This is a genomic window from Serratia sp. EWG9 (assembly GCF_019913725.1).
Lineage (GTDB): Bacteria > Pseudomonadota > Gammaproteobacteria > Enterobacterales > Enterobacteriaceae > Serratia > Serratia ureilytica.
On the sequence record NZ_JADNRO010000008.1, the window covers coordinates 56,476 to 171,337 of the forward strand.

Below are 114,862 nucleotides of genomic sequence, written 5' to 3' on the forward strand. Positions count from 1 at the left end.
TCGGCGGCCTGCGACTGTTGGGCGGCCTGAAACTGCCCGCCAGGGCCTTCAACGGCCGCAAAAAGCTGGCGGTGGTCGGCCTGACGCTGGGCTTCCTCACCTGGCAGGTCGGTTTCATGTCGATAGGCGGCGAGTGGTTCGGCATGTGGATGTCGAAGCAGTGGAACGGCGTTCCCGATGCCTTTCGTTTCTTCATCACCATCATTTTGGTGCTGATTTATCTGGTGCAGCGCGACGGGGAGTTGGACGAGTAACGAAGATGGCCGCAGGCAGGGCGCCTGCGGCCGACGGATTATTTCTCTTCGGCCAGCGAGTAGGGCAACGGTTTGATCGCCAACTGGCTGGCAGCATCGTCGCGCACCCGCAGCTTGCTGTCGGCGTCCAAATCGTTGTTCATCACCACCTGCACCCACAGCGTGCCGTCGGCCAATTGGCTCGACGCCAGTACGGTGCCGGTGCGGCGCCAGTTTTCACCCAGCTGCAGCTCCAGATCTTCCGCCGCCTGCGGGGCGCGAGCGGCTTTACCTTCCAGCCAGTAGAGCGCGCGTTTGTTGGCGCCGCGGAATTTGGCGCGCGCCACCATCTCCTGGCCGGTATAGCAGCCTTTGCTGAAGCTGATGCCTTCCAGCGCCTGCAGGTTGGTGGCCTGCGGGATCAGCTGCGCGCTGTTGGCGGCGTCGATAACCGGATAACCGGCTTCGATTTCCAGCGCCAGCCACTGGCTGCTGTCATTCAGTTCCGCCTGATCATGCAGTTTGCCGATCAGCTGTTCGGCTACGGCGGGGCGGGTCACCAGCAGAAAACGTTCCGCCGGTGCAGCGAAGTGCAGCAGCGTGGTTTCGCCTTCCTGCATCACCGGGTGCTCGGCGCTCGGCAGCGTGGCGAACAGGCCCGCCAGCGCGGCGCGCGCCTGGAAACCGGCGACGCCCAGCAATACCGCGTCATTATCGGCGGCGATGGTGACTTTGGAGAACACCGCGTATTTTTTGATTTCTGCCAGTTGGCTGTCCAGCACGCTGCGGCGCTCCAGATAGGCGAAGCCTTCGCCACGGTGGAACAGACGCAGGTTGCTCCACATTTTGCCCTTGGCGTCGCAGTGGGCGCACAGCACGTGTTGATCGGCCGCCAGCGCGTCGATGTCCGCCGTCACCTGGCCCTGGAGATATTTCACCGCGTCCGGCCCGTTCAGCGTCACCAGCGCCCAATCTTCCAGCGAGATCAGCGTCAGGGGCAGATGGGTGGAAGCGGAGGGCTGACGGGGTGGGAATGGAATGTTATGCGCCATAGTAAGTTCCTGCTCAACGTTTAGCTTACCTGAAGGGTATTGAACCCATGGTAAAAGAGGCGGCGGGCTTTGCAAACTGTTATTCGCGCCGCGGCGCCGGGGGGCGCTTTTTTTGGCATTTTGCGCTTTATTGCGTTTTCCGCCACAAAGCGCCTTCCCGGCGTGTATGTCAAATTGTTACTCTATAGGCTTGCGGCCAGGGCACCCTTGCAGACAGATCCCCGGTTGATGGAATTATATTGCGACGGCGTTGCCATACAGTGTGTCATTTGAACCCTGCGCTGGCGCTGCCGCGCTGAAAAGAGGTGAGTCATAACAACATGGATATTAACAACAAAGCACGTATTCACTGGGCTTGCCGTCGTGGCATGCGCGAGCTGGACATCTCCATCATGCCGTTCTTCGAATACGAATACGACAGCCTGAATGATGCGGACAAGGCGCTGTTCATCCGTCTGCTCGAGTGCGACGATCCCGATTTGTTCAACTGGCTGATGAATCATGGCGCGCCGCAGGACAGCGAGCTGCAAAGAATGGTGACCCTGATCCAAACGCGAAATAAAGATCGTGGCCCAGTGGCGATGTGATATCCGCATTTCCTGGCGCACCCAGCTGTTCTCTCTGTTGACCCACGGCGTCCTGATCCTGCTGATACTGATTTCGCCCTGGCCGGAAGGCTTTGGTCCGCTCTGGCTGGTGTTGCTGACGCTGGTGGTGTTTCAGTGCATTCGCAGCCAGAAGCGCATCGCTGCGGTGCAGGGTGAACTGCGGCTGCTGGCGGACAGGCGTTTCAGTTGGCACGGCCGAGAATGGCGGCTGGCGAAAAAGCCTTGGATGCCGGGCTACGGCCTGCTGCTGACGTTACAGCCTATGGAGGGCAAAAAGCGCCGTCGGCTGTGGCTGGCTTCCGACTGCATGAGCAAAGAGGAGTGGCGCCACCTGCGGCAGCTGTTGCTGTATCCGCCGGCGGGTGACGGCGAACAAGACTGATAGGGGGCGCCGGCGCGAATCATGTCGCCGGCGCTCGGCGTTTGGGGAAGATCGCCCGATAGCGGCTACAGCAGCGGCTCCATCTCCAACAGGATCTGTTCGCACCATTGCTGCAGGCGCTCTTCGCTCAGATCGTATTGGTTGACCTCATCGAGCGCCAGGCCGACGAAGTGTTTGCCGTCGGCGCTCAGCGGTTTGGGGCTGGTGAACTCGAAGCCCTCCGTTGGCCAGAAGCCGATGAACTGCACGCCCAGCGGCGCGATGTGATCGTGCAGCATACCCAGCGCGTCGAGGAACCACTCGCCGTAACCGAGCTGATCGCCCATGCCGTACATGGCGACGATCTTGCCTTTCAGATCCAGCGCCGGCAGCTGCGGCCAGATCGCTTCCCAGTCTTCCTGCAGTTCGCCGAAATCCCAGGTCGGGATGCCGAGGATGAGAATGGAATAGTCCTCCATCAGCTTGGGCGAGACATCTTTCAGGTTGTGCAGGTCGACCAGGTCTTCACCCAGAATCTCACGGATTTTTTCTGCCGCCATCTCGGTGTAGCAGGTGCTGGAGCCGTAAAACAGACCAATCTTCATGTGTAAACCGTTACGTTGCTGTTTAGAGAATTGCAGCGAGTATACCTGATTTGCCTCGGCTTAAGGCATAATGGCGCGGGTGGAAATGCAACGAAGAGAGGACCGCGTGCAACAGCAAGACAATGCGCTGATTGAACAATTCCTGGATGCGCTGTGGCTTGAGCGCAATCTGGCGGAAAATACGCTGGCCTCCTACCGGCTGGATTTGCAGGCCCTGGGCGCCTGGCTTGGCCAGCAAAACACCGACTTGCTGCAGGCGCAGGCCTTGGATCTGCAGGCGTTTCTCGCCGAGCGGGTGGACGGCGGCTACAAGGCCACCAGCTCCGCGCGCTTGCTGAGCGCCATGCGTCGCCTGTTTCAGTATCTGTACCGCGAAAAGCTGCGCGCCGACGATCCCACCGCACAGCTGGCTTCCCCGAAGTTGCCGCAGCGTTTGCCGAAGGATCTGAGCGAGGCGCAGGTCGATGCGTTGCTGCAGGCGCCCTGCGTCGATCAGCCGCTGGAGCTGCGCGACAAGGCGATGCTCGAGGTGTTGTACGCGACCGGGCTGCGGGTCTCTGAGCTGGTGGGGTTGAACATCAGCGACGTCAGCCTGCGTCAGGGCGTGGTGCGGGTGATCGGCAAGGGCAACAAGGAGCGGCTGGTGCCGCTGGGCGAAGAAGCGGTCTACTGGATCGAAAATTATCTGGAGCACGGTCGCCCGTGGCTGGTCAACGGCCAGACGCTGGATGTGCTGTTCCCCAGCAACCGGTGTCAGCAAATGACCCGACAGACGTTCTGGCATCGCATCAAACACTATGCCATCCTTGCGGGCATCGACAGCGAGCGTCTGTCGCCGCACGTGTTGCGGCACGCGTTCGCCACCCATTTGCTGAACCATGGGGCCGATCTCCGTGTCGTACAGATGTTGTTAGGCCACAGCGATCTCTCGACCACGCAAATTTATACTCATGTAGCGACCGAACGACTGAAACAGCTACATCAACAGCATCACCCGCGCGCCTGAGCGGCGGGTTCGAAAGGATTGGAACAATGAAAAAAGGTTTAATGCTGCTCTCTCTGCTGGTGGCTTCGGTGGCCGGCGCCGCCCATGCCGATGACGCGGCGATCAAAAAAGCGCTCGCCAGCCTGGGCATTCAGCAGGCGGACGTGCAGCCTTCGCCGGTCAACGGCCTGAAAACCGTGCTGACCGACAGCGGCGTGCTGTACGCCTCCGAAGACGGCAAGCACATCCTGCAGGGCCCGCTGTTCGACGTCAGCGGCAAAGAGCCGGTCAACGTGACCAACCAACTGCTGAGCACCAAGATGGAAGCGCTGAAAGATCAGATGATCGTTTACAAAGCGCCGAAAGAGAAACACGTGATCACCGTGTTCACCGATATCACCTGCGGTTACTGTCACAAACTGCATCAGCAGATGAAAGAGTACAACGATCTGGGCATTACCGTGCGTTACCTGGCGTTCCCGCGCCAGGGGCTGGCTTCCCAGGCTGAAAAAGACATGCAGTCGATCTGGTGCACCGCCGACAAGGCCAAGGCGTTCGACGCCGCCATGAAGGGCGACGCCGTTTCTCCGGCGACCTGCAAAACCGACATCAGCAAGCATTACGAGCTGGGCGTGCAGTTCGGCATTCAGGGCACGCCGGCCATCATCCTGGAAAACGGCATGATGATCCCGGGCTATCAGGGGCCGAAAGAGATGGCCGCCATGCTGGACGCGCATCAGGCCGCCACCAAAGCCGGTGGTTAATCGCCGGTGAGTATCAAAACGCAACTACGCCGCCGCCCGGCGGCGGACGACACGCATCTGCCCGCCAGTTTGCCGCCGCTTCTGCGCCGGCTTTACGCCCTGCGCGGCGTGCAGGCTGAGCAAGAGCTGGAGCGCGGCGTTAAGGGCATGCTGCCCTGGCAACAGCTGGACGGCATCGACGACGCCGTCAGCCTGTTGCAGCAAGCGCTGGCCGACGGTCGCCGCATCATGGTGGTGGGCGATTTCGACGCCGATGGCGCCACCAGCACCGCGCTGACGGTGCTGGCGCTGCGCAGCATGGGCGGCGCAGCCGTCGATTATCTGGTGCCTAACCGTTTCGAAGACGGTTACGGCCTGAGCCCCGAAGTGGTGGAGCAGGCGGCGGCGCGCGGCGCAGAACTCATTGTTACCGTCGATAACGGCATCTCCTCCCACGCCGGCGTCGACGTGGCGCACGCCAAAGGCATGCAGGTGCTGGTGACCGATCACCACCTGCCGGGCGAGACCCTGCCGGCGGCTGAAGCGATCGTTAACCCCAACCTGCGCGGCTGCGCCTTCCCGTCCAAATCGCTGGCGGGGGTAGGCGTGGCGTTCTACCTGATGCTGGCGCTGCGCGCCCGGCTGCGGGACAGCGGCTGGTTCGAGCAGCGCGCGCTGGCGATGCCCAATCTGGCGGAACTGCTGGATCTGGTGGCGCTCGGCACCGTGGCCGATGTGGTGCCGCTGGACGCCAACAACCGCATTCTGGTGTATCAGGGGTTAAATCGCATCCGCGCCGGCAAATGCCGACCGGGCATCCGCGCGCTGCTTGAGGTGGCCAACCGCGACGCCCGCCAACTGGCGGCCAACGATCTCGGTTTCGCCCTCGGCCCGCGGCTCAACGCCGCCGGCAGGCTGGACGACATGTCGATCGGTGTGGCGCTACTGTTGAGCGACGACATCGCGCAGGCGCGCATGCTGGCCAACGATCTCGATGCGCTGAACCAGACGCGACGCGAGATAGAGCAGGGCATGCAGATGGAAGCCCTGCAGCTGTGCGATCAGCTGGAGCGCACCAGCACCGAGCTGCCTTACGGGCTGGCGATGTATCATCCGGAATGGCATCAGGGCGTGGTGGGCATCCTCGCTTCGCGCATCAAAGAGCGTTTCCACCGTCCGGTGATCGCTTTCGCGCCGGCGGGCGACGGCATCCTGAAAGGCTCCGGCCGTTCGGTGCCCGGCTTGCACATGCGCGACGCGCTGGAGCGGCTGGATATGCTGAACCCCGGGCTGATGATGAAGTTCGGCGGCCACGCGATGGCGGCCGGGCTGTCGCTGGAAGAGGCTAAATTCGACGAGTTCCGCCAGCGTTTCGGCGAGCTGGTGGGCGAATGGCTCGATCCGGCGATGTTGGAAGGGGTGATCTGGTCCGATGGCGAACTGGCGATGCAGGAGCTGTCGTTGACGACGGCGGAGCTGCTGCGCGAGGGCGGCCCGTGGGGCCAGGCGTTCCCGGAACCGACCTTCGACGGCAAGTTCCGCATCCTGCAGCAGCGGCTGGTGGGTGAGAAACACCTGAAGCTGATGGTGGAACCGCTTGGCGGCGGCCCGTTGCTCGACGGCATCGCGTTCAACGTGGACACCACGCTGTGGCCGGACAGCAGCGTGCGCGAAGTGGAACTGGCCTACAAACTCGATGTCAACGAGTTTCGCGGCAACCGCAACGTGCAACTGCTGATCCAGCACCTTTGGCCGCGCTGAGGCGAAATTGAACACAACTCGGGGATTGGGCTCTCCAATCCCCGGCATCCTTCCCGATCGCCACAAAAACTGACCAACTCGCTATAAACTGCCGCCCGGATCCGTTAGAATTAGCGGTTCCAATGGCATTCCGCCATCGACGACATCAACGTAAAAGAACGCAAAACCATGTTTGAAATTAACCCGGTAAAAAACCGAATTCAGGACCTGTCCGAGCGGACTGCGGTTCTTAGGGGGTATCTTTGACTATGATGCCAAGAAGGAACGCCTAGAAGAAGTCAACGCCGAGCTGGAGCAGCCGGACGTTTGGAACGAACCGGAGCGCGCACAGGCGCTCGGCAAAGAGCGCGCCGCGCTGGAAGCCATCGTTGAAACCATCGATCACCTGCAGCAGGGCAGCGAAGACGTCAGCGGTCTGCTGGAGCTGGCGGTGGAAGCCGACGATGAAGAGACCTTCAACGAAGCGGTCGCCGAACTCGATCAACTGATCGCCAAGCTCGAGCAGCTGGAATTCCGCCGCATGTTCTCTGGCGAATACGACAGCGCCGACTGCTATCTGGACATTCAGGCCGGCTCCGGCGGCACCGAAGCGCAAGACTGGGCCAGCATGCTGCTGCGCATGTACCTGCGCTGGGCCGAAGCCAAGGGCTTCAAGACCGAAGTGATCGAAGAGTCCGACGGCGACGTTGCGGGCCTGAAATCGGCCACCATCAAGATCATCGGCGACTACGCGTTCGGCTGGTTGCGCACTGAAACCGGCGTTCACCGCCTGGTGCGCAAGAGCCCGTTCGACTCCGGCGGCCGTCGCCACACCTCGTTCAGCTCGGTGTTCATCTACCCGGAAGTGGACGACGATATCGACATCGATATCAACCCGGCGGATCTGCGCATCGACGTGTACCGCGCCTCCGGTGCGGGCGGTCAGCACGTCAACAAAACCGAATCCGCCGTACGTATTACTCACCTGCCAACCAACATCGTGGTGCAGTGCCAGAACGATCGTTCTCAGCATAAGAACAAGGATCAAGCGTTTAAACAGCTGCGAGCCAAGCTGTACGAGTTTGAGATGCAAAAGAAAAATGCTGATAAACAGGCGATGGAAGACAACAAGTCCGACATCGGCTGGGGCAGCCAAATCCGTTCTTACGTGCTGGATGACTCCCGCATCAAGGATTTGCGCACCAACGTCGAAACGCGTAACACGCAGGCCGTACTGGATGGCGACCTGGATAAATTCATTGAGGCAAGTTTGAAAGCCGGGTTATGAGGAATAGAAATGTCTGAACAACAAGTACAGGGCGCCGATCAGGCGCTGGATCTCAATAACGAGCTGCAGTCCCGCCGCGAGAAACTGGCCGGCCTGCGTGAGAACGGCATTGCGTTCCCGAACGACTTCCGTCGCGACTCCACCTCCGACAAACTGCACGCCGCATACGGCGATAAAGACAACGAAGAGCTGGAAGCGCTGGGCGTAGAAGTGACCGTCGCCGGCCGCATGATGACCCGCCGCATTATGGGCAAGGCATCCTTCGTTACGCTGCAGGACGTGGGCGGCCGCATTCAGCTGTACGTCGCGCGCGACGATCTGGCTGAAGGCGTGTACAACGAACAGTTCAAGAAGTGGGACCTGGGCGATATCCTCGGCGCGCGCGGCAAGCTGTTCAAAACCAAGACCGGCGAACTGTCGATCCACTGCACCGAACTGCGTCTGCTGACCAAAGCGCTGCGTCCGCTGCCGGACAAATTCCACGGCCTGGCGGATCAGGAAACTCGTTACCGCCAGCGTTACCTGGATCTGATCGCCAACGAAGAGTCGCGCAACACCTTCAAGGTGCGTTCTCAGGTGATGTCGGCTATCCGTAACTTCATGGTGGAACGCGGCTTCATGGAAGTCGAAACCCCGATGATGCAGGTGATCCCGGGTGGCGCGTCGGCGCGTCCGTTCATCACCCACCACAATGCGCTGGATATCGACATGTACCTGCGCATCGCGCCGGAACTGTATCTGAAGCGTCTGGTGGTCGGCGGCTTTGAGCGCGTGTTCGAAATCAACCGCAACTTCCGCAACGAAGGCGTTTCTCCGCGTCACAACCCAGAGTTCACCATGATGGAACTCTACATGGCTTACGCGGATTACAAAGACCTGATCGAGCTGACCGAGACGCTGTTCCGCACCCTGACCGAGAAAGTGCTGGGCACCTCTCAGGTGCAGTACGGCGACGAAGTGTTCGACTTCGGCAAGCCGTTCGAGAAGCTGACCATGACCGAGGCGATCAAGAAATACCGTCCGGAAACCGATCTGGCTGACCTGGCCGACATGGGCAAAGCGGTGGCCATCGCGGAATCCATCGGCATCAAGGTTGAGAAGAGCTGGGGCCTGGGCCGCGTCGTGACCGAGATCTTCGAAGAAGTGGCGGAAAGCCATCTGATTCAGCCGACCTTCATCACCGAGTACCCGGCTGAAGTGTCGCCGCTGGCGCGCCGCAACGACGTGAACCCGGAAATCACCGACCGTTTCGAGTTCTTCATCGGCGGCCGTGAAATCGGCAACGGCTTCTCCGAGCTGAACGACGCCGAAGACCAGGCGCAGCGCTTTGCCGATCAGGTGAACGCCAAAGACGCCGGCGACGACGAAGCGATGTTCTACGACGAAGACTACGTCACCGCGCTGGAGCACGGCCTGCCGCCGACCGCCGGTCTGGGCATCGGCATCGACCGCATGGTGATGCTGTTCACCAACAGCCACACCATCCGCGACGTGATTCTGTTCCCGGCGATGCGCCCGCAGAAATAATCGCGTTTAGCGTGCAACAACCGGTGCGGGCAACTGCGCCGGTTTTTTTTCGTCTGCAGGACTTAACCGCTTAAAACATCGACAGTTACGCGCCATCTCCGCTTGCCCGCCGCCGATAACCGGTTATAATGCCTGTCGCACACCGATGCGGGTGTAGTTCAATGGTAGAACGGCAGCTTCCCAAGCTGCATACGAGGGTTCGATTCCCTTCACCCGCTCCAAGCCCGTTTACTCCTTCGTCTTACACGTTCACAGCACGCGTTATTTCCCGTTTCAGCCTCTGGCACTCATCTCGCCGAAGTCATTCTGACATTGCGCCTTGTCTCTCAATAAAGCAGGTCAGCGTTTGGCAAAGGCCGCCTGTATGCCGTTATTCTCCGCGTGCAGGGACCTGACATACTCGCTGGGCGACTGGCCCACCAGAGCGCGAAAATCGCGAGCGAAATGGGCCTGATCAAAATAGCCCAATTCCAGCGCCAGCCTGCTCCAATCGCGAGGCGCGTGAGCCTGCAGTTGCGCGATGGCTTCATGCAGACGATAGCGTTGGATCACCCATTTGGGGCCGACGCCTACGTATTTATGAAATAGCCTCTGTAGCGCGCGTTTGTCTATCGCCGCAGTGCCCAGCAATTGGTTTACCGACGTTATGCCAAGGTTGCCGGCGATAGCGGCCACGAGCCTGTTCGCTCGCGCGACGTTAGGATCGGGTTGGGGCCGCTGCGCCAGCAGGAAAGCCTCCGCCACGAGCGTCATCGCACTCGTCGTAGCGCACGTGGCGATACGCGTCGCCAGCGACTGGCAATCAGCGCCAAACACGGTCTGCGCAGGCATCGAGCGGTTCGCGAGCGTCGATATGGGCGCTTGCAGAAAGGGATGGAAGCCGCCCGGCTTAAACTTGATGCCGAAGGCGAAGCCTCGCCCTTCAAGGAGCCGCTCGAAGCGATCGGTGTGAACGCCGTAAACGTATGATTCATTCCGTTCGATCACCAGATGCACGTTGGGGTGGGGCAGCGTCGCTTGCCGCTGAGGCGGTAACTCCCGCAGATCCCAGCGCACGCACCAGTAGTGCTCGACCAGATCGGCCAACGCAGCTGATGGCGAGTGGCGCTCGTGTATAAACTGACTTTGCGTCGGCTGCGGATGCAGCACTCCGCGCGGTTTGGCATTCCCGGCCGTCATCTTGAGCTACCGTCATGCGGGGCGACTTGTCGCGTTTTTGCAATCATCTACCTGGTCGCTCCTGATACATTCACATATGTCTTCGCGCCGCGTTATGCGCCGCGATAGCTGCTGGAAGATAATGACGATTTTATAACTCGACAGATTGATCTGTATGGGCGCGTTTAATCTTTGCCGCGGCCATTGCCAGGAACGCAGCGCGCACCGATGCGTCTGTGTCATCAACCTTAACAAAGGGGTTTGTAAAATGCATGCGACAGGAACATTCGACGTCAAATTGACGCCGCAAACCGCAACGGCTGAAATTGAGACGGCCAAGCTCAGTCGGATGACGATTGATAAGCAATTTCATGGTGACCTGACTGCGGCCAGCCTCGGAGAAATGCTGGCTGTACGCATGGAGGCGCATGGCTCCGCCGGTTATGTGGCAATGGAGCGCGTAACGGGGACCTTGCATGGCCACAAGGGCAGCTTCGTGTTACAGCACAGCGGCACCATGAACCGTGGGGTTTCGTCGCTGCAGTTGACGGTCGTCCCCGATTCCGGGACGGGCGAGCTGACGCAATTGAGTGGAACGATGACGATCGAGATCGACCAAGGCACGCACCGCTACACGATGGATTATGTCCTTCCCTAGGGGAAGAACGAGGTGAACGGCGACCCAAACTTGTGTCAGCGCCGTGGTGAAGAAAGCAGGGCAAAAAAATGCCGCCCCTGGGGACGGCATGTCGGCATTCAGCGCACCAGATGCAAGAAATGCAGATGCTTTTCGTACTGGTCGAGAATATCGTTGATCAACTGCTCCTGATTCCAGCCCATGACATCGTAGTTCTGGCCGCCTTCTTTCAGGTAGATCTCCGCGCGATAATATTTGTGCTGCTCGGCTTGCTGTTCATCATTATCCAGCCCGGCCAGGGCGAAGGTCGGCGAGCTGTAGCCGCGCAGTCTGACTTCATAGATAAAGTTAAGCTCATCGCCTAAATCAACCTCGAAACGAATGCGATCTTCCGCGCCGGTGTTGATACTGCTGAGCGTGCCTTGCTTACTCAGCTCCTCCTGCACCAGCGTCATGGCCGACTGGATGACTTCGTCCATAAAGCGCTTAACCAGCGAGCGCTTTGGCAGATAAGCGATATTACGCAGCCTGCGCTGCCAGGGGATAGGATTGCGGGCGGCGGTAGGGGCGATGGTGGCCATATTCTGGCTGTCGCGCTTGGTCAGATCGCGACGCAGCGCCTTAAGCAAACCGTAAATGGATATCAGCAAGATGGCCGAGAAAGGCAGCGCGCTGGCGATGGTGACGGTTTGCAGCGCGCTGAGCCCCCCGGCGATCAGCAAGGCGATGGCGACGATGCCCATCAGCGACGCCCAGAAAATGCGTTGCCATACCGGCGTGTTGCTGGAGCCGCCCGAAGCCAGCGTATCCACGACCATGGCGCCGGAGTCGGCGGACGTGACAAAAAAGACGATAACCATCGCCATGGCGATAAACGAAAGCACGCTGGAGAATGGGAAATGCTCCAGGAAGTTAAACAACGCCAAGGCCACGTCTTGTTGTACCGTAGCGGCGAGATCTGTCGCGCCCTTTTCCATGATGAGGTAAATGGCGCTGTTGCCGAACACGGTCATCCACATGAGGGTGAAGCCGGCCGGGACGAACAGCACGCCCGTGACAAATTCGCGGATGGTTCGGCCGCGGGAAACCCGTGCGATGAACATCCCGACGAAAGGCGACCAGGAGAGCCACCACCCCCAGTAGAGCAGCGTCCATCCGCCTAGCCAGTTGCTGGATTTGGGTTCATAGGCATACAGGTTGAAGGTTTTGCTGACCAGCTCGGACAGATAGCCGCCGGTATTTTCCACAAAGGATTTCAACAGCAAAACGGTTGGCCCCAACAGCAAGACCAAGGCCAGGAGCAACAGCGCCAGGCTGAGGTTCAGCTCCGACAGAAAGCGTATGCCCTTCTCCAGCCCGGAAACCACGGAAATGGTGGCCAGCCCGGTAATCACCACGATTAATATCACCTGAACGGTTTCGTTGATTGGCACGCCAAACAGGTGGTTAAGCCCGGCGTTGACCTGCAATACGCCATAACCCAGCGAGGTCGCGACCCCGAATACGGTGCCGATGACGGCGAAGATATCGACGGCGTGGCCGATAGGGCCATAAATGCGATCGCCGATGATCGGATAAAGCGCGGAGCGCAGGGTCAACGGCAGGCCATGCCGATAGCTGAAGAAGGCCAGAATCAACGCCACGATGGCGTAGATCGCCCAGGCATGCAGCCCCCAGTGGAAAAAGGTCAGGCGCATGGCTTGTTTGGCCGCCTCGATGCTCTCGGGCGTGCCGACCGGCGGCGAGAGATAGTGCATAACCGGTTCTGCCACGCCGAAGAACATCAGACCAATGCCCATCCCCGCCGAAAACAGCATGGCAAACCAGGAGTGATAGCGAAAATCGGGTTGCGCATGATCGGGGCCAAGTTTGATGTCGCCGTAACGAGAAAGCCCCAGAAACGTCACGCTGAGCAATATGAGCGCCACGGCCAAAATATAAAACCAGCTGGCGTTGGTGAAGATTTGTTGCTGCAGAAGCTTGAAGTTTTTGTCAGCGACGTCGGGGAAAAAGGCGGCGAAGGCGACCAGAAGAAAAATGAGGACTGCAGAGGTGAAGAATACCGCTTTGTTGATATGGCTTTGCGGCTTATTTAAGGAGGTGTCTTTCTCACTCATAAATTGATTTATTCCATTTGTTTGATTATCGCCCTGAATGGAGGAAAGGTGGTGACTGTAATATCGTAGCAAAATAGTCGGGCTGGCGCAGGAGGCCGACGCCGCTCTATAGAGCGGAATTACCGCTGTCTCTACGCGGTAATTCCGAATAATTCACGTTGCCGTTAGTTAAATAAAAAGGCCAATAACCCCGTCACCTTATTCTTATTTTCCCATCCCTCCAATTTCATGCAGGCATTAACGTGTTCTTTTCTGCGCATTTCATTACGGTCCGAAGGAAAAACGACGCCGTGAGTATTGGGGATATCCGCGCCGTTGATATTCATGGAGGAGAATACAGGCGAGCGGGTGTCTAAAGACAGGCTCACGGGATAGCGTTGTTCGGCTTCTTGTCGGCAGCTTGCTCTGGCGGCTTCAAGGGGTGTCGGAGCCGCCGTTTGCGCTTCCCACTTTTCCGGCGTGGCGCAGGAAGACATCATCAACGCGGCGGTGATAACGGCATATTTTCTCAACGTTAAAATCCCTTTTCAAAAAAATCCCGCCTATTCTACCCAACCCCTCAAACAGGGGGAGCGTTATTCACGTTTAACGCCTCCGGCGAGACGCACGGCTATTCATGCGGTGTGGCCCGCCGGAAAACCGGGCGGGCCGTTATGGCGCATTAACCGAGGATCTCCTTGGCGAGTATTTCAAACAGCGTATCGATCTCATCAAGGGTGTTGTAGTGCATCATGCCGATGCGCAGCACGCCGCCGTCCTGCAGCCCCAGTTGCTGAATCAGGCCCAGCGCATAGAAATGTCCGCTACCGGCGCAGATGTTGTGGTGCCCCAGCCGTCGGGCGATCGCGTCGGGCGCCTGGCCGCTGAAGGTCAGGGCGAAGGTCGGCGTGCGGCGTGCGCTGTCCGCCTGCGGATTGCCGTAGAGCCGCACGCCGTCGAGTTGCTGCAGCCGTTGCAAAAAGTGGCGGCACAGCGCCTCTTCATGCCGGTGGTAGGCGGCGAAGCTCTCCTGCAAGCGCTGCCTTAACGGCGCGTCGGGCGTGCCCCACTGCGCCAAATACTCGATAGCGGCCGCGACGCCGGCCAGCGCTTCGAAGCTCTGCGTGCCGGTCTCGAAACGGCCGGGGCCGACGTCGGTGGCCGGCTCGACTTTGTACGGCCGCAGGCGCTGCAGCCACTGCGGCGCGATGTAGGCCATGCCGACGTGCGGGCCAAAGAATTTGTAGGCGGAGCACACCAGGAAGTCACATCCCAACGCCTGCACGTCGATCAGGTTATGCGGCGCGTAATGAACGGCGTCGACATACACCTGCGCGCCCACCCGATGCGCGGCTTCAACGATGGTTTTGATATCGACGATGCTGCCGGTGACGTTGGACGCGTAGCTGACCGCCACCAGACGCGTGTTGGCGTTGATGCGCGCGCACACTTTTGCCGCGTCGAGAGAACAATCGGCGCTCTCCAGCGCTATCTGATGCACCACGGCGCCTTTGTCGGCGGCGGCCTGCTGCCAGCTGGAGACGTTGGCGTAGTGATCCAGCGCGGTGACGATGACCTCATCGCCGTCCCGCCAATCGCGACTGATGATGCGGCTGAGATGAAAGGTCAGCGTGGTCATGTTCATGCCGAAGACGATGTTGTCGGGCGACGGCGCATTTAACAAGGCGCGCACCGATTCGCGCGCCTGGCTCATCACCTCGCCGGTAACCCGGCTGGAGAAATAGTGCCCGCCCAGGTTGGCGTTGTACTTCCCCAGGTAGTCGGTCATTTTTTCCAGCACGCCCCGGGAAACTTGCGCACCGCCGGGGCCGTCGAAAAAGATCGCCGGTTTGCCGTCGATCTGCCGGGACAGGGCGCTGAACTGGCGTCGGGCGAGCTCGGGGGTAAAGGTCATGCTTTCTCTCCCCGAGCGGTGAGGACGAAGAGATCCAGATAGCCTTCTTCATTCGGGCTTACGGTATTGATCGGCGTGGCGTTGTGCCACAGTTTACTGTCCGCCAACAGCACGGCTTCACCGTCGGCCAGCGCTTTTTTGAAGAAAGGATCGTGGCGGCTGTCGTCGTACAGCATGATTTCGCCGCCGACGATATTGTGGCGGTGAATGGCGATCATCGCGATATGGTCGAAACCGTCCTGGTGAATGCCTTCCGGCGCCACCAGCGTATCTTTTTGGATGGCGACCACGCGCATCTGGTGGATCTCTATTTCGGCGCCTTCCGGCAGTTCGTTATTTTCGGCAAACAGGTTGCACATCTCCGCCATGCCGGCGCTCTGCAGCACGGCGCTGTCGATAGGCTCGAAGCGGCGCACCACGTTGCCCTGGAAATGGTTGATCTGATCCGACTGCATGAAGGTACGCGGCCCCACTTCGGCGATGTTGGGGTTGAGGTATTTCACGACGGAATAACGGCGCAGGCGATATTTGCCGTCGGCATGTTGCGTGTGGGGCAAGGAAGAAAATGAGGGCATCAGCTCTTGGGTGGCTTGCGGGCTTAGTACAGTCATACTTATTACGTTTTCGTGTTTCTGTAACATAATCACCTCTAATAATAATAATTTCTGATGTTGTAGGGGGTAATTCGATTGAATTGTAGACGACTCTATAACCAACGCAATGTGGGGTTGGCGAGGTGTGATGGCGGTCGTAAAGTGGGGAGAACGCAAAAAGATAACGTGGCGAAAAGTCGGCTGGTGCGGCGGTGAAACGGTGCGGCATCTTGCCCGCACCGGCAGGTATCAAGCGATGGGCGCGCGGCCCTCGTGTTCAGAATGTCTCGAAATAAAGCTCGCGCAACAGCCAGGAGATTTCGTTATTGGTGCGGTTCAGGACGTCTATTCTGTGAACCCCTATCGCTTCTGCGCGCAGGTCGAGCAGCAGGTTGCGAATCTGCCGGAATAACGGGGTTTGCGGGTTGGGTTTGGCCAACTGCTGTCCACACAGTTTGATACCGGCGTCGCAGCCGGTGGCGATGTCCGTCAGGCAGCACGGGCAAGCGGTTTTTTGGCGTGCCATATTGCGGCATTGTTGCCCGATTACCTGGTTGAAGTGGCGTAATTGCAGGCAGACTTCCCGCGAGTTCAACGGTTTGGAATGGGTTGTCATCGGTTTCAGCTCCCTTGTCTTCGCCTATATTGGCACTTACCGATGAAGATAACCACGGACAAGCTGAGGGGGTATCGCCTTGTTTTGTTTGCAAATGGGGAGGGGATGGCGGCCCGCCGTCGGCGGGCCGTTACGATCAGGCGCGTTTAAACAGATTCGCAGCCTGGAACAGGGCAAAGGAACTGACCAGCATCTCGATGCCGACGATCGCCGTCACCAGCGTCACCGACGCCGCCGGGCCTGAGCCGATCAGCATCCAGGCGATGATCAAATCGAGCACGCCGATGACGAACTGCAGCCAGTTGCCCGGCAGGCCTCGGCGCATATAGCCTGCCGCCAGGCGCGCGATGCCGCCGAGCGCAAACAGCACGGCGAGGTAGACCGCCAGCGCCAGAATGCCCGCCAGCGGGCTGGTGATGAACACATAGCCGATAATCAGGTAGGCCACGCCCAGCAGAATGCCGCCGATCATCGGCCAGGTATTCTGCGCCCGGTTGGCTATCATGGCGATAATCAGCCCGGCGCCGCTCAACAGCAGCAGGATGCCCACTACGATGCTCAGCGCTGCGCCGGAGGCGAAAGGATTCACCAGGCACAGTATGCCGCCCGCCAGCAGCAGGAAGGCGATGATCAGCAGGGTGGTGCGTTGCTTTTTGAGCAGCTCTTCGCTCAGGAGGGGCAGATTATTGCGGTCGAGGTTCAACATGACAGTACTCCATTTCGTCGTTGGGTAATTAATCAGTCATCCTTACCTGTTTAGCATAGACCGTCTGGGGGTTTTTGACTGACCCGGCGCAAATGTTACACTGTGCGGCTGACGCGTATCAGAACCGAAAGACGATTGGGGACAGGATTTGAGCACAGGAAGCAAGCTGGCAAGGTGGCGCCGCATCGCGGTGTGTCTGACATTGGGGCTGCTGTTGGCCGGGTGTTCGGGTAAAAACACCTACAACCGCGACTACGACAAACTGCCGAAGGGCAGCTACACCGGCAAGTCCTACACCGTCAAACGGGGCGATACGCTGTACTACATCGCCTGGATCACCGACAGCGAAGTCGGCGATCTGGCCAGAATCAACAAGATACGCCCGCCCTATAATCTGGAAGTGGGGCAAAAACTGCGGCTGAGCGGCAGTGCGCCGACCAAAACCGCCGCTACGCGCCGTAAAACATCCTCGTCTTCCGCCGCGATCGCCAAGCAAACGCCGCCGCCGGGCGCCGCACGTTGCTGGCGCTGGCCGACCAGCGGCCGGATCGTGCAGGCGTACTCCAATGCCGATGGCGGCAACAAGGGCATCGACATCGCCGGTAAACGCGGCCAGCCGATCTATGCTTCCGCCAAGGGCAAAGTGGTGTACGTCGGCAACCAATTGCGCGGCTACGGCAACCTGATCATGATTAAGCACGGCGAAGACTTTATTACCGCCTATGCGCACAACGACACCACGCTGGTGCGCAATGGCCAGGATGTGAAAGCGGGGCAGAAGATCGGCACCATGGGCAGCACCGGCACCGATTCGGTGTTCCTGCATTTCCAGATCCGCTACCGCGCCACCGCGCTCGATCCGCAGCGCTATCTGCCGCCGCAGGGATCGTCGCCGTCCTGTTAACGTCAATCAGGCTCCTTGCGGGGCCGGATGTCAGCTATTTCAGCGGCAGATAAAGATCGGTCACCAGTTCATATTCCGCTACCTCGTGCACGAAGTTGTGGTAGTGGAAATAGAGCGGAAAGTCGCGCAGTTCCTCGCCGCTGGCCGGCAACCACTCGCTGTAGAGATAGCGGGCGCTTTCCGAGAGCCCATCCAGCGATCCGAGATGGCGCAGCACCGCGCAGCGTCCGGCCGGCAGCATGCTGTTCACCACGCCGAAGGCGTTGTCCTCCGGGATCGGCGCCGTGACCTCCCCGCAGAGGTAGAAGCGGAAGTCCTGCGCTTCGGTGGTGGCCGGATCGTGCGGCGCGATGCCGTACGTGCGGCTGCTTCTGACCGGCGACAGGCCGCTGGTTTTACGCCACTCGATAAAGCGCGCGGCGGTTTCATTGACCAGCGCGGACGGGCCGCGATGTTCGAGCATCGCCACCGGCGTGGCCGGGCAGTCGACAATGTCTACCTTCATGGGGTGTTTCCTTCTGTGTTTCGGTTCGGGAAAGCGCTGCTGCCAATCGATCCAGGCCGGCTGTTTGCGAAACTGGCTCGGCGTTTGGCTGAACGCCTGTTTGAAGGCGCGGCTGAAGGACTCCGGGTTTTGAAAGCCGGCGTCCAGCGCGATGTCAATCACCGGCTCCAGCGGGTTATACGCCAGGCGGTAAGAGGCGCGTTTAAGCCTCATCCACTGGATATAACGCCACACCGAGATGCCGCAATACGCGCTAAACTGGCGTTGAAAGTGAAAGCGCGAAAAATGGGCCACTTCGCTCAGCTTGTCGACGGTAAGCGCCTCGTCCAGGTGGCGGTCGATATAGTCAAAGACCTGCGCAAAGCGCTTTGCATACGTCTGGGTCATGTGATTGTCTCCTCCATGCCTGAACTTTGCCCGAGTCGCCGCCGCTTCTCCTGACGGATGATGCTGAGTTGCCATCGCAGGAAAACGGAATGGCTGCGGCGTTCGCCGCCGGCCAGACCAAACTCATAACCCCCGCGCGGCCATGCGCCGCGAGCCCGACCGAGAAGATGAATATTACATGATGGATCGTTCCCGCTTGCTGAAATTCCTGCTGCCCTATCTGTGGCCGAAAGACAACCCGCGGCTGCGGGGGTATTTGGTGGTGGCCTTCGTGTTCATGGTGGCGGCCAAGGTCAGCACCACGCTGGTGCCGCTGGCCTACAAAGCGATGGTCGATGCGCTGAGCGGCGAGACGGCGAAAATGCTGGCGGTGCCGCTGGGGCTGATCGTCGCCTACGGCGTGGCGCGGGTGGGCGGCGCGCTGTTTGAGGAACTGCGCAACGTGATGTTTATCCACGTCAGCCAGAACGCCACGCGCCTGTTGGGCGTGCGGGTGTTTCGCCAGCTGCATGCGCTGAGCCTGCGCTTTCATCTGGAGCGCCAGACCGGCGGGCTGTCGCTGTCTATCGAGCGCGGCACCCAGGCGGTGTCCACGGTGCTGTCGCGATTGTTGTTCTCCATCGTGCCGATCCTGTTCGAGCTGACGCTGGTCACGGCGATCATGTGGCATATGCTGAACGGCTGGTTCGCGTTGGCGATCCTGACCACGGTCGGCTGCTACATCCTGTTCACCGTGCTGGCGGTGAGCTGGCGCACCCGCTTTCGCCGCGAGCTCAACAAGGCCAACGCCGACGCCAACAGCAAATCCATCGACAGCCTGCTGAACTATGAGACCGTGAAGTACTTCGGCAATGAAGCGTTCGAGGCTGAGCGCTTCGATCTGTCGCGCCGGCTGTACGAATACGCCGCCATCAAGAACCAATTCAGTTTTACCGCGATCAACCTGGGGCAAACCGCCATTATCTCGATCGGGCTGATCGTCATGATGGCCATGGCGGCGCAGGGCATTACGCAGGGGACGATGACGGTCGGCGACTTCGTGCTGGTCAACGCCTACCTGCTGCAGCTGTACCAGCCGCTGAACTTCTTCGGCTTTATCTACTCGGAGGTGCGCCAGGCGCTGATCGACATGGAGAACATGTTCGATCTGCTGCAGGAAAAGCGTGAGATCGTCGATAGCCCGGATGCGCAGCCGCTGCGCCTCGACCGCGGCGAAGTGCGGTTCGACGCGGTCAGCTTCGGTTACGACACGCGCCGACCGATCCTCAAGCAGGTGAGTTTTACCATTCCGGCGGGCCACACGGTGGCGGTGGTCGGCGCCTCCGGCGCGGGCAAGTCCACGCTGTCGCGCCTGCTGTTTCGCTTTTACGACGTGCAGGGCGGCGCCATTACCCTCGACGGCCAGGACATTCGCCAACTGACCCAGGCCAGTCTGCGGCAGGCGATCGGCATCGTGCCGCAGGATACGGTGCTGTTCAACGATACGCTGCGCTACAACATCGGCTATGGCAAAACCGGCTCCAGCGATGAAGAAATCGAGCGTGCGGCGCGGCTGGCGCATATCCATGATTTTATCGTCGGTCTGCCCGACGGTTACGACACCCGGGTGGGCGAGCGCGGGCTGAAGCTGTCGGGCGGTGAAAAGCAGCGGGTGGCGATCGCGCGCACCATCCTGAAAAATCCGGCCATCCTGGTGTTCGACGAGGCGACCAGCGCGCTGGATACCCAGACCGAGCGCGAAATCCAGGGGCACCTGCGCGAGGTGAGCCGCAACCACACCACGCTGGTGATCGCCCATCGGCTCTCCACCGTGGTGGACGCCGATGAGATCATCGTGCTGGAGGCGGGGGAGATCGTCGAGCGCGGGGGGCATGAGGCGCTGTTGGCGGCGAACGGCCGCTACGCCGCCATGTGGCAAACCCAGTACAGCGAAGAGCAGGAGCCGCGCTGACGCTGCCGTTCACACCATCGATGGCGCGGCCTTGAGCCGTTGTATCACGTAGTCGCAGGCGATGCGGTAATCCTGCTGCAGATCGGTGTCATCCCCGGCTAGGCTGCCGCGCAGCCAGAGCCCATCGATCATCGCCGCCAGCCCGCGCGCCGCGTCGCGCGCCTGCTGCAGCGGCAGCTCGCGGCGGAACTGGCTGCATATATTGGAATAGAGCCGCCGATCGTTGGCGCGCTGCAGGCGGCGCAGCACCGGCTGGTGCATGCTGGCGGCCCAGAAGTCGAGCCAGGCGCGCATGGAAATGGCGTTGGTTTGACTGGGGTGGAAGTTGCCCTGAATGATGGCGCACAGCTGCGACTGGCTGTCGCTCGCCGCCTGAGCGCGGCACTCGGCCACCGCGTCGCGCAGATCGCGCAGGATCTTGCGCATGGTCGCGCTCAACAATCCCTCCTTATCGCCAAAATAGTGGCTGACGATGCCGGTCGACAGCCCGGCTTCTTTCGCCACCTGCGACAGGGTGACGCCGGCCAACCCCACCACGCTGATGGTTTCGAAGGCGGCGTTAATCAACTGCTCCTTGCGCTGCTCAGGAATGTCTCTGCGGTACATATTTTCCCCAACTGATAGGCAAATCACACTTTGAATTTGATTGATTGAACGGTCAATCAATACTCTATATGCTGCGAAAATGTCAAATAAATGACGATAAAATGTTAATCAAAAGTTGCATTTAAATCGTCTGTCTTTCGCATCATGGAAGCCTGCCAATGACAATAAAAACTCCTCCATCGCTTGACGAAGAACCTGTCAGATTGAATGTCCCGGTATTTTTCGGCTCAGCCGCGGTGATCTTGCTGCTGGGGGCGCTGATTGTGCTGTTTCCCGCCGCCAGCAAACAGTGGCTGAATGTCGCGCAAAGTTGGGTGGCCGACGTGTTCGGCTGGTATTACATGCTGTTGATGGTCGCCTGTATGGTGTTCGTGTTCTGGCTGGCGCTGTCGCGCTTTGGCCATATTCGCCTCAGCCAGGATGATGAGCCGCCGCAGTTTAGCTATCCCTCCTGGGTGGCGATGCTGTTCTCGTCGGGCATCGGCATTGCGCTGGTGTATTACGGCGCCTATGAGCCGTTGGATCACTTCCTGTCGCCACCGGAAGGCGACGGCGGCAGCGTACAGGCGGCGCGGCAGGCGATGGCGCTGACCTTTTTACACTGGGGGCTGCACGGTTGGGCGCTGTATGCGTTGATCGCCACCGCGCTCGCCTATTTCGCCTATTGTCGCGGTTTGCCGCTGGCGCTGCGTTCCGCGCTGTACCCGATCTTCGGCGAGCGCATCCACGGCGGCGTCGGCCATCTGGTGGACAGCTTCGGCATTCTGGTGACGGTTATCTCGATGGTGACCAACCTGGGGATCGGCGCGCTGTTGGTGAACTCGGGGCTGTTCTACCTGTTCGATATCCCGCAAAGCACCGGCGTGCTGCTGGCGCTGATCGTGGTTATGATGGTGGTGGCCACGCTGGCGGCGGTCACCGGCGTCGAGAAGGGCATCGCCATGCTGTCGAACATCAACGTCGGCTTCCTGTGCCTGCTGTTGCTGTTCGTGTTTCTGGCCGGCCCGACGCTGAACCTGCTCAACGGCATGTTGCAGAACATTGGGGATTATCTGACCTCGCTCGTCAGTCGCAGCTTCGATATGTATCTGTACGGCAAGGCGCGCCAGTGGCAGGGCGCCTGGACACTGTTCTATTGGGCCTGGTGGGTGGCGTGGGCGCCGTTTGTCGGGCTGTTTATCGCGCGTATTTCCAAAGGCCGTACCATCCGCGAACTGATCTTCGGCGTGTTGCTGATCCCGCTGGGGTTCACGCTGGCGTGGCTGTCGATCTTCGGCAATACCGCCATCAGTCTGGTGCTGGAGGGCGGGCAAGCGATTCTGGGGCAGGTGGCGCAAAGCGATCCGCCGATGGCGGTGTTCAAGCTGTTCGAATACCTGCCCTATACCCAGCTGACCGCCGGTTTTGTGGTGGTGATAAGCTTCGTGCTGTTCCTGACGCCGGTCGATTCCGGCACGCTGATGATAGCGAATCTGTCCTGCCAGGGCGGTTCCGCCCACGATGACGCGCCGGCCTGGCTCCGGGTGTTCTGGGCGGCGGTCACCACGCTGGTGTGCGCCGGGCTGCTGTACGCCGGCAGTTTCAGCGCGATGCAGACTGCCGTGGTGCTGTGCGGCTTGCCTTTCTCGGCGGTGATCGTGCTGTACATGCTCAGCCTGCGCAAGGATCTGCGCGGCTACGCCATGAAGCCGGCGCTCCCCTGAGGCGGCTTATTCGTCCGCGCGCGGCCGATGATGCACGTATTCGATAATCGTGCCATCCGGCAGGCGCGCATTGAAACAGGCGCCGGTGGGCACTTCCACCGGGCCAAAGAAGATATCGGCGCCGGCGGCCTGTAGCCGCTGGTGGTAGGGATAAATGTCATCGACCAGCAACGTGCCGACGGTGCTGCGAAAAGGACGCAGGTTTTCTTCCGAGCCTTCCAGGATCAGAAATGGCCCCACCGCCGCCAGCACCAGCCGATGCTCGGGGAAGTCGAAACGCATATCCGCTTCCACGCCGTGCAGCTGCTCGTAAAACGCGATGGCGCGGTCAATCTCGCCTTCGTTGACGTAGACCCGGATCAGCACGCGCGGCTCGCGCAGCGATGAAGAGTCGGCGGTTTTGCGCCAAAAGCCTGCTTCTGTCAGTTTTGCCGTCATTGCTCATTCCTCATGGTGGCTCGTTTCCTTGTCATCATGCCGCCGTTTGCCGGCAGGGATTAGACCGAGTTGTTATGAACCAGCATCGGCGGAAATAAAAAAGCCCCGGTAACGGGGCAAAGTCCAGCTCAGGTCGGAATAGCGGGCTAAAGCGGGCGTCAGGCGCGATGGAATTCCGGCAACACCCATTGGCCGATCTCCTGCATCGTCTCTTCCAGCGGCCGCTGGTTGCGGCGAAAATGCAGGCCGATGTGATTGACCCCGGCGTCACGCATGGCGCTCAGTTCCTGAATCAACCCATTGCGGCCGCTCTTGATGCCGAAGCGATGGCGCTGAATCGGCGCGTCGGCGTTATCGGTGAGGTCGAGATGAATAAAGCTGACGTAGGGCTTGTCACCGGCTACGTTGCGCCAGAGTTTGACCCGCGAAACGTGGTCCGCAGGCGTGCCGGGATACGACAGCCAGCCATCCATATTTTTCCCCACCCACTCGGGCGTTTGTTGCGCCAGCCCGGCGACCAGCAGCGGCGGCGGCGGCGTGGCCGGCAGCAGGCGCAGTCCCGGTTGCAGCGCGCTGTCGGCTTCCCCTTTGAGAATGCCGACGCTGGCGCGGAAGCTTTCACCGCGCGCGGCGTAATCGGCGCCGAACAGCGGGTACTCCACGGGGCGATCGCCGCTGGCGACGCCGAGCAACAGACGATCGCCGCTCAGCGTTTGCAGCGTGGAAGCCGCTTTGCGCACCAGCCACGGCTGCCGCAGCGGCAGCACCACGGCCGCGGTACCGAGCAGAATATTGCGCGTCAGGCTGGACAGGTAGCCGAGGTAGGTAAAGGTCTCAAACACCTGCGCGGCGTCGCCGAAGTCCGGATCGTACAGCGGCACGTCGCGAACCCAGGCGGCGCGAAAGCCGAGCTCATCGGCCAGCTTGATGCGCGCGGCGTGTTCGCTCATGTCCGGCACGCCGAACGGCCGCCCGTCCTGCTGGCGTTTCAGCTGCCCGCTGGTGGACCAATCGTTGTCCAGCGGCAACTCGATGCCGATGGAAAGCGGCTCCCGGGTTAATTTTTCGATGCTCATGTGTCACTCCGTCTCAGGCCTTGCGGCGCGGTGTCGAACGATGGCACGAAGTGTTGCACGACGCTTAATTGAGATAAACAGCCCTAATCGCAATAGATAATTGCTGTTGCGAGCATAATTGCTTTGCAGGATACGGCATATTTGTCGTGATTTACGTCACGCTCTGCGCTTTTGTTATTGTCCAGACGGGGTTATATAACCCCGCCGTTGGCCTTTCCCTCGTAAGAGTTAGTTTTTTCTGCGGCCTTAAAATAAAACGAGATGATTCAATAGATAAAAATGGCTCTGAAGCGCGAGCGGGGATCATTCAATGCCGATAAAAAATTAATAAGCCTGAAGCGTCATCGATGGGATTATTCGCAAATAACGCGCAAATAGGCTTTTTTTAATCGCAAGAAAGTACCGGACATTATTTTATATGTATCAAGAACAGAAGGATAAATAACCTGAAGGTGATAATGCGATATTGAAATAGTACCCGTTCAGAATTTCATTTGTCTCTCGAAGAGCGCCGGTTGACAGACCGCCGGCTTGCGATAATTTTATGTCATTAACATGTTAATGAGTTGTTGTCGTGACGGAGGGCCAATTTCTCTCTTGGCCGAGCGCTTAACACACTTATGCCATGGCGGGTCGCCATTCATAAGTTAACTTATGGACAAATGACGCTATGAATACATCGCCAGCGGCACGCAGAGCATTGAGTGAAGAGAACCGGTTGCTGATTATTTTGTTTTTCGTGTTCGGCTGCGTGTTCGTCGATCGTCTGACCATCTCGTTTCTGTTTCCGATGATTGCCGCCGACCTCAAGCTCAGCAACGTGCATCTCGGCACGCTGTCGGCGGTGTTGGCGCTAACCTGGGCGCTGTCCGGCGCCGGGTTGGGGGCGATAGCCGATCGCTTTAATATCCGTAAACCGATGCTGATCCTGTCCATCTTAGTGTTTTCGCTGTTCTCCGCGCTGTCGGGGCTGGTCAGCGGGTTTGCCATGTTATTGATCTTCCGGGCGCTGATGGGGATTGCTGAGGGGCCGGTATTGCCGATCGCGCAATCGTTGATGGTGGAAAGATCGCAGCCGCAGCGCCGCGGTTTCAACATGGGATTGATCCAGGGCGCGGCGCCGGGGCTGTTGGGCGGCATCATCGCGCCGCCGCTGATCATCTATCTGGCGCAGAAGTGGGGATGGAGCATGGCGTTTCACCTGACCGCCGTGCCGGGCATTATTCTGGCGTGGCTGATCTATCGCTATGTGAACGGCAAAAAGGATCCCGCTTTCAGCGCCGCGCCGGCGGCCGGTAAGCCGGCGGGCAAGGCCGCTTACGGCGAGCTGTTCAAAATCAAGAACGTGGCGCTGTGCATTCTGATCTCCTGCGTGTTCGTCACCTGGTTCATGATCATCATAACCTTCACCCCTAACTTTTTGGTGACCGACCGTGGCTTCGGTGAAGGCACGATGGGCGGCATCATGAGCGCCATCGGCGCCGCCTGGGTCTTCTGGGGCGTGGCGGTACCGGCGATCTCCGATCGCCTTGGGCGCAAACCGACGCTGATTTTCTTTTCGCTGCTGGCGGTGTGCTGCCCGCTGTTCCTGAGCTACGTCGCCAATCCGTGGCTGCTGGGCGTGCTGGTGTTCCTGTCTTATACCGGCCTTGGCTGTTTCACGCTGTTTATGGCCACCATCCCGTCGGAAACGGTGTCGCCGGCGCGCATCGCCACCGCGTTGGGGCTGGTGATGGGGATCGGCGAGGTGATTGGCGGTTGCCTGGCACCGTTTATCGCCGGGCTGATCGCCGATCGCTACGGCCTGGTCAGCGTAATGTGGCTGGCGGCCGCCGGCGCCGTGTGCGCCGGGGTACTGAGTTGTTTTCTCGATGAAACCGCCCCTGCCGTGGTGAACCGCCGAGCGGTGAAGCCGGCGGGCGTCGCCGACGTTTGAGACGAGTTTTATCCCATTCAATCAAGGAGAGCGAAGATGTCAGCAGAATCATCCGTACTGAATCAAAATGCCGAACCGGACTGGAAGAATTACGACGATTTCGCGCGCGGCATCGACACCAACCGGCTGCCGGGCTCTCAGGACTGGCGCGGCAAAACGCTGCAGATCGCCTTTGAAGACGGCGGGGACATCACGCTGCGTTTCAGCGCCGACCGGCAACGGGTGCTGTGGGCCTGGGGAGGGGAGAGCGGTGAGGACGCTTACGAAGAGGTGCAAACCTCCGCCGCGCGCTATTTCTTCAATATTCCGCTGCAGTCGCCGGGCAACGAATGCCTGACGCTGGTGCTCAACCGCGACAGCGGCCGGGCGCTGCTGGTGCGCAGCACGCTGTTGCCCGAACAAACGGTGGAAAAGGGATCCCGCCTCAAGCAAAGCTTCCACGTTGGGCTGATTGCCGGCGTCACGCCGGGCGGCATCGCGCCGCATTTGACCCGCGAGCTGATCGGTTATCGCACGCTGAACGTTTACAGCCCCAACCATTACTACGAGCACTTCTACGTCAACACCGAGCGTTACGCCTGGCAAAACCTGCGCGGCGAGCAGTTCGGGCACGGCGACATGGATTACGCCACTTACTACAAGTTTGAGGACGAGATGTTCCTGTTCACCTTCCGGGAAAAGATTATCCCGGTGTGCTCGGTGTTCTTCTTCGACTTTATCTCCGGGCGCTGCACCGGCACCTTCCTCGGGTTGGACGCCGCCGGCCGGGTTCTGGTGTCACCGGCCGGGGCCTTCATCAGCAAGATGAGCTACAACGCTTATCCGGATGGCGTGCAGCCGCTGTGAGTCAGGCGTTTCTGACCAGCGATCCGGCGTTGATCTCCGCAATGGTTTTCGCGCCGGTGAGCGTCATGGCGACGCGCATTTCCTTGTCGATCAGATCCAGCAAGTTAGCCACCCCGGCTTCGCCGGCCGCCGCCAGCGCATAGACGAAGGCGCGCCCCAGCAGCACGCTGTCGGCGCCCAGCGCGATCATGCGCACCACGTCCAGGCCGCTGCGGATGCCGGAATCGGCCAGTAAGGTAATGTCGCCTTTCACCGCGTCGGCGATCGCCGGCATGGCGCGCGCGGTCGACAGCACGCCGTCCAGCTGGCGGCCACCGTGGTTGGAGACGATGATACCGTCGGCGCCGAAGCGCACCGCGTCTTTGGCGTCTTCCGGATCCAGAATGCCTTTGATGATCATCGGACCGTCCCAGAATTCGCGGATCCACTCCAGATCTTTCCAGGAAATCGACGGATCGAAGTTGGCGCCCAGCCAGCCGATGTAGTCTTCCAGGCTGGTCGGTTTGCCGCGGTAGGCCGAGACGTTGCCCAGATCGTGCGGCTTGCCGAACAGGCCGACATCCCAGGCCCACTGGGGATGGGTAAACGCCTGCAGCACGCGGCGCAGGGCGGCGTTGGGGCCGCTCATCCCCGAGTGGGCGTCGCGGTAACGGGCGCCGGGCACCGGCATGTCGACGGTGAACACCAGCGTTTTCACGCCGGCGGCTTTGGCGCGCTCCAGCGCGTTGCGCATAAAGCCGCGGTCTTTCAACACGTAGAGCTGGAACCACATCGGCCGATCGATCGCCGGGGCCACCTCTTCGATGGGGCAGACCGACACGGTGGACAGCGTGAACGGAATGCCTTTTTTGGCCGCGGCGCGCGCGGCCTGCACTTCGCCGCGGCGGGCGTACATGCCGGTCAGCCCCACCGGCCCCAGCGCCACCGGCATCGCCAACCGCTCGCCGAACAGCGTGGTCTCCAGGCTGAGTTCGGACATATTGCGCAGCACGCGCTGGCGCAAGGCAATATCGGCCAGATCTGCGGTATTGCGCTTCAGCGTATGCTCCGCGTAGGCCCCGCCGTCGATGTAGTGAAACAGAAACGGCGGCAGTTTGGCCTGGGCGGCGGCCCGGTAGTCGGTTGACGCGGAGATGATCATAGTGTTTACCTTCTTGTCTTCTTGCAAATAACGGGTTGTCAGTCAGAGCGAGAGGATCGCCGCCATAGCGGCCGCGATCCCACCGTACGCCAGCATCGGCAGCGCGGTCTTTCTGATGATTTTGCCTTCGGCGTTGCCGATCCCCAGGATCGAACAGACCGCGATAATGTTGTTCAGGCATACCATGTTGCCCATGGCGCCGCCGACGGACTGCAAGGCCAGCGTCAGATTGACGTCGAGGCCGCTGCTCTGGGCGATCGATTGCTGAATGCCGCCGAACGTCAGGTTCGAAACGGTGTTGGAACCGGAGAAGAACGAGCCCAGCGCGCCGAGGAACGAAGAGAACAGCAGCCAGCTGTCGCCGGTCAGCGCCGCCAACGCTTTCCCGATCAGGATCACCGGCGCGTTGTCGCCGCCCAGCATCATCAGATTGACCATGACCAGCGCGCCGAACAGGGCGATAAAGGGGCGCGTGATGCGCCCGCCGGTTTCGCTGAACATTTGCCGCACCTGGCCGCCATTCAGACGGAACAGCGGAATGCACAACACCACCACCAGCAGGAACGGGATCAGCGCCGGGACATACAGCGTTTTGTAGCCGGCCGCGGCGGAGGTGCCCAGCACCTGCCGCAGTTCGACGATCAGCGCCTGGCTGATGCGCAGCTCCCCGAGCCAGCCGAGGTTTTCCTGCCACAGCAGCGTGGTGGTGTTGAGCAGCGCCTTGAGGCCCAACTGGTGAATGCGCGTCACTATCAGGATAGCAATCAGCAGCAGGGTCGGCGTCATCGCCTTGACCACCTGCATGAACCGCACCGCCTGTGCGGCGCTCTGCGGTTTTTCCGCGCGGGCGAGGCCAATGCCGCCGCGCGCCAGCAGCACCGACAGCGCCAGGCCGAGAGCGCCGCCGACCAGCGCCGGGAATTCATAGTTCACCTGGGCCAGCAGCAGATAGGGGACGGTGCAGCTCAGCACGCTGAGCAAGATAAACGGCAGGTTGCGGCGGATATCCTGCCAGGAAACGATAAAGCGCAGCGCCAGCAGAGGAATGACGAAGCCGGCGACAACGTGGATCAGCGCGCTTTGCCGGCCGATCTCCAGCAGGCTGGCGTCCGACAGGCCGAGGTTGGCGAAGCCGAACCAGGTGGGGGTGCCCACGGCGCCGAAGGAGACCGGTACCGAGTTCATCACCAGCGTCAGCAGGGCGACGCGCAGCGGGTTGAAGCCCAGCCCGACCAGAATCGGCGCGGCGATGGCGGCCGGAGTGCCGAAGCCGCTGGCGCCCTCGATCATAAAGGCGAACGCCCAGCCGATAATCATCAGTTGGGCCACCGGGTTGGGGCTAACGGTTTCCAACCAGCGGCGCACCACGTTTTCCGCACCGCTTATCTGCATCAGTTTGTTGAGCAGAATGGCGCCGGCAATGATGGTGATCGGCGTCAGCGTCGAGACCAGCGCGGTGATGATATTGGCATGCAGCAGCCGCAGTGAGGCATCGAACCACCAGAGCTGCAGGGCATATACCACGGCGGCCGTCAGCGGCAGGGCCAGATAAGAGGGCACGCCATTCCTTTTGGTCATCATCCATATCAGCAGGACGATGGGCGCAATACTGAAAAGCAGGGGCATAAGATCCTCAGGGTTATTATTTTTATGGGCAGAGATATGTAACTGAAAGGTTAATTGCCGCAACATTTTCATTCTAATCACAACGTTGGCGATGATGCCACGCGATAATTTTTTAACATCGGCGAATGGCGCCGGCGGCGGGAAAAATGCCGGCTGTTGAGGCTGAATTAAATTGATTTAAAATCAATTGGATGGGTTTTTATGTTGTGTAATGAATGCGCTGGATCACATTAATTAGGCGTTAATGTTCACGAGTTCATGTCCAAAAATGCGGTAATCCACGCGGTACTTTACGACGCGTGGAAATAATCAGGAGTGGAAACTTAAAAGTAGTGACTGATATTTTGATAGGAACCGATGATATGTTCGATCAGCAGGCGAGTTTTTAACGGCAGATTGCGGGTATAAGGGTAGACGGCGTAAATGCCCAATACCTTGCCGCAGTGGCCGGCCAGGATCTCCGTCAGTTTGCCGTCCTGCAAATCTTCGTACACCATGCAGCGCGGCACCATGGCGATGCCGTGGCCGCCGATCACCGCTTTGCGGATCGCCCGCGCATTATTGGCCGACAGGTTGCCGTCAACCTGCAGCTCGTAGATTTCGTTGCGCCCTGGCCGCTTCATCAGCCAGTTGGCGGTGCCGCTCTCTTGATAGGTATAGGTCAGGCAGTTGTGGCTAAGCAGATCGTCGGGATTGCGCGGCTCCGGGTGGTTCTCCAGATAGCCCGGCGAGCAGACGATCACCCAGCGGGAATCGAAGATCGGCCGCGCAATCAGGCTGGAGTCCGGCATGGTGCCGGTACGGATCGCCAGATCGATGCCTTCTTCCACCAGATCAACGAAGCGGTTTTCCAGCCGCATCTCGACCTTCAGGCTGGGGTGCTGAGCGCAAAACTCCGCCACGCTTTCACTCAGCAGCAGCTCACCCGAAATGGTCGGCACCGACATGCGAATGGTGCCGGTCAGCTCTTCGCTCTTTTCGCTGACGGCGTACAGCGCTTCCTGCACTTTGGCGCCGATCTCCTTGGCCTGCTGGTAGAGCGCCTGGCCGCTTTCGGTCAGCGTCAGGCTGCGGGTGGTGCGGTACATCAGCCGGGCGCCGAGCGATTTTTCCAACCGCCCGATGCGTTTGCTGACCACCGAACTGGTAATGCCGGCGCTCTCCGCCGCCTTGCTGAACGAGCCGCAGTCGACAATCAGGGCAAACAGAATCAAGTCGTTGGCGTATTCGTGAGTCGCGAGCATGGGCATCCTAAGAGTGAGAGTCCTGTTGCCCAGTGTAAGTCCGGCGCGGCAGGAAGCAATCTTTTCAGCCTGTTTCCAGTGCCGGTTAACTGGTCGGATCTGAAATTTTCTTGGTTAATTACCTCTTAAACTGAGAATTATCCTTCAAATAAATCGTGGCTATTCCGGGGGTGAAATTAACTTTCATGTTTTTATAAGCAATTAAATTAGAATAATCCTTATATCAAACGTTACTTATTCCACTAAGCCTGCGGTGTAGTGTAAATAATTGTATTGATCTGCTTGTGTGAGAGGGCTATTCTTTTTCCCGCAGCGCTCTCATTGTTATCAATTAAATGTTTTTCAATGTATTGAAGAATTACTCTGTCTTGCAGGCAGAGTGATGGGTAGTGTGTTTATATTTTAATATATATAAGGATATTGTAATGAAGAAAATCAACCTGTCTGAAGCGGAAAACATCGTCGGCGGTACTTTTGTGTGTACCAAGGAATTTGCCTGGGTGGGCGGTGGCAATAACCGCACTTGCCAACTGGTGACCACCTGTGCCGATAAGTTTGGCGGCGTGAAAAAAACCTATCATCGGCGCCGGTGGCGAGCTGCCCTTCCACGCCGACAATCCCGAGCTGATGCGAGCTGAACGCTTGCAGTTAGGTTAGTGATGGACAGGCGGGGCGCTTGAGCGCACCGCCTGATAACGGAGATGAATTCCTTTTTTTATCGCTGAACCGTCAATCTCCCTTTCTGATTTGTAACGCTCATTCTCAAGTGAGCATTTATTTATGCGCAGGATGCGTCTGCTATGTATAAACGTCCTTTGCTGTTTTTTAGTTACACGCTCGTCATTATTTTCGCCTCTTCTTTTTTGACTGCGCTTTATTTCCAGCATTACGTTATGGCCTCGCCGGCGGCGGAAAGCCTGAGTTTTATCTCTCCGGAAAAAATAGAGCAAAGCCCATTGCAAGATGATAACGCCATTGTCGAAGTCTTCTCTTACGCCTGCCACTATTGTGAAGTTAACGAAAGCGGCGTGGCCGAGCTGGAAAAACGCTTACCGGCGGGAGCCAAATTGGTGCGCCTGCATCTCAGCGACGACGATCACGCCGGCATGGCGGCCTTTGCGCCCCTCTTCGCCACCCTGACGGTCATGGGGATCGAGGCGCAGCATCGTCCCGCCGCTTACCGCGCCATTATCAAAGAAAACCTCAATCTGGCGGATGAAAAGCAGCTCAGCGCCTGGTTGGTGGCCAACGGCATCGACGAGGCCGCCTATCAGCGGACCAGAGATTCAGAGCGGGTCAAGGAACTGTTGGCGTATATGACGGCGGTAAGCCGCTATTACCAGGTCAACGCGACCCCCAGCTTTATCGTCAATCGCAAATGGCTGGCGTTGCAAGACCGTGAGTTTTCCGCTTTCAGCCAGCAACTGCTGTCGCTGTTGCAGCACGATAAGCCGCTGGCCCCCTGATGCGCCTGCTCGCGGTTCGGGGCTTTCTGGCCTGGCGTAACGGCCTGGACGCCGTGGCGCGTCTCTCGGCTGTCCGCACCGGGGTGAGCCGGAGTCTGACGTGCGCTCTGCTGCGGCGCGTGGATTATCGCCTGTGGCTAAAGATGCAGAGGCGGTTGAGGTGGGGTCTGCAGCAACGCCGTTTTCGCCACCGGCAAGCGGTCGCTGAGGCGAATCGCCAAAGCCTGTTGGGCGACGGCAGGCTGGACTTCGCCTGGCTGATGCAGCGGCGACAATGGCTGGATTTGGCGGCGATCCAGGCCCGCAACGCCGCGTTGATGGAGCATTTGGCGCAGTGCACCTCACAGCTCAATCAGGTGGTGGAGCCGCTGCATCGCGCCGGGGTGCCGGTGTTGTTGGCGCCGATGCACACGGTTTCCGATGTGCTGGCGACGCTGGTCGGCGCGGGCGTTTATCCCGGGCGGGCAACGGTGATCGTTTCCGGCGACGCACAGACGTTAGCGCGGCGAGCGCCTGAGGGGGAATGGCGGCAGCGGCTCGACTATTGCTCGATTCACGACGATCCCCGGCATATTGCCGGCACCTTGTCGCAGGCGCTGCTGGAGGCGACGGAGCATCGGCGCAACATCATCCTCTTCCCGGACATCACGCCGGATTACACCTTGAACAGCACCCGGGACGCCTCGGCCAAACTGGCTTGCCGTTTGTTCAACCGGCCAGCGCATTTGCATAGCGGCATCGTTCGATTATCCCGAGCGATGCGGGCTCGAGTGGTGTGCTATTCGCTTTATTACGATCGCGGCGTTCGCATTCACATAGAAGAACCGATTGCCACAGAGCTGGTCGGCCGCGCCGTGCCGGAGATCGTCGAGCGCACCCTGTGGCGACATGCGGATGATTGGTTGCTGTGGCATTCGCACTCTTTATTTTTTATCAACGAATAAGTCAGGGATATCACTACGCATGGAAAACACCCTCCCTACGCCGGTCTTGCAGAGCGAAATCAATGAGTGCGGGCTGGCCTGCATCGCCATGCTGGCGGAAACGCAGGGCGTTCGCGCGCCATTGACGGAACTGCGTGAGCGTTACCCCGCTTCGCAACACGGCACTTCGCTGGCGACGCTGTGCGCCATTTTAGGGGAGCTGGCGTTGCCGGCTTATCCGGTGGCGTTCGAGCACCGGGATCTGGCGGCGCTGCCTTTACCGGCGATTCTGCATTACGGCGCGGGCCACTATGTATTGCTGGCATATCGTCAGGGCGGTTACGTGTGCGTAATGAATCCGGCGTTGGGGCAACAGCTGCTGCCGTACGCCGCTTTGAAAGCGGAAATCAGCGGCTACGCATTGGTGCTCGATCGCGACGATTTACCCTCCACCGCCCCCGCCGTGCGGAGCCGCCGGCGCGGTGCTTTCGCCAGTTTAAGCCTGAAGGATACCGCCGGCATCGCCGGCATTTATCGCCTGGCGGCGATGACATTTCTTATCTCGCTGACGCTGTTCATCATGCCGATGATGGTCGCCAGCGCGATCAATCAGGTGTTCGCCATGGCCGGTGAGGTCGCGTTTCCTTACGCCTACTATCTGCTGGCGTTTGTGGCATCCACGGCGCTGGCGCTGATGGCGCGCATCATCACCGAGCGTTTTATCAAAAACTTCGTGTTGCTGCACGGCGCCGCCGGTTTTTCCCGCCTGCTGGAAAATTCGCTGAATTTCTTCAGCAAGCGCGCGCCCGGCGAGATTTTCAGCCGTTTCACCAGCTGGCAGATGGCCGCCGGCCAGAAAATCGAGCTGGATAACGGCCTGCGCACCGACTGGATCATCGGTGCTATCGCGCTGGCGGTGATGGGCTATTTGAGCCCGATGTTGGCGCTGGTGCCGATTGCCGGCGTACTGCTGATGGGGGCGATCAGCGTTTGGGCTATTTATCGCGATCGCCACTTCACCCAGCAACTGCAGGTGAGAGGGGCGGTGCAGAATGATTTTATTCTGGAAACCATTCAGGGGTTTTCGACCATCAAGTCCGCCGGGCTCGCCGGCCAGCGGCAAGAGGGCTTTGCCGAGCATGCCCGTTCGCTGTTCAACTGCCTGCAGCGGCAAAAAGTCTATGAGCAGGTCAAGGGCAGCATTTATCAACTGATTGGCAGCCTGGAAATGGTGGTGTTCATGCTGCTGGCGCTGCCGCTGCTAAAGGGTGGCGAACTCAGTCTGGGGGCATTCTTCGCCTACAGCTTTCTGCGCGAAATTTTTACCTCTTACACCAGCAAGATCTTTTTTGCCGTCCTGCAGAAAAACCAACTGCACGTGATCGATGAGCGCGCGCGGGATCTGTTTCCTGCCGTATCTCTGCGTACCGGGTCTGGCGACGAAAGCGTGAACCATTTTGATGTGCAGTTGGCGTATCGGGGGGTGAGCTTCGCGTACGACGCCGGCCAACCGGTTTTGCGCGACCTGTCGCTGACGCTGGAACGGGGCGAGTGTATCGCCATCTGCGGCGGTTCCGGCGCGGGCAAGAGCACCTTGCTGAAAGTGCTCGCCTGTCTGTTGACGCCGCAGCGGGGGGAACTGACGCTGGATGGCCGCGTGCTGGCTAACGCCGCCGCGCAGCGGCTGTTCTTCCTGCAAAGCCAGGAGGACATTCTGTTCAATGCCTCGGTGTTGCAAAACATCACGCTGTTCGCCCCGTCGGCGCCAGGCCAGCAGAGACAAGTGGAACAGGCGCTATGCAGTTTGGGGCTGGCGGATGCGGTGGCGCAACTGCCCGGAGGCGTAAACGCTCTGGTGCGAGAGAGCCATGCCGGGCTGTCGCTGGGGCAACGGCAGCGTCTGTTGCTGGCGCGTGCCATGTACAGCCGTTGTCCGGTGTTGGTGCTGGATGAACCGACGGCGAATCTGGATGAAAAAACCGCTGCGGCGGTGATGTCGGCTCTGGTAGCGCATTGCCGTGAGAAGGGTAAAACCCTGGTGACCGTGACGCATAACCCGCGGCTGCTGCCGTTGTTTGATCGGGTGCTGCACTTGTCGCAGGGCCGGTTGTTGGCCGCCGTCGACACCAGGATGAATGACTGTGCTGAGGTGGAGTGACGTGCCCGGAAAGAAACGCTGGCGGCGTGTGGCGCTGGTGGCGATCGTGTTGGGGGGGCTGGCCGGCGGGCTGTTAGGGTTGAATCGGGCGCCTGACGTATCACCGCCGCAGACGGCGCGCGTCGATCGCGGCGACATCGAAAAAAGCGTGTTGGCTACCGGCATTTTGAAACCGGCCCGGCAGGTGAACGTTGGCGCGCAGGTCAACGGCCAACTGAAAAAACTGTATGTCAAACCGGGGGACAGAGTGGCTCAGGGCCAGCTGTTGGCCGAGATAGATCCGACGTTGCAACTTAACGAACTGCGCAAGTCGCAGGCCGAATTACGCAGCGCGCAGGCGCAGAAATTGGCGAGTCAGGCGCAGCTCAAGCAGTACCAACTGGAGTTGGCGCGGCAAAGGGCGTTGGCGCGAGATCGTGCCGGCGTGGCCAGCGATTTGGAAAAAGCGCAGGCGCAGCACGACGCGCAACTGGCGCAGTTGAAAGTGAACGAGTCGCAGATCGTTCAGGCCGAAGTCGCGCAGGAAACGGCGAGAGCCAACCTGGCTTTTACCCGTATTACCGCGCCTATCGACGGCGAAGTGCTGGGTATCGTCACTCAGGAAGGGCAAACCATCGTCTCATCGCAAAGCGCACCGACCATTTTGGTGATGGCGGACGTGGATACGATGATGGTGCATACCCGCATATCGGAAAATGACATCTTGCAGGTGAGGGCGGGGCAGCCGCTGTGGTTTTATGTCGCCGCCGATCCCCGCCGCCGATATGAGGGGGTCATGGGCGCGATACAGCAAGCGCCGGCAGAAGCGCTGGAAGCCGACCCGCTGGGCAGAAATTCAAGCCAGCAAACGGCGGCGGTGTATTACAACGGCGTATTTGCCGTCGCCAACGGCGAACGTCGATTACGCACCTCGATGACGGCGCAGGTATTCATCATTACCGAACGCGCCACGGGGGTGGTGCGGCTGCCGATGGCGGCATTGGGAGAGGCTCGGGATGGCGAGCGCTATCAGATCAGAGTGTTGGAAGGCCAGCGGGTTGTCGCGCGCAGCGTGCGCATCGGGAAGCGCGATCGCCGCTATGCGGAAGTGTTGGAAGGCGTGAGAGTGGGTGAGCAAGTGCTGCTGGAACACCAGCCAGATACGGAGGGTGAGCATGTCAGCTAGCACGGATCCCATTATCGTTTTGGAGAACGTTTCGCGCGAGTTTCAAGCCGGAGAGCAGAAAATCACGGTCCTCAAACGCGTTTCCCTGAGCATTCAGCGGGGAGAAATGGTCGCTATCGTCGGCGCCTCCGGCTCCGGAAAATCGACGTTGATGAATATTATCGGTTGTCTGGACAAGCCTTCTCAGGGGGATGTGTACATCAACGGGGTGGCGATTGGGCAAGCCGACGGCAATCGCCTGGCGCGGCTCCGCAGTCGGCATATCGGCTTTATTTTCCAGCGCTATCATCTGATGCCCTATCTGACGGCCGGTGAGAACGTGGCGATCCCTGCATTGTATACCGCCATGCCGGCCGCCGAGCGCCGCTCGCGGGCCGCGCATTTGTTGGCTCGCCTCGGGTTGGCGCAGCGAGGTGGCCATCGTCCGGCGCAGCTTTCCGGTGGGCAGCAACAGCGGGTCAGTATTGCCCGAGCTCTTATGAACGGCGCGGAAATCATTTTGGCCGATGAACCTACCGGCGCGTTGGATAGCACCAGCGGTCAGGCGCTGATGGCCATTTTGCATGAGCTGAACGCTGTCGGACACACCGTGGTCATCGTGACGCACGATCGGCGGATCGCCGAGCAGGCGCAGCGGATCATTGAGATCGGCGACGGCGAGATCGTGGCGGATCGTCGCCACGATGCCGCCCGACAGCGTTTTGCGTTCGAGAGGCCGCTGGCGTTGGCTGCGCCGCTGAAACGCATGAGCCCTTGGGCGGCGCTGCGAGAGGCGCTCGGCATGGCTTGGCGGGCATTATTAGGGCATCGGGTCCGGGCATTATTATCGATGCTCGGCATCATCATCGGCATTGCGGCGGTCGTTTCCGCCATCGCCATCGGTGAAGGCACGCGCCAAAGCATCCTCAGGGAAATCAGCCAGCTCGGCTCCAGCACGTTGGACATTCGTCCCGGATTGGGATGGGAAAAAACGCGTCCCGATTTCGCGCGTTCGCTGAGTGCGCGGGATGCAGCGCTGCTGGCGGCCTTACCTTATGTCGACAGCGTTTCGCCGGTCATCAGCACTCAACTGTCTGCCGTGCGCGAAGGCAAGCAGGTGCCGCTCGCCGTGATGGGCGTCGGCGAAGGGTATTTCCGCACGCAGGGCATTCGGCTGCTTTCCGGTGGCCTGTTTACTGCGCAGGATCTGAGTGACCGCGCACCGGTGGCGGTGATCGATCCCTTGCTGCAACAGGCTCTGTTTTCTTCCCGGCAAGATCCGGTGGGCGCGGTTTTGCTGATCGCGGGTGTGCCTTATCGGGTGATCGGCGTCGCGCAGCGCCGCGGCGCCCAATACGCCGGTTCTCAACCGCTTGCCTGGCTGCCCCATACCTCCCTGACTGGCCGCATCGCCGGCGATATGCCGCTGGAATCGATTGTGATGCGAGTGAATGAAAAATTGACGTTGGAAGCGGCAAGGCGGGATGTGACCCGGCGTTTGACCGTAGAACATGGCCGGCGGGATTTTTTCACACTGACCGACGATCAGCTGACGCAATCCATTCAGCGTGCCTCCGACTCCATGCGATTGCTGATTACCGCGATTGCCGCCATCTCGCTGCTGGTCGGCGGGGTGGGGGTGATGAACATCATGTTGGTTTCGGTGACGGAACGAACCCATGAGATCGGCATTCGATTGGCGGTGGGCGCCGCTGAGAAAGACATTATGCGGCAATTTTTGATTGAGGCGGTGGTGATCTGCAGCCTGGGGGGCGTGTTGGGGATCGCCTGCGCCGCGCTGGTTAAAGGGATGCTGAGCGGCTTGGCGCCGCAGGTGACGATGATCTTTACCTGGCCGCCGTTGCTGCTGGCCTGCGGGTTCTCGGCGTTGATCGGCGTCGGGTTCGGTTTCTTTCCAGCCCGTGCCGCCGCGCGCCTGCAGCCGGTGGAGGCGTTGGCGCGAGAATGAACCGACTTTGGATTTACGGACTGGTCATGCTGTCTTTGAGCGCTTGCGGAGGGCGGCCGATCGACGCCACGGCGCCACCGTCGTTGCCGCAGCAGTGGCGCGTGGTCGATGAACGTTCAGGTTCATTGCGGGCAGGCGTCGCCTGGTGGGAAAACTTCAATGATCCGCAGCTTTCCTCGCTGATCGATGGCGTGCTCATCGCGAATCAGGATCTGGCGCTGGCTGGATTGCAGTGGCGTGAGGCGATGTTGGAGGCCGGGTTGGTAGCCGGCAATGCGACCCCCGACCTGGCCGCCAGCCTGAGTGGCCGCAATACCAAGGCATTGCGCGGCGCGGCGCGGCCGCAAGAAAGTTACCGCGCAGGGCTGTCATTGAGTTATGAACTGGATTTATGGGGCAAGCTGGCGCGTATTCGCGAGCAGGCTCAGTGGCTGGCCGTCGCTTCGGAGTTGGATCGGCGCAATACCGCGTTGACTTTGATCGGCGCTACCGCTCGCGGGTATTGGCAGATCGCCGATTTGAATCAGCAAGTCACCCATCAACAACAGGCGGTGGCGTTCGCGCGCGAGACTGTACGGCTGGTGGCGGCACGTCACACCGCCGGCGACGTCGGCCGATTCGAGTTATTGCAGGCGGAGCAAAACCTATTGGCGCGGGAGAATCAACGGGATGAACTGGTACGGCAGCGGGAAGACGCTCGCAACTCGCTGGCGCTGTTGTTCGGCCGTTCACCCTTGCTGCGATACAGCGAAAGGCGAGCGCTACCGATCAACGAGGTGCCTATTGCGCCACGTCTGCCGGCGGCGGTGATGGCGCGGCGGCCGGACGTGCAGGCGGCGGAGCGGCGCCTGCGGGCGGCGCTGGCCGGTGCGGAGGCCGCTACATTGCGTTTTTATCCGGCGCTGAGTCTGGATGCCGCACTGGATGCCGGCAGCGGGCTTTTCCGCCAATGGTTCAGTGAACCTTCGCGCTCGCTGGGGGCGACGTTGACGCTGCCGTTCATCGAGTGGCGCAAGATGCGCTTGTCCAGCGACAAAGCGGCGTTGCAGGCGCAGCGCGCGGAGATTCAATTTCGCGATGCGGTTTACCGCGCGCTGTCTGAGGTAGACAGCGCCATGCGGGAACGTCTGGAAGCGCAGCGGCAAATCGGCAATCAGCAGCGGCATCTGGCGATGGGGCGACAAGCTGTGGCATTGGCTCGCCATCAATATCAGGCCGGTTCCGTCGCGCTGCAAACGTTGCTGGACGCGCAAGAGGCGGTGTTAGCCAGCGAGAATTCACTGTCGGCACTGCAATATCGCTACCTGAACGCCACGATGCAGCTCTGGCTGGCGCTGGGCGGCAACGAGGCTTTCGCATCCGGGCAAGGGGAGTAAGCATGGACAAAGAACAGAATACAAGACGTGTGGTGGTCACCGGTTACGGCGCCGTCACCGCGCTGGGTGGCAACGCGCAGCAAAACTGGCAGGCTATCATGGCCAACCGTTTGGCCTATCGCTATCACGATAAATCGGCGGCGGGGATCCACGCGCGCTTTTTTGCTTTGCTGGAGGCTGAACCGGCGCTGGAAGGCGTTGCCGCGCGGGTAAGCCGCCGGCTGCCCAGATTCGCCAGGCTGGCGCTGGCCGCCGCCTCGGAGGCGGTCGACATGGCGTTTTCATCCAGTTTTGTGGGGCCTGCGCACTTTTATTCATCGTTGGAGTGCGGGGCGATTATCGGCAGCGGCTGGGGAGGCCAGGATGAGATCATGCAAAACAATGCGGATTATCTGCAATCCGGCATGGGGCAGCTGTTTGGCTGTTTTCACGCGATGCCCAATATCGCGACCGCCATATGCGGCCAACATTGGTTGCTGCGGGGCTATCAGAGCTCGCCAGCGGCGGCCTGCGCGACCGGCGGCATCGCGATTGGCGATGCGTTTGAGGTGATCCGCAGCGGCCGCGCTTCAATGATGTTGGCCGGCGCGTCGGAATCACTGAGCGGCAATGGCGCGATATGGAACATCGACGCGCTGCGTTTGCTGAGTCGGGAGCAAAAGGATATCACCAAGGCCAGTTGCCCGTTCAGCCGGGAGCGCAGCGGCTTCGTGTTGGCGGAAGGGGCCGCCGTGTTGTGTCTTGAGGAGCGAGAGGCGGCTTTAGCGCGCGGCGCGACAATACTGGGGGAGGTCAAGGGATACGGCAACTTTTCAGACGCTTTTGATCTTACCGCGCCGGCGGAGGATCCGCAGGCCAAGGTGAAAACCATTCGACGGGCTCTGGAGCAGGCGGGGCTAAGCAATCATGAGATCGACTATATCAATGCGCATGGCACGTCGACGGCGCAAAGCGATGTGAACGAAACCGTTGCGATCAAGGCGGCTTTGGGGCGCGATGCTTATCGCACGCCGATTTCCAGCACGAAATCCTATACCGGGCACTTGCTCGCCGCATCCGGCAGCTTTGAGGCGATCGTCTGCCTACAGGCATTGCAGCAGCAAATGATGCCGGCAACCTGCCATTTGCACGAGAGCGATCCCGAATGCGATCTTGATTATATTCGCGAGGGGCATCGTCGCGGTCGCTTGCGCAATGTCATGAGTCTCAACTTCGGTTTCGGCGGTGCTAATGCGGCGCTGGTATTTGGTTATCACAATGAATAACGGTAGGGCCTATGGAAAAGTATCATCGATTGTATGAGGCGATTTGCGGCCTGTTGTATGAAGCCAAAGGATTGGACAGAACGCTGCTGTCGGCCGATATGCCGCTGCAACAGTTGGGGTTGGATAGCCTGGATTATATGGAGTTGATGCTGCTGGTTAGGCGTGAGTTCGGCATTACGCTCAATGCGGAAATGTTTATCGAACGGCCTGACCTGACCCTTGGCGAGCTGTGTCACGTTATGACCAGTCAATAATTCTCCCCCCAGGCGGCCGTGTGATGCGGTCAGGCCTGGGTTATTCCCCATCGTGACTTTATTTCCTCCTGCCCTGATTTTTCCTCTTATCGATTCACATAAAGATTAAAACTTATCGGTTTGGTTAAGATACGTTCGCGCCGGCGGATTTATTTCGTTTTTTTACGAGCCGTATAACGCTTTGAAACCCATGGCGCCTCGCGATTTTATTAGGATTTTTCTTTGTTTTGTCGGTTTGTTTGCCAATTTCAGCGCATGTGTAAAATGGAAGTATTAACGCAAACTAAAGTGAATCGGGAAGTATGCCGTCCTTATTATTTCTGATGGTGGCAGTTGAGCTGCGGTTTTGATTAATGAGGGGGCCTCAAGGGAGGCGCTGAAGGGGGGATTAATCCCTGTACACTGTTCGCGTTTGGCAAATCCGTTATACTCCGCGCTGGATGCAGGAACCTATCCATAGCCAGGGGAAACCCTGAGTGTCCATTGTGGTGATGTAAAAGGAAAATGACAGCCACATTTTTCCGATCAAAGTAATAGAGGTTGTATGTCTAATCGTAAACATCTGACGCCTTCTGAAGTGGAGAGACTGCTTGAGGTCACGCTGCATGGAAAGAATCCAGAACGCGATTATTGTCTGATTTATATGTGTTTTATTCATGGTTGCCGCGCCAGCGAAATTGGGGGATGGCGTTTGTCGGACATCGATCTGGAAGGCGGCAACATTTATGTTCATCGTTTGAAGAATGGTTTTTCCACGGTGCATCCGCTGTATCTGCGAGAAAGGCAATGTTTGCGGCGTTGGCTGGATAAACGCCGGCAACACCGCTGGGCCGATCAGGAATGGTTATTTCTTTCCAATCGGGGCGGGCGTTTGTCGCGCCAACGTATTTACGGCCTGCTTCGTCATTACAGTAAGGTGGCGAAACTGGAGATTAACGCCCATCCGCATATGCTGCGGCATGGTTGCGGATTTGCGTTGGCGGACCGAGGTATCGATACCCGATTAATTCAGGATTACCTCGGGCACCGAAATATTCAGAATACAGTGATTTATACCGCCAGCAATGCACAGCGCTTTAAAGAAATTTGGTAAGCGCGATTTAATAGAGTAACGGCAAGGAGTCACTTTGAACTAAACTGAAACATACTGTAAGGACGCGTAAAAACAATGTCAATATTCCTACGCTCACTTTGCCTGATAAAGGAAAATTTTTTTTAAAAACATATCGTTGTGTTCATGTTTCATTTCTTCCGCACTCCCGCCATCTAAGCAAAATCCTAATCAAAGAAAAGTCATTTTAAATCAATCGGCCAATCCCTTGGTTTTTTGGTCTGATTTGAGGTTATTTTGTTTTCTATTTGGCTTTAAATTCTGTCTTTTATTTGTTTTTTGGTTTTAAAAACCAAAGGAGTCACTTTAGTTCAAAATGAATCGTTTGGGTGAATAAGCCTTAGGCCATCAATAAGTTTGGTCAAGGGTATTTGCTCTTCGTGGAACTAAATAAAAGGGAATGACATTAAGGATATGTCGGAAATAAAACCATGCATATTTTGCATAATTTTAAGGAAAGTAGGATGAAAAAGAATCTGCTGGCTGTAGCTGTTTTGACCGCGTCTGCATTTACCACCTCTGTATTTGCTGCTGACGGCGCGCTGAATATCACTGGCACCATTACCGATCAGTCTTGCACCGTCGATCCGGATTCCCAGAACAAGCAGGTTGCTCTGGGCAAAATCGCTAAAGATGCGTTTCCTAACGCTGGCGCCACCGCTGGCGCCAAAGCGTTCAACCTGATCCTGAAAAACTGCCCGGACACCGTGACTGGCGCTACCGTTCGCTTTGATGGCACTCAGGTGCAGGGTCAGTCCGGGCTGCTGAAACTGACCGGCGCCGGCACCCCTGGGGTGGCAGGCGGCATTGGCGTACAGCTGCTGGACGACGGCAGCAACGTACTCAATATCGGCAACGATTCCCGCGTATATGCGCTGGCAGAGAACAAAGACAACGTTCTGGGCTTCGTGGCGCGCTACTTCGCTTACGACACCGTCTCTGTCGGTAGTGCGAACGCCACCGCCAACTTCACTATTGTCTATCAGTAAATTCACGCCGTTATGTCGGCGTGAGCGTTAGAAAAATGGGCCAGAGGCTGCGTCTCTGGCTCTTTATTCATCGGGGAAGGTAACAAAATGAAAGCGGGATATTTTGCGCTGACGGCAGCGTTATTGATGGCGCTTTGGGCTCCGGCTCAGGCCGGCGTGATCGTGGGCGGGACTCGGCTGATATACGACGGGGGTAAAAAAGAGTCCGCTCTGAATATCAATAATCCGGATGCGGTGCCTTATTTGATCCAATCCTGGGTCGATGCTCAAGAAGGTGAAAGCGCTAAAGCGCCTTTCATCATCACGCCTCCGTTGTTTCGCTTGGATGGTGGCCAAAATAACCTGCTGCGCGTAGTGCGTGCGGGCGGCAATTTGCCGACGGACAGAGAATCGCTGTATTGGCTGAATGTGAAGTCTATTCCTTCGGTAGAAAAGAAAGAAAACACGCTGCAAATTGCGATCAAGACCCGCATCAAGCTGATTTATCGTCCCCAGGGGCTGGCCGGCAATCCGGAAGAAGCGGCCGGCAAAGTGACGTGGCGGCGCAGCGGCGATCGGCTGCAGGTGACCAACCCTTCACCCTATTACCTCACCTTTTTTAATTTGAAGCTGAACGGCAGTGCCATTACCGGCAACACCATGGTTGCGCCGCAAGCTACCGCCAGTTTTCCGTTACCGATGGCGCAAGGTGGGGGAGGCAGCCTGAGCTGGCAAATCATCAACGACTATGGCGGAACCGGCCAGACCTTTACCGGCACGTTATAGCCGGGCCGCGATGCGTGTTTTTTGGCCCCGGAGTAACGCTGGGGCCGGCGTTCGGCCTACCTGAATTTTAGGCGGCTGAGCCAATCGGGACAGGGAGTTAAAAGGATGAATAACCCGAATTGCATTGGTTTACCAGGGACACGATCGATTTTGGCCGGTTTGATGTCTTGCCAGGTGGCGCTGCTTTATCCAATCGGTGCGGCGCATGCGCGCGATTACTTCAACCCGGCGCTGCTGGAGATTGACAACCCGGCGCTGCGCGGCGCCGATCTCTCCGTATTTGAGGAAAACAACAGCCAGGCGCCCGGCACTTATCGGGTCGATCTTTACCTTAACGGCGAACAGGTTGACAGTCTAGACGTTGAGTTCCGGCTGATGCCGACGGCTGGCGGAAAGCAAGCGCTGCAGCCTTGTTTCAGCGCGGAAAAATTGGCCGAATTGGGGGTGAGAGTCTCCATGTTCCCGGCGATTGCGGCGGAGGAGCGCTGTGTCAATCTGGCGCAGGCCATTCCTCAGGCTTCGGCGGTGTTCCTGTTTAATCAGCTGAGATTGAATCTGAGCATTCCGCAAGCGGCATTGAACTTAAATGCGCGCGATTATGTTTCTCCGGATAAATGGGACTCCGGCATACCGGCGCTGTTGGTCAATTACAACTTCAGCGGCGCCAATAGCCAAACACGCGACAGCGAACGGCAGAACAACAATAACTATTACCTCAATCTGCGCTCGGGCATTAACTGGGGCGCCTGGCGTTTGCGTAACTATTCCATCTGGAATCACTACACCGGCGGCGCTTCATCCTGGCGTTCAATCAATACCTATCTGCAGCGCGATATTGTTGCGTTGCAAAGCCGCCTGACTCTGGGCGACAGCACAACGTCCAGCGAGGTGTTCGACAGCGTACAGTTCCGCGGCGGGCAATTGGCTTCTGAAGATGACATTCTGCCGGACAGCATGAAGGGCTACTCGCCGGTGGTGCGCGGGATTGCGCGCACTAACGCGCAAATCGTGATCCGGCAAAACGGCTACGTGATATATCAAAGTTATGTGCCGCCGGGTGCGTTTGAAATTACCGATCTGTACCCCACGGGCGGCAGCGGCGATCTGAACGTCAGCGTGCGTGAGGCTGACGGGCAGGAGCAACATTTCGTGGTGCCTTACGCCGTGGTGCCGGTGCTTCAGCGCGAAGGGCGTTTCAAATACAGCCTGACCAGCGGGAAATACCGTTCATACAGCGGCGGCGTTGATGAACGTCCGTTCAGCCAGGCCACCGGCATCTACGGTTTGCCGTGGGGGGCCACGTTGTACGGCGGCGTGCAAGCCGCCAGTAAGTACCAGTCTCTGGCGCTGGGGTGGGGGCAGAACATGGGGGCGCTGGGGGCGCTGTCCGCTGATGTCACTCAGGCATGGACCAAGCAGGAAACTCGGCCGAAAGAGCAAGGGCAATCATGGCGCCTGCGTTACGGCAAAAACTTCATTGAAACCGGCACTAACTTCAGCTTGGCCAGCTACCGCTATTCCACGCGCGGTTTTTATAACCTGCAAGAGGCGCTGGAGAGCTACGGCGGCAACAGCGCGATCTATAACGATCACAAAAAGAGCCGCGCCGAGCTGACGATGAGCCAGAGCCTGTGGGATCTGGGGGGAACGCTGTCGCTCAGCCTGTTTAACGAAGACTACTGGAATGACAATCGTCGTTCGCAGTCGGTCAGCCTCAGCTACAACAACAGTTGGGAAGCTGTCAGTTACGGACTGAATTACACCTTCAGCCAAAACGGGTATGACAACAACGGCAACCGCAGCAATATTCGCGACCATATCGTGGCCTTCAACGTCAGCGTGCCGCTCAGCAAATGGCTGCCAGGCAGCTACGCCACCTACAACATGAACGCCAGCCGCAACGGTGCCACCAGCAACAACCTTGGGTTGAGCGGCACCGCTTTGCCGGGCAACAACCTGAACTACAGCATCAGCCAGGGCTACACCGGCAGGGGCGTGGGGGCGAACGGCAATATTCAGGCGGACTACAAAGGCGCCCTCGCCGAGTGGAACCTGGGATATGGCTACGATCGCCATCGCCAACAGGTGAACTACGGCGTGCAGGGCGGTGTTCTGGTGCATCAAAACGGCGTCACGCTGTCGCAGCCGCTGGGCGATACGGTGGCATTAGTGCAGGCACCCGGCGCTTCAGGGGTGGATGTTTTGAACCAGACCGGGGTCAGCACCGACTGGCGCGGCTATGCGGTTGTGCCTTACCTGACGCCTTATCGGCGCAATACCGTCGGCCTGGACGGCGAGTCTTTCGCCGAGGATGTCGACATGACCTTGAGCAGCCAAACTGTGATCCCAACCCGTGGCGCCGTGGTGCGTGCCAGCTTCAATCCGGATGTTGGTGCCCGCGTGTTGCTGACATTACTGACGCGCAGTGGCAATCCGGTGCCGTTCGGCGCCACCGTCAGCAATCTCAATAGCCCCTCTGATAATGCCGGCATTGTCGGCGACGGCGGGCAGGTTTATTTGGCCGGCATGGCGGAGAGTGGCCGGCTGCAGGTTAAGTGGGGCAATGACGCGGCTCAGCAGTGTCAGGCTAACTATCAATTGGCTAATCAGCCAGAGAGCGGCGGAATACGTCTCGTTAACGGACAGTGTTTATAAGGTGCAGACAATGGCGACAGGAATATCGATTCAACGCAGGGCGATCGCCGGTGGGCTGCTGGCGTGCGCAATACTGGCTGTACAGCAGGCGCAGGCGGCGCCAGGGCAGTGTACGCCGATATCAGGAACGCACGGCTTTTCATTTGCCTTTTCCCCAAGCTTAAGCGACCCATCGCAAAACGTGACGGGGCGGATTATCAAGAACGCGGATAAGAACGCATGGAACTTGCCCGGTTCGTATTATGTGAAATGCGAATGTACCGCTCGCACGGCTTCTTACATCACCGCCAAAATGCTGTTGACCAACCCGGTATTTCAGGAGGGCGGATTGACGTATTACGCGTTGAACGAATATCTGGGCGTCGCCAGCGAGGTCTTCGTGGCGGGGCAGCGCAATGAATACCTTGCGGCACCCTTTACCAATGAAACTAACCGTAAGACCAGCATGGATGGCGATGATGAATCCTGCGCCCGTTCGCCCTACAACAGCGGCGCGCGTGGGCGCATTCACCTGTATTTCCGTCGGCCCTTCGTTGGCGTGACGGCGATCCCGAATACCCGACTGGTGGAAACGTATGTATCGGTAGTGAGTGGCGTGAAAAGCGATACGCCGGTTTCTACCATCTCTATGAGCGGTACCGTGACGGTGCCGCAGAGTTGCGAGATCAGTCCCCAGACGGTGGTGGTCGACTTTGGCGATATCGTCAGCACCCATTTCCAAACGAAAGGCGCGATGCCACCTCGCTTCACACCGGCAGAGAGAACGCTGACGCTGTCTTGTCGCAATATTTCCGAGGGCGTCAAAGTCAGCCTGTCATTTCGCGGCGAGGCCGACGGCAACATGCCGGAGGCGCTGAAGACCAGCAACCGCGACATCGGCGTGATGATTAAGGATATGCAGGGCAATGTGATTCGGCCGCAGAGCGGGCGCTTGCCCATCGATGACTTCAACTATCCCGACCAAAGCGGCAGTTCGCGGATCAGCGTATATCCGATCAATACCACCGGGCAAGCCCCTTCAGTGGGGCAGTTCAATGCCACGGCAACCATTCAGGCCGAAATCCAATAAACGGATATTTCAACGGCAGTGGGCTGACGGGCCCCTGCGTTTAACGACAAGGAGCAGATTATGGTGAAAATGTGTAATCGTTTTGGCTGCAACCTGGCGCTGACCGGCGCGTTGCTTTTGACCGTATCGGCGGCGCACGCGGTATCGAAAATAGTGATTAGCGGCAACATTAAAGCCGCCCCCTGCGAAATCGACGGTGCGAACGGCACTGTGTCCGTCAATTTGGGAGACGATATTTCCGCTGCTACCCTGGCGACGTCCGGGGCTTTCAGCCCCTGGATAGAGTTTCCTCTGACGTTAAAAAACTGCCCAAGCACCACCACTTCTGTTGTCGCGACCTTCAGCGGGACGCCCGCCGAGGAAAGCGCCAGCTTGTACAAGAGCAACGGCGGCTCTCGTCGGGTGCAAATTGAGTTGCAGAATAGCCAAGGGGCCAACCTGGGCAATGGCAAGAGCATGACGCAACTGGTGGATCGCGCGACGAATAATGCCAGATTCGATTTGCGTGCGCGCGCATACAGCACCCATGGCGGATCGACGCCAGGTTCAATAGACGGCGCTCTGCAGGTCACTTTTGTCTATCAGTAGGTAATGGGACAAAAGGGCCGGCGTGGGCGGAAGGTTAACGACAGAGTTAAGGTGATGATATGAAAATCAATTATCCCAATGGAATGGCCTTGGCGGCGGGCAATGAAGCGGCGAGTGCCGTGGCTATCATGGAACCCTGCGCCATGACGGCTCTGGGGATGAGAAACCGGTTGATTGAATCCTGCGGTCTCCAACCTGGCAACATTCGGCAGGTGGCGAATCTGGTGGAACTGAGAGCCTTATTGACTGAGCATCCGCATCGTTTATTGGTGATGGAGCTGTGTGGTCAATCAGAGTCGGTATTGGAGGGATTCAAGCTGATCGCTGAGGTGCGGGAAAATTCGCCGGACACCGCGATTGTCATTTGTACGGCATTGGATGAACCGAGGCTGTTGCGGCAGCTCATCGCTTCCGGCATTCGCGGCCTGATGCTGAAGCAGGAACCGGCTATTGCATTGACCCACTGTGTTCAGCAAGTCCTGACAGGCAGTTGCAGCTTCAGCCACCGGGTACGCCAACGTCAATTGCATGAGGCTGGCGCCGATAAACCGCTGACGGCGAAGGAACTGGATGTGTTGACCCAACTGTTTTCCGGTAAGAGCGTGACCAGCGTGGCGCTGACCATGTGCCGTGATATCCGCACCGTCAGCACCCATAAACGCAATGCGATGTTGAAGCTGGGGTTTCACAGCGATGGTGAACTGTATCTTCAGGGGAAATGGATGGCTGCGCAAGGTTCATCCTTGGTTCGCTAGGCAAGCGCACGAGGTCTCGTGGGCAAGCAAGCATAGGAGCAGATTATGCATTTATGGCGTCAGCAACCGCTGAACATAGCATTAATGGACAGATGTCCATTGACGCTGGAAGGGCTGGCCAGTTTTTTAAAAACGCTGCCAACCCAGATAAAAGTCGTCGTAAAGGAAACCAGCGTACGTGCGGTAGTGGATAGCGTGGTCTATCAGCAGGCTGACGTGCTGATTACCGAACTGGACGGTGAAGATGAGACGCCCGCTAAGGGCAGGGAAGCGTTGCTGGCCCTGTGCACGCAACTGCCCGAATTACGGGTGATTGCCTATACCCGTTGCCGTAATGCAGAAGAGTTAGGGCGATTGTTGCCTCAGCCCAATGTCAGCATCGTCGCCAGAGATGACGCTTTACCGCTGGTGGCGGAGTTTTTTAATCGGGTCTTGCTTGGGGAGCGAGTGTTGAGCCCACAGATAGGGACTTTTCTGGCACCCTCGGTTAGCGCAGATGAGGTGTTCACCCGAAAGCTGACTCGCTGCGAGACTGATGTGTTGGCCTTTTTGTTCAACGGCATGAGCCTGCGGCAAATTGCCGAATTGCAACGCCGCAGCATCAAGACGATCAGCGCGCATAAATGCAGCGCCATGCGCAAACTGCAGGTGAAGAATGACAGCGAACTATTTTCATTGCACGGCAATATTACGCGACAATTTGGCGGGAAGTGGTCAAAGGGGACTTAATCGTTAATGACAGGGTATAAGCAGGTAGCATAGGCGTTGAAAAAACAATCAAACAAGTGTTCCCCTGGGCGGGTGGATGAAAGCAGCTCGGCGTTGGAATAGTGCTGAATTAGACCGTTGTTGACGTGCCGGGCTGCATTTTCCCATCCGATATTTTTTACCTTACTCGATGCGCATGTTAAAAGAAGATGAGCGCCTGCACCGTTATTTCCATCGTAAGATTAAATGCTGATCGTGCGGAATCGCTCTACATTGGTGGCGGTGTAGATCACCGTATTCTGGATATTTTTGTGCCCTAAATAATCCTGAATCAAGCGCGTATCGACCCCGTTATCTGCAAGCGCGTAACCGCAGGAGTGTCGCAGCATGTGAGGATGAACCTGAACGCTAATACCGGCCATTTCACCGTACATTCTCATTAGGCGATACAGTTGCTGACGTGAAATTTGCCCGCCGTGGCGCGACAGAAATAACCATGGGGAATTGGCGTCAGGATAGTTCGCCCGTTGGGCCAGCCAGTTTAACAGCGCCTGTCGTTCTCGCGGCTGAATGGGGTGCTGAACGGAAAAACCGTTCTTTAGCCGAGATATATGGATCCGATGGGAGGTAAGATCAATATCTTGCAGGCGTAATGATCGCAGTTCGCTCACCCGCAAGCCGTGAATGAAGCACATTAATAGTAAACAACGATCTCGAATGCTATTTTTACCCTCATGCACGGCGGCAATCAGTTGTTCAATTTCAATCTGGCTAAGGAATTTCCTTTTTTTCATTTTCCTTTCCTGCGTATCTGGTACTGGCGATTTCCATCATGAAGTTTTATTAAAGCATTGGAACATAATAGGCGGCAAAGAAAATAAATAATTTTATTTTCCAAAGCATGGGTTTATTTTATCTTTTTCTTTTTGTTATTTTTTTAGTGAATGTATTTTGATTTTATAGATCTATTTTCTTTAGCAGATTATTTAATTGGCGAATATTTAGCGCCCAGAGCGAACGATGCTGCGAATTGGCCGCCGGCAGGCGGCAACCGCGATAACGTCTCACCCCAACCGGTGCTTGATAAGCTGCGATGAGAATTCGTCTTGATCTCATTCTCACGCCGCTTACAATGCCTGCCAGATCGCGACTTCAGAGGTTTGTTCATGGAACTGTTACGGGTGGTTTATCGCCAGTATCGTTGGCCATTTCTGGCGGTTATGGCATTGACCATGGCCAGCGCCGGTTTAGGCATCGGTATCATTGCTTTTATCAATCAATATCTGATGGACGTCAGCGGCAACCCATTGGCCGTGTTGCCGATGTTTCTCGCCCTGCTGGCATTGTTGATAGCGGTCACGTTGGGTTCACAGCTGGCGCTGACCACATTGGGCCATTACTTCGTCTATCGGCTGCGTGGGCAACTGGTGAAGCGCATTCTGGATACCGAGATCGAGCGCCTCGAACAGTTAGGCAGCGCCTCATTGCTGGCCAGTCTGTCCAGTGACATCCGCAATATCACCATCGCCTTCGTGCGCTTGCCCGAATTGGTGCAAGGGGTGATTTTGACCCTGGGGGCAGCGGCCTATCTGGGGTGGTTATCGCCGAAAATGCTGGCGGTCACGGCGGTTTGGGTGGCGGTGACCGTGGTGGGTAGCGGCTGCCTGGTGTCACGGGTTTATCGCCATATGGCCAGTTTGCGCGAGTCAGAAGAGCGTCTCTATCATCGTTATGAATCGGTGATTGACGGCCGTAAGGAACTGACGTTGAACCGCAAACGGGCGCAGGCGTTATACGAGCAGGCCTATCAGCCCGACGCGCAAGCCTATCGCTACCATATCATTCGCGCCGATACCTTCCATTTGAGTGCGCTCAATTGGTCAAACATCATGATGTTAGGGGCGATCGGGCTGGTGTTCTTTATGGCCAACAGTTTGGGATGGGCGGACTCGACGGTGGCCGCGACCTACTCGCTGACGCTGCTGTTCTTGCGCACGCCCTTACTGCAGGCCGTGGGGGCGTTTCCGACGCTGGTCGGCGCCGAAGTGGCCTTCAACAAGCTGAAAGCGCTACGTCTGGCCGAGTATCAGCCGGGGTTTCCAGCCGCCGTTGGCCGTTCCTGGCAGACGCTGGAGCTGCGCGACGTGGTTTTTCACTATGCAGATGCGGAACAACAGCCCGGTTTTACCGTCGGGCCGCTTAATCTGACGCTGCGGCGCGGTGAGCTGGTGTTTCTTATCGGCGGCAACGGCAGCGGCAAGTCAACGCTGGCGATGCTGTTGACCGGATTGTATCGGCCGGTAAGCGGGCACATCGTTCTGGATGGTGTCGCACAGACCGCGGCGGATATGCCGGACTATCGCCGGCTGTTTTCAGCGATTTTCACCGATTTTCATCAGTTCGATCGTTTACAAGGACCGGAAGGCGGCGAACCTGATGCGGCGCTGGTCGCGCATTGGCTTGAACGGTTGAATATGAAAAGCAAATTGCAGTTCGACGGCGCCAGAGTGACCAACCCGCAACTGTCGCAGGGGCAGCGCAAACGTCTGGCCCTGTTGCTGGCGGTGGCGGAACAACGCGATATTTTGCTGTTGGATGAATGGGCCGCTGATCAGGATCCGCAGTTCCGGCGCATTTTCTATCGCGAACTGTTGCCGGCGCTGCGCGCGTTAGGCAAAACGGTGTTCGCCATCAGCCATGACGATCACTATTTCGAACACGCCGATCGGTTGCTGGAGATGCGCTCAGGCCATTTACGCGAGTTGACCGGCAGCGAGCGTGAACACGCCAGCCGGGATTCCGTCAGCAGGATCGGTTAACTTACGCCGGCCCGTGCCAGACCAAAACGGGCCGGCGCTTCTCCCGCGCATTATTTCAGTGCGTCGCTTCATTTTCTCTCCCTCCTCCAATGCTGTCTGCTGCCGATTTGGCTTACGACCAGTCAAATAATTGATGTTTGAATTATTTACCGGTGGTTTAATTTTGACCTTTAAAGGTGTGGCACACTGCGCATTCGTTCGCCTATCAAAACACGTTCTCGCCTGCCGATAACAGTGATATCCACGGTGCCGTTCTGGCTGATTCGGCAATGCAGACCTATGGGTAGCAGCGTTTTTCTAAATTTCCATAGGAAAAAACGACTTTATTGATCGTTAAAATAGATCAATAATTTTATTTTGAATGGTTTAATCTATTGGTTAGGGGCGCTGTGGTGAGCAAGGATGGATCAAATATCAAACGTAAAGCATGGCTATGCGTGTTTATCGTTAGTGGGCTGTTCTGGCTGCTAACCGCTGCCGTGATTTACTGGTTACTGAGTTAGCAGGTTAAGCAGGAAGACGATTCGTGAACAAGAAGCAGGCTAAAAACCGTGAGGGCGCTCAGCGTCGCGCGCAGTCAAAAATTCCGCCTTCATGGGGGCTGAGCGATGAGCAGCGCGCCTTTATTGAAGATTTATGGCAGGATACCGCCCCCGAAGCGGCGCGGCCCATCGCTCAGCGACGTTAGCCGATCACGCGGCTGCGGCCGGCCAGCGCGCCGAACAGCATTTGCAAGACGGTCAGGCATAGCAGAGCGATCAACGGCCAGCGCCAGCCTTCCGTCAGATCGTGCAACAGGCCGAATAAGGTGGGCCCCAGCGCCGCCAACAGATAACCGACGGATTGCGCCATGCCCGACAGCAGCGTCGCCTGATGATGATGCTGACTGCGCAATCCAAAGAACGACAGTGCCAGCACCAGCGAACTCCCCGCTCCCAACCCGGCAAACGTCAGCCACACCAGTGAACTGGCGGGTTGCACCAATAATCCCCCGACGCCGATAAAGATCAGCAGAGAACTGCCCAGCGCTATCGCCCGCTGATCGCGCGCCCGCGGCAAAATCACCACCATGACAAAGTTGGCGACGATCGCCACCACCTGATAAACGAACAGCTCGAAGCCCGCCTGCTGGGCTGAGGCGCCGTGGCTGACGGCAAAGGCGCTGAACCAGCCGATAATGGTGTAGAAGGCGATCGATTGCAGCCCCATGAACATCGCCACTTGCCAGCCCAGCGCGCTGCCCCAGGGAGAGCGATAGCGTTGCGGCTCTGCCGATTGTGGCTCTTTGGCTGCGGGTATGGCTGTGCGCCGCAGCTGCGGCAACCAGATCAACAGCGCCAACAGCGCAGGTAATCCCCAGCACAGCAAGGAGAAGCGCCAGCCGAGATCGGCCAGGGAAGCCAGCGGCACCGCCAGACCGGAGGCGATGGCGGCGACCAGTGACATCACCGCCGCATAGGCCGCTATCATCGCGGCGGCGCGATGAGGAAAATCTCTTTTCACCAGCGTTGGCAGCACCACATTGGCGAAGGCGATGGCGGCGCCGATCAGAACGCTTCCCAGCCACAGCATGGCGTCTTGCGGCAGGGAACGCAGCGCGATGCCGCAAACCAGCAGTGCGAGGGCAAAGCCCAGGGTGCGTTCGATTCCGAAGCGTTTCGCCAGTGCCGGGGTGAGTGGCGAGAGGACGGCGAACAGGATCAGCGGCAGCGAGTTGATCAGGCCGGCGGCGGTGGCGGACAACGCCAGCTGTTGCTGAATCTGTTCCAGCAGCGGGCCGACGCTGGTGAGGGCGGCGCGCAGGTTAGCCGCGATCAGCATGATGCCAACGATCAGCAGAGCAGGGCGATGCAAACGGCGACGCGGGGTCGCGATGGATGATGAAGATGAAGCGGGTTGCGGCATGAGTTCCTCGCACCAGGGCATGCAGACAATCAGCGCTGCATGGCGTGATGCGTTGATTGACGTTAACGCTTACGTACCGACAAGAGGCCGATATCTGATCGCAAGTGTAGGGAAGATGGCTCGTGTTGACAAGGGGATGGCCCGGCGGGATGGAGAGGGCTGACCCCCACCGGCTGCAGGATAATTACCATTATGTGATCCTGGTCACTTAGCGAACTAAAAGTCATGGAACAGGACGGGGTCTGCGGCGCTTTCACTTCTGCCGCCGCCGGTGCGGCTGCTCTCCGGCGCTCATGCTCGTCATGGCATTTCATTTTTCTCCCATTCCATTTTTTGGCTTTTCGATTCGTTTCGATTCGAAAGGTTTTTTGGCGGTTTTTTTGCTAAAACGGGGCTGTAAGCCCGATCACAATTTCATTGCTTTCGCTTTGCTGTAATGCCAGCGCAGTAGAGCGAAAGCCATCTTCTCCCCGGCGATACCGGAAACCTGAGGACCGCAGCTCATGCCAGTGAATACCGCAAAGCGACGTGAACACATCATCGATCTGTTATGCGAGCACGGCAGCGTGCGTGTGGAACAGCTCAGCAAACAGTTTGCAGTATCCACGGTGACGATCCGCAACGATCTGCGCTTTCTGGAACGAAAAGGGTGTGCGCTGCGCGCTTACGGCGGCGCAATGCTCAATCAGCAATTCGCTTTCGATCGGCCGCTGCGGGACAAAGGGCGGTTGAATCGCGATGTCAAAACGCTGATCGCCAACGCGGCGGCCGGCTATGTGCGCGACGGCGAGGCGCTGATCCTCGATTCCGGTTCAACCACCGCGCAGATTGTGCCGTTCCTGAAGGGGCGGCGCGATCTGGTGGTGATGACCAACGCGCTGAACATTGCCTATGAGCTTTCGGGAAACGACGGGGTGGAAGTCATGGTGCTGGGGGGCAGCGTGCGCCGCAACTCTTACTCGCTCTACGGTCCGGCTGCCGAGCAGCAATTGCGTCAGTACCGCTTCGACAAGCTGTTTTTGGGCGTCGACGGGTTCGATCTGAGCGCCGGCATCACCACGCCTCACCCCGGTGAAGCGCACCTCAATCGCGTGATGTGCGAGGTGGCGCGCGAGATTATCGCGGTGGCGGATGCCAGCAAATTCGGTCGCAAGAGCTTTTGCATGATTCGCGAAGCCGGACAAATCCATCGGCTGATCACTGACAGCCGTCTTCCGGACGATTACGAGCGGGCGTTAACCGAGCTGGGCGTGGAGGTCATCATCGCCGATCGGTAGCACGGCGCCTGCATGGGGGCTTCATGCAGCAGTTGTTACAGCTTGTCGAGCAGCACAAGGCCGGTATGCCGGTCGGGATTTTTTCCGTCTGTTCCGCCCATCCCTGGGTTCTGAAGGCCGCGCTGCGGCAGGCTAAAAGCCGCGGCACGCCGGTGTTGGTGGAAGCGACCTCCAACCAGGTCAATCAGTTCGGCGGCTATACCGGCCAAACGGCGGCCCAGTTCCGCGATGCGCTTTGGCGTCTGGCGGATGAGGTTGGCCTGGCGCGCGAGTGCGTGTGGCTGGGCGGCGACCATCTGGGGCCGAACGCCTGGCAGGATCGCCCGGCTCAGGAAGCGATGGCGCTGGCGGAAACGTTGATCGACGATTACGTTCGCGCCGGATTTCGCAAAATTCATCTCGATTGTTCCATGTCGTGCGCAGGCGATCCCTCGCCCCTGGGAGATGCGGCGGTCGCCGAGCGTGCGGCGCGCCTGTGCGCGGTGGCGGAACGCGCCTGGGCGCAGAGCGGCGGCGAAGCGCCGGTCTATGTGATCGGCACCGAGGTGCCGGTGCCGGGCGGCGCGCAGGAGGCGTTGGCGGGCCTGCAGGTCACCACGCCGCAGGCGGTGGCGCAAACGCTGGAAATGCACCGTATCGCCTGGCAAAAAGCCGAGCTGAACGATGCCTGGCAGCGAACCATTGCGCTGGTGGTGCAGCCGGGCGTCGAGTTCGATCACCACAGCGTCGAACGTTATCAGCCGCAGCGCGCCGACGCATTGAGCCATTTCATCGAACGGCAGCCGGGTATGATCTATGAAGCGCACTCTACGGATTACCAACCGCCGCAGGCCTATCGCCAGTTGGTGCGCGATCACTTCGCCATCCTGAAAGTGGGGCCGGCGCTGACCTTTGCGCTGCGAGAAGCGCTGTTCGCCCTCGATCGCATCGAGCGTGAATGGCTGGGGGAACGCCAGTCGTCGCAGCTGCGCGCCACGCTGGAACAGGTGATGCGCGAGCAGCCGCAGCAGTGGAGCCGCTATTACCACGGCACGCCGCACCAACAGTATCTCGACCGCCACTACAGCCTGAGCGATCGGGTGCGTTACTACTGGCCGCAGCAGCAGGTGCAGCAGGCGGTCGACGGCTTGCTGGATAACCTGCGCCGTAACCCGGCGCCGTTGGCGCTGCTCAGCCAGTACCTGCCGGATCAGGCGAGGGCGCTGAACGCCGGCGAATTGAGCGCCGATCCGCAGGAGTGGGTGCTGCATAAAGTGACGCAGGTACTCGACGATTACCACGCCGCCTGTTACCCGGAGGGCCGCTAGCATGCCGAACATTTTAATGACTCGCATCGACAATCGTCTGGTGCACGGCCAGGTGGGCGTGACCTGGACCAATACCCTCGGCGCCAACCTGGTGGTTGTGGCCAACGACGAGGCCGCCGCCGATCCGGTGCAGCAGAACCTGATGGACATGGTGGTGGCGGAAGGGGTGCAGACCCGTTATTTCACGCTGCAGAAAACCATTGATGTGATCCACAAGGCGGCGGATCGGCAGAAGATCTTTCTGGTGTGCAAAACGCCGCAGGACGTGTTGACGCTGGTGCGCGGCGGGGTGCCGATCCGTTTCGTCAACGTCGGCAATATGCACTTCGCCGAGGGGAAGCGGCAGGTGCACAAAACGGTGTCGCTGGACGACGGCGACGTGGCCGCGTTCCGCGCGCTGGCGGAACTGGGCGTGGAGTGCGAAGTGCGCCGGGTGCCGGATGAAGCGGGTGAGGCGATCGGCAAACTGCTCTTTTGAGCCAGGGGGAAAGCATGTTGACGGATGCGTTATTGATTGCGCTGTTGGCCGGGCTGGCGGGGGTTGACCTGTTCGACGGTCTGACCCACTTCCACCGGCCGGTAGTGATGGGGCCGCTGGTGGGGCTGATTTTGGGCGATGTCTATACCGGGTTGCTGGTGGGCGGCACGCTGGAGCTGGTGTGGATGGGGATGGTGCCGTTGGCGGGAGCCCAACCGCCTAACGTGGTGATCGGCGGGGTGATCGGCACCGCATTCGCCATTCTGACCAAAGCCGATCCTAAAGTGGCGATCGGCGTGGCGGTGCCGTTCTCGATCGCGGTGCAGGGCTGCATCACGCTGCTGTTTACGTTGTTCTCACCGATGATGCACCGCTGCGATCGCATGGTGAAAGCGCTGAACTGGCGCGGCATTGAACGGGTGAACTATCTCGGCATCGGCATTCTGTTCATCTTCTATTTCGTGGTGGCGTTCCTGCCGATTTACTTCGGCGCCGATGCGGCCAGCGCCATGGTGCAGAAAGCGCCGGGCTGGCTGCTGGACGGGCTGGCGGTGGCGGGTGGCATGATGCCGGCGATCGGTTTCTCGCTGCTGATGAAGGTGATGATGAAAAAAACCTACGTGGCCTATTTTATCCTCGGTTTCATCTCGGTCACGTTTCTCAAGCTGCCGATCCTGGCGGTGGCGCTGGGCGCCCTGGCGATCGCTTTGATTGATTTCTTCAACACGCAACGCGGCGCGGCAGAGGCGACGGCCCGGCCCGCTCCGCAGGAGGACGCCGAAGATGGCATTTAACGATTCCGACGATCTGCTGGCGCAAAAGGCCGAACAGCGTATGGCGCAGGCGCTGGCCACCAGCCAGGTGGAGCAGGACGACTATCTGGACAGCCGGCCCGCCGAAGCGCTGACGCGCGGCGACATCAACCGCATGGCCTGGCGTTCGCTGCTGCTGCAGGCGTCGTTCAACTACGAGCGCATGCAGGCGGGCGGCTGGCTGTATCAGCTGATCCCCGCGCTGCGCAAGATCCACCGCAACCCGCAGGATCTGGCCAACTCGATGAAGATGCACATGGAATTTATCAACGTGCATCCGTTCGACGTCACCTTCCTGTCCGGCCTGGTGCTGGCGATGGAGCAGAACAAGGAAAAGATCTCCACCATTCGCGCGGTGAAAGTGGCGCTGATGGGGCCGCTTGGCGGTATCGGCGACGCGCTGTTTTGGCTGACGCTGTTGCCGATCTGCGCCGGCATAGGCGCTTCGCTGGCATTGGAGGGCAGCCTGTTCGGGCCGATCGTCTTCCTGCTGCTGTTCAACCTGTTCCACTTCGGCCTGCGTTTTGGGCTGGCGCACTACGGCTATCAGGCCGGCACCAGCGCGCTGGCGCTGCTGAAGACCCATACCCGGCGCATTTCTCACGCCGCTTCCATTGTCGGCATGACGGTGATCGGCGCACTGGTGGCCTCGTACGTGCACCTGTCCACGCCGCTGGTGATGCATGCCGGCAAGGCCAGCGTGGCGCTGCAGACCGACGTGCTGGACAAGTTGATGCCCAACTTGCTGCCGCTGTGCTTCACGCTGCTCATTTTCTTCCTGATGAAGCGCGGATTCTCGCCGGTGAAGCTGATTGGCGTCACGGTAGCGATCGGCGTGGCGGGCAAATTTATCGGCATTTTATGAGGAGCGGGATATGCCAGGCATTGTGATTACCGGCCACGGCGGCTTTGCCTCCGGGCTGCTGCAGGCGGTGGAACAGGTGGTGGGGCCGCAGCGGCATTGCGCGGCGGTCGATTTCCCCGAACAGATGAGCACCGCGCAGCTCAGGGATGCCTTACGCTCGGCGCTGGTCGCGGTGGCGCAGCCGGACGGCGTGGTGTTCCTGACCGACATGCTCGGCGGTTCGCCGTTTCGCAGCGCCTGTGAACTGGCGGATGCGCGGGGCGATTGCGAAGTGCTCACCGGCGTCAACATGCAGCTGGCGGCGGAAATGATGCTGGAACGTGACGGACTGAGCCTGGATGAATTTCGCGAGGTGGCGCTGGCGTGCGGCAAACGCGGCCTGACCAGCCTGTGGCATGAACGCCGCCGCGTGAAGTGCGAAGACGCGCAGGCCGACGGCATCTGAACGAAAACCGGGCGCGGGCGCGCCCGGCTCCGTGAGTTAGGCCGGCAACGGACTCAGCGCCAGACGCGCCGGTTGGTCTTCGCCGCGGCTGAAGCGCCAGCAGGTCTGGTGGTATTTCGCCACGCTGTTGCGGTGCGCCACGCTGACCAGCGTCACGTCCGGCAGTTCATCCACCAGCAGGCAGTACATCAGTTGCTCGGTTTCGTCGTCCAGCGCGCTGGTGGCCTCGTCGAGGAACAGGATGCTCGGGCGAATCAACAGGGCGCGGGCGAACGCCAGCCGCTGTTGCTCGCCCGGCGACAGGCGATGGCTCCAGTTGGCGGAGGTGTCCAGCCAGCGCTGCAGGTGCTTCAGGCGGCAGTTTTCCAGCACCCGCATCAGCTGCACGTCGCTGTATTCCGACGCCAGGCTCGGGTAGCTCAGCGCTTCGCGCAGCGTGCCGATCGGAATGTAGCTGCGCTGCGGCAGGAACAGCATGTTGGCGTTGCCCGCTACCCCGATGGCGCCCGCGCCGTAAGGCCAGATACCGGCGATGGCGCGCAGCAGCGTCGACTTGCCGCAGCCGGAAGGCCCGACGATCAGCAGGCGATCGCCGCGTTGCAGCGTCATCTCGGCGCCGGTCAGCAGCGGCTGGCCGTCGGGCAAGTGCAGGCTGAGGTTGTCCAGCGTTAACGGATGGGCGGTCTCCTCCCGCAGTTGAATGCCGCGCGGCTGATGGTGAACCTGATCGACGGCGGCGTTGAAGCCGGCCAGACGGTTAACGCAGGCTTTCCAGGTCGCCAAATCGTTAAATGCGTCGATAAACCACGACAGCGCGCCCTGCACCTGGCCGAAGGCCGAGGCGATCTGCATCAGGCCGCCCATCTGGATGGCACCGGAGAAGTAGCGCGGCGCCGCCACCAGCAGGGGAAACACGATGGCGAACTGGCCGTAGAAGTTGGTGGCGATGTTGAGCCGCCGGGTGATGCGCATGATCGCCCACCAGTTGCTGCGAATGGTGTCGAAACGGTCGCCCAACTGCTGCGCCTCGCGCGGTTCGCCGTGGTACAGCGCAATGGCGTCGTTGTTTTCGCGGATGCGGATCAGGCCGAAACGGAAGTTCGCCTCATACCGTTCCTGGTTGAAGCCCAGCATGACCAGCGGTTTGCCGACCCACCAGATCAGCAGCGATCCCAACACCGCATACAGCAGCGCGAACCACACCATATAGCCGGGCAAGGTGATGGCGTGTTGCCCGAGCGCGAAGGTCATCGGCCCGCTGACGTGCCATAAAATGTCGATAAAGGAAAACAGCGTCACCAGGCTGGAGAGCAGCCCGAGCGACAGCGACAGGGTATATTGAGTCAGCACGTTGAGATCTTCAGCGATACGCTGATCGGGGTTATCGACGATCTGCTGCTGCTCGGTGTGGTAATACGCCTGGTGCGCCAGCCATTTTCCCATGAACCTTTCCGTCATCCAGCGCCGCCAGCGCATCTGCAGCCCCTGAGTCAGGTAGATCTTGTAGACCGCCAGCACGATGAAGATCAGCGCCAGATAGGTAAAGCGCCACAGCTGCGCCTTGAATACCGGGTAGTTTTTGTTCTGCAGCGCGTCGTAGAACACCTGGTTCCACTGGTTGATCTGCACGCTGATATAGACTAGGCCGAGCGACAGGACGACGATGGCGATCAGCATCATCCAGGCGCGCCATCGTTCCTCCGACACCCAAAAGGGTTTGATCAACTGCCAAATGGCGTGTTTCTGCAAGGGAGTTGCGTTCATAACGGCTCGATAATTGCGGTATTTTGTTCAGCATGGGCTGCGGGCCGGTAACAAACAAACCGCGACTGTAAGCAGTTTTGACTCCGCTAACCGTTTGAAATAAGGCGGCTGAATCGCCGGCGGCGCGCAGGTGAGCGCAATTGCGGCATACACTCCGGCGCCGGGCGGTTATACTGGCGCCGAATTTTTGCAGAAAGGATAAACGATGAAGGCTTGGTTTCCCCTGTTGCTGACCTGCGGCGTCTTCGCCAGCGCCCGGGCCTGGGCGCACATTGACGAGCCGGACATCGCCGCCGACTGCCAAAAGGTGGCGAGCTACGCCGAACTGGGAAAAAAGGCCTATCAGCGCCAGGATTACGCCAAAGCCGCCGACATCTTTCGCGATCAGGCGGCCTGGAGCGAGTTTTGCGGTCTGAGCGAGCAGGCTGTCGCCACGGCTTACAACAACGTGGCGCTGTCGCTGATGCACGCCGGCGAATTGCTCAAGGCGCAGGCCTATCTGGCGCTGGCGCCGCACGATGACAAATCGCAGCACAACATGAGTCTGTTGCGCCAACGCCTGGCGCAGCGGCCGCAGCCGCAGGGGCCGGGCGGCGTGTACTGGCAATACGCCGGGCGCGGGGTGTGGAGCGAAGTGGTGGTGAAGCCGCAGGGCGAGCGCTGGCTGATCGATTTTTCCGGCTACGCCATGCCGCAGATGGGGCTGTATTACGGCCCGAACATGGGCGACTTCACCGCCGAGCTGCCCATTGAGCACGGCAAGGCCGTCTACCATCAACATGACTCGGAAAGCGCGCAGGTCTGCGACGTGACGATGGCGTTTGGCGAGCAAGCGCTGGAGATGCATACGCGGGGGGATTGCGGGTTCGGCCACAATGTGCGGGCGGAAGGGCGGTTCGTGCGGGTCGAATGACCCGCCCCGGTGGCCGGGGCGAGAAGGGTTACGCCAGCGCGGCGGCGCCCAACAGATTCTTCCAGGCTTCCACATTGCCCAGATAATTGCCGGCCGGCAGCAGATGCAGCTGGCCCTCGCTATCCTGCAGCGCAAAGGTCGGGAAGCCCTGGCCCTGCACTTTGGCCAGCAGCGCCCGGCTTTCCGCGATGTGTTGCGCGGTCGGCGCACCGCTGTTGAAGCGCATTTCGGCGATAAACGCCGCCGAAGGCAACCCCAGCTCTTTCGCCAACGCTTCCAGCACCGGCGTGTCGGCGATGCGTCGCCCTTCCTGATAGTGCGCCTGCTGAATGCGGTGCAGCATGTCCAGCCCGCGTCCCGCCAGTTTTTCCGCCGCCAGGATAGCCGTGATCGGCGGCTCGGAATCCATCACCGCCGTGGTGTCGCGCAGCAGGCCGTTGAAATAGGCTTCGCCGAAAGGCTGGCCCGTCATCTCGGCGATGCGCTTGTCGTGCGGAATGACGTAGTTGCGCCATTCGTCGGTGATCTGACGGCGGTTGTTGCCGGTCATCATGCCGCCGGCGTGCGGCACGACCTTCAGCCCGGGGAGGCTCTGAGCCGCTTTCACCAGCGGCGCGGCGCCGTAGCACCAACCGCACAGCGGATCGAAAATGTAATGCAGAGTGGTTTCGGTCATTTTTACTCCTCGCTTGGCGCGCGGCAAGCCGCCGCGGCGCCAGGGCTGGTTCAATCACGCACGGGCGCTTATTGCGGCCACTTCATCTCGCCTTTCAGCACTTTCGCGCTCAGTTCCAGGCTCGATTCGTCTTTCAGCGTCGGGTAGTGCTTTTTCATCGCTTCAATCAGCGCGGCGGAATCCTTGGCTTTCGGCAGTTCGGCTTCCAGCGTGGTCAGGTATTTTTGGGTAAAGTGCACCGATGCCAGCGTCTGTGCGGCACCCGGCAGGAAGTGGCCCGGCACGACGACCTGCGGCTTCAGCGCTTCGATGTTTTTCAGCGTTTGCTGCCAGTGCTGGCGCGATTCTACGCTCTGGTTATCGGCGATCCACGGATGGATATTGTCACCGGCGACCGCCACGCCGCCCACGACCGCTTTCAGCGCCGGGATCCACACGAAGGTGCGATCGGGGGTCGGGCCGTTCAGGCCTTTCACTTCCACTTTTTGACCGTCGATGGTGAAGCTGTCGCCCTGCAGCGGCTGCGGCACGATCACGGTTTTCGGCGCGTTGTCTTTCAGGATTGGGCCCCAGTAGGCGATTTTGCCGTCTTTGGTGGCGTTAATGTCCTTGATGGTGCCAGGCGAAGCGATGATTTTCGCCTCCGGGAAAGCGGCCTTAATCACGTCCAGACCGAAATAGAAATCCGGATCTGAGTGGCTGATGTAGACGGTGGTCAGTTTCTTGCCGGTCGCCTTGATCTTTTTCACCAGCTCTTCGGCATCGTTGCGCTGGAACTGTGCGTCGATCAGCGCCACTTCGTGTTTGCCGCTGATGATTTCGGAAGACACCGGGAACACGCTTTTCTCGCCCGGGTTATACACTTCCATGGTCAGGGTATCGGCAGCGGTGGCGTAGGTGCTCAGGGTGGCGACGCCGGTGAAGGCCAGAGTTAACAGTGATTTCTTAAACATGGGCAGAGGTCCTTAGGTATCGGTTAATGTTGTAATGATGTTAGGTTGCATAAAGCGATAGAAAAACCGGATAATAAGCAATTATTCGTTGCATAAATCGGACTAATCATGGATCGCATTACCGCCGCTGAGGTTTTTGTCACCATCGTCGATCGCGGCAGCATGATCGCCGCTGCGGAAACGCTGGAGATGTCGCGCGCGATGGTCACTCGCTACCTGGCCCAGATGGAGCAATGGGCCGGGGCGCGTTTACTGCACCGCACTACCCGTAAGCTTAGTCTGACCGACGCCGGTGAGCGTACTTTGGAGCGCTGCCGACAAATGTTGGCGCTGGCGGGGGAAATCGATCTGGTGGAGGAAGGGCAGAGCGACGAACTGCGCGGCCTGCTGCGCATCACCTGTTCGCAATCGCTCGGACAAACGGCGCTGGTGGGGGCCGTCGCCCAGTATCTGAAGCGTCATCCGCAGGTGGCGGTCGATCTGCAGATGAACAACCGGGCGGTGAACCTGGTGGAAGAGCGCATCGATCTGGCGCTGCGCATCACCAATGAGCTGGATCCCAACCTGATCGCCCGGCCGCTGTCCACCTGCGCGTCGGTGGTGTGCGCCGCGCCCGCTTATCTGGCGGCGCACGGCACGCCGCGCCAGCCGCAGGATCTGGCGTTGCACAACTGCCTGACTTATTCCTATTTCGGCAAAAGCCTGTGGCATTTCGACGCTCAGGGGGTGAAATCGGCGGTGGCGGTCAGCGGCAACCTGAGCGCCAACGAATCGGTGGTGCTGATGGCCGGTACGGTGCAGGGGGCGGGCATTTCCCTGCAGCCCTACTATTCGGCGGCGCCGCTGTTGGCCAGCGGCGAACTGGTGGAGCTGCTGCCGGGTTACCGGCCGCAATCGATGGGCATCTACGGCATCTACACCTCACGCCGACAAATGCCCGCCACCTTGCGCACCATGCTGGACTTTCTGGTGGAATGGTTCGCCAGCGATCCGCAGTGGCAGGCGACGCTGCGCTAAGGCTGCGGCAACATTCCCACGCCGTTTTCATCGTTTGACGGCGGCGGCTAGGCGGGCGGAGAACAGTGCCGCCTGTTGATGCAGATGGTCGATAAAGGCCGCCACCAGCGCCGATGAAGGGCGGTGCAGCGGCCGTATCAGGCTGACGGTGAACGGCACGTCGATGCTGAATGGCCGCACGTGCACGCCGCTGCCGGCATAGTCGAGCGCCGTCAGCGGGTTGACGATCGAGACCCCCACGCCGGCTCTCACCATGGCGCACACCGACGCCGCGCTGTGCGTTTCCATCACCATGCGGCGCTCGACGCCCTGCTCGGCGAACAGCGCATCGAGCAAGTGGCGATAGCTGTCGGTGCTCGACAGGCTGATAAAGTTTTGCCCGGCGAAATCCTGCGGCGTCAGTTGGCCTTTCGCCAGCAAAGGATGGCCCGCCGGCAGCACGCAGACCTCATTCAACGTCATCAGCGTTACCCGCTCGGTGCCCGCCGGCGTCAGGGTGGTTTCCGTCAGCCCCAGATCGTGGCGCTGGGCCGACAGCCACTCTTCCAGCAGCGGCGATTCTTGCGGGATCACGCTGAAGCTGACTTCCGGGTAACGTTCGATAAAGGGCCGGCACACCGCCGGCAGCAGCGATTGGGAAAATACCGGCAGGCACACGATCGACAGCTGCGCCTGCTGAAACTGGCGAATGCCGGCGGCGGCGTTGACGATGCGATCGAGGCCATAATAGGAGCGTTGCACCTCTTCGAACAGCCGTAGGCCCTGCACCGTGGGGGACAAGCGCCCGCGAACCCGATCGAACAGCTGCAGCCGAATCAGCTTCTCAAAGCGCGCCAGCTCACGGCTGACGGTGGGTTGCGAGGTTTGCAGCAGGGCCGCCGCCTCGGTCAGGTTGCCGGTGGTCATCACCGCCCGAAAGATTTCTATCTGCCGCAAAGAGATGCTGTGCATGACGAGGCTGCTCGACTGTAGAGAAAGCTATATCATAAATGAATAGACTACGGCTAAATAGATATTTTCCACCCGATTCAGCGTGCGGCACTATGGCCTTATCTGCCGTTACTTTCGAATTGGGAATATCGCCATGCCACGCCCGTTGCACGACACCTCCATCGCGTTGAACGCCGCTAACCTGCTGGCCTTGCCGCAGCGCTTCGGTTGCCCGGTCTGGGCTTATGATGCCGACATCATCAGCCAGCGCATCGCTCAGCTGCGCCACTTCGACACTATCCGTTTCGCGCAGAAAGCCTGTTCGAACATTCATATTTTGCGCCTGATGCGCGAGCAGGGCGTGAAAGTGGATTCGGTGTCGCTCGGCGAAATCGAGCGGGCGTTGCAGGCCGGTTTTCAGCCGGGCGGTGAGCCGAGCGATATCGTGTTTACCGCGGACGTATTGGATCATGCGACGCTGGCGCGCGTCAGCGCATTGAAGATCCCGGTCAACGCCGGTTCCATCGATATGCTGGATCAGCTCGGCCAGGCTTCCGCGGGGCATCCGGTGTGGCTGCGCATTAATCCGGGGTTTGGCCATGGCCACAGCCAGAAAACCAACACCGGCGGCGAGAACAGCAAGCACGGCATCTGGTATGCCGACCTGCCGCAGGCGGTGGAGAAGATCCGCCGCTACGGCCTGAGGCTGATCGGCGTGCATATGCATATCGGCTCCGGCGTCGATTACCAGCATCTTGAGCGCGTCTGCGATGCGATGGTGCAGCAGGTGATCGATCTCGGTCATGACATCAGCGCCATTTCCGCCGGCGGCGGCCTGTCTATCCCGTATCAGTACGGCGAAGAGGCGATCGATACCGAACACTATTTCGGTTTGTGGAACCGGGCGCGTGAGCGCATCGCCGCGCATCTGGGGCACCCGGTGCAGTTGGAGATTGAACCCGGACGTTTCCTGATGGCGGAGGCGGGCGTATTGGTGGCCGAGGTGCGGGCGGTAAAAGACATGGGGAGCCGCCACTTTGTGCTGGTGGATGCCGGTTTTAACGATCTGATGCGCCCGGCGATGTACGGCAGCTATCACCATATTTCGCTGTTGCCGGCCGATGGGCGCGACACCTCGGAACAACCGCTGCGCGGCACGGTGATCGCCGGGCCGCTGTGCGAATCCGGCGATGTCTTCACCCAGCAGGCGGGCGGCGGCGTGGAAACCCGCGAGCTGCCGCCGGTGCAGATCGGCGATTATCTGGTGTTTCACGATACCGGCGCCTACGGCGCATCGATGTCCTCCAACTACAACAGCCGTCCGCTGTTGCCTGAAGTGCTGTTCGAAAACGGCGAGCCGCGTTTGATCCGCCGCCGCCAAACCATCGAAGAACTGATCGCGCTGGAACTTATCTGATAAGCGGGCGGGCGCTTTGCGCCCGCTTTACAGCGTCATGCGGCGGTGCTGGCCATTGGGCAATTGCACATCCAGCGATAGCGTGCCGCCCATCGCCTCGATATAGCGTTTGAGCGACGACAGCTTTATTTCGCTGCCGCGCTTTTCCAAATTGGCGACGGAGGGTTGGCTGATACCGAGCCGCTTCGCCAATTCAACCTGAGAGACCGCCAGCTCTTCCCTCAGCATTGCCAGCCGCAGTTCGAAAATTTCCTTGTCCGCCTTTTGCCTGGCTGCGGCAACGACGGCGGGATCGAGCTTGTCGATCAGTTGGGATAACGGTTTGGCCATCTGCACTACCTCCGGGTTGCCAGATAATGTGAAAATTCCATGGCAGCGATGGGCAACATGCGCTGGTAAAAGCGTTTGTCGCCGGTTTTATCGCCACCGCACAGCAATACTGCTTGCCGCTGTGGGGCAAAGGCGAAAAACACCCTGAAAGGGCGCCCGCGATGTTGAACGCGCAACTCCTTCAACTGCCGGGCCGCTTCGGAAAAATGCAGCGTATCGGCGTGCGGCCGCGCCAACTGCGGGCCGAACGTCTGTAATTTGAAGATCGCCGCCAGGATGCTTGTTTGCTGGGCGTTGTTCAGCGCCAAAAACCAGTCGTCGAATCGTTCGACGGTCACCACTTGCCACATGATGCGCTTCGAATATAGTGTTTATGCTATATAGCGTAAAGGTTATTGTGCCAACAATCTGCACGAATGCAGGGAGCGGAAAAAATCCAAAAGTGAGAAATGCGGCGGGCTGCGCAATCTGAGCGCATGGGTGACGGCTCACCCATGCGGCGGCATGATTACGGCTGTTCGTGCGCGTTGTTGAGGGTGGCGACCGAGTGGCGGCGCACCAGCGTTGGGCTGAACATGTTGGTGATTTCCGGCAGCGGTTGCCGGTTGGCCAGCGCCAGCGCCAGCTCCGCCGCCTGGGTGGCCATCGCCACGATAGGGTAGCGAATGGTGGTCAGGCGTGGGCGCAGGTAGCGCGAAATCAACACGTCGTCGAAACCGATCAGCGAAATTTCTCCCGGTACGTCGACGCTGTTATCGCTCAGCACCGACAGCGCGCCGGCGGCCATCGGATCGTTGTAGCAGGTAATGGCGGAGAACGAACGGCCGCGGCCGAGCAATTCGGTCATCGCCTGTTCGCCGCCGATCTCGTCCGGTTCGCCGTAGGCGATCAGCTTTTCATCCACCGCAATGCCGTGTTCCTGCAGCGCGTCGAGATAGCCTTGCAGACGATCGGTGGCGTCGGAAATCTGGTGGGTGGAGCAGATGATGGCGATGCGCTGATGCCCTTGCTGGATCAGATGTCGGGTCGCCAGCCAGGCGCCGTAGCGATCGTCGAGCGCCACGCAGCGCGTTTCAAACCCCGGCAGCGTGCGATTGATGAGCACCATGCCCGGGATCTGTTGCATCCAGCCGCAAAGTTCCTGATCGCTCAGCCTTTTGGCGTGCACCACCAGCGCTTCGCAGCGGTGCCGCACCAGCTGTTCAATCGCCTGACGCTCTTTTTCGGCGTCGTGGTAACCGTTGCCAATCAGCAGAAAATTGTGGGTGGCGTAGGCCACCTGCTCGACCGCCTTGACCATCGCGCCGAAGAAGGGATCGGAAACGTCGGAGACGATCAGCCCCAGCGTCTCGGTGGATTGCTGCGCCAGCGCTCGTGCGTTGGCGTTAGGGTGATACTGCAGCTGTTCCATGGCGGCCTGCACCGCGGTGCGCGACCCTTCGCTGGCCTTGGGGGAATTGTTTATCACGCGGGATACCGTGGCCACGGAAACACCCGCCAGCCTGGCAACATCCTTTATCGTAGCCATATCAGTCAACACATCCTGGGTAATCGCTTACATCCCCCAGTTTTGCGGAAAAAAACCGGGGCTGCAAGCGGTCTCGTGCGCAACTTGTGGCGGCGGTTGCAGAATCTCTTCGAGTCTGTACGCATAACCGACTGCTACCGAACGATAGCGCAATTTGTACGTTGGCACTGGCGACGGGCTGAGGTAACGTCTGTGCATTCCGATTTGCGCCGAGAACGCCATGTCCATTAAACGCTATCCGCAGCTCGCCCATTGGGGCGCTTATACCGCCGTGGTTGAAGACGGCCGGCTTATCCGTTGTGAACCCTTCGTCGACGATCCTGACCCTTCGCCGCTGCTCGATTCCATCGTCCCGATGGTCTACTCCGATAAACGCATCTGCAAGCCGGCGGTGCGCCGCTCGTGGCTGCAAAAGCGCGAGGGCAGCGACCGGACGCTGCGCGGCAGGGAAGATTTCGTCGAGGTGGACTGGGAATTGGCGCTCGATTTGGTGGCGCAAGAGAATCGCCGGGTGCGCGAGCGTTACGGCGCCTCCGGGTTGTTTACCGGCTCTTATGGCTGGTCGTCGGCCGGGCGGCTGCACCATGCCCGCTCGCTGGTGCGGCGGTTCTACTTCAGCGGCGGCGGCGGCGTCGATCAGCAGGGCAACTACAGCTGGGGTGCGGCGCAGTTCTTTCTGCCGTATGTGATCGGCACTTTTTCGCCCTTGACCGGGCGCGTCACCAGTTGGCCGAGCGTGGTGGAGCATTGCGAGCTGTTTGTGGCGTTTGGCGGGTTGGCGCTGAAAAACGCTCAGGTCTCTTCCGGCGGCGCGGCGGAACATGCGCTCAAGCCCTGGCTGCAAAAGCTGGCGCGCAAGGGCACGCCGGTTGTCAACATCAGCCCGATGCGCGATGATTGTCCCGAGTTCGTCAACGCGGAATGGATCCCGATCCGGCCGAATACCGACGTGGCGCTGATGCTGGCGCTGGCTTACGAAATCCAGCGGCTGGACGCGCAGGATGAAGCCTTCCTGCACAGCCACTGCGTGGGCTATCAACAGCTGGCGGATTACCTGAACGGCGCCGGTGACGGCGTGGCGAAAACCCCCGTTTGGGCCAGCGCAATTACCGGCATTCCGGCGGCGCGCATCGCGCTGCTGGCGCGGCAACTGATCGGCGTGCGCAGTTTCATCACCTGTTCCTACTCCGTGCAACGCGCGCATCGGGGGGAGCAACCGTATTGGATGATGATCGCGCTGTCGGCGATGCTGGGCCAGGTGGGGCTGCCGGGCGGCGGTTTCTCGTTCGGCCACGGTTCGATGAACGGCGTCGGCAATCCGCGCGTGGATACGCCTGCGCCGACCATGCCGGTAGGCGAAAATCCGGCCGGGCTGGCGATCCCGGTGGCGCGCATCTGCGACATGCTGTTGCACCCCGGTGAGGCCTATCAATTTTGCGGTGAGACGCAGCATTATCCGGATATCCATTTGGTGCACTGGGCCGGCGGCAACCCGTTCCATCATCATCAGCAGTTGAATCGGCTGGTGGAGGGCTGGCAGAAGCCGGACACGGTGATCGTTCAAGATATCTGGTGGACGGCGGCGGCCAAAATGGCGGACATCGTGTTGCCGGTCACCAGTTCGCTGGAGCGTAACGATATCGGCGGCTCGTCGCGCGATCGCTACGTGTTGGCGATGCATCAGGCCATTGCGCCGCAGCATCAGGCGCGCAACGATTTCGATATCTTCGCCGATCTGGCGGAGCGTCTCGGCTATCGTGAGCGCTTTACCGAGAATCGCGACGAGCGGGCCTGGATCGAAGCTATCTACCGGCAATGCGGCACAGCGCAGCAGCGCGCCGGCGTCGCCTGGCCCGAGTTTGAGGCCTTCTGGCAACGGGGCTATGTCGAGCTGCCCGCGCCGGCTAAAGAGTTCGTATTTTTTGACGCATTCCGCGCCGATCCGCAGGCTAACCCGCTGCAAACGCCCAGCGGCAAGATAGAGCTGTTCAGCGAGCGGATCGCCGGCTATCGCTACGAAGATTTCGCTCCGCATCCGCAGTGGCGGCCGCCGGTGGAGTGGCTGGGCGCGCCGCAGGCCAAAAACTGGCCGCTGCACCTGATCTCCATTCAGCCGAGCGATCGCCTGCATAGCCAGATGGATCCGGCGCCGCTGGCGCAGGGCAACAAGACCGCCGGGCGAGAAACCTTGTACATGCATCCGGACGATGCGGCGCCGCGCGGTGTGGCGGACGGCGCCGAAGTGCTGGTCAGCAACGCGCGCGGCAGCTGTCTGGCGGGGGTGTCGCTCACCGATGGCGTGACGCGCGGCGTGGTGCTGATGGCGACCGGTGCCTGGTTCGAGCCGGGTTTCGACGCGCAGCGCCGGCCGGTCGAGCAGGCGGGCAACCCGAACGTGCTGACGCTGGATATCGGCACCTCGCCGCTGACGCAGGGGCCGAACGCCATGAGCTGCCTGGTCGAGGTCAGCGCACGATGAGCGAAGATGTCACGTCTGGGTCACTGGCTCGTCGTTGTTATATTTATTTTCGTCGCTGCGGGAAGGTTTAAGTTTCATTGAGTTATTACAGCAGATCGTGGGAAATTTACAGCTGGTTGCATTTGGAGCAGAACTCTTGCGATTCGCCGGTAGTTTCCTGCACGCCATCTCTCTAGAGTAGGTGATCCCAGAGGTATTGATTGGTGAGAAATCAGCGTGCCTTGCATGCTGAAGCCATTTTCAATTGCACCAACCTACGCGGATGCGTAGGTTTTTTTTTGCCTGCCATATAGTATTCTTTTCCCTACAACGATTTACGCCTCCATGGCCAAGGGAGAAGGGCATGATCTTTTCACTGCTGCGCGCGCTGTTTCGCCTGTTGTTTCGGGTACGGGTCGAAGGGGACGTCCAGCACTTCGAACGGCAAAAATTACTGATTACGCCGAACCACGTCTCTTTCCTCGACGGCGTACTGCTGGCGCTGTTCCTGCCGATAAAACCGGTGTTTGCGGTCTATGCCAGTATCGGCGAGAGCTGGTTTATGCGCTGGCTGCGGCCTTACATCGATTTTGTCTCGCTCGATCCCACCAAGCCGATGGCCATCAAGCAACTGGTGCGCATGGTCGAGCAGGGACGGCCGATCGTGGTGTTCCCTGAAGGGCGCATCACCGTGACCGGCGCGCTGATGAAAATTTACGACGGAGCGGCGTTTATCGCCGCCAAATCGGGCGCGACCGTGGTGCCGGTGCGGATCGATGGCCCGGAGTTCAGCCCGTTTGGCCGCATGGCCGGGGTGTTCAAGATCCGCTGGTTCCCGCAAATCAGCATCCGCATCTTGCCGCCGACCACGCTGCCGATGCCGGAAGCGCCGCGCGCGCGTGAACGCCGGGCGCTGGCGGGCGATCGGCTGATGCAGATCATGATGTGGGCGCGCATGGAGACGCGCGAGCCGCAAACGCTGTTCCATGCTTTGCTGGCGGCGCAGCACCGCTATGGGCGCCGCAAGCCTTGCATCGAAGACATCGCTTTCAAAGAAGACAGTTACCAGACGCTAGTCAAGAAATCGCTGGGCGTCAGCCGCATTCTGCAGCGCTTTACCGCCGAGGGGGAGCACGTTGGGCTGCTGTTGCCCAACGCCACCATTACCGCGGCGGCGATCTTCGGCGCTTCGCTGCGCAATCGCATCCCGGCGATGCTCAACTACACCGCAGGCGCCAACGGCCTGAACAGCGCTATGACGGCCGCCGGCATCAAGACCATCGTCACCTCGCGCCAGTTTCTGGAGAAAGGCAAGCTGACCCACCTGCCGGAACAGGTGCCGCAGGCTAACTGGGTGTATCTGGAAGATCTGAAAGAGACGGTCACGCTGGCGGATAAGCTGTGGATCCTGCGTCACTTGCTGCAGCCGCAGCGCGCGGCGTTGCCGCAACGTCCGGAGGACCCGGCGCTGATCCTGTTCACGTCCGGATCCGAAGGCCATCCCAAGGGCGTGGTGCATTCGCACGCCAGCCTGCTGGCCAACGTAGAACAAATCCGCACCATCGCCGATTTCACGCCGCGCGACCGCTTCATGTCGTCGCTGCCGCTGTTCCACTCGTTCGGCCTGACGGTGGGGCTGCTTACGCCGCTGATCACCGGCAGCCGCATTTTCCTCTACCCCAGCCCGCTGCACTATCGCGTGGTGCCGGAGCTGGTGTATGACCGTAACTGCACGGTGCTGTTCGGCACGGCGACCTTCCTTAACAACTATGCGCGCTTCGCGCATCCGTATGATTTTGCCCGCCTGCGCTATGTCGTGGCCGGCGCGGAGAAACTGGCGGACAGCACCAAACAGATCTATCAGGACAAATACGGCATCCGCATTCTGGAAGGCTATGGCGTGACCGAGTGCGCGCCGGTGGTCTCGATCAACGTGCCGTTGGCGACCAAGGTGGGCACCGTCGGCCGTATCATGCCGCAGATGGAGGCGCGTCTGATCGCGGTGCCGGGTATTGATAACGGCGGCCGTCTGCAGCTGAAGGGGCCGAATATCATGAAAGGCTATCTGCGGGTTGAACGCCCCGGCGAACTGGAGCCGCCGGCGGCGGAAGATGCGAACGGCGTGCTGCAGCCGGGCTGGTATGACACCGGCGATATCGTCAGCCTGGATGAGCAGGGTTACTGCACCATTCGCGGGCGCGTGAAGCGCTTCGCCAAGCTCGCGGGCGAGATGGTGTCGCTGGAGAGCGTCGAATTGCTGGCGCAACGGCTGTCGCCGGATAAACTGCATGCCGCCACGGTCAAAAGCGACAGCAGCAAAGGCGAGGCGTTGGTGCTGTTTACCACCGATCCCGCCATTACCCGCGAGGCATTGCTGCGGGTGGCGCGCGAACTGGGCAGCCCGGAGCTGGCGGTGCCGCGCGATATTCGTCTGTTGAAAACGCTGCCGGTGCTCGGCAGCGGCAAACCTGATTTCGTCACCCTGCGTCATATGGCCGAACAGCCGGAGAGTGCCTGATGAATCCTTCGACCGAATCCCCTTTGTTGTCACGCGGCATGATTGCGGTGATCAGCGCGCAGTTCCTTTCGGCGTTCGGCGACAATGCGTTGCTGTTCGCCACGCTGGCGTTGATCAAGCAGCAGCTGTATCCGGACTGGAGCCAGCCGATCCTGCAGATGGCCTTTGTCGCCACCTATATCATTCTGGCTCCGTTCGTCGGCCAGATCGCCGACAGCTTTGCCAAAGGGCGGGTGATGATGTTCGCCAACGCCCTGAAATTGGCGGGGGCATTGGTGATCTGTTTTGGGGGTAATCCGTTTCTGGGTTACAGCCTGGTCGGCGTGGGAGCCGCCGCGTATTCACCGGCTAAATACGGCATTCTGGGCGAGATCACCAGCGGCGAGAAACTGGTCAAGGCTAACGGCCTGATCGAGGCTTCGACCATTGCGGCCATTCTGACCGGTTCGGTGGCCGGTGGTATTCTGGCGGACTGGCACGTGGCGGCGGCGCTGGCGGCCTGCGCGTTGGTTTACGCGGGAGCGGTGGTCGCCAACCTGTATATTCCGCGTTTGGCGGCGGCGCGTCCTGGCGCTTCGTGGCGTCCGCAGGCCATGACGCACAGCTTCTTTGCTGCCTGCGTTACGCTGTGGCGCGATGGACAGACGCGTTTCTCATTGATTGGCACCAGCCTGTTTTGGGGGGCCGGCGTGACGCTGCGTTTTCTGCTGGTGCTGTGGGTGCCGGTGGCGCTCGGCATCGCCGATAACGCCACGCCAACGCTGCTGAACGCCATGGTGGCCGTCGGCATCGTGGTGGGCGCGGGTGCCGCCGCGCGCTTCGTCACGCTTAAAACGGTGAAACGCTGTATGCCGGCCGGGATCCTGATCGGCGTCGCGGTCGCGGTGTTTGCGCTGCAAACGACCATGCTCAATGCCTACGTCTTGCTGGCGCTCATCGGCATGCTGGGGGGCTTCTTCGTCGTGCCGCTCAATGCGTTGCTGCAGGAGCGGGGCAAACATTCGGTCGGCGCCGGCAATGCGATTGCAGTGCAAAACCTGGGTGAAAACGTCGCCATGTTGCTGATGCTGGGCCTGTATTCTTTGGTCGTGAAGCTGGGCGTGCCGGTGGTGGGCGTCGGCGTAGGGTTTGGCGTGGTGTTTGCGCTGGCGATTAGCGCGTTGTGGTGGTCGCAGCGGCGGTGAAACGGGGCGCAGCCAGGCTGCGCCCTCAGGCTATCAAGGCGCCGGAATGGTAAACCGGGTGTGGATTTCTTCGAGCGCCTGTAGCACGTCCTCATCCAGAATCACGTCGAGGCTGTCGAGGTTGATTTTCAACTGCTCCACCGAGGTGGCGCCCAGCAGGGTGCTGGCGACGAACGGCTGCTGACGCACGAAGGCCAACGCCATCTGCGAAGGATCCAGCCCGTGTTTTTTAGCCAGCGCCACGTATTCGGCGATCGCCCGTTGGGTTTGCTGCCCTGAATAACGGTTGAAGCGGGTGAACAGCGTATTGCGCGCACCGGCCGGTTTAGCGCCGTTGAGGTATTTACCGCTCAGCGTGCCGAACGCCAGGCTGGAATAGGCCAGCAGTTCTACCCCTTCGTGCTGGCTGATTTCGGCCAGGCCAATCTCAAAGCTGCGGTTCAGCAGGCTGTACGGGTTTTGAATCGACACGATGCGCGGCAGCTCGTGTTTCTCCGCCAGTTGCAGATAGCGCATCACGCCCCAGGGCGTTTCGTTGGAGACCCCGATATAGCGAATTTTACCGGCGCGCACCTGCTCGGTCAGCGCCTCCAGGGTTTCCAGTAGCGTGACCGTGGCTTTGTCATCGGTATATTGATAGTTGAGTTTGCCAAAGCAGTTGGTGGCGCGCTGCGGCCAGTGCAATTGGTAAAGATCGAGATAATCGGTGTTCAGCCGCTTGAGGCTGGCGTCCAGAGCGGCGCGGATGTTTTTGCGATCGAGCGCCTGCTGCGGGCGGATGCTGCTGTCAGTGCCGCGCACCGGGCCTGAGACTTTGCTGGCCAGGACGATTTTTTCGCGATTGCCCCGCGCTTTGATCCAACTGCCGATATAGCTTTCGGTCAGGCCCTGAGTTTCCGGGCGGGGCGGCACCGGGTACAGTTCGGCGGTATCTATCAGGTTCACGCCTGCGGCCAATGCATAGTCCAGTTGCGCATGGGCGTCGGCTTCGCTGTTCTGTTCGCCAAAGGTCATGGTGCCCAGTCCCAGCACGCTCACTTCTAAAGAACTGTGTGGAATACGGTGGTATTGCATTAACGGCCTTCCTTTCTTGTTAGCGCTGACGGGCCGTGCGGCCCGGTGAAACAGGAGCCCAATTCAGAAGACGGCGCAAAGTCCGTCGGGCGGCGATGTCGCCTTTCCTGACTATAACCAAGCGGTGAAGATGGGGGAAGCGGATTCCGTGCGGACACGAATGAGGGCTACCGCGCTCGAGCGGGCGATAGCCGGCGAGCGGTGATTAGCGTTCGATAACCTGGGAAACCTGATCGCCGTTGATCTGGCGGTGATTGCCTTTCTCATCTTTATAACTGATGAGCCCGGTGTCTGTGTCGATCTCCGGTTTGCCTTGCGTCAGGATCATGTTGCCGTCTTTGGTCGCCATGACGTAGTCGCTGGAACATCCCGCCAAACCGGCGGCCATAACCAGCGCAGACACTGCCATTACCCACTTTTTCATCCTGCGGATCCTCGATTATGCAGAAAACAATGTTCTTTCAAGATTAGCAAACTCTTGGCAGAGAGCGTCTCAGATAAGTCTTTATCTGATAAGAAAAACTGAAATGAGGGGGCAACGAAACGGCGGAAGCCGCCGATGGCGGCCTCCGCGTAGGGTTATTCCGGCGAACGGTTTTTCTTGCTGCGCATCAGATTGAGCGCTTCTACCGACATGGAGAAGAACATGGCGAAGTAGATGTAGCCTTTCGGCACGTGCACCTGGAAACTTTCCAGCATCAGCGTGAAGCCCACCAGGATCAGGAACGCCAGCGCCAGCATTTTCACCGACGGATGGCGATTGACGAATTCGCCGATCGGCCGTGCGGCGAACATCATCACGCCGACGGCAATCACCACCGCCGCCATCATGATGAACAGGTGATCGGAAAGGCCTACGGCGGTAATCACCGAATCCAGGCTGAAGATGATATCCAACAGCATGATCTGTACGATCGCGCCGAAGAAGCTGTGCACCTTGGTGTGGTGCTCTTCTTCCGTGCCTTCGATGGTTTCGTGGATCTCTTTGCTGGCTTTCCAGATCAGGAACAATCCACCGAGCAGCAGGATCAGATCGCGGGCGGAAATGGCGTGATCCAGCACGGTGAACAGCGGGTGCGTCAAGCGGATCACCCAGGCGATGGAGGCCAGCAGCGCCAGGCGCATCAGCATGGCGGCGGCCAAGCCCATTCGGCGAGCTTTGTTCTGTTGCGCTTTGGGCAGCTTCGCCACCACCAGCGACAGAAAAATGATGTTATCAATACCCAGTACGATCTCAAGAATGGTTAGCGTACCTAACGCTAACCAGGCATTGGGATCCATAATCCATTCGAACATTGCCCGACACACCTTAATACTTAATAAATGCAAAGGGTGAATTATACGCGTTTATCGTGGCGCTGACAGGGCTAGCTAAACCAGAGTTAAACGAAATCGCCTAGATTGAGAAATGTCTTGCCAGCAGCGCGCCGGTAAAACCCTTTTTCAGATAGAAACCGCGCGGCAGCGTCATGATAGGTTGCCCCTGTTCGCCGATGGCTTCGGTGAGCGCCTTGTTGTTGGCCGCTTTGGGGCGCAGTTGCAGCACTTCGCCGTGGCGTGCGGTGATGCGTTCTACGTGACCGAGCACAATCAGATCCATCAGCTCTTCCCAATCGCGGCGCAGCATCTCTTCTTCTGCAGCGCTCGGGCTCCACAGCAGCGGCGAACCGACGCGGCGCTGCGCCAGCGGGATTTGCCGTTCGCCCTCTACCGGTATCCACAACACGCGCGCCAGCTTGTGGCGAACGTGGCTGCTGGCCCAGGTGACGCCGCTGTTGCCGGTGAGCGGGGCCACGCAGACGAAAGTGGTCTCCAGCGGTTTGCCGGCGGCGTCGACAGGAATGGTTTTCAGCTCAATGCCCAGCTCAGGAAAATCCTGTTCCGGTTTGCTGCCGGCCATGGCGCCGAGGTACAGCTCCAGCAGCATGCCCACCCAGCCTTTATCGCGTTTCAGATCCTTGGGGATCGGCAACTGCGCGCGGGCGGCCAGTTCACCAAAACTGAAGCCGGCCAGCGCCTGAGCGCGCTCGAACAGCTGCCGTTCATTTTCCGGCGGGGGCGGCAGAGGGGATAAAAACGCCATAAATCAAGCCTATCGAATTTGGTTGAAAAACGTACTGCAAAGATACACGGGAAACGGTAACCCCAGTCGCCTGGGGAAAAGAATAATAGTAGCATGATTTTACATGACTTTTTTTCTTTCCTTGCGCGGGCGACAATGCACCCGCGAGGCTTGTTCACCTGAAGCCACCGACAATAAACAGGATCTTACACCTATTTATCCACAGATTTATGGGATAACCCAAATTTTTACCGATCACTGGTTCAATTTACAGCCTTGACTCGGGCGGTTTTTTACGAATTTGTCCGTTTTGTGCGTAACTTGCCCGGATAATCTGTGGATAAAAACGGCGTTGGTGGATCTTTCGCCAGGGTAAGATCCTTACCGTGCATAGATCACATTTTTGCCCTGTACATAACTGTGGAATATTGGTTAATTATATGTTTTTATGAATAATATTGTTTTATCTGTGTGAGGGGGGATTTTCGGGGACGAGAGTTTTACCGGCTTATCCCTCGAGTTCTACACACACCTATCCACAGAAAAAGTGAATAAAACCGGTCTGAAATGCCGATGCATGTTTATAACTTTGCCTATATCTGTGAGTTATCCCAATGTTATCCGGCCCGCAGCGCCGTAAAGCAGTGGTTTACCGCCTGTAGCTTGTGTGAAACAATCAGGACATCTATGCGAATTTAAGCTTATCGAGGTAGTCCGGTGATCGATGATGATGGCTACCGCCCGAATGTTGGTATCGTAATCTGTAATCGTCAGGGGCAGGTCTTATGGGCCCGCCGTTACGGTCAGCACTCCTGGCAGTTTCCCCAAGGTGGGATTAACCCTGGCGAAACTGCGGAGCAGGCGATGTACCGTGAGCTGTTCGAAGAAGTGGGGCTGAGTAAAAAGGATGTGCGCATCCTGGCTTCGACCCGCAACTGGTTGCGCTATAAATTGCCGAAACGTTTGGTGCGTTGGGACACAAAGCCGGTTTGTATCGGCCAAAAGCAAAAATGGTTTTTGTTGCAGCTACTGTGCAATGACGCTGATATCAACATGCAGCGCAGCAGCACACCGGAGTTCGACGGTTGGCGCTGGGTGAGCTTCTGGTATCCGGTGCGCCAGGTGGTGTCGTTTAAACGCGACGTCTACCGCCGGGTGATGAAAGAATTCGCCGTGACCGTGATGCCGATGCAAGAGCAGGCGGCGCCGCGGCAGGCCCCCGCTTATCGCCGAAAGAGAGGTTAAGTTAAGCCGACTATGCTCACGCGCTTGCGAGAAATTGTAGAGAAGGTGGCCGCGGCGGCCAGTCTGACGGATGCGCTGGATCTGCTGGTCAATGAAACCTGTCTGGCGATGGACACCGAAGTGTGCTCCATTTACCTGGCGGACAACGATCGCCGCTGTTACTACTTGATGGCCACGCGCGGGCTGAAAAAGCCGCGCGGGCGCACTATCGCATTGGCGTTTGACGAAGGTGTCGTCGGGTTGGTCGGCCGCCGGGCCGAACCCATCAACCTGGCCGATGCCCAAAGCCATCCCAGCTTCAAGTACGTTCCGCAGGTCAAAGAGGATCGTTTCCGATCCTTCCTCGGGGTACCGATCATTCACCGGCGCCAGCTGTTGGGGGTGTTGGTGGTGCAGCAGCGCGAGCTGCGCCAGTTCGACGAAAGCGAAGAGTCGTTCATGGTCACCCTGGCCACGCAGATGGCCGGGATCCTTTCACAGTCGCAGCTTAATGCCATTTTCGGCCAGTATCGCCAAACGCGCGTGCGCGCGCTGGCGGCCTCGCCCGGCGTAGCGGTGGCGGAAGGGTGGCAGGACAGCAGCCAGCCTTCGCTCGATCAGGTTTACCGCGCGTCGACGCTGGACACCGCCAGAGAGCGCGAGCGCCTGACGTTGGCGTTGGAAGAGGCCGGCGCGGAATTTCGCCGCTTCAGCAAGCGTTTTGCCGCCAGCTCGCAAAAAGAGAGCGCGGCGATCTTCGATCTTTATTCTCACCTGCTAAACGACGCCCGCCTCAAGCGCGAATTGTTCGCCGAAATTGACAACGGCTCGGTGGCGGAATGGGCGGTGAAGCAGGTGATAGAAGCCTTTGCCGAACAGTTCGCCAAACTGCAGGACACCTATATGCGCGAGCGCGGCAGCGACCTGCGCGCGCTGGGCCAGCGCCTGCTGTTCCACCTCGACGACACCACTCAGGGCGCCACCCAGTGGCCGGCGCGTTTTGTGCTGGTGGCGGATGAACTGACCGCGACATTGCTGGCCGAAGTGCCGCAGGATCGCCTGGTTGGCGTGGTCGTGCGCGACGGCGCCGCCAATTCGCATGCGGCGATTTTGGTGCGGGCGATGGGGGTGCCGACGGTGATGGGCGCCGACATCCAGCCTTCTCTGCTCAGCCAGCGGCTGCTGATCGTTGATGGGTATCGCGGCGAACTGCTGGTCGATCCTGAGCCGGTGCTGGTGCAGGAATACCAACGGCTGATCAGCGAAGAACAGGAACTGAGCAAGCTGGCGGAAGACGACGTCGAACAACCGGCGCAGTTGAAAAGCGGCGAACGCGTTCAGGTGATGCTGAATGCCGGCCTCAGCCCGGAACATGAACAGCTGTTGGGCGGCCGGGTGGACGGCGTGGGGTTGTACCGCACTGAAATTCCGTTCATGTTGCAAAGCGGTTTCCCTTCTGAAGAAGAACAGGTCGCGCAGTATCAAGGCATGCTGCAGCTTTATCCCAACAAACCGGTCACGCTGCGCACGCTGGACATCGGCGCCGACAAGCAACTGCCCTACATGCCGATCAGCGAAGAAAATCCCTGCCTGGGCTGGCGCGGCATTCGCATCACTCTGGACCAGCCGGAGATTTTTTTGATACAGGTGCGCGCCATGCTGCGCGCCAATGCCGGCACCGGCAACCTGGGCATTTTGCTGCCGATGGTCACCAGCCTGGAAGAGGTCGATGAGGCCAAGCGCTTGATTGACCGCGCCGGGCGCGAGGTGGAAGAGGTGCTTGGCTACGCGATCCCGAAACCGAAAATCGGCGTGATGCTGGAAGTGCCGTCGATGATTTTCCTGATCCCGCATTTGGCGGGGCGCGTCGACTTCATCTCGGTAGGCACCAACGATTTGACCCAGTACCTGCTGGCGGTGGATCGCAACAACACGCGGGTAGCCTCGCTGTACGACAGCCTGCATCCCGCGATGCTGCAGGTGCTGAAGCTGATCGCCGAACAGGGGAAAGCGGCCGGGCTGCAGCTTAGCCTGTGCGGTGAACTGGCCGGCGATCCGATGGGCGCGCTGTTGCTGGTGGGCATGGGCTATCGCAATCTGAGCATGAACGGACGCAGCGTGGCGCGCATCAAATACCTGCTGCGGCATATCGATCTTGCCGACGCCGAAGTGTTGGCGCACCGAGTGTTGAACACCCAAATGACCACGGAAGTGCGCCATTTGGTGGCGGCGTTTATGGAGCGACGCGGCATGGGCGGGTTGATTCGCGGCGGCAGATAATCGCCGCGCGATGTGATTTTTTTACAGAACTTTTCCCGCGCTGCCGGCCCGGACCGCGCTAAGCCTATGTTATGATGCGCAACCTCAGCGCGACGCATGTTCGTCGTCTTGCAAACCGCAGCGGCCAACGCTGCCGTTTGAAAGGCGTGTGACAACCTGCGCCGACGTTTGGCACCTGCCGCCCCCGCATGGGGAAAAATAACAGACATGTTGTGGTGATAGATGAGCAATAGCTATCTGGCGTTTCCTAAATTTGATCCGGTCATTTTCTCCATTGGCCCGGTTTCTTTGCATTGGTACGGCCTGATGTATCTGGTCGGCTTCGTTTTTGCCATGTGGCTGGCGGTGCGCCGCGCCAACAAGCCGGGCAGCGGCTGGACCAAAGACGAAGTGGAAAACCTGCTCTACGCCGGTTTCCTGGGCGTATTCGTCGGCGGCCGCGTGGGCTATGTGCTGTTCTACAACCTGCCGTTGTTCCTGGATAATCCGCTCTATCTGTTTAAAGTCTGGGATGGCGGCATGTCGTTCCACGGCGGATTGATGGGGGTGATTCTGGTGATGTTCTGGTTCGCTCGCCGCACCAAACGCACCTTCTTCCAGGTTTCCGATTTTATCGCGCCATTGATCCCGTTCGGTTTGGGCGCCGGCCGCCTCGGCAACTTCATCAACGGTGAACTGTGGGGCCGCGTGACCACCGACACCCCTTGGGCGATGCTGTTCCCAAGCTCGCGCAGCGAAGACGTGGCGCTCGCCGCCGCCGATCCTTCTCTGCTGCCGCTGCTGAACCAGTACGGCGTGCTGCCGCGTCACCCGTCCCAGCTGTATGAACTGCTGCTTGAAGGCGTGGTGCTGTTTATCATTCTGAACCTGTTCATCCGCAAGCCGCGGCCGATGGGTGCCGTATCGGGCCTGTTCCTGATCGGTTATGGCGCATTCCGCATCATCGTTGAAGCGTTCCGCCAGCCGGATGCTCAGCTTGGCCTGTTCGACGGCGTGATCAGCATGGGGCAGATCCTGTCCATCCCGATGGTGGTGGCCGGTGTTATTATGATGATTTGGGCGTACCGTCGTCGCCCGCAGCAACAACTGTCGTGAGGGACAAATGAAACAGTATCTGGATTTGATGAACAAGGTGCTCGCCGAGGGCACTCCTAAAGCCGACCGTACCGGCACTGGCACGTTGTCGATTTTCGGCCACCAGATGCGTTTCAATTTGCAGGAAGGCTTCCCGTTGGTGACCACCAAGAAATGTCATCTGCGTTCGATCATTCATGAGCTGTTGTGGTTCCTGAACGGCGATACCAACATCGCCTATCTGCGTGACAACAAGGTCACCATTTGGGACGAGTGGGCCGATGAAAACGGCGATCTCGGCCCGGTGTACGGCAAGCAGTGGCGAGCCTGGGGCGCGGCGGACGGTCGTCAGATCGATCAACTGAGCAACGTGCTCCAGCAGCTGAAACAAGATCCGGATTCGCGCCGCATCATCGTTTCCGCCTGGAACGTCGGTGAGCTGGACCAGATGGCGCTGGCGCCGTGCCACGCGTTCTTCCAGTTCTACGTGGCGGACGGCAAACTCTCTTGCCAGCTGTACCAGCGTTCCTGCGACGTGTTCCTCGGCCTGCCGTTCAACATCGCCAGCTACGCGCTGTTGGTGCATATGATGGCGCAGCAGTGCGATTTGGACGTCGGCGACTTCGTCTGGACCGGTGGCGATACCCATCTGTACAGTAATCATATGGAACAGACGAAGCTGCAGTTGACGCGTGAACTCCGTCCGTTGCCGAAGCTGGTGATCAAACGCAAGCCGGCTTCGCTGTTCGATTACCGTTTCGAAGACTTCGAGATCGAAGGTTACGATCCGCACCCGGCCATCAAGGCGCCGGTCGCGATCTGACCTTAACCGCATCACACCAGGGGCGCAGCGATTGCGCCCCTTTTTTTATCCGCATTGCGCGCCGCGCCGCATTTTATTGTCGCCATTTGTCGCTATAGGGAAAACATTGCGCAGCTTGCCGCAAGGCTTGCGCATGCGGCTTTACCGCCTTGTTACGGCCCTTAAACTGGCCGCATGAAAGAAAATACGCTCTCGAACATCGATGACCGCCAGCGTGGCATGACGCTGATTGAGCTGTTGGCGGCGCTCCTGATCGCCGGCATGCTCACCGGCTGGGGCGTCGGTCAATGGCGCCACCATCAGCAAACGTTGCGCCTGGAACATACTGCCCAGCAGCTGCTGGCGTTTTTACTGCGGCTGCAGGCGGACGCCAACTGGCGCAACCGCACGACGCTGCTGTGGTTCAAGAACGGCACGCCCTGGTGCCTGGGCGGCGGTGTGCCGCCGCCGGATTGCGCTTCCGCCGAGGGTTCCGTTTTCTCACCGTCTTACCGCGATGTCGTTTTGAGCGGCTACACCGACAAAGAGATCGGGTTTTACGGCTTGCGCAATACCGCGCAGGCGGGGCACATCCTGCTCAGCAACGAGTCAGGCGGCCTGCGGCTGGTGCTGTCCGCCCGAGGGCGGCTGCGTTTGTGCAGCGAAGGGCTCCGGATAAGGGGGATCGCGCCATGCTGACTGTCGAACGCGGTTTTACCTTGCCGGAGGTGATGTTGGCGCTGGTGTTCGGCAGCGTGATCGCGCTCGGCGCCGCGAAAACCTACCCGCTGTTGCGCCAGCAAAACGTGGCCGTCGGCCAGCATTTTCGGCTGGAGTCAACGCTGCGGCAACTGGCGTTCGGTATCGAGAAAGACCTGCGCCGCGCCGGTTTCTGTGCCGGGCAGTGCGCCGGCCGCCCGCTGCTGATCGGCCAGGCGGCGGGAGAAGCGGCGGGCAGCTGCGTTATCGTCGCTTACGACATCACCCGCAGCGGGCAATGGCTCACCTCGGGCGAGGATGCAGGTTATTTCGGTTATCGGCTGCGCAATGGCGGCTTGGAAGGGCAGCGCGGAGTAAGCCAATGCGACGGCGGCGGCTGGGAGCGGCTGCTCGATCGTGACGAAGTGCGCATTGAGCGGTTTCATGTGGCGATAGAGCGCGGGGAGCATGGCGGTGCGCTGGCCCGTTTGACTCTGGCGGGGCGCTCTGTCGGCGATGCGCGTATCAGGCGCAGCCTGAGCGGGAACGTCGAAATGGCGGCGTTGCCATGAACCGGTGGAGCCAGCGAGGCGGCAGTACTTTGGCGGCGGTAATGTTGCTGTTGGCGTTGGGGTTGATGTTGCTCAATGCCCAGCACCGGCAATTGGATAACGCGCTGTTACTGGCCGCCGATCAGCAGCGCTACCTCCAGGCTTACAATCAGGCCGCTTCGGCGCTGAGTTGGGGCATGCTCCAGCATTGGCCGCGCGCCGAGCTGAGTGCGGCGGCCTGGTTATGCAGGCAGCGCGCGGAACTGACGGCCTGCGCCCGGCTGTCTGCCAGAGCGGGCGTCGTGACGGTACGCGGCCTTGGGGAGATGCGCGGCGGTGAGCCGCTTTGGCTGTATCAATGGGGCGCGTTTGACGGTGCGGAATCGGTCGGCAGGGTGCAAGCGCAGCCGGGCGGCCGGCTGGATTTTTGCCCCGAGAAAAGGCCGGCCGACTGTGAGGGTTAACGCTCGCGCAGGGCGGTTATCCCGCAACGGCTTCAGCCTGCCGGAAGTGTTGGTGGCGGCATTGTTGTTCTCGGTGTCGCTGCTGGGCTTGTTACAGTATCATCAGGTGCTGTTGCAGTCGTTCCAGCGCCAGTGGCACTACCGGCAAGCCTGGGTGATGGCGCATCAGCAGTTGGAGGCGTTCGCCGTCACCGGTCGGCTCGATGCCGAACCGCTGCCGGAAGGCTGGCGACGCGAGACGGCGTTCGACGGCGCGGATGCTGATTGCCGCCGATTGACGGTCAGAGTACAAACTCCGCAACGGCAGTGGGCGACGCTGAGCCGCTGGTATTGCACCCGTTTTTGAGCCGGTACGTATCTTGTTTTAAAGGAGCCATCATGTTCACGGTTTATCATTCCAATCAGCTGGATTTATTGAAAACGCTGACCAGCGCGCTGATAGCCAGAGATCCGTTGGCCGATCCTTTTCAACAGGAAGTGGTGCTGGTTCAGAGCCCCGGTATGGCGCAATGGCTGCAAATGCAGCTGGCGGAGCAGTTCGGCATCGCCGCCAATGTCGCGTTTCCGCTGCCGGCGACCTTCATTTGGGACATGTTCACCCGCGTGTTGCCGGATATCCCGAAAGAGAGCGCCTTCAGCAAGGACGCCATGACCTGGAAGCTGATGTGGCTGCTGCCGGAGATGCTGACCCAGCCGGCGTTCGCGCCACTGCAGCACTATCTCACCGATGACGGCGACAAGCGAAAAATCCACCAATTGGCCGGCCGGGTTGCCGACCTGTTCGACCAGTATTTGGTTTATCGTCCGCAGTGGCTGGAGAGCTGGCAGCGCGGTGAACGCATCGACGGTCTGCCCGAGGCTCAGCAGTGGCAGGCGCCGCTCTGGGCGCGGCTGGTGGAGTACACGCGCGAATTGGGGCAGCCGGAATGGCACCGCGCCAATCTGTATAGCCGCTTTATCCACGCGCTGGAGCAGGCAACAACGTGTCCGCCCGGTTTGCCGCCGCGGGTGTTTATCTGCGGCATCTCGGCGTTGCCGCCGGTCTATCTGGAGGCGCTGCAGGCGCTGGGGCGGCATATCGATATCCACCTGATGTTCACCAACCCTTGTCGTTATTACTGGGGCGACATTCAGGATTACGCTTTCCTGGCCCGCTTGCAGAGCCGCAAGCGCCGTCACTATCATCAGGCGCGCGAGCAAGGGCTGTTTCGCGAACCGGCTGACGCGGCGCGTCTGTTTGACGCTGAAGGGCAGCAGCAGCTCAGTAACCCGCTGCTGGCCTCCTGGGGCAAGCTCGGGCGCGATCACCTCTATTTGCTGTCGCAGATGGAAGGGGCGCAAGAGGTCGACGCCTTTGTCGATATCCCGGCGGATACCATGCTGCACGCCGTTCAACGCGATATGCTGGAGCTGGAAGATCACGCGGTGATCGGCATCACGGCGGAAACGCTGGAAAGCAGTTTCAGCAAGCGCAGGCTCGATCCGCAAGATCGTTCCCTCAGCCTGCACGCCTGCCACAGCCCACAGCGGGAAGTGGAGGTGCTGCACGATCAACTGCTGACCATGCTGGCGCAGGATCCCGCGTTGACGCCGCGCGACATCATCGTGATGGTGGCGGATATCGACAGCTATACGCCTTATATTCAGGCCGTGTTCGGCAATGCTCCCGCCGAGCGCTACCTGCCGTTCGCCATTTCTGACCGTAAAGCGCGGCAGGCGCATCCGGCTTTGCAGGCGCTCATCTCACTGCTCGATTTGCCGCAAAGCCGCTTTACGTCGGAACAGGTGCTGGCGCTGCTGGAAGTGCCGGCCCTGGCCGCCCGTTTCGCCATTGGCGAAGAGGGGCTGCGCCTGTTGCGTCACTGGGTCGGTGAATCCGGCGTGCGCTGGGGGCTGGACGACGATAACGTGCGCGAACTGGATCTGCCCGCCACGGGCCAGCACACCTGGCGATTCGGCATTACGCGCATGCTGCTCGGTTACGCGATGGACAGCAACGCCGGCGATTGGCAGGGCATTTTGCCTTACGACGAGTCGAGCGGGTTGGTCGCCGAACTGGCGGGGCAGTTGGCGGATCTGCTGGCCCAATTGAGCCATTGGCGGCAAGTCTTGAGCGAAGCGCGCTCGCTCGAGGCATGGCTACCGCTGTGCCGACAGCTGTTGGATGCCTTCTTCGAAGCGGATAGCGATACCGAAGTGGTGCTGGCATTGATCGAGCAGCAGTGGCAGCAGGCCATCAATTTTGGCCTGGCGGCGCGCTATCCGGATGACGTGCCCTTGACGATTCTGCGCGACGATTTGGCGGCGCGCCTCGATCAGGAGCGCATCAGCCAGCGCTTCCTCGCCGGGCAAATCAACTTCTGTACGCTGATGCCGATGCGCTCGATTCCGTTCAAGGTGGTGTGCCTGTTGGGCATGAACGACGGCGTGTATCCGCGTACGTTGCCGCCGTTGGGTTTTGATCTGATGGCGCAGCAGGTCAAGCGCGGCGACCGCAGCCGGCGCGATGACGACCGCTATCTGTTCATGGAGGCGATTCTGTCCGCGCAACAACGGCTGTATATCAGCTTCATTGGCCGTTCCATTCAGGACAACAGCCCGCGCTATCCTTCGGTGCTGGTTACCGAGCTGCTGGAGTATCTGGAGCAAAGCTATTGCCTGCCGGGAGACGAGGCGCGCACCGCAGACGACAGCGCCCGGCGAGTGGGCGAGCATTTGCTGAAGTGGCATGCGCGCATGCCGTTCGCCGCCGAGAATTTCTTGCCGGGCTCGGAAGCGCAAAGCTATGCCGCCGAGTGGCTGCCCGCCGCCGACGGGCGCGGGGCGGCGCCCCCGGCCTTCAACCAACCGCTGCCCGCCGAAGTGCTGCAGCAAATAGCGTTGGAGGAGCTGCTGCGGTTTTACCGCCATCCTATTCGCGCCTTCTTCCAACTGCGGTTGGGCGTCAGCTTTATCCTGGAAGAGACCGAGCTGCCGGACGAAGAGCCCTTCACGCTGGATAACCTCAGCCGCTACCAGTTCAACAGCCAACTGCTGAATACCCTGATCGACGGCGACGATCCCGAACGGTTGTTCCAACGGGTGCGCGCCGCCGGGGGGTTGCCCTATGGCGCCTTCGGCGAGATCTATTGGCAAAAGCAGCAGGAAGAGATGAGCGAACTGGCCGAGCAGGTGCGTGCGGAACGCGCAGAGAGCCATAGCCTGGAGCTGGATATCGATATCGCCGGCGTACGTCTCAGCGGCTGGCTGCATCAGGTGCAGGATGACGGCCTGTTGCGCTGGCGGCCCGCCACGTTGTCGGCGGTGGACGGCATATTGCTGTGGCTGGAGCACCTGGTGTACTGCTGCGCCGGCGGCACCGGCGAGAGCCGCATGTACGGTCGCAAGAACTCCGCTTGGCGCTTTGCCGCGCTTACGCCCGAAGACGCGCATGCGCAGCTGGCGGAACTGCTGGCGGGCTATCAGCGCGGTCTGTGTCAGCCGCTGTTGTTGCTGAACAAGAGCGGCTGGGCGTGGCTGAGTCAGTGCTATCAGCCGGAAACGCAGCAAATCGACTGGGAGGAAGAAGCGCAAACAAAGGCTCGCGCCAAATTGCTGCAGGCTTGGCAGGGCGATCAGCGTATTCCCGGAGAAGGGGAAGATCCCTATGTTCAGCGAGTGTTCCGCCAATTGGACAATGACTACCTGGCGCAAATACTGGCCGAAACAGAGCGTTATCTGCTGCCGGTGGCGCGTCATAACCTGGGGTAACAATCCCCCGGTGGTGCTGTGCGGCGGGAGGTGGTAAAAATAACGAAGGTTATATTCAACCATTGGGGTAATTCCCGGTCTTACATAACGTACAGGCATATACCCGCCGCGTTTTGGGGCGCCACATTGGCGAAGAACCCGGCGAGTACAGATTTGGTTATGTGGTTTTGATGTACGTCGCCAGCGTCAGGGAGTGGGCGTGGCGATGTCAGAATAGGGGTTTATTTTGGATATGCGCAGACAGTTGGCCCGCATCACCGGGCTGGTATTATTGGCTATGTGTTGGGCGCCGTTGAGCTGGGCCGCACAAGGATGGCAACCACTGGCGGAGAAGATCAACAAGAGCGAGCACGATCCGCGTCAGTACGAGGCGATCAAGTTGGCTAACGGCATGACGGTGCTGCTGGTGTCCGATGTCCAGGCGCCGAAATCGCTGGCGGCGCTGGCATTGCCGGTCGGGTCGCTCGAAGATCCGAACAGCCAACTGGGCTTGGCGCACTATCTGGAACATATGGTGCTGATGGGCTCCAAACGTTATCCCGAGCCGGAAAACCTGTCCGAATTCCTGAAAAAGCACGGCGGCAGCCACAACGCCAGCACGGCTTCTTATCGCACCGCCTTCTATCTGGAAGTGGAGAATGACGCGCTGGAGCCGGCGGTCGATCGCATGGCCGACGCTATTGCGGAGCCGCTGCTGGATCCGGGCAATGCCGATCGCGAGCGCAACGCGGTGAATGCAGAATTGACGATGGCGCGTTCGCGCGACGGCATGCGTATGGCGCAGGTCGGTGCGGAAACCCTCAACCCGGCGCACCCGAGCGCGCGCTTCTCCGGCGGTAATCTGGACACGCTGAAAGACAAGCCGGGCAGCAAGTTGCACGATGAGCTGACGGGGTTCTATAAGCGCTACTACTCCGCCAATCTGATGATGGGGGTGCTGTACGGCAATCAGCCGCTGCCGCAGCTGGCTGACATTGCCGCAAAAACCTTTGGCCGCGTGCCGAATCATGACGCCAGCGTGCCGCCGATCACCGTACCGGCCGTCACGCCGGAGCAGCAGGGCATCATCATTCACTATGTGCCGGCGCAGCCGCGCAAGCAGCTGAAGGTTGAGTTCCGTATCGATAACAACAGCGCCGCGTTTCGCAGCAAAACCGATACCTACATCGGTTACCTGATCGGCAACCGCAGTAAAAATACCCTGTCCGACTGGTTGCAGAAGCAGGGATTGGCGGACGCCATCAATGCCGGCGCCGATCCGATGGTGGATCGCAACGGCGGCGTCTTCGCCATCAGCGTCTCGCTGACTGACAAAGGCTTGGCCCAGCGCGACCAAGTCGTCGCCGCCATTTTCAACTACCTGAAAATGCTGCGCAGCGAAGGTATCAAGCAGAGTTACTTCGACGAAATATCGCATGTTCTGAACCTGGACTTCCGCTATCCGTCGATCACGCGCGACATGGACTACATCGAATGGCTGGTGGACACTATGCTGCGCGTGCCGGTTGAGCATGCGCTGGACGCGCCATACCTGGCCGATCGCTATGATCCTAAGGCGATCGCTGAACGTCTGGACGCCATGACGCCGCAAAATGCGCGCATCTGGTTCGTCAGCCCCGATGAGCCGCACAACAAGACGGCCTATTTCGTCAATGCGCCTTACCAGGTCGGCAAAATCACGCCACAGCGCTTTACGCAGTGGCAGCAGTTGGGCAGCGGCATTTCCCTGTCATTGCCGGCGCTCAACCCGTACATTCCGGATGATTTCACCCTGACCAAACCGTCGCATGAATTCAAAAAGCCGGAAATGGTGGTGGATAAGCCCGGCCTGCGCGTGCTGTATATGCCGAGCCGTTACTTCGCCGATGAGCCGAAGGCCGATGTCACCGTCGCTTTCCGCAACGCCAAGACCATGGATTCCGCGCGCAACCAGGTGCTGTTCTCGCTGACGGATTATCTGGCCGGCCTGGCGCTGGATCAGCTGAGCTATCAGGCGTCGGTCGGCGGGTTGAGTTTCTCGACGTCGCCGAACAATGGCCTGATGTTTAACGCCAACGGCTTTACCCAGCGCTTGCCGCAGTTGCTGACGGCGCTGATCGAGGGCTATTCCAGCTTCACGCCGACGGAAGATCAGCTGGCGCAGGCCAAGTCCTGGTACCTGGAGCAGTTGGACGCCGCCGAGAAGGGCAAGGCGTTTGAACTGGCCATTCAGCCGGTGCAGATGGTTTCCCGCGTGCCGTATTCCGAACGCAGCGAGCGCCGCGAAGTGCTGAAAACGCTGACGCTGAAAGACGTGCTGGCGTATCGCGACAGCCTGCTGGCCGAGGCCACGCCGGAGCTGCTGGTGGTGGGCAACATGAGCAAGCAACAGGTCGATACGCTGGCGTCGACGCTGAAGCACCGTCTGGGCTGTACCGGTATTGAGTGGTGGCACGGCGAAGACGTGGTGGTGGACAAGAATCAGCTGGCCAACCTGCAACAGGTAGGCAGCAGCACCGACTCGGCGCTGGCGGCGGTCTATGTACCGACCGGTTACGACGAAGTGACCGGCATGGCCTACAGCTCGCTGTTGGGGCAGATTATTCAGCCGTGGTTCTACAGCCAGCTGCGCACTCAGGAACAATTGGGGTATGCGGTCTTTGCCTTCCCGATGTCGGTGGGCCGCCAGTGGGGCGTAGGCTTCCTGTTGCAGAGCAACAGCAAACAGCCGGCCTACCTGTACCAGCGCTATCAGGATTTCTATCCGAAAACCGAGAAACGCCTGCGTGAAATGAGTGAGGCCGATTTTGAGCAGTACAAACAGGCGCTGATCAACGAACTCAAACAGCGGCCGCAAACCCTCAGCGAGGAGGCCAGCCGGTTCGCCAATGATTTCGATCGCGGCAACTTCGCCTTTGATACCCGCCAGAAGCTGATCGCGCAGGTGCAACAGCTGACGCCGACCAAACTGGCGGATTATTTCCACCAGGCAGTGATCCAGCCGCAGGGGCTGGCGGTGTTGTCGCAGGTCAGCGGCAGCGGGCAGGACAAAGCGGATTACGCGGCGCCTAAGGATTGGGTCACCTATCCGAACGCGTCGGCATTGCAGCAGATCCTGCCGCGTAAAGTGGCGACGCCATGACGGAAGTCGCCCCGCAGAGGCTAGAACCGCTGACGCTGCCGCTGTTTGGCGAACGCCTGATCGAGGCGTCGGCGGGCACCGGCAAAACTTTTACCATCGGCGCGCTGTATCTGCGCTTGCTGCTGGGATTGGGGGGGGAAGCGGCGTTTCCCCGCCCGTTGACGGTCGAAGAAATCCTGGTGGTGACCTTTACCGAGGCCGCCACCGAGGAGCTGCGCGGGCGTATCCGTGACAATATCCACGGGCTGCGCATCGCCTGCGTGCGCGGCATCAGCGCTAACCCGCTGTTTTCGGCGCTGATGGAAGAAATTGACGATTTGTCTGACGCCGCTGCGCAGCTGCTGGCGGCGGAGCGGCAGATGGACGAAGCGGCGATTTACACTATCCACGGCTTTTGCCAACGGATGTTGACGCACAACGCCTTCGAGTCCGGCATGCTGTTTGAACAAACGCTGGTACAGGACGAACTGCCGCTGCGGCGGCAGGCCTGCGCCGATTTCTGGCGCCGTCATTGCTATCCGTTGCCGCTGGGCGTGGCGCGTGCGATCAGCCAGGAGTGGAGCGGCCCGGAAGCGTTGCTGGCCGACCTTTCCGGTTATCTGCACGGTGAAGCGCCGGCGCTGCGGCGGCCGCCGAAGGACGAAGAAACCGTTCTGATGCGCCACGAGCAGATTGTCGCGCGCATCGACGCCATCAAGGCGCAATGGCGGGCGGCGGCGGGCGATCTTGAGGCGTTAATCGCCCAGTCCGGCGTCGATAAGCGCAGCTACAGCAGCAAACACCTGCCGAACTGGTTGAACAAGGTCGGCCAATGGAGCGGGCAGGAGACCCAGGATTACCAACTGCCGAAGGAGCTGGACAAGTTTCGCCAGTCGGTGCTGCTGGAGAAGACCAAGAAGGGCGAGCCGCCGCGTCATGCGCTGTTCACGGCGATAGACGAACTGTTCGATGAACCCTTGACGTTGCGCGACCTGATCATGGCGCGCGCGCTCAGCGAGATCCGCACCTCCATTCAGCAGGAAAAGCGCCAGCGCGCCGAGCTGGGGTTTGACGACCTGCTCAGCCGTTTGGACAGCGCCCTGCAAAGCGGCGGCGGCGAACAGTTGGCGCAGGCGATCCGCCAGCGCTATCCGGTGGCGATGATCGATGAATTCCAGGATACCGATCCGCAGCAATACCGTATTTTCCAAAAACTTTACGTCGGCCGGCCTGATTGCGGCCTGCTGCTGATCGGCGATCCCAAGCAGGCGATTTACGCCTTTCGCGGCGCCGACATCTTCACCTACATGCGCGCGCGTTCAGAGGTGAGCGCCCACTATACGCTGGAGACCAACTGGCGCTCGTCGCCGTCGATGGTCGCCAGCGTCAATCACCTGTTTTCTCAGGTAGAAAAACCTTTCCTGTTCGGCCAAATTCCCTTTATTGAGGTTAACGCGGCGGAAAAGAACCAAGGGCTGGCGTTTGAATTGCATGGCAAGCCGCAGCCGGCGATGCAGTTCTGGCTGCAGCAGGGGGAAGGCGCGGGTGTAAGTGATTACCAACAGCTAATGGCGCGCCTGTGCGCCACGCAAATTCGCGACTGGCTCAGCGCCGGGCAGCAGGGCCTGGCGCGGCTGCAGAGCGGCAAGGCGTCACGGCCGGTGCAAGCCTCTGATATCACGGTGCTGGTGCGCAGCCGCAACGAGGCGGCGTTGGTGCGCGATGCGCTCAGCGCGCTGTCTATTCCGTCGGTCTACCTGTCCAACCGCGACAGCGTGTTTGACACCCCGGAGGCCAAAGACCTGCTGTGGTTGCTGCAGGCGGTGTTGGCGCCGGAGCAGGAGCGCACGCTGCGCAGCGCCATGGCCACCGGGCTGATGGGGCTGGACGCGCCGACGCTGGACGGCCTGAGCCGCGATGAGCGCGCCTGGGACGCGCTGGTTAATGAATTCGACAATTACCGCACGCTCTGGCTGCGCCGCGGCGTGTTGCCGATGCTGAGCGAGGTGATGAAAGCGCGCCAATTGGCGGAGAACCTGCTGGCCAGCGCCGGCGGCGAGCGTCGCTTGACCGACGTGCTGCATCTGGGGGAGCTGTTGCAAGAAGCGGCGGCGCAGCTCGACAGCGAGCATGCGCTGGTGCGCTGGCTGGCGCAGCAGATCGCTCAGCCTAATCGCCAGTCCGACAATCAGCAACTGCGGCTGGAGAGCGACCGGCATCTGGTGCAGGTGATCACGATCCACAAGTCCAAGGGGCTGGAGTTCGATCTGGTGTGGCTGCCGTTCGTCGGCAACTTCCGCCAGCAGCAGCAGGCGCTGTATCACGATCGCCACAGTTTCCAGGCGCTGCTGGACCTCGACGCCAATGAAGAGAGCCAGGCCTGGGCGGAGGAGGAGCGGTTGGCGGAGGATCTGCGTCTGCTGTATGTGGCGCTGACCCGCTCGGTGTACCACTGCAGTATCGGCATTGCGCCGCTGTTCCAGGGCACGCGCAAGAAACAGGGTGATACCGACCTGCACCGCAGCGCATTGGGCTATCTGGTGCAGGGCGGGCAGCCCGGCGACGCCGTGTATCTGCAGGAGCGGCTGCAGCAATTGGTGGGCGGCGGTATCGCGCTGTCGCTGGTTGAACCGCCGGATGCAGAACCCTGGCAACCCCAGGCGTCGCTGGCCGAAGCGTTGGCGGCGAAAAGCTTTACCCGGCGGATCCAGGATTTTTGGCGGGTGACCAGCTATACCGGTTTGCAACAGCACGGCGCGAGCCTGATGCAGGATCTGCTGCCGCGTCTGGATGTCGACGCGGCCGGTGAGCGCGGGGAAGAAAGTGAGCCAGCGCTTACACCGCATACCTTCCCGCGCGGCGCAACGCCCGGCACCTTCCTGCACAGCCTGTTTGAAACGCTGGACTTCACCCAGCCGCTCGACGAACAGTGGCTGCTGGAACAGCTGCAGCAGCAAGGGTTTGCCGAACACTGGCAACCGATACTGCTGGCGTGGATGCAGGTGCTGCTCAATACGCCGCTCGATGACAGCGGCGTGACGTTGGCGGCGCTGACGCCGCAGCATAAGCAGGCAGAGCTGCAGTTCTATTTACCGATTAACCGGCTGTTGCAGGCGAAGGAGCTCGATGCTCTGGTGAAGCGTTACGATCCGCTTTCCGCCCGCTGCCCGGCGCTGGATTTCCATCAGGTGCAGGGCATGCTGAAAGGCTTTATCGACCTGGTGTTCTGCTGGCAAGGCAAATACTACCTGCTGGACTACAAGTCCAACTGGCTGGGGGAGGACAGCAGCGCCTATACCCGGCCGGCGATGGAGCAGGCGATGGCGGAGCATCGTTATGATCTGCAATACCAGCTGTATACGCTGGCGTTGCATCGTTATTTGCGCCATCGGTTGCCGGATTATGATTACCGGCGCCATTTCGGCGGGGTGATTTATCTGTTCCTGCGCGGCGTGGATGCGGCGCACCCGGGCAACGGCATTTTCACCTGTCTCCCCGCGTTTGAACTGGTGGCGGGAATGGATAGCTTGTTCAGCGGCGAAGCTGCGGCGACGGAGGAAAAATCATGATCGCACTGCTGGAGCAGGCGGTGGCGCTTGGCGCGCTGCGCCCGCTGGACGTGCAGTTCGCCCGCGTGGTGGCGAGCGAAGACGAGCCTGATATTTTACTGGCCGCCGCCTGTCTGAGCGCAGAGGCGGGGGCGGGGCATGTTTGCCTGATGCTGGAGCAACTGCAGGCGGACACGCTGTTTGAAGGGCGCCAACCGGCGCTGGCGCTGGCGCTGTGGGAGGCGGCCGGGCGACCGGATAGCGCACGTTGGCAGCAGCGCCTGGCGAGCAGCGCGGCGGTTGGGGACGGCAGCGGCGCTACGCCGCTGGTGCTGCGTGGGCAGCGCTTATATCTGCAACGCATGTGGCAAAACGAAGGTGAAGTGGCGGCGTTTATCGGCGGTGAAGGTGAATCGCTGACGGTGCCGGAGGAGGCGTTGCGCGCCATTCTCGACCGCTTGTTCGGCGCGGCGAGCGATGAACCCGACTGGCAGAAGATCGCCGCCGCGGTAGCTGCCACGCGGCGCATCGCGGTGATTTCCGGTGGACCGGGCACCGGTAAAACCACCACCGTCGCTAAACTGCTGGCGGCGCTGGTGCAGCTGGATGAAAGCGCGCGCTTGCGGATTCAACTGGCGGCGCCAACCGGCAAGGCGGCGGCGCGCCTGACGGAGTCGCTTGGCAGCGCCAGCCGTCAGCTGGCGTTGACCCCGGCGCAGCAGGCGTTGTTCCCGACGGAGGCGGCGACGTTGCACCGTTTGTTGGGGGCGCAACCCAACAGTCAGCGCATGCGCTATCACCGCGGCAACCGGCTGCATTTGGATGTGTTAGTGGTGGATGAGGCCTCGATGGTCGATCTGCCGATGATGGCGCGCCTGATTGCGGCGTTGCCCGATCGGGCCCGGGTGATTTTCCTCGGCGACCGCGATCAGCTGGCTTCGGTAGAGGCCGGCGCGGTGCTGGGGGATATTTGCCGTTTTGCCGAGCAGGGATACAGCGAGCGCGCGCCGCAGAGCTGAGCCGCCTGACCGGTTGTTCGATCGCTGGGCAGCGGGCCGACGCGCAAGCGGCGGTGCGCGACAGCCTGTGCCTGTTGCGTAAGAGCTATCGCTTCGACGCCCGTTCCGGCATCGGTCAACTGGCGTTGGCGGTCAACGCCGGTGCGGGGGATCGCGCGCTGGCGGCATTAAACGGCCGTTTCGGCGATGTCGCGGGCTATGCGCTGGCGACGAGCGAAGAGTATCAGGCGCTGCTGGACGCGTGCGTGGCGGGCTATCGCGACTATCTGCGGCTGACTGCCGAAGGCGCGGATGCGGCGGCGGTGCTGGCCGCCTTTAGCCGCTTCCAGGTGCTGTGCGCGCTGCGTGAAGGGCCGTTCGGCGTCGCCGGCCTGAATGAACGTATTGAACTCGGGCTGCAGCGCGCCGGTCTGATCGACCGCAAACCTGGCGTGCTCGGCCGCTGGTATCGGGGGCGGCCGGTGATGATCGGCCGCAACGACAGCGCGCTGGGGTTATTCAATGGGGATATCGGCATTACTCTGCCGGATGAGCGCGGCGAGCTGCGCGTGCATTTCCAACTGCCGGACGGCAGCATCAAGTCGGTGCAGCCGAGCCGTTTGCCGGCGCATGAAACCGCTTACGCCATGACGGTGCACAAGTCCCAGGGATCGGAGTTTGAGCATACGGTTCTGGTGTTGCCGAACCATTTCCTGCCGGTGCTGACGCGTGAACTGGTCTATACCGCGATCACCCGTGCGCGTCAGCAGCTCTCGCTGTACGCCACGGACGCGGTGCTGCTACGGGCCATTCGCACGCCGACCCAGCGTCGCAGCGGATTGGCTGAACGGCTGCAGACGACGGAATAAGCGATGAAGGGGCGCGGTAGCGGCCGCGCCCACAGGGATTACAGATCCGCCAGCAGAATTTTGGAGCGGCGTTGGTAGTTGTACAACGCCTGTTTCTGCATCGGTAGTACGTCGACCTCCGCCGGGGTGAAACCACGCTCCTGAAACCAGTGGATGCTGCGGGTGGTCAGCACGAACAGCTTCTTCAATCCCATCTGCCGCGCCTGATTTTCCACCCGCTGCAGCAACATCTCGCCGCGCGAAGAGCTGCGGTAATCGGGATGTACCGCCACGCAGGCCATCTCGCCGATTTTTTCCTCCGGGAACGGGTAAAGCGCCGCGCAGGCGATGGTCAGGTTATCGCGTTCGATAATGGTGAACTTGTCGATCTCCATCTCCAACTGTTCACGCGAACGGCGCACCAGAATACCCTGCTGTTCGAGCGGCCGGATGAGCTCCAGAATACCGCCGATGTCGTTGATCGTCGCCCGGCGCACCTGTTCGGCGCTCTCCATCACGATTTGGGTGCCGATGCCGTCGCGTGAGAACAGTTCTTGCACCAGCGCGCCGTCCTCCTGATAGCTGATCAGGTGGCTGCGGCGCACGCCGCTGCGGCAGCCTTTCACCGCGCCGCGCAGGAAGCGCACGGTGCCGGAATGGTAATCACCGCCTTCCTCCAGCTCTTCAAGACGCTTTTGCGCGTCGTTGGGAAACAGCTCGGAAAGGATGTTGCCTTCCGCGTCGGTCACGCCCTGCGAGGAGCAGAAACCGATCATTTTTTCCGCTTTCAGTTTGATCGCCAGCTGAGTCGCGACTTCCTCCGAAGTCAGGTTGAAGCTCTCGCCGGTTACCGAGACGGCGACCGGGCCGATCAGCACGATGGCGTTGCTGTCGAGCTGACGATGGATCGCTTCTTCATCTATGCGGCGAATGCGGCCGCTGTGGCAGTAGTCGATGCCGTCATCGACGCCCAGTGGCTGCGCGATGATGAAGTTGCCGCTGACCACGTTAATGTGCGCGCCCTGCAGCGGCGTGTTGTTGAGGCTCATCGACAGCCGGGCGGTGATGTCCAGCTGCAATAAACCGGCCGCCTGCTTGACCAACTCAAGCGTATGGGCGTCGGTCACGCGCGTATGCTTGTGGTAGATCGGTTCATAGTTGTGCTGCGCCAGATTGGCGTCGATCTGCGGCCGTGCGCCGTAAACCACCACCAGGCGAATGCCCAGGCTATGCAGCAGCCCGATATCATTGACGATGTTGGAAAAATTCTCGTGTTCGATGGCTTCCCCACCGAGCATGATGACAAACGTCTTGCCGCGGTGTGCGTTGATATAGGGGACGGAGTGACGGAATCCTTGCACCAGCTCTGTACTACGTTCCTTCACGGGCAAACCTCTTTGCATATTTATACGATATTTTTGTATTTTTATTCTTTTATTGCGCCAATGGCAAGTGGGAAATCGTCATGAAGAGCGAGCTAAGGGCGCTAAATCGTTAATAAATTGAAAAACCATAAAAAGATTTTCTGATGACAGGGCTGGAATGATTGGTTAAAGTTTTCGGCATTCCCAAGTCATTGGTGTTTTTTTCATCTGTTGTAAACAGTTATTACTGCCGGAGCCGCATGCCAAACGCTAATCACAATCTGGGCCGCCGTCGTTTATTACAGGGCGTTGCCGCCAGCTGGTTGCTGAGTGTGAGTCGCACGGGCTTCGCCGCGTCATCGCACGTGATTGCCGTGCGCGTCTGGCCGTCCTCCACTTATACCCGCGTCACGCTGGAATCCAACGTCGAACTGAAATACAAGCAGTTCGCCCTGACCAATCCCGATCGCGTGGTGGTGGATATCGAAGGCGTGCATCTCAACAGCGTGCTGAAGGGCATCGCCGGGCAGGTGCGCGCCGACGATCCTTATCTCAAGCAGGCGCGCGTCGGCCAGTTCGATCAGAATACCGTGCGGCTGGTGCTGGAGCTCAAGCAAAGCGTCAGCCCGCACATGTTCTCGCTGGCGCCGGTGCCGGAGTATCGCAACCGTCTGGTGATGGATCTCTACCCGACCAAGGGCGGCAGCGGCGGCGAGGAGTATGATCCGCTACTGGCGTTACTGGAAGATTACAACAAAGGCGATCTGGAGCGCACGCTGCCGCCCGAAGCGCCGCAGGCCGGCAAGGCGGGGCGCGATCGGCCGATCGTCATCATGCTGGATCCTGGCCACGGGGGCGAAGATCCCGGTGCGATCGGCAAGTATAAGACGCGCGAGAAAGACATCGTGCTGCAGATTGCCCGCAAGCTGAGCGCCATGATCAAGCGCGAGCCGAACATGAAGGTGTTCATGACGCGCAATGAAGACGTGTTTATCCCGCTCAAGGTGCGCGTCGCCAAGGCGCGCAAGCAACGCGCCGATTTGTTCGTTTCGATTCACGCCGACGCCTTCACCAGCCGCGCCGCGCGCGGGTCATCGGTGTTCGCGTTGTCCACCAAAGGCGCCACCAGCTCGGCGGCCAAGTTCCTGGCGCAGACGCAGAACGCCTCGGACCAAATCGGTGGCGTCAGCAAGAGCGGCGATCGCTATCTCGACCACACCATGTTCGATTTGATCCAGACCGCAACCATCAACGATAGCCTGAAGTTCGGCAAGGAAGTGCTGAACCGGATGGGTAAAATCAACCGGTTGCACAAGAATCGCGTCGATCAGGCCGGTTTTGCGGTGTTGAAGGCGCCGGATATCCCGTCGATCCTGGTGGAAACGGCGTTTATCAGCAATATCGAAGAGGAGCGCAAGCTGCGCACCAGCCATTTCCAGCAGCAGGTGGCGGAGTCGATTCTGGCGGGCATCAAGGCTTATTTCGCCAACGGCGGCGCGCTGGCGAGCCGATAGCGGCAGGGCCGGGCGCAAGTCCGGCTGTTTTTGCGGATTGCAGATACAAAAAAACACCCGTCAGGGTGCTTATCTGTTGTCATCAAGAGTTGGTTGCGGGGGCCGGATTTGAACCGACGACCTTCGGGTTATGAGCCCGACGAGCTACCAGGCTGCTCCACCCCGCGTCCGTGTAATACTTTGTTATCGAACCCAAACGCAAAATACCGCCACTGCGGCATCGGTTGGTTGCGGGGGCCGGATTTGAACCGACGACCTTCGGGTTATGAGCCCGACGAGCTACCAGGCTGCTCCACCCCGCGTCCGATGGATGCGCACTATACTCTCCATGCGTTTTGTTGCAAACCCTTTTTGCATTTTATTGGCCTAAACCCGTTTTTCTGCTGAATTTGCCCGCAATTTGCCTTCTTTTTCATCACCATCCTCCGTGCGGCTTTTTTTATTTGCAGCGATTCCTTTATCAATGAGCGTTTGTTATCGTTCAGCCGGTAGATCATATCAGTTTGAGAGTGTGCGCGATGAAAGGACGTTGGGGCAAATACCTGCTGGGCGGGTTGATGGTGGCGGTATTGGCGGGCTGTTCGTCCAAGCCGACCGATCGGGGTCAGCAATATAAGGACGGCCGTCTGGATCAATCGCTGGAGCTGGTCAATCAGCCCAATGCCAAAGGTTCGCCGGTCAACGCCAAGGATTATTCGGATCAGCTGATGGAGATCAAGTACGCGTCGCCTTCGCTGTTTAACCGCAACAACAGCACCTATCAGGCGGTGCAAAACTGGATGGCGTCCGGCGCCGACACGCGCATGCTGAGCCAGTACGGCCTCAGCGCTTACCAGATGGAAGGCGTCGACAATTACGGCAACGTGCAGTTTACCGGCTACTACACGCCGGTGGTGCAGGCGCGTTATACCCAACAGGGCGAGTTCCGTTATCCGCTGTACCGCATGCCGCCGAAGGGCAGGGGCCGCTTGCCGGATCGCGCGGGCATTTATTCCGGCGCGCTCGACGATCGCTATATCATCGCTTACACCAACTCGCTGATGGACAACTTCATGATGGAAGTCCAGGGCAGCGGCTACGTCGACTACGGCAACGGTCAGCCGCTGGTGTTCTTCGGCTACGGCGGCAAGAACGGCCACGCCTACCGCAGCATCGGCAAAGTGCTGATCGATCGCGGTGAAGTGGCCAAGGCGGACATGTCGATGCAGGCGATCCGTCAGTGGGCGGATACCCACAGCGCCGCAGAGGTGCGCGAGCTGCTGGAGCAGAACCCGTCGTTCGTGTTCTTCCGCCCGGAAGCTTTTGCGCCGGTGAAAGGCGCCAGCGCGGTGCCGCTGATCGCCAAAGCGTCGGTGGCCTCCGACCGTTCGCTGATCCCGGCAGGCACCACGCTGCTGGCCGAAGTGCCGCTGCTGGACAACAAGGGTAAATTCACGGGAAAATACGAGATGCGTCTGATGGTCGCGCTCGACGTGGGCGGTGCCATCAAGGGCCAGCATTTTGACATGTATCAGGGCATCGGGCCGGAAGCCGGCCACTCGGCGGGGTACTACAACCACTATGGCCGCGTCTGGGTGCTGAAGAACAACGGCGGCGGCCAGCTGTTCAGCGCCAATCAGTCAAACGGCGGCGGTTCGTTGCTGGTCACCCGCTAAACGCGCACGGCGTGAAAAGATTGACCCGCAAGGGCCGGATTTTCCGGCCCTTATCATTGTATTACGAAGGTAATTAAAGCGTTATGAGCACAGCTTATTCGGAAGCCTATCTGCAGCGTTTCGGCGGCACGGCGCGGTTATACGGCCAGCAGGCGCTGGCGGTGTTCGCGCAGGCGCACGTCTGCGTGATCGGCATCGGCGGCGTGGGTTCCTGGGCGGCTGAGGCGCTGGCGCGCACCGGCATCGGCGCCATCACTCTGATCGACATGGATGATGTTTGCGTCACCAATACCAACCGTCAGATCCACGCGCTGCGCCAGCACGTCGGGCAATCGAAAACCGAGGTAATGGCGGAGCGTATCCTGGCGATCAACCCGGAATGCCGGGTGACCTGCATTGACGATTTCATTACCCCGGGCAACGTCGCCGAGCTGCTGGACCATAACTTCAGCTACGTCATCGACGCGATCGACAGCGTGCGGCCGAAAGCGGCGCTGCTGTCATACTGCCGCCGCTTCAAGATCCCGGTGGTGACCACCGGCGGCGCCGGCGGGCAGATGGATCCGACCAAAATCGAAGTGGCCGATCTGGCGAAAACCATTCAGGATCCGCTGGCCGCCAAGCTGCGCGAGCGGCTGAAGCACGATTTTAACGTGGTGAAAAACGGCAAGGGCAAGCTGGGCATCGACTGCGTCTTTTCCAGCGAGCCGCTGGTTTATCCGCAGCCGGACGGTTCGGTATGCGCTTCGCGCAGCACGGCGGAAGGGCCGAAAAGAATGGATTGCAGCGCAGGTTTCGGCGCGGCGACCATGGTCACCGCCACCTTTGGCTTCGTCGCCGTGTCGCACGCGCTGAAAAAGATGGTGGCGAAGGCGGCGCGTCAGGCGTAACGGGCGGCGATCGCCTGCACGGCGGCGGCCAACGCCGCCAGCCCGCTGGCGCGAGTGGCGCTCAGCTGAGCGCGCAGCGCCAGGCGGTCGAACAGCGCCAGCGGATCCAATTCGGCGATCTGCTGCGGCGTTTTGCCTTCCACTTCGGTCAGCAGCACCGCCAATAGGCCACGCACGATGCGGCCTTCGCTGTCGCCATAAAAGTGCAGCGTGCCGTCTTCCAGCAACTGGTGCCCCAACCAGACGCGGTTTTCACACCCGCTCAACGCCATTTCTTCACTGCGCAAGGCCTCCGGCAGCGACGGCAGCCGTTTTGCGAGCATAATCAGTTGGCGGTAGCGGTCTTCCCACTGTTTCAGCGCGCTGAAGGTGGCGATCAACGCTTCGGCGGTGATCTCTCGGCCAAAAGGATGGGGGGCGAGCATAGCGTCTCCGGGAGTCAAGTCAGTCGGCCAGCAGGTCGAGGGCGTGGGTCAACGCGCTGACCAGCGTATCGACGTCCTGTTGAGTATTGTAGGGGGCGAACGACGCGCGCAACGTGCCGCTGACGCCTAACGCCGCCATCAGCGGCTGCGCGCAGTGCTGGCCGGCGCGCAGCGCAATGCCTTGCTCCGCCAGCAGCGTGACGATGTCGCTGTGGTGTACGCCGGCGATATCGAACGCCAGCAGGCTGGAACCGGAACTGCGGAAGCTGCGAAAGCCCGGCAGCTGCGCTAACCGCTGTTCCGCCCGATCCGCCAGCTCGCGACTGTAGCGCTCCGCCGCCGCCATGTCCTGTTCGCGAAGCCAGGTGAGCGCGGCGGCCAACCCCAGCACGCCGGCGATGTTTGGCGTGCCGGCTTCGAAGCAGTGCGGCGGTTTTTGCGGGATAAAACCGTCGAACGACGCCTGGGTCAACATCTTTCCCCCTCCTTGCCACGGCGCCATCTGCGCCAGCAGCTCGGATTTGCCGTACAGCGCGCCGATGCCGGTCGGTCCATACAGTTTGTGGCCGGAGAAGGCGTAGAAATCGATATCGAGCCGCTGTACGTCGGCTGGGTCGTGAACCACGCCCTGTGCGCCGTCGATCATCACGCGCGCGCCGGCGGCATGGGCCAGCGCGATCGCCAGCGCCAGATCCGGGCAGCCGCCGGTGACGTTGGACATTTGCCCCAGTGCCAACAGGCGGGTTCTATCGTTGAGCAGGGCGGGCAGCTGCGCCAGGTCCGGCAGCCGGTCGGCGCCGATAGGCAGTTTCACTACCCGGGCGCCGGTTTGATCCGCCACCATCAGCCAGGGGATCAGGTTGGCGTGGTGTTCCGCTTCGCTCACCAGAATTTCATCCCCCGGCTGCAGACGCGGACGCAGATAACTCTGCGCCACCAGGTTGATCGCCTCGGTGGTGCCGCGCGTCCAGACGATACCGTCGGCCGATGGCGCATGGATCAGTTGCGCGACCTGGCCGCGCGCCTGCTCGAAACGGGCGGTCAGATCCTGCGCCGCCCGATGCTGGCTGCGGTGCACGGTGGCGGCGTCGTCGCGATAAAACTGCTGCGTGGCGTCGATCACCGCCTGCGGTTTCAACGCGGTGGCGGCGCTGTCCAGATAGATGCCGTCCTGCGCGAGCGCGGGAAACTGTTGGCGAAAAAGGCTGGGGTTAAAAGGCGTCATACCCTGATTGTCACTGGCTTGAGTCGATGGGTGATCCTGTCCTATTTTGCCGCCGGAGACAAGCGTTCGCGCCGATTAGGACTTATCGCCTGGCAAAATTGGGAAAGTTTGTTATGCTATTAAACGTGCGCTTATTAATCGCATCTATACACATAAAAGGTATTTATCAGCATTTAAAACTACAAAGGAGTCCTCAATGAAGAAAACAGCCGCAGTTCTCTCTGCCCTGATGCTTACGTTCACCCTGGCCGCCTGTTCCAGCAACTACGTGATGCATACCAATGACGGACGCACCATTGTCGCTGACGGCAAGCCTAAAGTGGATAACGATACCGGCATGATCAGCTATAAAGACGCCAACGGCGTCGAACAGCAGATCAACCGCGCCGATGTGAAAGAGATGGTTGAAAGCAACCAGTAACCGTCAGGCAAAAAAAAAGCACCGCAAGTTTTGCGGTGCTGCATAAAATCACTATGGACAGACAGGGTAAATGTACAGGAAGTGAAAAAACAGTAGCCTAGCTACCATGTCCGGAATCGCCGGACAATTTGCAAACACAACATCACAACCACAAGCCAAAAGTTCATCGGCGTCCTCGACACCCACTCCCTTTTCGTTCCGGCCCGGGAAGTGCCGCCACTATAGGTATTTGCTGGCGCATCCTCAACGGACAAATTATAATGGCTCGGATTAAAAAAACTAATGGCAATGCGCCGTTAGCGTTTGTCCATGGCTTGCCACACAAAGCCGCTCGATTTTCGGCGCCGAATCATTCGGATTAATGTTACACAAAAGTAGCTAATTTAATGTCTAAACGCTTACCTCCCCTCAATGCGCTGCGCGTGTTCGATGCGGCCGCTCGCCACCTGAGTTTCACCAAGGCGGCGGAAGAGCTGTTCGTGACTCAGGCCGCGGTGAGCCACCAGATCAAGTCGCTGGAGGACTTCCTCGGGCTGAAGCTGTTTCGCCGGCGCAATCGCTCGTTGCTGCTGACCGAAGAGGGGCAAAGTTACTACCTTGATATCAAGGAGATCTTCTCTTCGATCAACGAGGCGACGCGCAAGCTGCAGGCGCGCAGCGCCAAGGGGGCATTGACCGTCAGTTTGCCGCCGAGCTTCGCCATTCAGTGGCTGGTGCCGCGTCTGTCCGGCTTTAACTCAGCTTATCCGGGCATCGACGTGCGCATCCAGGCGGTGGACCGTGAAGAGGACAAGCTGGCGGACGACGTCGACGTGGCGATTTTCTATGGCCGCGGCAATTGGCCGGGGCTGCGCGCCGAGCGCCTGTATGCGGAATATTTGCTGCCGGTTTGTTCGCCGAGCCTGCTGACCGGCGATCATCCGCTGAAAACCGCAGACGATCTGGCTTATCATACGCTGCTGCATGACGTTTCACGTCGCGACTGGCTGGCCTATACGCGCCAGCTGGGGTTGCAGCACATCAACGTACAGCAGGGGCCAATCTTCAGCCACAGCGCCATGGTGGTGCAGGCGGCGGTGCACGGTCAGGGCGTGGCGCTGGTGAACAACGTGATGGCGCAAACCGAGATTGAAGCCGGTCGTCTGGTGTGCCCGTTCAACGATGTGTTGGTCAGTAAAAATGCTTTTTATCTGGTATGTCATGACAGCCAGGCAGAACTGGGTAAAATAGCCGCCTTCCGGCAGTGGATCCTGGCGCGTGCCGCCAGCGAACAAGAGAAGTTCCGCTTCCGCTACGAACAATAAGGCCGGCCGCCGCCTTGCCGCGGTCGGTGATTTTTAATGGGATAGATCACGATGAGCAGCCGTTCCATGCTGGTTTTCGCCGCTATCAGCGGCTTTGTGTTTGTCGCGCTGGGCGCATTCGGCGCGCATGTGTTAAGCGGCACGCTGGGCGCCAACGAAATGGCCTGGATCCGCACCGGGCTGGAGTATCAGGGGTTCCACACCCTGGCCATCCTGGCGCTGGCGGTCGCGATGCAGCGCCGCGTGAGCCTGTGGTTTTACTGGAGCGGAGCGCTGTTGGCGTTCGGCACCGTGTTGTTCAGCGGCAGCCTCTATTGTCTGGCGCTGTCGCACCTGAAGGTCTGGGTATATATCACGCCGGTTGGCGGCGTGTGCTTCTTGATCGGCTGGATATTGATGTTGATTGGCGCTTTGCGTCTGAGGAAAAAGGCCGAGCGCCATGAATAAGATTGCGTTGTACTGCCGTCCCGGCTTCGAAAAAGAGTGTGCGGCGGAGATCACCGATAAAGCCGCCCAGCTGGAGATTTACGGCTTTGCGCGGGTAAAAGAGCACAGCGGTTACGTGTTGTTCGAATGCTATCAGCCGGACGATGCCGACCGCCTGGCGCGGGAGATTCCGTTCCGCGAACTGATTTTCGCCCGCCAAATGATCGTGGTGGGTGAGCTGCTGCGCGATCTGCCGCCGGAAGATCGGGTATCGCCGATCGTCGGCATGCTGATCGGCGTGGTTGATCGCGGCGGCGAGCTGCGGGTGGAAGTGCCGGACACCAACGAAAGCAAAGAGCTGATGAAATTCTGCCGCAAGCTGACGGTGCCGCTGCGCGCCGCGATGCGTGAGCAGAAGGTGCTGATGGCGCGCGAGAACCCGACTCGCCCGGTGGTGCACGTGTTCTTCATCGCGCCGGGCTGCTGCTATGTCGGTTACTCCTACAGCAACAACAACTCGCCGTTCTACATGGGTATTCCGCGTCTGCGCTTCCCGGCCGATGCGCCGAGCCGTTCGACGCTGAAACTGGAAGAAGCGTTCCATGTGTTCATCCCCGCCGACGAGTGGGACGAGCGCCTGGCCAGCGGCATGCATGCGGTCGATCTGGGGGCCTGCCCGGGCGGCTGGACCTATCAGCTGGTGAAGCGCAGCATGATGGTGCATTCGGTGGATAATGGCCCGATGGCGCCGAGCCTGATGGAAACCGGCCAGGTAACGCATCACCGCGCCGACGGCTTCAAGTTCGAGCCGAACAGCAGCAAGATCTATTGGTTGGTGTGCGACATGGTGGAGAAACCGGCGAAGGTGACCAGCCTGATGATTCAGTGGCTGGTGAAAGGCTGGTGCCGCGAAGCGATCTTTAACCTCAAACTGCCGATGAAAAAACGCTACGAGGAAGTGTCGCAAAACCTGATGAGCATCCGCGAAGCGCTGGGCGCTGCCGGCATCAGCGTTGAAGTGCATGCCAAGCAGCTGTATCACGATCGCGAAGAGATCACCGTACACGTGCGCCGCATGTGGTCGGCGGTGCCGGGCCGCCGCGACGAGCGCGATTAATCGCGTTAAACCTGATGAAGGGCGCTGCTTGCAGCGCCCTTATTGTATCGGCAGGCGCAGCTGCTGCAGGTTGCCGTCCAGCGACAGATCGGTGCGCAGCGTGGCGACTTGTTTGCTGACGTAGGCCAGATCGCGGTGCTGCTCCAGCTTGCCGCGCCATTTCTCCGGCACCTGCTCCAGGTGCTGATAGATCCCGTCCAGACTGCCCGACTGCTGCAACAGCAGCACGGCGGTTTTCGGCCCGATGCCGGCCACGCCGGGGATCTTGCTGCTGCCGATCCCCGCTAACCCCCAGTAGTCCGGCAGTTGCTGCGGCAGCACGCCGAATTCCTGCTGCACGAAAGGCATATCCAACCAGCGTTTCTGGAAGTAATCGCGGATCTGTACGTTCGGCGCCAGCAGTTGGCAATAGCCTTTGTCGGTGGAGACGATGGTCACCTGGTGGCCGCCGCCGGCGACCTTCGCCGCCAGCGTGGCCGCCAGATCGTCCGCCTCATTGCCGGGTGAATGCCAGCTGGCGACGCCCAGTTCGGCGAAGGCTTCACGCAGCTGCGGCATCTCCTGTTGCAGGTTTTCCGGCATCGGCGAGCGCCCGGCCTTGTAGTCCGGCAGAATTTGGTGGCGCCAGCTTTCGCTGCGGTCGTCCTCGTCAAATACCGCCACCGCGTGGGTCGGGCGGCTGTGCTGAAGCAACTGCTGCAGCGCGTGGCGACAGGCGTTGACGCAAGGGGAGCCCTGTACGGCGTGAATGCGGCGGATGAGGTTCAGGGCGTCGACAATCAGTAGGTGTATCATCATGGGCGGCAAGGTCAGAAAAAACAGGGCGGCCGTTACGCCGCCCGGGATTGAGGATCAGGCGACGATTTCGTAGCAGGGCACATAGGCGCTGCCCGGCAGCTTCATGCGGTGCTGGGCGACAAAGCCCTGCAGCAGGCTGTCCATCTGCTTCATCATCTGCGGTTCGCCGTGCAGCTTGTACGGGCCGAACTGCTCAATGGCGTGGATGCCGTTTTCCTTCACGTTGCCGGCCACGATGCCGGAGAAGGCGCGGCGCAGCGCGGCGGCCAATTGCTCCGGCGGCTGGTTCGGATACAGATTGAGGTTCGCCATGTTCTCGTGGGTCGGCTCGAACGGCAGCTGCAGATCCGGCGCGATGCGGATCGACCAGTTGAAACTGTAGGCGTCGCCGGTGTTGCGGCGGTTTTCCTTCACCAGCGGCATGGCTTTTTTCATCTGCCGTGCCACTTCCGCCGGATCGTCGATGATGATGGTGTAGTGACGGCGCGCGGCGTCGCCCAGCGTGTTCATGATGAACTCGTCCAGCACGCGGAAGTAATCGGCGCTCTCTTTTGGCCCGGTTAGGATCAGCGGCAGCACCTGCTCGCTGTTCTCCGGGTTCATCAGGATACCCAGCAGGTACAGCAGCTCTTCGGCGGTGCCGACGCCGCCCGGGAAGATGATGATGCCGTGCGCGATACGCACAAACGCTTCCAGACGTTTTTCGATGTCCGGCATGATCACCAGCTCGTTCACCAGCGGGTTAGGCGGCTCGGCGGCGATGATTGACGGTTCGGTCATGCCGATGAAGCGGCTGTTGCGGTAACGCTGCTGCGCGTGGCCGACCGCCGCGCCTTTCATCGGCGCTTCCATGGCGCCCGGCCCGCAGCCGGTGCAGATGTTCAACTCGCGCAGGCCCAGCTGGCTGCCGACCTTGCGCGCGTACAGGTATTCGTTCTCGTTGATCGAGTGCCCGCCCCAGCACACCACCATGTTGGGATCCTCATCCAGATGCAGTGTGCGCGCATTGCGCAGGATCGAGAACACCAGGTTGGTGATGTGGGCCGAGTTTTCCAGGTTCAGGTGTTGGAAACGGCCGGCGCTGGCGATTTGGCCGTGCACGAACAGAATGTCGCGCAACACGGCGAACAGGTTGGCCTGCAGTGAACGGATGATGCGGCCGTCGACGAACGCCTCTTCCGGCGGATTGACCAGCTCCAGCTTCACGCCACGCTCGCGGCGCAGCACGTTGATATCGAAGGTTTCATAGCGCGACAGCAGCTGTTTGCTGTTGTCGGTTTGGCTGCCGGAGTTCAACACGGCCAGCGAACAGTTGCGAAACAGGCGGTACAGGTCGCTGCTGGCGGTGCGCTTCAGCATGTCTACTTCCAGCTGCGACAATAAATCCATAGAGCCAAGCGGGCTGATGTGTGTAATCAAGGTAACTCCTTTGCACCCGGTGTGGGGCGGTAGTAATCCATACGCAGCAAAACAGCATCTCGTTATGGTTGGCGTGCTGCGGCGAAGCGGGCGCTCTGCCCGGCCGCAGCCTCGTTTTAACCTTACCGCCGTCCCTGCGCTTTTACCAACACAAACCGCTCGTTAGCTCAGTTGTTGAGCAATGTTTCGCACTTATTGGCGCGCCAGGCGGCCGTGCTCGGGAGCGAATGCGACGTTGCTGCGCCACGGGTTGATATCCAGTCCGCCGCGGCGGGTATAGCGGGCGTAAACCGTCAGGCTTTGCGGCCGGCAATAGCGCATCAGATCGTTGAAGATGCGCTCGACGCATTGCTCGTGGAATTCGTTGTGGTGGCGGAAGGAAACCAGATAGCGCAGCAGCGCTTCGCGATCGATCTTGCCGCCGCGGTAGCTTATCTGCACCGAGCCCCAGTCCGGCTGATGGGTGATCAGGCAGTTGGACTTCAGCAGGTGGCTGACCAATTGCTCTTCCACTACCTCTTCACCGGCGGCGTTCTGCAGGTAGTCGGCGTTGAACTCATAATTGTCGATGCGAATATCCTGCTGGTCGATGCAGTCGCCGGCCAGACGAGCGATCGGGCTGCCTTCCAGTTGGTCGACGCTGAACAGGGTGACGCTCACCTCGCCCTGGGCGCAGGCGGACAAATCGCGTTGCAGCGTGCTGCGCACCGTTTCCCAATCGGCGAACGGCGTTTGGTTGAAGCTGTTGAGATACAGCTTGAAGCTTTTCGATTCGATCAGGTTCAGGCTGTCGGCGTTGAGGCCGATCTCGCCCACCGCCACCTGAGGCAGCCCGTTGGCGTTCAGCCAGGAGAGTTCGTACAGCGTCCAGATGTCCGCGCCGTGGAAGGGCAGGTTGTCGGGATACAGCCCCAGCGGCTCGCGGTTCATGCTGCGCGGCACCGCCTGCAGCAGCGTGGCGTCGTAGCGATCGCGATAGGCGGTGGGTTTGCCCAGCGTCAGCCCTGACAGGGCCTGGTGGTCTTGATATGAGGACATCTGCTGTCACCTCGGTCAGAGATAGGTACAATGGCCGTCAGTTTAACGTATGCGAGAAAGAATATGGACCATGATGTATCGCACGCTCTGCGTGAATTCACTCAACGCTATGTCGAGTTGTGGCAGCAAGAGCGCGGCCACGCGCCGGCCAGCGAGGCGCTGTACGGCGTGCCATCGCCCTGCATCGTGGAGAATCGCGAGGACGACGTGCTGTGGTTGCCGCAGCCTTTCGAACCGGCGGCGACGCTGGAGAAGGTAGAGGCCGCACTGGAGCTGCGTTTGCAGCCGGATGCGCACCGTTTCTACACGCAGCAATACGCCGGTGACATGAGCGCGCAATTTGGGGAGCATCGCCTGAGCCTGCTGCAGGTATGGAGCGAAGAGGATTTCATCCGCCTGCAGGAGAATCTGATCGGCCATCTGGTGACGCAAAAGCGCCTCAAATTGTCACCGACTCTCTTCCTGGCGACCACCGAATCCGAGATGACGATGGTGTCGCTGTGCAACGTCAGCGGCAACGTAGTGCTGGAGCAGTTCGGCAGCGATAAGCGCACCTTGTTGGCGGCGACGCTGGGGAATTTCCTCGATGCGCTGCGCCCAGTGCTGGACTGAAGTGCGGCGGATTCGCCGTCGGTCGTGTAAGAGATCTCTCACACGGGCTGTGAGAGATCGCTCTTAATTTTTTTCACCTCTCTTTGGTCCATGAGATTATTGTTATCCAGATCAATTGGTTAGAATTTCTTTAGGATAACTCTTAGTCTTAATTTAGTGTGAGACACCTCTCAAACCCTTGTGATTCCGGGAAATTTGAGCGATCTTATCATTACCGGCACGGACCCGGCGGAGCAGGAAAGCATCAGGATGATGCAGCTTCAGGAAGAAGAAAGGGATGCGCTCAGGCAAGAGCGAGGGATGGCGTCAGGAGATGCCCAGGATGTTTCAGGATTGAAACCAAGGACACCTCCAGGACGGAGATTGAGAGCCGGCGCAGGACTGTCGGCGGGTCAGGAAGGCTGAGGAACCGCGTCAGGACGATGCTGCAGGATGATGCAAGGACCACTTGGTCAGGATGGCCGCAGGAAAAGTTTTCAAGGATTGAGCAGGGAGCATGCTGTGTAGCGGGATGGCTATAAAACGAACCGGGGGCACTGTTAACGCAGTGCCCCCAACTTTTTGTTCTATTCCGCCGCGCGTGCGCCCCGTCTCAATCCTTCTTCCGCGTTAACCAATCGCGCCCAGCGTATCGCCTGCGCCCTGTTTTTTCGGCAGCAGGAACAGCGTGGCGTAGATATCCAGCAGGTAAATCGCCGCCAACAGGCTGATGGCGGCGGCAAACGACACCTGCGTCACCAGCGCGCCGATCACCAATGGCCCCAGGCCGCCGACGCCGCGTCCCAGATTGAACAGGATGTTTTGCGCGGTGGCGCGTGCTTGCACCGGGTAGGTATCGGAAATCAACGCGCCGTAACCGCCGATCATGCCGTTGACGAACATGCCCATCACTGCGCCGGCGAACAGCATCAGCATCGGATCGCTCAACTGGGCGTAGCCGATCACCATCACCACCGCGCCGACCTGATACAGCACGAAGATCTTCCAGCGGGCGAAGCGGTCGGCCAGGACGCCGAACAGCCAGATGCCGAACGTCATGCCGACCACCGTCACCGCCGTCCACAGGCCGGACTTGGTGAGCGAGAAGCCGAAGTTTTTCGCCAGATAAGTCGGCATCCAGATCATCAGCCCGTAGTAGCCGAAATTCTGCACCGAACAGAGAATGAAGATGCCGATGCTGGCCTTGCTGGTGGCGCGATCCTTAAACAGCAGGCGCAAACGCTGAAGGAAGGAGAGCGGCTGCCCGGCGTCTTTCTGCCGCACGAATTCCTCCGGTTCGCCCAGCGTGCGGCGGATCAGGAATGACGCCAGCGCCGGCAGCAGGCCGACCAGGAACATGCCGCGCCAGCCGATATGTTCCAGCAGCAAAGGCGTCAGGAAAGCGGCCGCCAGCACCCCCAACTGCCAGCCCATGCCGACGTAAGCCGAAGCGCGGTTGCGTTTCTCCGCCGGCCAGGCTTCGGCGATCAGCGCCATGCCGATGCCGAACTCGCCGCCCAGCCCGATGCCCGCCAGCGTGCGATAGGCGAGTAGATCCCAATAGCCTTGCGCCACGGCGCACAGGCCGGTGAATAGGGAAAACATCAGAATGGTGATGGTCAGCACCCGGATGCGGCCGAAGCGATCGCTGAGATGGCCGAAGATCACGCCGCCCAGCACCGCGCCGATCAGCGTCCAGGTGACCAGCGAGCCGGCGGCCGATGAGGTTAATCCTAATTCGATGCTGATGGCCGGCAGCATAAAGCCGAGGATCAGCAGGTCAAACCCGTCCATGGCGTAACCGGTGACCGAGGCCAGCATGGCCTTACCGGGCGTCGCGTGATTTTTTTTCTCTGTTATTACGGACATGAATCTTTATCTGTGTGGTGAATTCGGTGGGTCTATTGTGCCGCGCGGCGGCGCACGCCACCAGATAAAAACGGCAGCCGGTCTCGGGCGCGCCAAATTTGGGCTATAAAAATGCTATGCTTTGCCGCCTTTCAGCCAGCGAGCTGAATATCATGATGAAAAGAGATCGGGAATGCAGATGAGTATACATAATCAGGTTCGCCGCAGTTTGCAGGCGATTGAACAATCCATGCGCGATTTGGCCTTGTGGCAGGCCGCGCCGCCCGAGCCTGAGGCTTTCTCCAGCACCGAGCCGTTCTGCATCGACAGCATGTC

General features: G+C 59.8%; 102 protein-coding genes, 3 tRNA genes and 1 pseudogene (2 of these 106 running past the window's edge). 68 read left to right on the forward strand and 38 right to left on the reverse strand.

The genetic code is table 11. The annotated features are described in order from the left end of the window. Nucleotides 1-254, forward strand: the 3' portion of a protein-coding gene (locus ITX55_RS17650) for a DUF2165 family protein (RefSeq protein ID WP_033644774.1). The gene continues 244 nt to the left of window position 1, outside the view; the window shows 254 of its 498 coding nt (coding positions 245-498); its start codon lies beyond the left edge, outside the window; it ends in the stop codon at nt 252-254. A 38-nt stretch (nt 255-292) separates the two neighbouring features. Here the strand turns inward: ITX55_RS17650 and ygfZ are convergent, their stop codons facing one another. After that, on the reverse strand, nt 293-1,285 hold the full coding sequence (gene ygfZ, locus ITX55_RS17655) for a tRNA-modifying protein YgfZ (protein WP_223085250.1): 993 nt from the start codon (nt 1,283-1,285) through the stop codon (nt 293-295). A gap of 320 nt (nt 1,286-1,605) precedes the next feature. On the opposite strand from ygfZ, the gene sdhE reads away from it, so the two are divergent. Both sdhE and ITX55_RS17665 read left to right on the forward strand, forming a co-directional pair. After that, nucleotides 1,606-1,872: an FAD assembly factor SdhE gene (sdhE, locus tag ITX55_RS17660; protein WP_019455657.1), complete on the forward strand. Its 267-nt coding sequence runs from the start codon at nt 1,606-1,608 to the stop codon at nt 1,870-1,872. After that, complete coding sequence (locus tag ITX55_RS17665) at nt 1,853-2,275, forward strand: protein YgfX (RefSeq protein WP_042785308.1); 423 nt, start codon at nt 1,853-1,855, stop codon at nt 2,273-2,275. Before sdhE ends, ITX55_RS17665 begins: the two co-directional genes overlap by 20 nt. 65 nt (nt 2,276-2,340) lie before the next feature. Here ITX55_RS17665 and fldB read toward each other — a convergent pair whose 3' ends face one another. Continuing rightward, nucleotides 2,341-2,859: a flavodoxin FldB gene (gene fldB, locus ITX55_RS17670; RefSeq protein ID WP_033635825.1), complete on the reverse strand. Its 519-nt coding sequence runs from the start codon at nt 2,857-2,859 to the stop codon at nt 2,341-2,343. Nucleotides 2,860-2,965: 106 nt separating this feature from the next. On the opposite strand from fldB, the gene xerD reads away from it, so the two are divergent. The 6 genes from xerD to ITX55_RS17700 all read left to right on the forward strand — a co-directional run bounded on the left by xerD (nt 2,966) and on the right by ITX55_RS17700 (nt 9,363). Continuing rightward, nucleotides 2,966-3,865 (forward strand): site-specific tyrosine recombinase XerD, encoded by a 900-nt coding sequence (gene xerD, locus ITX55_RS17675; RefSeq protein WP_033644935.1) that lies wholly within the window; start codon nt 2,966-2,968, stop codon nt 3,863-3,865. 26 nt (nt 3,866-3,891) lie between these two features. Next, on the forward strand, nt 3,892-4,608 hold the full coding sequence (gene dsbC, locus ITX55_RS17680; protein ID WP_042785306.1) for a bifunctional protein-disulfide isomerase/oxidoreductase DsbC: 717 nt from the start codon (nt 3,892-3,894) through the stop codon (nt 4,606-4,608). Nucleotides 4,609-4,614: 6 nt separating this feature from the next. Continuing rightward, nucleotides 4,615-6,348: a single-stranded-DNA-specific exonuclease RecJ gene (gene recJ, locus ITX55_RS17685; protein ID WP_213588258.1), complete on the forward strand. Its 1,734-nt coding sequence runs from the start codon at nt 4,615-4,617 to the stop codon at nt 6,346-6,348. Between the two features lie 168 nt (nt 6,349-6,516). Continuing rightward, a protein-coding gene (gene prfB, locus ITX55_RS17690) for a peptide chain release factor 2 (RefSeq protein WP_099783420.1) occupies nt 6,517-7,615 on the forward strand; the annotation gives its coding sequence in 2 pieces (ribosomal slippage) (nt 6,517-6,591 and nt 6,593-7,615; 1,098 coding nt in all). A gap of 9 nt (nt 7,616-7,624) precedes the next feature. After that, nucleotides 7,625-9,142 carry a lysine--tRNA ligase gene (lysS, locus tag ITX55_RS17695; protein ID WP_004931697.1) on the forward strand — a complete coding sequence of 506 codons (1,518 nt, stop codon included), beginning with the start codon at nt 7,625-7,627 and terminating at the stop codon, nt 9,140-9,142. Between the two features lie 147 nt (nt 9,143-9,289). After that, nucleotides 9,290-9,363 (forward strand) — tRNA-Gly (locus tag ITX55_RS17700). Nucleotides 9,364-9,481: 118 nt separating this feature from the next. Here the strand turns inward: ITX55_RS17700 and ITX55_RS17705 are convergent. Further along, complete coding sequence (locus ITX55_RS17705) at nt 9,482-10,321, reverse strand: helix-turn-helix domain-containing protein (RefSeq protein ID WP_050440160.1); 840 nt, start codon at nt 10,319-10,321, stop codon at nt 9,482-9,484. A 247-nt stretch (nt 10,322-10,568) separates the two neighbouring features. Between ITX55_RS17705 and ITX55_RS17710 the strand changes: the two genes are divergently transcribed. Next, entirely contained in the window at nt 10,569-10,958 is a 390-nt protein-coding gene (locus ITX55_RS17710) for a DUF3224 domain-containing protein (protein WP_047026636.1), read from the forward strand. A 98-nt stretch (nt 10,959-11,056) separates the two neighbouring features. On the opposite strand, the gene ITX55_RS17715 is transcribed toward ITX55_RS17710, so the two are convergent. From ITX55_RS17715 to ITX55_RS17740, 6 genes are all read right to left on the reverse strand, one after another. Beyond that, entirely contained in the window at nt 11,057-13,054 is a 1,998-nt protein-coding gene (locus ITX55_RS17715; RefSeq protein ID WP_033644786.1) for a choline BCCT transporter BetT, read from the reverse strand. Between the two features lie 164 nt (nt 13,055-13,218). Next, a complete protein-coding gene (locus ITX55_RS17720) occupies nt 13,219-13,566 on the reverse strand; it encodes a hypothetical protein (protein ID WP_052752701.1) in 348 nt (115 codons plus the stop codon). A 149-nt stretch (nt 13,567-13,715) separates the two neighbouring features. Continuing rightward, nucleotides 13,716-14,948: a cysteine desulfurase-like protein gene (locus ITX55_RS17725; RefSeq protein ID WP_101453762.1), complete on the reverse strand. Its 1,233-nt coding sequence runs from the start codon at nt 14,946-14,948 to the stop codon at nt 13,716-13,718. Continuing rightward, nucleotides 14,945-15,559 carry a 2OG-Fe dioxygenase family protein gene (locus ITX55_RS17730; protein WP_223524591.1) on the reverse strand — a complete coding sequence of 205 codons (615 nt, stop codon included), beginning with the start codon at nt 15,557-15,559 and terminating at the stop codon, nt 14,945-14,947. Before ITX55_RS17730 ends, ITX55_RS17725 begins: the two co-directional genes overlap by 4 nt. Before the next feature lie 259 nt (nt 15,560-15,818). Further along, entirely contained in the window at nt 15,819-16,157 is a 339-nt protein-coding gene (locus tag ITX55_RS17735; RefSeq protein WP_033644790.1) for a hypothetical protein, read from the reverse strand. Nucleotides 16,158-16,293: 136 nt separating this feature from the next. After that, a complete protein-coding gene (locus ITX55_RS17740) occupies nt 16,294-16,863 on the reverse strand; it encodes an HdeD family acid-resistance protein (protein WP_033644791.1) in 570 nt (189 codons plus the stop codon). A 148-nt stretch (nt 16,864-17,011) separates the two neighbouring features. Here ITX55_RS17740 and actS point away from each other — a divergent pair, with 148 nt between their 5' ends. Further along, nucleotides 17,012-17,767, forward strand: a complete 756-nt coding sequence (gene actS, locus ITX55_RS17745; RefSeq protein WP_164107274.1) for an amidase activator ActS — start codon at nt 17,012-17,014, stop codon at nt 17,765-17,767. A gap of 34 nt (nt 17,768-17,801) precedes the next feature. Here the strand turns inward: actS and ITX55_RS17750 are convergent, their stop codons facing one another. After that, nucleotides 17,802-18,659, reverse strand: a complete 858-nt coding sequence (locus ITX55_RS17750) for a GyrI-like domain-containing protein (RefSeq protein WP_033652160.1) — start codon at nt 18,657-18,659, stop codon at nt 17,802-17,804. A gap of 181 nt (nt 18,660-18,840) precedes the next feature. Here ITX55_RS17750 and ITX55_RS17755 point away from each other — a divergent pair, with 181 nt between their 5' ends. Next, nucleotides 18,841-20,610: an ABC transporter ATP-binding protein/permease gene (locus ITX55_RS17755; RefSeq protein WP_047026659.1), complete on the forward strand. Its 1,770-nt coding sequence runs from the start codon at nt 18,841-18,843 to the stop codon at nt 20,608-20,610. A gap of 9 nt (nt 20,611-20,619) precedes the next feature. Here the strand turns inward: ITX55_RS17755 and betI are convergent, their stop codons facing one another. After that, nucleotides 20,620-21,216: a transcriptional regulator BetI gene (gene betI / locus ITX55_RS17760; RefSeq protein WP_033644794.1), complete on the reverse strand. Its 597-nt coding sequence runs from the start codon at nt 21,214-21,216 to the stop codon at nt 20,620-20,622. Nucleotides 21,217-21,374: 158 nt separating this feature from the next. Here betI and ITX55_RS17765 point away from each other — a divergent pair, with 158 nt between their 5' ends. After that, nucleotides 21,375-22,919 (forward strand): BCCT family transporter, encoded by a 1,545-nt coding sequence (locus ITX55_RS17765; protein ID WP_042785300.1) that lies wholly within the window; start codon nt 21,375-21,377, stop codon nt 22,917-22,919. Between the two features lie 6 nt (nt 22,920-22,925). Here the strand turns inward: ITX55_RS17765 and ITX55_RS17770 are convergent, their stop codons facing one another. Together ITX55_RS17770 and ITX55_RS17775 are read right to left on the reverse strand one after the other, a co-directional pair. Beyond that, the gene (locus ITX55_RS17770; RefSeq protein WP_033644796.1) at nt 22,926-23,357 is read right to left on the reverse strand and encodes a VOC family protein; all 432 of its coding nucleotides are present in this window, start codon (nt 23,355-23,357) and stop codon (nt 22,926-22,928) included. A 158-nt stretch (nt 23,358-23,515) separates the two neighbouring features. Further along, nucleotides 23,516-24,433 carry a TIGR03571 family LLM class oxidoreductase gene (locus ITX55_RS17775; RefSeq protein ID WP_033652158.1) on the reverse strand — a complete coding sequence of 306 codons (918 nt, stop codon included), beginning with the start codon at nt 24,431-24,433 and terminating at the stop codon, nt 23,516-23,518. A 670-nt stretch (nt 24,434-25,103) separates the two neighbouring features. On the opposite strand from ITX55_RS17775, the gene ITX55_RS17780 reads away from it, so the two are divergent. Beyond that, entirely contained in the window at nt 25,104-26,369 is a 1,266-nt protein-coding gene (locus ITX55_RS17780) for an MFS transporter (RefSeq protein WP_046687745.1), read from the forward strand. Nucleotides 26,370-26,405: 36 nt separating this feature from the next. After that, a complete protein-coding gene (locus ITX55_RS17785) occupies nt 26,406-27,215 on the forward strand; it encodes a MoaF C-terminal domain-containing protein (protein WP_223085252.1) in 810 nt (269 codons plus the stop codon). Nucleotide 27,216: 1 nt separating this feature from the next. On the opposite strand, the gene lldD is transcribed toward ITX55_RS17785, so the two are convergent. The 3 genes from lldD to ITX55_RS17800 all read right to left on the reverse strand — a co-directional run bounded on the left by lldD (nt 27,217) and on the right by ITX55_RS17800 (nt 31,226). Beyond that, a complete protein-coding gene (gene lldD, locus ITX55_RS17790) occupies nt 27,217-28,356 on the reverse strand; it encodes an FMN-dependent L-lactate dehydrogenase LldD (protein WP_223085254.1) in 1,140 nt (379 codons plus the stop codon). 42 nt (nt 28,357-28,398) lie between these two features. Beyond that, entirely contained in the window at nt 28,399-29,982 is a 1,584-nt protein-coding gene (locus ITX55_RS17795; protein ID WP_223085256.1) for an L-lactate permease, read from the reverse strand. Nucleotides 29,983-30,305: 323 nt separating this feature from the next. Continuing rightward, nucleotides 30,306-31,226, reverse strand: a complete 921-nt coding sequence (locus ITX55_RS17800; RefSeq protein ID WP_033652155.1) for a LysR family transcriptional regulator — start codon at nt 31,224-31,226, stop codon at nt 30,306-30,308. 425 nt (nt 31,227-31,651) lie between these two features. On the opposite strand from ITX55_RS17800, the gene ITX55_RS17805 reads away from it, so the two are divergent. From ITX55_RS17805 to ITX55_RS17885, 17 genes are all read left to right on the forward strand, one after another. Next, the gene (locus tag ITX55_RS17805; protein WP_255612394.1) at nt 31,652-31,864 is read left to right on the forward strand and encodes a DUF4762 family protein; all 213 of its coding nucleotides are present in this window, start codon (nt 31,652-31,654) and stop codon (nt 31,862-31,864) included. A 162-nt stretch (nt 31,865-32,026) separates the two neighbouring features. Beyond that, the gene (locus ITX55_RS17810) at nt 32,027-32,692 is read left to right on the forward strand and encodes a DsbA family protein (protein WP_047026629.1); all 666 of its coding nucleotides are present in this window, start codon (nt 32,027-32,029) and stop codon (nt 32,690-32,692) included. Further along, nucleotides 32,692-33,636, forward strand: coding sequence for an ABC transporter (locus ITX55_RS17815; RefSeq protein WP_042785294.1), 945 nt, complete (start codon nt 32,692-32,694; stop codon nt 33,634-33,636). The genes ITX55_RS17810 and ITX55_RS17815 overlap by 1 nt, the downstream gene beginning before the upstream one ends. Before the next feature lie 19 nt (nt 33,637-33,655). Then, nucleotides 33,656-35,773, forward strand: a complete 2,118-nt coding sequence (locus ITX55_RS17820) for a peptidase domain-containing ABC transporter (RefSeq protein WP_223085258.1) — start codon at nt 33,656-33,658, stop codon at nt 35,771-35,773. Between the two features lie 70 nt (nt 35,774-35,843). Then, nucleotides 35,844-36,938 carry an efflux RND transporter periplasmic adaptor subunit gene (locus ITX55_RS17825; RefSeq protein ID WP_255612403.1) on the forward strand — a complete coding sequence of 365 codons (1,095 nt, stop codon included), beginning with the start codon at nt 35,844-35,846 and terminating at the stop codon, nt 36,936-36,938. After that, nucleotides 36,928-38,886, forward strand: a complete 1,959-nt coding sequence (locus ITX55_RS17830; RefSeq protein ID WP_223085263.1) for an ABC transporter permease — start codon at nt 36,928-36,930, stop codon at nt 38,884-38,886. The genes ITX55_RS17825 and ITX55_RS17830 overlap by 11 nt, the downstream gene beginning before the upstream one ends. Nucleotides 38,887-38,912: 26 nt before the next feature. Beyond that, a complete protein-coding gene (locus ITX55_RS17835) occupies nt 38,913-40,262 on the forward strand; it encodes an efflux transporter outer membrane subunit (RefSeq protein WP_223085265.1) in 1,350 nt (449 codons plus the stop codon). Between the two features lie 2 nt (nt 40,263-40,264). Then, complete coding sequence (locus tag ITX55_RS17840; protein ID WP_197756213.1) at nt 40,265-41,527, forward strand: beta-ketoacyl-[acyl-carrier-protein] synthase family protein; 1,263 nt, start codon at nt 40,265-40,267, stop codon at nt 41,525-41,527. An 11-nt stretch (nt 41,528-41,538) separates the two neighbouring features. After that, complete coding sequence (locus tag ITX55_RS17845; RefSeq protein ID WP_033644937.1) at nt 41,539-41,781, forward strand: acyl carrier protein; 243 nt, start codon at nt 41,539-41,541, stop codon at nt 41,779-41,781. Between the two features lie 544 nt (nt 41,782-42,325). Next, the gene (locus ITX55_RS17850; RefSeq protein WP_033644811.1) at nt 42,326-42,874 is read left to right on the forward strand and encodes a tyrosine-type DNA invertase; all 549 of its coding nucleotides are present in this window, start codon (nt 42,326-42,328) and stop codon (nt 42,872-42,874) included. A gap of 482 nt (nt 42,875-43,356) precedes the next feature. Continuing rightward, a complete protein-coding gene (locus ITX55_RS17855; protein ID WP_042785288.1) occupies nt 43,357-43,881 on the forward strand; it encodes a fimbrial protein in 525 nt (174 codons plus the stop codon). A gap of 87 nt (nt 43,882-43,968) precedes the next feature. Then, on the forward strand, nt 43,969-44,646 hold the full coding sequence (locus ITX55_RS17860; RefSeq protein ID WP_089192208.1) for a molecular chaperone: 678 nt from the start codon (nt 43,969-43,971) through the stop codon (nt 44,644-44,646). A 105-nt stretch (nt 44,647-44,751) separates the two neighbouring features. After that, complete coding sequence (locus tag ITX55_RS17865) at nt 44,752-47,301, forward strand: fimbria/pilus outer membrane usher protein (protein WP_089192207.1); 2,550 nt, start codon at nt 44,752-44,754, stop codon at nt 47,299-47,301. A gap of 10 nt (nt 47,302-47,311) precedes the next feature. Continuing rightward, nucleotides 47,312-48,370 carry a fimbrial protein gene (locus ITX55_RS17870; RefSeq protein WP_182073783.1) on the forward strand — a complete coding sequence of 353 codons (1,059 nt, stop codon included), beginning with the start codon at nt 47,312-47,314 and terminating at the stop codon, nt 48,368-48,370. Between the two features lie 60 nt (nt 48,371-48,430). After that, complete coding sequence (locus tag ITX55_RS17875; protein ID WP_089192206.1) at nt 48,431-48,958, forward strand: fimbrial protein; 528 nt, start codon at nt 48,431-48,433, stop codon at nt 48,956-48,958. A 59-nt stretch (nt 48,959-49,017) separates the two neighbouring features. Next, entirely contained in the window at nt 49,018-49,713 is a 696-nt protein-coding gene (locus tag ITX55_RS17880) for a response regulator transcription factor (protein WP_047026621.1), read from the forward strand. A gap of 45 nt (nt 49,714-49,758) precedes the next feature. Then, nucleotides 49,759-50,442, forward strand: coding sequence for a response regulator transcription factor (locus ITX55_RS17885; RefSeq protein ID WP_042785286.1), 684 nt, complete (start codon nt 49,759-49,761; stop codon nt 50,440-50,442). 221 nt (nt 50,443-50,663) lie between these two features. Here ITX55_RS17885 and ITX55_RS17890 read toward each other — a convergent pair whose 3' ends face one another. Then, nucleotides 50,664-51,215, reverse strand: a complete 552-nt coding sequence (locus ITX55_RS17890) for a tyrosine-type DNA invertase (protein ID WP_033644817.1) — start codon at nt 51,213-51,215, stop codon at nt 50,664-50,666. A gap of 372 nt (nt 51,216-51,587) precedes the next feature. On the opposite strand from ITX55_RS17890, the gene ITX55_RS17895 reads away from it, so the two are divergent. The 3 genes from ITX55_RS17895 to ITX55_RS17905 all read left to right on the forward strand — a co-directional run bounded on the left by ITX55_RS17895 (nt 51,588) and on the right by ITX55_RS17905 (nt 53,928). Continuing rightward, nucleotides 51,588-53,240 (forward strand): multidrug ABC transporter permease/ATP-binding protein, encoded by a 1,653-nt coding sequence (locus tag ITX55_RS17895; RefSeq protein WP_042785285.1) that lies wholly within the window; start codon nt 51,588-51,590, stop codon nt 53,238-53,240. Nucleotides 53,241-53,632: 392 nt separating this feature from the next. Further along, entirely contained in the window at nt 53,633-53,743 is a 111-nt protein-coding gene (locus ITX55_RS17900; protein WP_223524597.1) for a YmiA family putative membrane protein, read from the forward strand. 23 nt (nt 53,744-53,766) lie between these two features. After that, nucleotides 53,767-53,928, forward strand: a complete 162-nt coding sequence (locus tag ITX55_RS17905; RefSeq protein ID WP_162882355.1) for a hypothetical protein — start codon at nt 53,767-53,769, stop codon at nt 53,926-53,928. Here ITX55_RS17905 and ITX55_RS17910 read toward each other — a convergent pair. Beyond that, nucleotides 53,925-55,145 carry an MFS transporter gene (locus ITX55_RS17910; RefSeq protein WP_072627053.1) on the reverse strand — a complete coding sequence of 407 codons (1,221 nt, stop codon included), beginning with the start codon at nt 55,143-55,145 and terminating at the stop codon, nt 53,925-53,927. The genes ITX55_RS17905 and ITX55_RS17910 overlap by 4 nt on opposite strands. A 503-nt stretch (nt 55,146-55,648) precedes the next feature. Here ITX55_RS17910 and agaR point away from each other — a divergent pair. The 6 genes from agaR to agaF are packed head-to-tail and all read left to right on the forward strand — an operon-like array spanning nt 55,649 to nt 60,329. Then, the gene (gene agaR / locus ITX55_RS17915) at nt 55,649-56,422 is read left to right on the forward strand and encodes a transcriptional repressor AgaR (RefSeq protein ID WP_033644822.1); all 774 of its coding nucleotides are present in this window, start codon (nt 55,649-55,651) and stop codon (nt 56,420-56,422) included. Between the two features lie 23 nt (nt 56,423-56,445). Next, nucleotides 56,446-57,729, forward strand: coding sequence for a D-tagatose-bisphosphate aldolase, class II, non-catalytic subunit (locus ITX55_RS17920; RefSeq protein WP_108681866.1), 1,284 nt, complete (start codon nt 56,446-56,448; stop codon nt 57,727-57,729). Between the two features lies 1 nt (nt 57,730). Beyond that, nucleotides 57,731-58,207 (forward strand): PTS N-acetylgalactosamine transporter subunit IIB, encoded by a 477-nt coding sequence (gene agaV / locus ITX55_RS17925; RefSeq protein ID WP_004931808.1) that lies wholly within the window; start codon nt 57,731-57,733, stop codon nt 58,205-58,207. A gap of 14 nt (nt 58,208-58,221) precedes the next feature. Further along, the gene (agaW, locus tag ITX55_RS17930) at nt 58,222-59,001 is read left to right on the forward strand and encodes a PTS N-acetylgalactosamine transporter subunit IIC (RefSeq protein ID WP_033644826.1); all 780 of its coding nucleotides are present in this window, start codon (nt 58,222-58,224) and stop codon (nt 58,999-59,001) included. Further along, entirely contained in the window at nt 58,991-59,884 is an 894-nt protein-coding gene (locus tag ITX55_RS17935) for a PTS system mannose/fructose/sorbose family transporter subunit IID (protein ID WP_033644827.1), read from the forward strand. The genes agaW and ITX55_RS17935 overlap by 11 nt, the downstream gene beginning before the upstream one ends. A gap of 10 nt (nt 59,885-59,894) precedes the next feature. After that, on the forward strand, nt 59,895-60,329 hold the full coding sequence (gene agaF, locus ITX55_RS17940) for a PTS galactosamine/N-acetylgalactosamine transporter subunit IIA (protein WP_033644830.1): 435 nt from the start codon (nt 59,895-59,897) through the stop codon (nt 60,327-60,329). Between the two features lie 36 nt (nt 60,330-60,365). Here the strand turns inward: agaF and ITX55_RS17945 are convergent, their stop codons facing one another. Beyond that, nucleotides 60,366-62,093, reverse strand: coding sequence for an ABC transporter ATP-binding protein/permease (locus tag ITX55_RS17945; RefSeq protein WP_047573849.1), 1,728 nt, complete (start codon nt 62,091-62,093; stop codon nt 60,366-60,368). 205 nt (nt 62,094-62,298) lie between these two features. On the opposite strand from ITX55_RS17945, the gene ITX55_RS17950 reads away from it, so the two are divergent. After that, nucleotides 62,299-63,006 (forward strand): hypothetical protein, encoded by a 708-nt coding sequence (locus tag ITX55_RS17950; RefSeq protein WP_033644832.1) that lies wholly within the window; start codon nt 62,299-62,301, stop codon nt 63,004-63,006. Nucleotides 63,007-63,034: 28 nt separating this feature from the next. Here ITX55_RS17950 and ITX55_RS17955 read toward each other — a convergent pair whose 3' ends face one another. Further along, nucleotides 63,035-63,682: a DsbA family protein gene (locus tag ITX55_RS17955; protein ID WP_033644834.1), complete on the reverse strand. Its 648-nt coding sequence runs from the start codon at nt 63,680-63,682 to the stop codon at nt 63,035-63,037. Between the two features lie 68 nt (nt 63,683-63,750). Then, on the reverse strand, nt 63,751-64,635 hold the full coding sequence (locus ITX55_RS17960) for an MBL fold metallo-hydrolase (RefSeq protein WP_046687735.1): 885 nt from the start codon (nt 64,633-64,635) through the stop codon (nt 63,751-63,753). Between the two features lie 108 nt (nt 64,636-64,743). Between ITX55_RS17960 and ITX55_RS17965 the strand changes: the two genes are divergently transcribed. Then, the gene (locus ITX55_RS17965) at nt 64,744-65,652 is read left to right on the forward strand and encodes a LysR family transcriptional regulator (RefSeq protein ID WP_033644836.1); all 909 of its coding nucleotides are present in this window, start codon (nt 64,744-64,746) and stop codon (nt 65,650-65,652) included. A gap of 27 nt (nt 65,653-65,679) precedes the next feature. Here ITX55_RS17965 and ITX55_RS17970 read toward each other — a convergent pair whose 3' ends face one another. Further along, on the reverse strand, nt 65,680-66,603 hold the full coding sequence (locus ITX55_RS17970; protein ID WP_089197383.1) for a LysR family transcriptional regulator: 924 nt from the start codon (nt 66,601-66,603) through the stop codon (nt 65,680-65,682). 133 nt (nt 66,604-66,736) lie between these two features. Here ITX55_RS17970 and lysA point away from each other — a divergent pair, with 133 nt between their 5' ends. Next, nucleotides 66,737-67,999 carry a diaminopimelate decarboxylase gene (lysA, locus tag ITX55_RS17975; RefSeq protein WP_223085267.1) on the forward strand — a complete coding sequence of 421 codons (1,263 nt, stop codon included), beginning with the start codon at nt 66,737-66,739 and terminating at the stop codon, nt 67,997-67,999. A 27-nt stretch (nt 68,000-68,026) separates the two neighbouring features. On the opposite strand, the gene ITX55_RS17980 is transcribed toward lysA, so the two are convergent. The 3 genes from ITX55_RS17980 to galR all read right to left on the reverse strand — a co-directional run bounded on the left by ITX55_RS17980 (nt 68,027) and on the right by galR (nt 69,857). Continuing rightward, nucleotides 68,027-68,329, reverse strand: a complete 303-nt coding sequence (locus tag ITX55_RS17980; protein ID WP_025304078.1) for a helix-turn-helix domain-containing protein — start codon at nt 68,327-68,329, stop codon at nt 68,027-68,029. A gap of 5 nt (nt 68,330-68,334) precedes the next feature. Next, on the reverse strand, nt 68,335-68,679 hold the full coding sequence (locus ITX55_RS17985) for a type II toxin-antitoxin system RelE/ParE family toxin (RefSeq protein WP_108681862.1): 345 nt from the start codon (nt 68,677-68,679) through the stop codon (nt 68,335-68,337). A 158-nt stretch (nt 68,680-68,837) separates the two neighbouring features. After that, nucleotides 68,838-69,857, reverse strand: coding sequence for an HTH-type transcriptional regulator GalR (galR, locus tag ITX55_RS17990; RefSeq protein WP_033652132.1), 1,020 nt, complete (start codon nt 69,855-69,857; stop codon nt 68,838-68,840). A 220-nt stretch (nt 69,858-70,077) separates the two neighbouring features. On the opposite strand from galR, the gene ITX55_RS17995 reads away from it, so the two are divergent. The 3 genes from ITX55_RS17995 to lplT all read left to right on the forward strand — a co-directional run bounded on the left by ITX55_RS17995 (nt 70,078) and on the right by lplT (nt 76,017). After that, the gene (locus ITX55_RS17995) at nt 70,078-72,336 is read left to right on the forward strand and encodes a molybdopterin guanine dinucleotide-containing S/N-oxide reductase (protein WP_108681858.1); all 2,259 of its coding nucleotides are present in this window, start codon (nt 70,078-70,080) and stop codon (nt 72,334-72,336) included. Between the two features lie 343 nt (nt 72,337-72,679). Continuing rightward, nucleotides 72,680-74,833, forward strand: coding sequence for a bifunctional acyl-ACP--phospholipid O-acyltransferase/long-chain-fatty-acid--ACP ligase (aas, locus tag ITX55_RS18000; RefSeq protein ID WP_089192196.1), 2,154 nt, complete (start codon nt 72,680-72,682; stop codon nt 74,831-74,833). Next, nucleotides 74,833-76,017 (forward strand): lysophospholipid transporter LplT, encoded by a 1,185-nt coding sequence (gene lplT / locus ITX55_RS18005; protein ID WP_089192195.1) that lies wholly within the window; start codon nt 74,833-74,835, stop codon nt 76,015-76,017. The genes aas and lplT overlap by 1 nt, the downstream gene beginning before the upstream one ends. 33 nt (nt 76,018-76,050) lie before the next feature. On the opposite strand, the gene ITX55_RS18010 is transcribed toward lplT, so the two are convergent. The 4 genes from ITX55_RS18010 to mutH form a co-directional block, all read right to left on the reverse strand. Further along, on the reverse strand, nt 76,051-77,091 hold the full coding sequence (locus ITX55_RS18010; protein WP_033644844.1) for an NADP(H)-dependent aldo-keto reductase: 1,041 nt from the start codon (nt 77,089-77,091) through the stop codon (nt 76,051-76,053). Between the two features lie 205 nt (nt 77,092-77,296). Continuing rightward, a complete protein-coding gene (locus tag ITX55_RS18015; RefSeq protein WP_016929923.1) occupies nt 77,297-77,515 on the reverse strand; it encodes a YgdI/YgdR family lipoprotein in 219 nt (72 codons plus the stop codon). A gap of 155 nt (nt 77,516-77,670) precedes the next feature. Continuing rightward, nucleotides 77,671-78,387 (reverse strand): TerC family protein, encoded by a 717-nt coding sequence (locus ITX55_RS18020; RefSeq protein WP_033644847.1) that lies wholly within the window; start codon nt 78,385-78,387, stop codon nt 77,671-77,673. A gap of 100 nt (nt 78,388-78,487) precedes the next feature. Continuing rightward, nucleotides 78,488-79,174: a DNA mismatch repair endonuclease MutH gene (gene mutH / locus ITX55_RS18025; RefSeq protein WP_033644848.1), complete on the reverse strand. Its 687-nt coding sequence runs from the start codon at nt 79,172-79,174 to the stop codon at nt 78,488-78,490. Nucleotides 79,175-79,870: 696 nt separating this feature from the next. Between mutH and rppH the strand changes: the two genes are divergently transcribed. The 12 genes and pseudogenes from rppH to recD all read left to right on the forward strand — a co-directional run bounded on the left by rppH (nt 79,871) and on the right by recD (nt 98,512). Next, nucleotides 79,871-80,398: an RNA pyrophosphohydrolase gene (rppH, locus tag ITX55_RS18030; RefSeq protein WP_004931849.1), complete on the forward strand. Its 528-nt coding sequence runs from the start codon at nt 79,871-79,873 to the stop codon at nt 80,396-80,398. Between the two features lie 12 nt (nt 80,399-80,410). Then, nucleotides 80,411-82,657 carry a phosphoenolpyruvate--protein phosphotransferase gene (gene ptsP, locus ITX55_RS18035; RefSeq protein WP_108681856.1) on the forward strand — a complete coding sequence of 749 codons (2,247 nt, stop codon included), beginning with the start codon at nt 80,411-80,413 and terminating at the stop codon, nt 82,655-82,657. Nucleotides 82,658-82,879: 222 nt separating this feature from the next. Beyond that, on the forward strand, nt 82,880-83,752 hold the full coding sequence (lgt, locus tag ITX55_RS18040; RefSeq protein ID WP_015378920.1) for a prolipoprotein diacylglyceryl transferase: 873 nt from the start codon (nt 82,880-82,882) through the stop codon (nt 83,750-83,752). 7 nt (nt 83,753-83,759) lie between these two features. Beyond that, nucleotides 83,760-84,554, forward strand: coding sequence for a thymidylate synthase (gene thyA, locus ITX55_RS18045; protein WP_108681854.1), 795 nt, complete (start codon nt 83,760-83,762; stop codon nt 84,552-84,554). A gap of 174 nt (nt 84,555-84,728) precedes the next feature. Then, the gene (locus ITX55_RS18050) at nt 84,729-85,232 is read left to right on the forward strand and encodes a prepilin peptidase-dependent protein (protein WP_072627060.1); all 504 of its coding nucleotides are present in this window, start codon (nt 84,729-84,731) and stop codon (nt 85,230-85,232) included. Further along, nucleotides 85,226-85,804 carry a prepilin peptidase-dependent protein gene (locus tag ITX55_RS18055; protein WP_223085270.1) on the forward strand — a complete coding sequence of 193 codons (579 nt, stop codon included), beginning with the start codon at nt 85,226-85,228 and terminating at the stop codon, nt 85,802-85,804. Before ITX55_RS18050 ends, ITX55_RS18055 begins: the two co-directional genes overlap by 7 nt. Beyond that, nucleotides 85,801-86,247 carry a YgdB family protein gene (locus ITX55_RS18060; protein WP_182073774.1) on the forward strand — a complete coding sequence of 149 codons (447 nt, stop codon included), beginning with the start codon at nt 85,801-85,803 and terminating at the stop codon, nt 86,245-86,247. Before ITX55_RS18055 ends, ITX55_RS18060 begins: the two co-directional genes overlap by 4 nt. Beyond that, the gene (locus ITX55_RS18065) at nt 86,237-86,593 is read left to right on the forward strand and encodes a prepilin-type N-terminal cleavage/methylation domain-containing protein (RefSeq protein WP_015378915.1); all 357 of its coding nucleotides are present in this window, start codon (nt 86,237-86,239) and stop codon (nt 86,591-86,593) included. Before ITX55_RS18060 ends, ITX55_RS18065 begins: the two co-directional genes overlap by 11 nt. Before the next feature lie 32 nt (nt 86,594-86,625). Further along, on the forward strand, nt 86,626-89,997 hold the full coding sequence (gene recC, locus ITX55_RS18070; protein ID WP_223085272.1) for an exodeoxyribonuclease V subunit gamma: 3,372 nt from the start codon (nt 86,626-86,628) through the stop codon (nt 89,995-89,997). A gap of 232 nt (nt 89,998-90,229) precedes the next feature. Next, on the forward strand, nt 90,230-93,118 hold the full coding sequence (gene ptrA / locus ITX55_RS18075) for a pitrilysin (protein WP_089192634.1): 2,889 nt from the start codon (nt 90,230-90,232) through the stop codon (nt 93,116-93,118). Next, the gene (gene recB / locus ITX55_RS18080; RefSeq protein WP_164057853.1) at nt 93,115-96,666 is read left to right on the forward strand and encodes an exodeoxyribonuclease V subunit beta; all 3,552 of its coding nucleotides are present in this window, start codon (nt 93,115-93,117) and stop codon (nt 96,664-96,666) included. Before ptrA ends, recB begins: the two co-directional genes overlap by 4 nt. Next, nucleotides 96,663-98,512: pseudogene (gene recD / locus ITX55_RS18085) on the forward strand (exodeoxyribonuclease V subunit alpha). The gene recB and the pseudogene recD overlap by 4 nt, the downstream one beginning before the upstream one ends. A gap of 38 nt (nt 98,513-98,550) precedes the next feature. Here the strand turns inward: recD and argA are convergent. Next, the gene (gene argA / locus ITX55_RS18090) at nt 98,551-99,876 is read right to left on the reverse strand and encodes an amino-acid N-acetyltransferase (RefSeq protein WP_015378910.1); all 1,326 of its coding nucleotides are present in this window, start codon (nt 99,874-99,876) and stop codon (nt 98,551-98,553) included. Nucleotides 99,877-100,115: 239 nt separating this feature from the next. Between argA and amiC the strand changes: the two genes are divergently transcribed. Further along, a complete protein-coding gene (gene amiC / locus ITX55_RS18095; RefSeq protein ID WP_033644859.1) occupies nt 100,116-101,369 on the forward strand; it encodes an N-acetylmuramoyl-L-alanine amidase AmiC in 1,254 nt (417 codons plus the stop codon). Between the two features lie 90 nt (nt 101,370-101,459). Here amiC and ITX55_RS18100 read toward each other — a convergent pair. Continuing rightward, nucleotides 101,460-101,536 (reverse strand) — tRNA-Met (locus ITX55_RS18100). Between the two features lie 58 nt (nt 101,537-101,594). Continuing rightward, a tRNA-Met gene (locus tag ITX55_RS18105) sits at nt 101,595-101,671 on the reverse strand. Nucleotides 101,672-101,887: 216 nt separating this feature from the next. On the opposite strand from ITX55_RS18105, the gene mltA reads away from it, so the two are divergent. Both mltA and tcdA read left to right on the forward strand, forming a co-directional pair. After that, complete coding sequence (gene mltA, locus ITX55_RS18110) at nt 101,888-103,024, forward strand: murein transglycosylase A (protein ID WP_033644860.1); 1,137 nt, start codon at nt 101,888-101,890, stop codon at nt 103,022-103,024. A gap of 83 nt (nt 103,025-103,107) precedes the next feature. Beyond that, on the forward strand, nt 103,108-103,914 hold the full coding sequence (gene tcdA / locus ITX55_RS18115; RefSeq protein WP_108681842.1) for a tRNA cyclic N6-threonylcarbamoyladenosine(37) synthase TcdA: 807 nt from the start codon (nt 103,108-103,110) through the stop codon (nt 103,912-103,914). On the opposite strand, the gene csdE is transcribed toward tcdA, so the two are convergent. Together csdE and csdA are read right to left on the reverse strand one after the other, a co-directional pair. After that, the gene (csdE, locus tag ITX55_RS18120) at nt 103,905-104,339 is read right to left on the reverse strand and encodes a cysteine desulfurase sulfur acceptor subunit CsdE (protein WP_046687719.1); all 435 of its coding nucleotides are present in this window, start codon (nt 104,337-104,339) and stop codon (nt 103,905-103,907) included. The genes tcdA and csdE overlap by 10 nt on opposite strands. 19 nt (nt 104,340-104,358) lie before the next feature. Further along, nucleotides 104,359-105,564 (reverse strand): cysteine desulfurase CsdA, encoded by a 1,206-nt coding sequence (gene csdA, locus ITX55_RS18125; protein WP_223085273.1) that lies wholly within the window; start codon nt 105,562-105,564, stop codon nt 104,359-104,361. A 196-nt stretch (nt 105,565-105,760) separates the two neighbouring features. Here csdA and ITX55_RS18130 point away from each other — a divergent pair, with 196 nt between their 5' ends. From ITX55_RS18130 to rlmM, 4 genes are all read left to right on the forward strand, one after another. Further along, a complete protein-coding gene (locus tag ITX55_RS18130; protein ID WP_025304050.1) occupies nt 105,761-105,985 on the forward strand; it encodes a YgdI/YgdR family lipoprotein in 225 nt (74 codons plus the stop codon). A gap of 386 nt (nt 105,986-106,371) precedes the next feature. Further along, nucleotides 106,372-107,289: a transcriptional regulator GcvA gene (locus tag ITX55_RS18135; protein WP_004931894.1), complete on the forward strand. Its 918-nt coding sequence runs from the start codon at nt 106,372-106,374 to the stop codon at nt 107,287-107,289. Nucleotides 107,290-107,340: 51 nt separating this feature from the next. Beyond that, nucleotides 107,341-107,736 (forward strand): DUF423 domain-containing protein, encoded by a 396-nt coding sequence (locus tag ITX55_RS18140; protein WP_004931896.1) that lies wholly within the window; start codon nt 107,341-107,343, stop codon nt 107,734-107,736. Next, nucleotides 107,729-108,832, forward strand: coding sequence for a 23S rRNA (cytidine(2498)-2'-O)-methyltransferase RlmM (rlmM, locus tag ITX55_RS18145; protein ID WP_019455735.1), 1,104 nt, complete (start codon nt 107,729-107,731; stop codon nt 108,830-108,832). Before ITX55_RS18140 ends, rlmM begins: the two co-directional genes overlap by 8 nt. A 39-nt stretch (nt 108,833-108,871) precedes the next feature. Here rlmM and xni read toward each other — a convergent pair whose 3' ends face one another. The 3 genes from xni to queF form a co-directional block, all read right to left on the reverse strand. Beyond that, a complete protein-coding gene (xni, locus tag ITX55_RS18150) occupies nt 108,872-109,630 on the reverse strand; it encodes a flap endonuclease Xni (protein WP_108681838.1) in 759 nt (252 codons plus the stop codon). Nucleotides 109,631-109,684: 54 nt separating this feature from the next. Continuing rightward, nucleotides 109,685-111,049, reverse strand: a complete 1,365-nt coding sequence (gene ppnN, locus ITX55_RS18155; protein ID WP_019455737.1) for a nucleotide 5'-monophosphate nucleosidase PpnN — start codon at nt 111,047-111,049, stop codon at nt 109,685-109,687. A 192-nt stretch (nt 111,050-111,241) separates the two neighbouring features. Then, on the reverse strand, nt 111,242-112,087 hold the full coding sequence (gene queF / locus ITX55_RS18160; RefSeq protein WP_046687717.1) for an NADPH-dependent 7-cyano-7-deazaguanine reductase QueF: 846 nt from the start codon (nt 112,085-112,087) through the stop codon (nt 111,242-111,244). Nucleotides 112,088-112,150: 63 nt separating this feature from the next. On the opposite strand from queF, the gene syd reads away from it, so the two are divergent. Further along, nucleotides 112,151-112,699, forward strand: a complete 549-nt coding sequence (gene syd / locus ITX55_RS18165; RefSeq protein WP_033644866.1) for a SecY-interacting protein — start codon at nt 112,151-112,153, stop codon at nt 112,697-112,699. A gap of 609 nt (nt 112,700-113,308) precedes the next feature. On the opposite strand, the gene ITX55_RS18170 is transcribed toward syd, so the two are convergent. Next, nucleotides 113,309-114,547 carry an MFS transporter gene (locus ITX55_RS18170; RefSeq protein WP_108681836.1) on the reverse strand — a complete coding sequence of 413 codons (1,239 nt, stop codon included), beginning with the start codon at nt 114,545-114,547 and terminating at the stop codon, nt 113,309-113,311. Nucleotides 114,548-114,725: 178 nt separating this feature from the next. Here ITX55_RS18170 and ITX55_RS18175 point away from each other — a divergent pair, with 178 nt between their 5' ends. Then, on the forward strand, nt 114,726-114,862 hold the 5' end (the start) of the coding sequence (locus tag ITX55_RS18175) for a YqcC family protein (RefSeq protein ID WP_033644943.1). It continues 190 nt past the right edge of the window; the window shows 137 of its 327 coding nt (coding positions 1-137); it begins with the start codon at nt 114,726-114,728; its stop codon lies beyond the right edge, outside the window.

Excerpts from the sequence above, each read along its gene's own strand:
- ITX55_RS17740 (WP_033644791.1), bottom strand. The coding sequence starts at position 16,863 with ATGTTGAACCTCGACCGCAATAATCTGCCCCTCCTGAGCGAAGAGCTG.
- syd (WP_033644866.1), top strand. The coding sequence starts at position 112,151 with ATGGACCATGATGTATCGCACGCTCTGCGTGAATTCACTCAACGCTAT.
- ITX55_RS17865 (WP_089192207.1), top strand. The coding sequence starts at position 44,752 with ATGAATAACCCGAATTGCATTGGTTTACCAGGGACACGATCGATTTTG.
- ITX55_RS17880 (WP_047026621.1), top strand. The coding sequence starts at position 49,018 with ATGAAAATCAATTATCCCAATGGAATGGCCTTGGCGGCGGGCAATGAA.
- ITX55_RS18060 (WP_182073774.1), top strand. The coding sequence starts at position 85,801 with ATGAACCGGTGGAGCCAGCGAGGCGGCAGTACTTTGGCGGCGGTAATG.
- ITX55_RS17855 (WP_042785288.1), top strand. The coding sequence starts at position 43,357 with ATGAAAAAGAATCTGCTGGCTGTAGCTGTTTTGACCGCGTCTGCATTT.
- ITX55_RS17995 (WP_108681858.1), top strand. The coding sequence starts at position 70,078 with ATGTCCATTAAACGCTATCCGCAGCTCGCCCATTGGGGCGCTTATACC.
- ITX55_RS17850 (WP_033644811.1), top strand. The coding sequence starts at position 42,326 with ATGTCTAATCGTAAACATCTGACGCCTTCTGAAGTGGAGAGACTGCTT.
- ITX55_RS17950 (WP_033644832.1), top strand. The coding sequence starts at position 62,299 with ATGAAGGCTTGGTTTCCCCTGTTGCTGACCTGCGGCGTCTTCGCCAGC.
- ITX55_RS17840 (WP_197756213.1), top strand. The coding sequence starts at position 40,265 with ATGGACAAAGAACAGAATACAAGACGTGTGGTGGTCACCGGTTACGGC.
- ITX55_RS18010 (WP_033644844.1), bottom strand. The coding sequence starts at position 77,091 with ATGCAATACCACCGTATTCCACACAGTTCTTTAGAAGTGAGCGTGCTG.
- recC (WP_223085272.1), top strand. The coding sequence starts at position 86,626 with ATGTTCACGGTTTATCATTCCAATCAGCTGGATTTATTGAAAACGCTG.
- ITX55_RS17715 (WP_033644786.1), bottom strand. The coding sequence starts at position 13,054 with ATGAGTGAGAAAGACACCTCCTTAAATAAGCCGCAAAGCCATATCAAC.
- ITX55_RS17935 (WP_033644827.1), top strand. The coding sequence starts at position 58,991 with ATGGCATTTAACGATTCCGACGATCTGCTGGCGCAAAAGGCCGAACAG.
- ITX55_RS17795 (WP_223085256.1), bottom strand. The coding sequence starts at position 29,982 with ATGCCCCTGCTTTTCAGTATTGCGCCCATCGTCCTGCTGATATGGATG.
- ITX55_RS17705 (WP_050440160.1), bottom strand. The coding sequence starts at position 10,321 with ATGACGGCCGGGAATGCCAAACCGCGCGGAGTGCTGCATCCGCAGCCG.
- ITX55_RS17725 (WP_101453762.1), bottom strand. The coding sequence starts at position 14,948 with ATGACCTTTACCCCCGAGCTCGCCCGACGCCAGTTCAGCGCCCTGTCC.
- ITX55_RS18130 (WP_025304050.1), top strand. The coding sequence starts at position 105,761 with ATGAAGAAAACAGCCGCAGTTCTCTCTGCCCTGATGCTTACGTTCACC.
- ITX55_RS18135 (WP_004931894.1), top strand. The coding sequence starts at position 106,372 with ATGTCTAAACGCTTACCTCCCCTCAATGCGCTGCGCGTGTTCGATGCG.
- lgt (WP_015378920.1), top strand. The coding sequence starts at position 82,880 with ATGAGCAATAGCTATCTGGCGTTTCCTAAATTTGATCCGGTCATTTTC.
- ITX55_RS18015 (WP_016929923.1), bottom strand. The coding sequence starts at position 77,515 with ATGAAAAAGTGGGTAATGGCAGTGTCTGCGCTGGTTATGGCCGCCGGT.
- amiC (WP_033644859.1), top strand. The coding sequence starts at position 100,116 with ATGCCAAACGCTAATCACAATCTGGGCCGCCGTCGTTTATTACAGGGC.
- ITX55_RS17755 (WP_047026659.1), top strand. The coding sequence starts at position 18,841 with ATGGATCGTTCCCGCTTGCTGAAATTCCTGCTGCCCTATCTGTGGCCG.
- mutH (WP_033644848.1), bottom strand. The coding sequence starts at position 79,174 with ATGGCGTTTTTATCCCCTCTGCCGCCCCCGCCGGAAAATGAACGGCAG.
- ITX55_RS17910 (WP_072627053.1), bottom strand. The coding sequence starts at position 55,145 with ATGCCGCAACCCGCTTCATCTTCATCATCCATCGCGACCCCGCGTCGC.
- ITX55_RS17710 (WP_047026636.1), top strand. The coding sequence starts at position 10,569 with ATGCATGCGACAGGAACATTCGACGTCAAATTGACGCCGCAAACCGCA.
- ITX55_RS17870 (WP_182073783.1), top strand. The coding sequence starts at position 47,312 with ATGGCGACAGGAATATCGATTCAACGCAGGGCGATCGCCGGTGGGCTG.
- ITX55_RS17775 (WP_033652158.1), bottom strand. The coding sequence starts at position 24,433 with ATGAGCATCGAAAAATTAACCCGGGAGCCGCTTTCCATCGGCATCGAG.
- ITX55_RS17980 (WP_025304078.1), bottom strand. The coding sequence starts at position 68,329 with ATGGCCAAACCGTTATCCCAACTGATCGACAAGCTCGATCCCGCCGTC.
- ITX55_RS17735 (WP_033644790.1), bottom strand. The coding sequence starts at position 16,157 with ATGACAACCCATTCCAAACCGTTGAACTCGCGGGAAGTCTGCCTGCAA.
- ITX55_RS17780 (WP_046687745.1), top strand. The coding sequence starts at position 25,104 with ATGAATACATCGCCAGCGGCACGCAGAGCATTGAGTGAAGAGAACCGG.
- ITX55_RS17960 (WP_046687735.1), bottom strand. The coding sequence starts at position 64,635 with ATGTTTAAGAAATCACTGTTAACTCTGGCCTTCACCGGCGTCGCCACC.
- queF (WP_046687717.1), bottom strand. The coding sequence starts at position 112,087 with ATGTCCTCATATCAAGACCACCAGGCCCTGTCAGGGCTGACGCTGGGC.
- ptrA (WP_089192634.1), top strand. The coding sequence starts at position 90,230 with ATGCGCAGACAGTTGGCCCGCATCACCGGGCTGGTATTATTGGCTATG.
- ITX55_RS18170 (WP_108681836.1), bottom strand. The coding sequence starts at position 114,547 with ATGTCCGTAATAACAGAGAAAAAAAATCACGCGACGCCCGGTAAGGCC.
- ITX55_RS17875 (WP_089192206.1), top strand. The coding sequence starts at position 48,431 with ATGGTGAAAATGTGTAATCGTTTTGGCTGCAACCTGGCGCTGACCGGC.
- lldD (WP_223085254.1), bottom strand. The coding sequence starts at position 28,356 with ATGATCATCTCCGCGTCAACCGACTACCGGGCCGCCGCCCAGGCCAAA.
- agaW (WP_033644826.1), top strand. The coding sequence starts at position 58,222 with ATGTTGACGGATGCGTTATTGATTGCGCTGTTGGCCGGGCTGGCGGGG.
- ITX55_RS17895 (WP_042785285.1), top strand. The coding sequence starts at position 51,588 with ATGGAACTGTTACGGGTGGTTTATCGCCAGTATCGTTGGCCATTTCTG.
- ITX55_RS17810 (WP_047026629.1), top strand. The coding sequence starts at position 32,027 with ATGTATAAACGTCCTTTGCTGTTTTTTAGTTACACGCTCGTCATTATT.
- ITX55_RS17965 (WP_033644836.1), top strand. The coding sequence starts at position 64,744 with ATGGATCGCATTACCGCCGCTGAGGTTTTTGTCACCATCGTCGATCGC.
- ITX55_RS17860 (WP_089192208.1), top strand. The coding sequence starts at position 43,969 with ATGAAAGCGGGATATTTTGCGCTGACGGCAGCGTTATTGATGGCGCTT.
- galR (WP_033652132.1), bottom strand. The coding sequence starts at position 69,857 with ATGGCTACGATAAAGGATGTTGCCAGGCTGGCGGGTGTTTCCGTGGCC.
- ITX55_RS17820 (WP_223085258.1), top strand. The coding sequence starts at position 33,656 with ATGGAAAACACCCTCCCTACGCCGGTCTTGCAGAGCGAAATCAATGAG.
- ITX55_RS17885 (WP_042785286.1), top strand. The coding sequence starts at position 49,759 with ATGCATTTATGGCGTCAGCAACCGCTGAACATAGCATTAATGGACAGA.
- ITX55_RS17845 (WP_033644937.1), top strand. The coding sequence starts at position 41,539 with ATGGAAAAGTATCATCGATTGTATGAGGCGATTTGCGGCCTGTTGTAT.
- lysA (WP_223085267.1), top strand. The coding sequence starts at position 66,737 with ATGCCACGCCCGTTGCACGACACCTCCATCGCGTTGAACGCCGCTAAC.
- ITX55_RS17770 (WP_033644796.1), bottom strand. The coding sequence starts at position 23,357 with ATGACGGCAAAACTGACAGAAGCAGGCTTTTGGCGCAAAACCGCCGAC.
- agaF (WP_033644830.1), top strand. The coding sequence starts at position 59,895 with ATGCCAGGCATTGTGATTACCGGCCACGGCGGCTTTGCCTCCGGGCTG.
- mltA (WP_033644860.1), top strand. The coding sequence starts at position 101,888 with ATGAAAGGACGTTGGGGCAAATACCTGCTGGGCGGGTTGATGGTGGCG.
- ITX55_RS18050 (WP_072627060.1), top strand. The coding sequence starts at position 84,729 with ATGAAAGAAAATACGCTCTCGAACATCGATGACCGCCAGCGTGGCATG.
- rlmM (WP_019455735.1), top strand. The coding sequence starts at position 107,729 with ATGAATAAGATTGCGTTGTACTGCCGTCCCGGCTTCGAAAAAGAGTGT.
- ITX55_RS17815 (WP_042785294.1), top strand. The coding sequence starts at position 32,692 with ATGCGCCTGCTCGCGGTTCGGGGCTTTCTGGCCTGGCGTAACGGCCTG.
- thyA (WP_108681854.1), top strand. The coding sequence starts at position 83,760 with ATGAAACAGTATCTGGATTTGATGAACAAGGTGCTCGCCGAGGGCACT.
- lplT (WP_089192195.1), top strand. The coding sequence starts at position 74,833 with ATGAATCCTTCGACCGAATCCCCTTTGTTGTCACGCGGCATGATTGCG.
- fldB (WP_033635825.1), bottom strand. The coding sequence starts at position 2,859 with ATGAAGATTGGTCTGTTTTACGGCTCCAGCACCTGCTACACCGAGATG.
- ITX55_RS17955 (WP_033644834.1), bottom strand. The coding sequence starts at position 63,682 with ATGACCGAAACCACTCTGCATTACATTTTCGATCCGCTGTGCGGTTGG.
- agaV (WP_004931808.1), top strand. The coding sequence starts at position 57,731 with ATGCCGAACATTTTAATGACTCGCATCGACAATCGTCTGGTGCACGGC.
- ITX55_RS17730 (WP_223524591.1), bottom strand. The coding sequence starts at position 15,559 with ATGACTGTACTAAGCCCGCAAGCCACCCAAGAGCTGATGCCCTCATTT.
- xni (WP_108681838.1), bottom strand. The coding sequence starts at position 109,630 with ATGATGATACACCTACTGATTGTCGACGCCCTGAACCTCATCCGCCGC.
- ITX55_RS17765 (WP_042785300.1), top strand. The coding sequence starts at position 21,375 with ATGACAATAAAAACTCCTCCATCGCTTGACGAAGAACCTGTCAGATTG.
- csdE (WP_046687719.1), bottom strand. The coding sequence starts at position 104,339 with ATGCTCGCCCCCCATCCTTTTGGCCGAGAGATCACCGCCGAAGCGTTG.
- dsbC (WP_042785306.1), top strand. The coding sequence starts at position 3,892 with ATGAAAAAAGGTTTAATGCTGCTCTCTCTGCTGGTGGCTTCGGTGGCC.
- csdA (WP_223085273.1), bottom strand. The coding sequence starts at position 105,564 with ATGACGCCTTTTAACCCCAGCCTTTTTCGCCAACAGTTTCCCGCGCTC.
- ITX55_RS18055 (WP_223085270.1), top strand. The coding sequence starts at position 85,226 with ATGCTGACTGTCGAACGCGGTTTTACCTTGCCGGAGGTGATGTTGGCG.
- ITX55_RS18140 (WP_004931896.1), top strand. The coding sequence starts at position 107,341 with ATGAGCAGCCGTTCCATGCTGGTTTTCGCCGCTATCAGCGGCTTTGTG.
- aas (WP_089192196.1), top strand. The coding sequence starts at position 72,680 with ATGATCTTTTCACTGCTGCGCGCGCTGTTTCGCCTGTTGTTTCGGGTA.
- sdhE (WP_019455657.1), top strand. The coding sequence starts at position 1,606 with ATGGATATTAACAACAAAGCACGTATTCACTGGGCTTGCCGTCGTGGC.
- recB (WP_164057853.1), top strand. The coding sequence starts at position 93,115 with ATGACGGAAGTCGCCCCGCAGAGGCTAGAACCGCTGACGCTGCCGCTG.
- tcdA (WP_108681842.1), top strand. The coding sequence starts at position 103,108 with ATGAGCACAGCTTATTCGGAAGCCTATCTGCAGCGTTTCGGCGGCACG.
- ygfZ (WP_223085250.1), bottom strand. The coding sequence starts at position 1,285 with ATGGCGCATAACATTCCATTCCCACCCCGTCAGCCCTCCGCTTCCACC.
- ITX55_RS17800 (WP_033652155.1), bottom strand. The coding sequence starts at position 31,226 with ATGCTCGCGACTCACGAATACGCCAACGACTTGATTCTGTTTGCCCTG.
- ITX55_RS17890 (WP_033644817.1), bottom strand. The coding sequence starts at position 51,215 with ATGAAAAAAAGGAAATTCCTTAGCCAGATTGAAATTGAACAACTGATT.
- ITX55_RS17805 (WP_255612394.1), top strand. The coding sequence starts at position 31,652 with ATGAAGAAAATCAACCTGTCTGAAGCGGAAAACATCGTCGGCGGTACT.
- ITX55_RS17985 (WP_108681862.1), bottom strand. The coding sequence starts at position 68,679 with ATGTGGCAAGTGGTGACCGTCGAACGATTCGACGACTGGTTTTTGGCG.
- ITX55_RS17945 (WP_047573849.1), bottom strand. The coding sequence starts at position 62,093 with ATGAACGCAACTCCCTTGCAGAAACACGCCATTTGGCAGTTGATCAAA.
- ITX55_RS17830 (WP_223085263.1), top strand. The coding sequence starts at position 36,928 with ATGTCAGCTAGCACGGATCCCATTATCGTTTTGGAGAACGTTTCGCGC.
- lysS (WP_004931697.1), top strand. The coding sequence starts at position 7,625 with ATGTCTGAACAACAAGTACAGGGCGCCGATCAGGCGCTGGATCTCAAT.
- agaR (WP_033644822.1), top strand. The coding sequence starts at position 55,649 with ATGCCAGTGAATACCGCAAAGCGACGTGAACACATCATCGATCTGTTA.
- ITX55_RS18020 (WP_033644847.1), bottom strand. The coding sequence starts at position 78,387 with ATGTTCGAATGGATTATGGATCCCAATGCCTGGTTAGCGTTAGGTACG.
- ptsP (WP_108681856.1), top strand. The coding sequence starts at position 80,411 with ATGCTCACGCGCTTGCGAGAAATTGTAGAGAAGGTGGCCGCGGCGGCC.
- ITX55_RS17785 (WP_223085252.1), top strand. The coding sequence starts at position 26,406 with ATGTCAGCAGAATCATCCGTACTGAATCAAAATGCCGAACCGGACTGG.
- ITX55_RS17835 (WP_223085265.1), top strand. The coding sequence starts at position 38,913 with ATGCTGTCTTTGAGCGCTTGCGGAGGGCGGCCGATCGACGCCACGGCG.
- ITX55_RS17920 (WP_108681866.1), top strand. The coding sequence starts at position 56,446 with ATGCAGCAGTTGTTACAGCTTGTCGAGCAGCACAAGGCCGGTATGCCG.
- ITX55_RS17750 (WP_033652160.1), bottom strand. The coding sequence starts at position 18,659 with ATGACCCAGACGTATGCAAAGCGCTTTGCGCAGGTCTTTGACTATATC.
- betI (WP_033644794.1), bottom strand. The coding sequence starts at position 21,216 with ATGTACCGCAGAGACATTCCTGAGCAGCGCAAGGAGCAGTTGATTAAC.
- ITX55_RS17970 (WP_089197383.1), bottom strand. The coding sequence starts at position 66,603 with ATGCACAGCATCTCTTTGCGGCAGATAGAAATCTTTCGGGCGGTGATG.